Origin of the sequence: Micrococcus cohnii (assembly GCF_014205175.1) — a bacterium.
Lineage (GTDB): Bacteria > Actinomycetota > Actinomycetes > Actinomycetales > Micrococcaceae > Micrococcus > Micrococcus cohnii.
On sequence record NZ_JACHNA010000001.1, the window covers coordinates 1,147,397 to 1,262,030 of the forward strand.

The 114,634-nt window shown below is 71.9% G+C and carries 98 protein-coding genes and 1 tRNA gene (2 of these 99 cut by a window edge); 37 read left to right on the forward strand and 62 right to left on the reverse strand.

What is annotated here, in order from left to right; genetic code table 11:
• Positions 1–36, reverse strand: partial view of a hypothetical protein gene (locus HDA30_RS05190; RefSeq protein WP_184241278.1) — the start only. 399 nt of this gene lie to the left of the window's left edge; only the first 36 of its 435 coding nucleotides appear in the window; its start codon is at positions 34–36; the stop codon falls past the left edge of the window.
• Positions 37–401: 365 nt separating this feature from the next.
• On the opposite strand from HDA30_RS05190, the gene HDA30_RS05195 reads away from it, so the two are divergent.
• Positions 402–650 (forward strand): WhiB family transcriptional regulator, encoded by a 249-nt coding sequence (locus tag HDA30_RS05195; RefSeq protein ID WP_158496763.1) that lies wholly within the window; start codon positions 402–404, stop codon positions 648–650.
• A gap of 16 nt (positions 651–666) precedes the next feature.
• On the opposite strand, the gene HDA30_RS05200 is transcribed toward HDA30_RS05195, so the two are convergent.
• Genes HDA30_RS05200 through HDA30_RS05210 form a run of 3 tightly spaced genes read right to left on the reverse strand, consistent with a single transcriptional unit; the run spans position 667 to position 4,401 of the window.
• Positions 667–2,178 (reverse strand): sensor histidine kinase, encoded by a 1,512-nt coding sequence (locus tag HDA30_RS05200; protein ID WP_158496762.1) that lies wholly within the window; start codon positions 2,176–2,178, stop codon positions 667–669.
• Positions 2,179–2,229: 51 nt separating this feature from the next.
• Entirely contained in the window at positions 2,230–3,756 is a 1,527-nt protein-coding gene (locus HDA30_RS05205; protein ID WP_184241279.1) for a nucleotide-binding protein, read from the reverse strand.
• A gap of 3 nt (positions 3,757–3,759) precedes the next feature.
• Positions 3,760–4,401, reverse strand: a complete 642-nt coding sequence (locus HDA30_RS05210) for a CpaB family protein (protein ID WP_184241280.1) — start codon at positions 4,399–4,401, stop codon at positions 3,760–3,762.
• 254 nt (positions 4,402–4,655) lie between these two features.
• Here HDA30_RS05210 and HDA30_RS05215 point away from each other — a divergent pair, with 254 nt between their 5' ends.
• On the forward strand, positions 4,656–4,889 hold the full coding sequence (locus HDA30_RS05215) for a helix-turn-helix domain-containing protein (RefSeq protein WP_184241281.1): 234 nt from the start codon (positions 4,656–4,658) through the stop codon (positions 4,887–4,889).
• A gap of 4 nt (positions 4,890–4,893) precedes the next feature.
• Here HDA30_RS05215 and HDA30_RS05220 read toward each other — a convergent pair whose 3' ends face one another.
• Positions 4,894–5,445: a hypothetical protein gene (locus tag HDA30_RS05220; protein ID WP_158496759.1), complete on the reverse strand. Its 552-nt coding sequence runs from the start codon at positions 5,443–5,445 to the stop codon at positions 4,894–4,896.
• Between the two features lie 174 nt (positions 5,446–5,619).
• On the opposite strand from HDA30_RS05220, the gene HDA30_RS05225 reads away from it, so the two are divergent.
• Complete coding sequence (locus HDA30_RS05225) at positions 5,620–6,462, forward strand: LysM peptidoglycan-binding domain-containing protein (RefSeq protein WP_184241282.1); 843 nt, start codon at positions 5,620–5,622, stop codon at positions 6,460–6,462.
• An 80-nt stretch (positions 6,463–6,542) separates the two neighbouring features.
• Positions 6,543–7,046: an Rv3235 family protein gene (locus HDA30_RS05230; RefSeq protein ID WP_184241283.1), complete on the forward strand. Its 504-nt coding sequence runs from the start codon at positions 6,543–6,545 to the stop codon at positions 7,044–7,046.
• Between the two features lie 53 nt (positions 7,047–7,099).
• Here HDA30_RS05230 and secA read toward each other — a convergent pair whose 3' ends face one another.
• The 10 genes from secA to HDA30_RS05280 form a co-directional block, all read right to left on the reverse strand.
• A complete protein-coding gene (secA, locus tag HDA30_RS05235) occupies positions 7,100–9,940 on the reverse strand; it encodes a preprotein translocase subunit SecA (protein ID WP_184241284.1) in 2,841 nt (946 codons plus the stop codon).
• A gap of 158 nt (positions 9,941–10,098) precedes the next feature.
• A complete protein-coding gene (gene hpf, locus HDA30_RS05240; RefSeq protein WP_158496755.1) occupies positions 10,099–10,743 on the reverse strand; it encodes a ribosome hibernation-promoting factor, HPF/YfiA family in 645 nt (214 codons plus the stop codon).
• 144 nt (positions 10,744–10,887) lie between these two features.
• Positions 10,888–11,673, reverse strand: coding sequence for a ComF family protein (locus tag HDA30_RS05245; RefSeq protein WP_184241285.1), 786 nt, complete (start codon positions 11,671–11,673; stop codon positions 10,888–10,890).
• Positions 11,674–11,807: 134 nt separating this feature from the next.
• Positions 11,808–13,553 carry an LpqB family beta-propeller domain-containing protein gene (locus tag HDA30_RS05250; RefSeq protein WP_184241286.1) on the reverse strand — a complete coding sequence of 582 codons (1,746 nt, stop codon included), beginning with the start codon at positions 13,551–13,553 and terminating at the stop codon, positions 11,808–11,810.
• Positions 13,550–15,424, reverse strand: coding sequence for an MtrAB system histidine kinase MtrB (gene mtrB, locus HDA30_RS05255; protein ID WP_246418706.1), 1,875 nt, complete (start codon positions 15,422–15,424; stop codon positions 13,550–13,552). Before mtrB ends, HDA30_RS05250 begins: the two co-directional genes overlap by 4 nt.
• A gap of 4 nt (positions 15,425–15,428) precedes the next feature.
• Positions 15,429–16,109, reverse strand: a complete 681-nt coding sequence (gene mtrA, locus HDA30_RS05260) for an MtrAB system response regulator MtrA (protein WP_158496751.1) — start codon at positions 16,107–16,109, stop codon at positions 15,429–15,431.
• A gap of 174 nt (positions 16,110–16,283) precedes the next feature.
• Positions 16,284–17,363: a uroporphyrinogen decarboxylase/cobalamine-independent methonine synthase family protein gene (locus tag HDA30_RS05265; RefSeq protein WP_184241287.1), complete on the reverse strand. Its 1,080-nt coding sequence runs from the start codon at positions 17,361–17,363 to the stop codon at positions 16,284–16,286.
• Complete coding sequence (locus HDA30_RS05270; protein WP_184241288.1) at positions 17,360–17,758, reverse strand: chorismate mutase; 399 nt, start codon at positions 17,756–17,758, stop codon at positions 17,360–17,362. Before HDA30_RS05270 ends, HDA30_RS05265 begins: the two co-directional genes overlap by 4 nt.
• Positions 17,759–17,769: 11 nt before the next feature.
• Positions 17,770–18,918, reverse strand: a complete 1,149-nt coding sequence (gene mnmA, locus HDA30_RS05275) for a tRNA 2-thiouridine(34) synthase MnmA (protein ID WP_184241289.1) — start codon at positions 18,916–18,918, stop codon at positions 17,770–17,772.
• Positions 18,915–20,186 (reverse strand): cysteine desulfurase family protein, encoded by a 1,272-nt coding sequence (locus HDA30_RS05280; RefSeq protein ID WP_184241290.1) that lies wholly within the window; start codon positions 20,184–20,186, stop codon positions 18,915–18,917. The genes mnmA and HDA30_RS05280 overlap by 4 nt, the downstream gene beginning before the upstream one ends.
• Before the next feature lie 59 nt (positions 20,187–20,245).
• Here HDA30_RS05280 and folP point away from each other — a divergent pair, with 59 nt between their 5' ends.
• From folP to HDA30_RS05305, 5 genes are all read left to right on the forward strand, one after another.
• A complete protein-coding gene (folP, locus tag HDA30_RS05285) occupies positions 20,246–21,238 on the forward strand; it encodes a dihydropteroate synthase (protein ID WP_262337792.1) in 993 nt (330 codons plus the stop codon).
• Complete coding sequence (locus tag HDA30_RS05290) at positions 21,235–21,996, forward strand: pyrimidine reductase family protein (RefSeq protein ID WP_158496747.1); 762 nt, start codon at positions 21,235–21,237, stop codon at positions 21,994–21,996. The genes folP and HDA30_RS05290 overlap by 4 nt, the downstream gene beginning before the upstream one ends.
• Complete coding sequence (locus HDA30_RS05295; protein WP_184241291.1) at positions 21,993–22,988, forward strand: DnaJ domain-containing protein; 996 nt, start codon at positions 21,993–21,995, stop codon at positions 22,986–22,988. The genes HDA30_RS05290 and HDA30_RS05295 overlap by 4 nt, the downstream gene beginning before the upstream one ends.
• A gap of 147 nt (positions 22,989–23,135) precedes the next feature.
• Positions 23,136–23,591, forward strand: coding sequence for a tRNA (cytidine(34)-2'-O)-methyltransferase (locus HDA30_RS05300; protein ID WP_184242368.1), 456 nt, complete (start codon positions 23,136–23,138; stop codon positions 23,589–23,591).
• A gap of 11 nt (positions 23,592–23,602) precedes the next feature.
• A complete protein-coding gene (locus HDA30_RS05305) occupies positions 23,603–24,649 on the forward strand; it encodes an RNA polymerase sigma factor (protein ID WP_184241292.1) in 1,047 nt (348 codons plus the stop codon).
• Positions 24,650–24,715: 66 nt separating this feature from the next.
• On the opposite strand, the gene HDA30_RS05310 is transcribed toward HDA30_RS05305, so the two are convergent.
• Positions 24,716–25,495 (reverse strand): PIG-L deacetylase family protein, encoded by a 780-nt coding sequence (locus HDA30_RS05310; RefSeq protein ID WP_184241293.1) that lies wholly within the window; start codon positions 25,493–25,495, stop codon positions 24,716–24,718.
• Positions 25,496–25,686: 191 nt separating this feature from the next.
• On the opposite strand from HDA30_RS05310, the gene HDA30_RS10655 reads away from it, so the two are divergent.
• Both HDA30_RS10655 and HDA30_RS05320 read left to right on the forward strand, forming a co-directional pair.
• Positions 25,687–27,930 (forward strand): TPM domain-containing protein, encoded by a 2,244-nt coding sequence (locus HDA30_RS10655; protein ID WP_343059303.1) that lies wholly within the window; start codon positions 25,687–25,689, stop codon positions 27,928–27,930.
• A 197-nt stretch (positions 27,931–28,127) separates the two neighbouring features.
• Positions 28,128–28,952, forward strand: coding sequence for a PspA/IM30 family protein (locus HDA30_RS05320; protein ID WP_184241294.1), 825 nt, complete (start codon positions 28,128–28,130; stop codon positions 28,950–28,952).
• 146 nt (positions 28,953–29,098) lie between these two features.
• Here the strand turns inward: HDA30_RS05320 and HDA30_RS05325 are convergent, their stop codons facing one another.
• The 4 genes from HDA30_RS05325 to HDA30_RS05340 all read right to left on the reverse strand — a co-directional run bounded on the left by HDA30_RS05325 (position 29,099) and on the right by HDA30_RS05340 (position 34,705).
• A complete protein-coding gene (locus tag HDA30_RS05325; RefSeq protein ID WP_184241295.1) occupies positions 29,099–29,902 on the reverse strand; it encodes a hypothetical protein in 804 nt (267 codons plus the stop codon).
• 300 nt (positions 29,903–30,202) lie between these two features.
• Positions 30,203–30,276, reverse strand: a tRNA-Met gene (locus tag HDA30_RS05330).
• Positions 30,277–30,430: 154 nt separating this feature from the next.
• Complete coding sequence (locus HDA30_RS05335; RefSeq protein ID WP_184241296.1) at positions 30,431–33,511, reverse strand: UPF0182 family protein; 3,081 nt, start codon at positions 33,509–33,511, stop codon at positions 30,431–30,433.
• A 51-nt stretch (positions 33,512–33,562) separates the two neighbouring features.
• Entirely contained in the window at positions 33,563–34,705 is a 1,143-nt protein-coding gene (locus HDA30_RS05340) for a YlbL family protein (RefSeq protein WP_343059304.1), read from the reverse strand.
• Positions 34,706–34,827: 122 nt separating this feature from the next.
• Between HDA30_RS05340 and HDA30_RS05345 the strand changes: the two genes are divergently transcribed.
• Positions 34,828–36,234 carry a zinc-dependent metalloprotease gene (locus tag HDA30_RS05345; protein ID WP_184241297.1) on the forward strand — a complete coding sequence of 469 codons (1,407 nt, stop codon included), beginning with the start codon at positions 34,828–34,830 and terminating at the stop codon, positions 36,232–36,234.
• Between the two features lie 38 nt (positions 36,235–36,272).
• Here HDA30_RS05345 and HDA30_RS05350 read toward each other — a convergent pair whose 3' ends face one another.
• Entirely contained in the window at positions 36,273–36,989 is a 717-nt protein-coding gene (locus tag HDA30_RS05350; RefSeq protein ID WP_184241298.1) for a M48 family metallopeptidase, read from the reverse strand.
• Positions 36,990–37,145: 156 nt separating this feature from the next.
• Here HDA30_RS05350 and HDA30_RS05355 point away from each other — a divergent pair, with 156 nt between their 5' ends.
• A complete protein-coding gene (locus HDA30_RS05355; protein WP_184241299.1) occupies positions 37,146–38,186 on the forward strand; it encodes a ThiF family adenylyltransferase in 1,041 nt (346 codons plus the stop codon).
• 31 nt (positions 38,187–38,217) lie between these two features.
• Here the strand turns inward: HDA30_RS05355 and HDA30_RS05360 are convergent, their stop codons facing one another.
• On the reverse strand, positions 38,218–40,359 hold the full coding sequence (locus HDA30_RS05360) for a UvrD-helicase domain-containing protein (RefSeq protein WP_184241300.1): 2,142 nt from the start codon (positions 40,357–40,359) through the stop codon (positions 38,218–38,220).
• A 176-nt stretch (positions 40,360–40,535) separates the two neighbouring features.
• Between HDA30_RS05360 and HDA30_RS05365 the strand changes: the two genes are divergently transcribed.
• Complete coding sequence (locus HDA30_RS05365) at positions 40,536–41,549, forward strand: phosphotransferase (protein WP_184241301.1); 1,014 nt, start codon at positions 40,536–40,538, stop codon at positions 41,547–41,549.
• 64 nt (positions 41,550–41,613) lie between these two features.
• On the opposite strand, the gene HDA30_RS05370 is transcribed toward HDA30_RS05365, so the two are convergent.
• The 3 genes from HDA30_RS05370 to HDA30_RS05380 are packed head-to-tail and all read right to left on the reverse strand — an operon-like array spanning position 41,614 to position 49,029.
• Positions 41,614–45,102: an ATP-dependent helicase gene (locus tag HDA30_RS05370; protein WP_246418707.1), complete on the reverse strand. Its 3,489-nt coding sequence runs from the start codon at positions 45,100–45,102 to the stop codon at positions 41,614–41,616.
• On the reverse strand, positions 45,099–48,572 hold the full coding sequence (locus tag HDA30_RS05375; protein ID WP_184241303.1) for an ATP-dependent helicase: 3,474 nt from the start codon (positions 48,570–48,572) through the stop codon (positions 45,099–45,101). Before HDA30_RS05375 ends, HDA30_RS05370 begins: the two co-directional genes overlap by 4 nt.
• Before the next feature lie 49 nt (positions 48,573–48,621).
• On the reverse strand, positions 48,622–49,029 hold the full coding sequence (locus tag HDA30_RS05380; protein WP_158496733.1) for an MGMT family protein: 408 nt from the start codon (positions 49,027–49,029) through the stop codon (positions 48,622–48,624).
• Between the two features lie 123 nt (positions 49,030–49,152).
• Between HDA30_RS05380 and HDA30_RS05385 the strand changes: the two genes are divergently transcribed.
• Positions 49,153–49,839, forward strand: a complete 687-nt coding sequence (locus HDA30_RS05385) for a 3'-5' exonuclease (protein ID WP_184241304.1) — start codon at positions 49,153–49,155, stop codon at positions 49,837–49,839.
• A 28-nt stretch (positions 49,840–49,867) separates the two neighbouring features.
• Here HDA30_RS05385 and hemL read toward each other — a convergent pair whose 3' ends face one another.
• Together hemL and hemB are read right to left on the reverse strand one after the other, a co-directional pair.
• Positions 49,868–51,202, reverse strand: coding sequence for a glutamate-1-semialdehyde 2,1-aminomutase (gene hemL / locus HDA30_RS05390; protein WP_184241305.1), 1,335 nt, complete (start codon positions 51,200–51,202; stop codon positions 49,868–49,870).
• The gene (hemB, locus tag HDA30_RS05395) at positions 51,199–52,185 is read right to left on the reverse strand and encodes a porphobilinogen synthase (RefSeq protein WP_184241306.1); all 987 of its coding nucleotides are present in this window, start codon (positions 52,183–52,185) and stop codon (positions 51,199–51,201) included. The genes hemL and hemB overlap by 4 nt, the downstream gene beginning before the upstream one ends.
• A gap of 23 nt (positions 52,186–52,208) precedes the next feature.
• Here hemB and HDA30_RS05400 point away from each other — a divergent pair, with 23 nt between their 5' ends.
• Together HDA30_RS05400 and HDA30_RS05405 are read left to right on the forward strand one after the other, a co-directional pair.
• Positions 52,209–53,168 carry an NYN domain-containing protein gene (locus HDA30_RS05400; protein ID WP_184241307.1) on the forward strand — a complete coding sequence of 320 codons (960 nt, stop codon included), beginning with the start codon at positions 52,209–52,211 and terminating at the stop codon, positions 53,166–53,168.
• Positions 53,169–53,253: 85 nt separating this feature from the next.
• Positions 53,254–53,457 (forward strand): hypothetical protein, encoded by a 204-nt coding sequence (locus HDA30_RS05405; RefSeq protein WP_158496728.1) that lies wholly within the window; start codon positions 53,254–53,256, stop codon positions 53,455–53,457.
• Positions 53,458–53,466: 9 nt separating this feature from the next.
• On the opposite strand, the gene HDA30_RS05410 is transcribed toward HDA30_RS05405, so the two are convergent.
• Genes HDA30_RS05410 through hemE form a run of 6 tightly spaced genes read right to left on the reverse strand, consistent with a single transcriptional unit; the run spans position 53,467 to position 60,459 of the window.
• Entirely contained in the window at positions 53,467–54,408 is a 942-nt protein-coding gene (locus HDA30_RS05410) for a uroporphyrinogen-III synthase (protein WP_184241308.1), read from the reverse strand.
• 1 nt (position 54,409) lies between these two features.
• Positions 54,410–55,666 carry a hydroxymethylbilane synthase gene (gene hemC, locus HDA30_RS05415; RefSeq protein WP_184241309.1) on the reverse strand — a complete coding sequence of 419 codons (1,257 nt, stop codon included), beginning with the start codon at positions 55,664–55,666 and terminating at the stop codon, positions 54,410–54,412.
• A gap of 5 nt (positions 55,667–55,671) precedes the next feature.
• Positions 55,672–56,943 (reverse strand): ferrochelatase, encoded by a 1,272-nt coding sequence (locus tag HDA30_RS05420; RefSeq protein ID WP_425488387.1) that lies wholly within the window; start codon positions 56,941–56,943, stop codon positions 55,672–55,674.
• The gene (gene hemQ / locus HDA30_RS05425) at positions 56,943–57,644 is read right to left on the reverse strand and encodes a hydrogen peroxide-dependent heme synthase (RefSeq protein ID WP_184241310.1); all 702 of its coding nucleotides are present in this window, start codon (positions 57,642–57,644) and stop codon (positions 56,943–56,945) included. The genes HDA30_RS05420 and hemQ overlap by 1 nt, the downstream gene beginning before the upstream one ends.
• Positions 57,641–59,278 (reverse strand): protoporphyrinogen/coproporphyrinogen oxidase, encoded by a 1,638-nt coding sequence (locus tag HDA30_RS05430; protein WP_184241311.1) that lies wholly within the window; start codon positions 59,276–59,278, stop codon positions 57,641–57,643. Before HDA30_RS05430 ends, hemQ begins: the two co-directional genes overlap by 4 nt.
• Positions 59,275–60,459: a uroporphyrinogen decarboxylase gene (hemE, locus tag HDA30_RS05435; RefSeq protein WP_184241312.1), complete on the reverse strand. Its 1,185-nt coding sequence runs from the start codon at positions 60,457–60,459 to the stop codon at positions 59,275–59,277. The genes HDA30_RS05430 and hemE overlap by 4 nt, the downstream gene beginning before the upstream one ends.
• A gap of 117 nt (positions 60,460–60,576) precedes the next feature.
• On the opposite strand from hemE, the gene HDA30_RS05440 reads away from it, so the two are divergent.
• The 3 genes from HDA30_RS05440 (at position 60,577) to HDA30_RS05450 (ending at position 64,437) form a co-directional block, all read left to right on the forward strand.
• The gene (locus HDA30_RS05440; protein ID WP_184241313.1) at positions 60,577–61,923 is read left to right on the forward strand and encodes a glutamyl-tRNA reductase; all 1,347 of its coding nucleotides are present in this window, start codon (positions 60,577–60,579) and stop codon (positions 61,921–61,923) included.
• 75 nt (positions 61,924–61,998) lie between these two features.
• Positions 61,999–62,223: a DUF3107 domain-containing protein gene (locus HDA30_RS05445; RefSeq protein WP_158496720.1), complete on the forward strand. Its 225-nt coding sequence runs from the start codon at positions 61,999–62,001 to the stop codon at positions 62,221–62,223.
• Positions 62,224–62,544: 321 nt separating this feature from the next.
• Positions 62,545–64,437 carry a DEAD/DEAH box helicase gene (locus HDA30_RS05450; RefSeq protein WP_184241314.1) on the forward strand — a complete coding sequence of 631 codons (1,893 nt, stop codon included), beginning with the start codon at positions 62,545–62,547 and terminating at the stop codon, positions 64,435–64,437.
• 22 nt (positions 64,438–64,459) lie between these two features.
• On the opposite strand, the gene HDA30_RS05455 is transcribed toward HDA30_RS05450, so the two are convergent.
• Positions 64,460–65,317, reverse strand: coding sequence for a PHP domain-containing protein (locus HDA30_RS05455; RefSeq protein ID WP_184241315.1), 858 nt, complete (start codon positions 65,315–65,317; stop codon positions 64,460–64,462).
• A 71-nt stretch (positions 65,318–65,388) separates the two neighbouring features.
• Between HDA30_RS05455 and HDA30_RS05460 the strand changes: the two genes are divergently transcribed.
• Entirely contained in the window at positions 65,389–66,981 is a 1,593-nt protein-coding gene (locus HDA30_RS05460; RefSeq protein WP_425488401.1) for an aminopeptidase P family protein, read from the forward strand.
• Between the two features lie 4 nt (positions 66,982–66,985).
• On the opposite strand, the gene HDA30_RS05465 is transcribed toward HDA30_RS05460, so the two are convergent.
• Complete coding sequence (locus tag HDA30_RS05465; RefSeq protein ID WP_184241317.1) at positions 66,986–67,798, reverse strand: YflT domain-containing protein; 813 nt, start codon at positions 67,796–67,798, stop codon at positions 66,986–66,988.
• 74 nt (positions 67,799–67,872) lie between these two features.
• On the opposite strand from HDA30_RS05465, the gene HDA30_RS05470 reads away from it, so the two are divergent.
• From HDA30_RS05470 to HDA30_RS05480, 3 genes are read left to right on the forward strand one after another with little or no spacing between them, the layout of a single operon-like run.
• On the forward strand, positions 67,873–69,246 hold the full coding sequence (locus HDA30_RS05470) for a magnesium transporter MgtE N-terminal domain-containing protein (RefSeq protein ID WP_184241318.1): 1,374 nt from the start codon (positions 67,873–67,875) through the stop codon (positions 69,244–69,246).
• Between the two features lies 1 nt (position 69,247).
• Positions 69,248–69,988 carry a DUF1003 domain-containing protein gene (locus HDA30_RS05475; protein WP_184241319.1) on the forward strand — a complete coding sequence of 247 codons (741 nt, stop codon included), beginning with the start codon at positions 69,248–69,250 and terminating at the stop codon, positions 69,986–69,988.
• Entirely contained in the window at positions 69,978–71,132 is a 1,155-nt protein-coding gene (locus HDA30_RS05480) for an Mrp/NBP35 family ATP-binding protein (RefSeq protein ID WP_184241320.1), read from the forward strand. The genes HDA30_RS05475 and HDA30_RS05480 overlap by 11 nt, the downstream gene beginning before the upstream one ends.
• Before the next feature lie 15 nt (positions 71,133–71,147).
• Here HDA30_RS05480 and HDA30_RS05485 read toward each other — a convergent pair whose 3' ends face one another.
• Entirely contained in the window at positions 71,148–71,774 is a 627-nt protein-coding gene (locus HDA30_RS05485; RefSeq protein WP_158496712.1) for a twin-arginine translocase TatA/TatE family subunit, read from the reverse strand.
• A 21-nt stretch (positions 71,775–71,795) separates the two neighbouring features.
• Positions 71,796–72,878, reverse strand: a complete 1,083-nt coding sequence (locus tag HDA30_RS05490; RefSeq protein WP_184241321.1) for a hypothetical protein — start codon at positions 72,876–72,878, stop codon at positions 71,796–71,798.
• Positions 72,879–73,117: 239 nt separating this feature from the next.
• Between HDA30_RS05490 and HDA30_RS05495 the strand changes: the two genes are divergently transcribed.
• On the forward strand, positions 73,118–73,783 hold the full coding sequence (locus tag HDA30_RS05495; protein ID WP_184241322.1) for an O-methyltransferase: 666 nt from the start codon (positions 73,118–73,120) through the stop codon (positions 73,781–73,783).
• A gap of 140 nt (positions 73,784–73,923) precedes the next feature.
• Here HDA30_RS05495 and HDA30_RS05500 read toward each other — a convergent pair whose 3' ends face one another.
• Both HDA30_RS05500 and HDA30_RS05505 read right to left on the reverse strand, forming a co-directional pair.
• Positions 73,924–74,094 (reverse strand): DUF3117 domain-containing protein, encoded by a 171-nt coding sequence (locus HDA30_RS05500; protein ID WP_158496709.1) that lies wholly within the window; start codon positions 74,092–74,094, stop codon positions 73,924–73,926.
• 131 nt (positions 74,095–74,225) lie between these two features.
• A complete protein-coding gene (locus HDA30_RS05505) occupies positions 74,226–74,543 on the reverse strand; it encodes a cell division protein DivIVA (protein ID WP_184241323.1) in 318 nt (105 codons plus the stop codon).
• A 148-nt stretch (positions 74,544–74,691) separates the two neighbouring features.
• On the opposite strand from HDA30_RS05505, the gene HDA30_RS05510 reads away from it, so the two are divergent.
• Complete coding sequence (locus HDA30_RS05510; protein WP_184241324.1) at positions 74,692–75,648, forward strand: transporter substrate-binding domain-containing protein; 957 nt, start codon at positions 74,692–74,694, stop codon at positions 75,646–75,648.
• Between the two features lie 24 nt (positions 75,649–75,672).
• Here HDA30_RS05510 and dapE read toward each other — a convergent pair whose 3' ends face one another.
• The gene (dapE, locus tag HDA30_RS05515) at positions 75,673–76,815 is read right to left on the reverse strand and encodes a succinyl-diaminopimelate desuccinylase (RefSeq protein WP_184241325.1); all 1,143 of its coding nucleotides are present in this window, start codon (positions 76,813–76,815) and stop codon (positions 75,673–75,675) included.
• A gap of 99 nt (positions 76,816–76,914) precedes the next feature.
• On the opposite strand from dapE, the gene dapD reads away from it, so the two are divergent.
• Positions 76,915–77,868, forward strand: a complete 954-nt coding sequence (gene dapD / locus HDA30_RS05520; protein ID WP_184241326.1) for a 2,3,4,5-tetrahydropyridine-2,6-dicarboxylate N-succinyltransferase — start codon at positions 76,915–76,917, stop codon at positions 77,866–77,868.
• Between the two features lie 150 nt (positions 77,869–78,018).
• Here the strand turns inward: dapD and HDA30_RS05525 are convergent, their stop codons facing one another.
• The 12 genes from HDA30_RS05525 to HDA30_RS05580 all read right to left on the reverse strand — a co-directional run bounded on the left by HDA30_RS05525 (position 78,019) and on the right by HDA30_RS05580 (position 93,575).
• Complete coding sequence (locus HDA30_RS05525; RefSeq protein WP_158496704.1) at positions 78,019–79,299, reverse strand: citrate synthase; 1,281 nt, start codon at positions 79,297–79,299, stop codon at positions 78,019–78,021.
• A 142-nt stretch (positions 79,300–79,441) separates the two neighbouring features.
• Complete coding sequence (gene dapC, locus HDA30_RS05530) at positions 79,442–80,611, reverse strand: succinyldiaminopimelate transaminase (RefSeq protein WP_158496703.1); 1,170 nt, start codon at positions 80,609–80,611, stop codon at positions 79,442–79,444.
• 3 nt (positions 80,612–80,614) lie between these two features.
• The gene (fdxA, locus tag HDA30_RS05535) at positions 80,615–80,941 is read right to left on the reverse strand and encodes a ferredoxin (RefSeq protein ID WP_158496702.1); all 327 of its coding nucleotides are present in this window, start codon (positions 80,939–80,941) and stop codon (positions 80,615–80,617) included.
• A 101-nt stretch (positions 80,942–81,042) separates the two neighbouring features.
• Positions 81,043–81,480 carry a hypothetical protein gene (locus HDA30_RS05540; RefSeq protein ID WP_184241327.1) on the reverse strand — a complete coding sequence of 146 codons (438 nt, stop codon included), beginning with the start codon at positions 81,478–81,480 and terminating at the stop codon, positions 81,043–81,045.
• Positions 81,481–81,490: 10 nt separating this feature from the next.
• On the reverse strand, positions 81,491–83,401 hold the full coding sequence (typA, locus tag HDA30_RS05545; RefSeq protein WP_184241328.1) for a translational GTPase TypA: 1,911 nt from the start codon (positions 83,399–83,401) through the stop codon (positions 81,491–81,493).
• Positions 83,402–83,508: 107 nt separating this feature from the next.
• A complete protein-coding gene (locus tag HDA30_RS05550) occupies positions 83,509–85,404 on the reverse strand; it encodes an ABC transporter ATP-binding protein (RefSeq protein ID WP_221419049.1) in 1,896 nt (631 codons plus the stop codon).
• Between the two features lie 27 nt (positions 85,405–85,431).
• Positions 85,432–86,598 (reverse strand): ABC transporter permease, encoded by a 1,167-nt coding sequence (locus HDA30_RS05555; RefSeq protein WP_184241329.1) that lies wholly within the window; start codon positions 86,596–86,598, stop codon positions 85,432–85,434.
• Between the two features lie 5 nt (positions 86,599–86,603).
• The gene (locus HDA30_RS05560; RefSeq protein ID WP_184241330.1) at positions 86,604–88,130 is read right to left on the reverse strand and encodes an ABC transporter permease; all 1,527 of its coding nucleotides are present in this window, start codon (positions 88,128–88,130) and stop codon (positions 86,604–86,606) included.
• Between the two features lie 184 nt (positions 88,131–88,314).
• Positions 88,315–90,048, reverse strand: a complete 1,734-nt coding sequence (locus HDA30_RS05565; RefSeq protein WP_184241331.1) for an ABC transporter family substrate-binding protein — start codon at positions 90,046–90,048, stop codon at positions 88,315–88,317.
• Between the two features lie 309 nt (positions 90,049–90,357).
• A complete protein-coding gene (locus HDA30_RS05570; RefSeq protein WP_184241332.1) occupies positions 90,358–91,251 on the reverse strand; it encodes a hypothetical protein in 894 nt (297 codons plus the stop codon).
• Positions 91,248–91,973 (reverse strand): hypothetical protein, encoded by a 726-nt coding sequence (locus HDA30_RS05575; protein WP_184241333.1) that lies wholly within the window; start codon positions 91,971–91,973, stop codon positions 91,248–91,250. Before HDA30_RS05575 ends, HDA30_RS05570 begins: the two co-directional genes overlap by 4 nt.
• Positions 91,974–92,024: 51 nt before the next feature.
• Entirely contained in the window at positions 92,025–93,575 is a 1,551-nt protein-coding gene (locus tag HDA30_RS05580; RefSeq protein WP_246418709.1) for a phytoene desaturase family protein, read from the reverse strand.
• A 173-nt stretch (positions 93,576–93,748) separates the two neighbouring features.
• On the opposite strand from HDA30_RS05580, the gene zupT reads away from it, so the two are divergent.
• Positions 93,749–94,582 (forward strand): zinc transporter ZupT, encoded by an 834-nt coding sequence (gene zupT / locus HDA30_RS05585; RefSeq protein WP_158496693.1) that lies wholly within the window; start codon positions 93,749–93,751, stop codon positions 94,580–94,582.
• 93 nt (positions 94,583–94,675) lie between these two features.
• Here the strand turns inward: zupT and HDA30_RS05590 are convergent, their stop codons facing one another.
• Both HDA30_RS05590 and tpx read right to left on the reverse strand, forming a co-directional pair.
• Positions 94,676–96,118, reverse strand: coding sequence for a trypsin-like peptidase domain-containing protein (locus HDA30_RS05590; protein WP_288817735.1), 1,443 nt, complete (start codon positions 96,116–96,118; stop codon positions 94,676–94,678).
• A 33-nt stretch (positions 96,119–96,151) separates the two neighbouring features.
• Positions 96,152–96,652, reverse strand: a complete 501-nt coding sequence (tpx, locus tag HDA30_RS05595) for a thiol peroxidase (protein ID WP_158496692.1) — start codon at positions 96,650–96,652, stop codon at positions 96,152–96,154.
• 135 nt (positions 96,653–96,787) lie between these two features.
• Between tpx and HDA30_RS05600 the strand changes: the two genes are divergently transcribed.
• Complete coding sequence (locus HDA30_RS05600; RefSeq protein ID WP_281383499.1) at positions 96,788–97,669, forward strand: patatin-like phospholipase family protein; 882 nt, start codon at positions 96,788–96,790, stop codon at positions 97,667–97,669.
• A gap of 10 nt (positions 97,670–97,679) precedes the next feature.
• Here the strand turns inward: HDA30_RS05600 and HDA30_RS05605 are convergent, their stop codons facing one another.
• On the reverse strand, positions 97,680–98,177 hold the full coding sequence (locus HDA30_RS05605; protein WP_343059305.1) for a PACE efflux transporter: 498 nt from the start codon (positions 98,175–98,177) through the stop codon (positions 97,680–97,682).
• An 86-nt stretch (positions 98,178–98,263) separates the two neighbouring features.
• Here HDA30_RS05605 and HDA30_RS05610 point away from each other — a divergent pair, with 86 nt between their 5' ends.
• Positions 98,264–98,779 (forward strand): ferritin, encoded by a 516-nt coding sequence (locus HDA30_RS05610; RefSeq protein ID WP_158496691.1) that lies wholly within the window; start codon positions 98,264–98,266, stop codon positions 98,777–98,779.
• A 181-nt stretch (positions 98,780–98,960) separates the two neighbouring features.
• Complete coding sequence (locus HDA30_RS05615) at positions 98,961–99,905, forward strand: DUF808 domain-containing protein (protein WP_184241334.1); 945 nt, start codon at positions 98,961–98,963, stop codon at positions 99,903–99,905.
• A gap of 142 nt (positions 99,906–100,047) precedes the next feature.
• Here HDA30_RS05615 and HDA30_RS05620 read toward each other — a convergent pair whose 3' ends face one another.
• Complete coding sequence (locus tag HDA30_RS05620) at positions 100,048–100,911, reverse strand: alpha/beta fold hydrolase (RefSeq protein ID WP_184242386.1); 864 nt, start codon at positions 100,909–100,911, stop codon at positions 100,048–100,050.
• Positions 100,912–101,071: 160 nt separating this feature from the next.
• On the opposite strand from HDA30_RS05620, the gene nadA reads away from it, so the two are divergent.
• Genes nadA through HDA30_RS05635 form a run of 3 tightly spaced genes read left to right on the forward strand, consistent with a single transcriptional unit; the run spans position 101,072 to position 104,486 of the window.
• Positions 101,072–102,421, forward strand: coding sequence for a quinolinate synthase NadA (gene nadA / locus HDA30_RS05625; protein ID WP_343059307.1), 1,350 nt, complete (start codon positions 101,072–101,074; stop codon positions 102,419–102,421).
• The gene (nadC, locus tag HDA30_RS05630; protein ID WP_158496689.1) at positions 102,418–103,311 is read left to right on the forward strand and encodes a carboxylating nicotinate-nucleotide diphosphorylase; all 894 of its coding nucleotides are present in this window, start codon (positions 102,418–102,420) and stop codon (positions 103,309–103,311) included. Before nadA ends, nadC begins: the two co-directional genes overlap by 4 nt.
• A complete protein-coding gene (locus HDA30_RS05635; RefSeq protein WP_158496688.1) occupies positions 103,308–104,486 on the forward strand; it encodes an aminotransferase class V-fold PLP-dependent enzyme in 1,179 nt (392 codons plus the stop codon). Before nadC ends, HDA30_RS05635 begins: the two co-directional genes overlap by 4 nt.
• Before the next feature lie 100 nt (positions 104,487–104,586).
• Here the strand turns inward: HDA30_RS05635 and HDA30_RS05640 are convergent, their stop codons facing one another.
• Entirely contained in the window at positions 104,587–106,029 is a 1,443-nt protein-coding gene (locus HDA30_RS05640; RefSeq protein WP_158496687.1) for a sodium/glutamate symporter, read from the reverse strand.
• A gap of 213 nt (positions 106,030–106,242) precedes the next feature.
• Here HDA30_RS05640 and HDA30_RS05645 point away from each other — a divergent pair, with 213 nt between their 5' ends.
• Positions 106,243–107,871, forward strand: a complete 1,629-nt coding sequence (locus HDA30_RS05645; protein ID WP_184241336.1) for an alkaline phosphatase D family protein — start codon at positions 106,243–106,245, stop codon at positions 107,869–107,871.
• Here the strand turns inward: HDA30_RS05645 and HDA30_RS05650 are convergent.
• From HDA30_RS05650 to HDA30_RS05670, 5 genes are read right to left on the reverse strand one after another with little or no spacing between them, the layout of a single operon-like run.
• A complete protein-coding gene (locus tag HDA30_RS05650) occupies positions 107,858–108,835 on the reverse strand; it encodes a glycine betaine ABC transporter substrate-binding protein (RefSeq protein ID WP_184241337.1) in 978 nt (325 codons plus the stop codon). The two genes, HDA30_RS05645 and HDA30_RS05650, sit on opposite strands and share 14 nt — an antisense overlap.
• Positions 108,832–109,587, reverse strand: a complete 756-nt coding sequence (locus HDA30_RS05655) for an ABC transporter permease (protein ID WP_184241338.1) — start codon at positions 109,585–109,587, stop codon at positions 108,832–108,834. The genes HDA30_RS05650 and HDA30_RS05655 overlap by 4 nt, the downstream gene beginning before the upstream one ends.
• Positions 109,584–110,837 (reverse strand): ABC transporter ATP-binding protein, encoded by a 1,254-nt coding sequence (locus tag HDA30_RS05660; RefSeq protein WP_184241339.1) that lies wholly within the window; start codon positions 110,835–110,837, stop codon positions 109,584–109,586. Before HDA30_RS05660 ends, HDA30_RS05655 begins: the two co-directional genes overlap by 4 nt.
• Positions 110,834–111,475: an ABC transporter permease subunit gene (locus HDA30_RS05665; RefSeq protein ID WP_184241340.1), complete on the reverse strand. Its 642-nt coding sequence runs from the start codon at positions 111,473–111,475 to the stop codon at positions 110,834–110,836. Before HDA30_RS05665 ends, HDA30_RS05660 begins: the two co-directional genes overlap by 4 nt.
• A gap of 58 nt (positions 111,476–111,533) precedes the next feature.
• Positions 111,534–112,991 (reverse strand): sugar porter family MFS transporter, encoded by a 1,458-nt coding sequence (locus HDA30_RS05670; RefSeq protein ID WP_184241341.1) that lies wholly within the window; start codon positions 112,989–112,991, stop codon positions 111,534–111,536.
• Between the two features lie 152 nt (positions 112,992–113,143).
• Between HDA30_RS05670 and HDA30_RS05675 the strand changes: the two genes are divergently transcribed.
• Complete coding sequence (locus tag HDA30_RS05675) at positions 113,144–114,505, forward strand: dicarboxylate/amino acid:cation symporter (RefSeq protein ID WP_184241342.1); 1,362 nt, start codon at positions 113,144–113,146, stop codon at positions 114,503–114,505.
• Between the two features lie 4 nt (positions 114,506–114,509).
• Positions 114,510–114,634, forward strand: partial view of a bifunctional 3'-5' exonuclease/DNA polymerase gene (locus HDA30_RS05680; protein ID WP_184241343.1) — the 5' portion only. The gene runs 1,651 nt beyond the window's last position; only the first 125 of its 1,776 coding nucleotides appear in the window; its start codon is at positions 114,510–114,512; its stop codon lies off the right edge, out of view.

The following is a 114,634-nucleotide window of genomic DNA, read 5'->3' on the forward strand; positions in this document are numbered from 1 at the left end:
CTCGGTGCCTTGCGCGGGTCGTTCTGGAGTGCTCATGGTGATTCCGTCCTTTCCTGCGGATTCCACCGTACCCGCGAGGCGACGCGGCGTTCGCGGCCGACGAGACGCCCGCGTCGACGTCCGTCGTGTTCGACGTCATCCAATCCCACCCTTGTGAGGCGTTGGCCGCCGTGCGAAGATCGATGCCGATGTTGTTCGGGGACCGTTCATGATCGGTCCCCGTTCTGTTTGCCTGGACATGGTTTGTCGCCCGCACCCCGGTCGCGGCGCCGCCCCGCCGACCGTGAGACGGAGCAGGAGCCCGCGCCCATGTCCGACGAGGTGAACCCCATGCACCGCCGCAATGCGCACGCGAGTGACATCGTCGTGCGCACAGTCGTGACCGAGAGTGAGAGTGCCGTATGGATTGGCGAAGCCGCGCAGCGTGCCTGAACAAGGACCCCGAGCTGTTCTTCCCCGTGGGGAACACCGGACCAGCCCTGCTGCAGATCGAGGAGGCGAAGTCCGTGTGCCGCTCCTGCGAGGTGGTGGACACCTGCCTGAAGTGGGCCATGGAGTCCGGTCAGGACTCGGGCGTGTGGGGCGGCATGAGCGAGGACGAGCGCCGGGCCATGAAGCGCCGCGCGGCGCGTGCCCGCCGCGCGTCCTGACCCCGGCACGCCAGCATCAGTCCAGGGGCACGCGCGCGCTCACGCGGGTCGAGCCGTCGACGGCCTGCGACCTCGAGAGCGTGCCGCCCAGCTCTGACTCGACGAGCGTGCGCACGATCCGCAGACCCAGCCCTCCCCCGTCCGCCTGAGCCAGGGGCCCCTTGGCCGGTTCGACGGATGAGGGCTGGTGGCCGCTGCCCGAGTCGACGACCTCGACCTCGAGCAGCTCGCCGATGGGCGTGAGGTCCCGGCGCGCGACGAGCCGGACGAGCCCGCCCTCCGGCCCCGTGCCGTGCTCGACCGCATTCGTGGCGAGCTCATTGATGACCAGGGCGAGCGCCGTGGTGATCCGGGTGGGCAGAGCGCCGAACTCGCCCTCGACGCGAGAGCGGACCTGACGCCCGTCTCCGGCGACCTCGACGGCCAGGCGGAACAGGCGCGCCATCAGCGCGTCGACGTCGACATGGCCGGCGACGTCCTCGGACAGGCTCTGGTGGACCAGGGCGATCGTGTCCACCCGCTGCATCGCCTGTGCCAGGGCCTGACGCGCCTCCTGGGAGGTGGCCCGACGCGCCTGCATCCGCAGCAGCGACCCGACGGTCTGCAGGTTGTTCTTCACCCGATGGTGGATCTCCCGGATCGTCGCGTCCTTGCTGACCAGCCGCTGCTCCTGTCGACGCAGCTCGCTCACATCGCGCAGCATCAGCAGCGCGCCGTCGCGCTCCTCGCGTCCGCGCACAACGATCCCGCGCACCATGATGGTGACCTTGCCGATCTGCACCTCCGCACGACCGCCGCGTGCCCCCGACAACACCGACCAGGCGTCCTCGTCGAGGGCGCCCGTGCCGATCATCGCCTGGGTGAGGATCGGGGCGAGCACCTGACCTTCGATGGACACCGCAACGCCCAGGCGCCGCAGCGCCGAGACGGCATTCGGGCTGGCGAACGCGGCGCGGGCATCGGCGTCCAGGACGATCAGACCGTCACCGACACGTGGCGTGCCCCCGATCCAGAAGCCGGGCGGATCCGCGGGATCTGGCCACTGACCGCGTCGGGTCATGTGCAGAAGTCGCTCCGCCGCGGCGCGGTAGTTCAGCTCGATGCTGGTCAGCTCACGCCGACTGTCCGGATCCCGGTGCTCCGTGAGGACCGCCAGCACACGGCCATCGCGCTTCACCGGCCACAGCCGCACCTGCAGCGTGCCGTCCGGGGCCTCGATGGGTTCGGCGCCCGCAGTGTCATGGGACCGCCACGCCTGCGTCAGCAGGGCCCGCAGGTCGGCGCGGGCCCGCGAGCCGACCAGATCACGATGGAACAGCGTCGCCGCGGTCACGGGGCGTGCCTGAGCCATGGCGTAATAGCCGCCGGTGCCGTCGGATCGTGGCGCGGGACACCACAGCACAAGGTCGGCCAGCGACAGGTCCGCGATGAGCTGCCAGTCGCCCACCAGGGTCAACAGCCAGTCCCGGTCGCCGGCGGAGAGGTCCGGGTGCAGCCGCAGCGGGTCCGCGGACAAGGAAGTGACCATGGGCGCCAGCCTAACCTCCGCCGGTGACGCCTCAGGGCGCTCCCGTCCCGGTCAGGCCCTGGGTGACACCCGGGAACGCCGACGCACGAGGCGGGCCACCGACGCGGGCAACCCCACGGCGGGACGCCGGGTACGCGCCGCGCGCGTCCGTGCCGCGGCGCCGTCCGTCTGGGGCGCCCCGGAGTCGGCCGCGAGCCCCGCCAGCGCCCGGCGCAACGACGACCTCGGCGCGGACTCGGCGAGGACCTGGCCGTTGAGCAACGCCTGGTCCACCGCCGCCGGGTCGTCCGGCAGGAAGGACAGCCGGGCGTCGGTGTCGACGAAGCGTCGCCACGCCGCCTGGATCTGCGACTGGGGTGCCAGACCCGCCGTCGACGAACGCACCCGGTTCACCACGACCTGCACCTGCGTCGTGCCGCCCACCGTGTCGACCAGGGCCGGGATCGTCCGCATCAGTCGCGGCAGCGACACGGCGCACCCGCCGCCCACCGCCAGGATCCGGTCCGCCGCGCGCAGCGCCGCGAGCGTCGCCGCATTGCGCTGCGGGGCGGGAATGTCAAAGGAGAGCTCCTCGTCCTCCTCGAGGCAGAAACCGACGTCGACCACCACGCGGTCCCAGTGGCCGCGAGCGGCCTGCAGAACGTGCGCCACGGCGGAGGAACGCAGCTCAGGCCAGCGATCTGGTCGGCTCAGCCCCGTCAGAACGGACAGCTCCGCCCCGGCGACCCGGATCCGGGCCGCACAGTCGGCCAGTCGGCGCTCATCGAGGTCTCCGCGGTCAGCGGCACGTGCGGCTTGCGCCAGTCCCGCCGCGTCATCGAGAAGCCCGAGACACGCAGCCACGGACGGGCCGTAGGTGTCGGCGTCGACGAGCACGGTCCGATGACCCAGAAGCGCGTACTCGGCGGCGAGGTTCACCGCCACAGTCGTGCGCCCCGGCGCTCCCGTGGGACCCCACACGGCCACCACGACCGGGGACGCCGCCGCGCCAGCGAGGGTGGCGGCGCTGTCCTCCGGTTCGCCCTCTTCGACAACCTCGGCGGACATACCGGACGGTGCTTCGGCGGCCGACGCGGTATCGTCCAGCCGCAATGCCGCGGCAGGACCGCTCGCACCGGACTCGCCCGGGTCCAGCGGCCGAGGCTCGTCCGCGTCGACGTCGAGACGTGCCGGCAGTTCCGGTTCTCCCTCCGCGTCCGGCAGCGGGGTGCGCTTCGTCTCGAGCGCTGCGTCGCGAGCGGCCTGCGTGAGAGCGGCGGCGAGCTCCAACGGGTCGGCGTCGAGGCGCAGCGCGGGCACACCGAGCCGACGCAGCCGTCCTCGCTCAGCAGGCACCTCGCTCTGGACCACCAGGCCGACGGGCCGGTCGAGGGAATCGACCTCGTCGATCAGCGCACGGGTGATCTCCTCGACCTCAGCGGACGCCAGGAGGACGTCCACGGAGCCGGTCCGGGCCACCGCGAGCAGCTCCGCGAGGTCCTCGACCCGTCGGAGGATGGTTACCTCTGCCTGCGCCCGTTCGAGCGGGCCGATGACGTCGTGATGCGGGGCGACGAGTGCGGCGACGGCGACGCGCACGATTCACTTCCCTCCGACCGACGGCAGCACCGTGATCCGGGCGTCGGCGACCTTTCCGGCCAGGATCTCAGGCAGCTCCTCCGGACCGATGAGAACCTGCACGCGCACCAGGTCGGCCCCGGCGAAGGGACCAGACTGTGTCGACACCTCAGCGATCTCGACCGCCTTGGCCGTCAGCTCCGGCCGCTCATGGCCCTGGCCTGACTCCTGCGGCTGGGCCACCCAGACGTCCACCCGGTCGCCGACGCCGATACCCGAGGGCAGGGGCTCTCCCACCGTGAGGCCGACGTGACGGCGGCTCTTCGGGTCTTCACGCACCACCGCCTCTGCCGGCACGAGCTCACCGGCGCGGACGGCAGCCACCACGGTCGACTCCGCGGGGACCTGCTCGGACGCGGCAAGGTAGCGGCCTCCCGCAGAACCGAGGTTCACCTCGACCGGGACCAGGTCAGCGGCCTCGACGGTTCGTCCCGGGGCGATGTCCGTGGCGGCCGCCCAGTACGCGACCGTGCGGCGCTCGTTCTGCACGAGAGCCACGACGGACGCCATAGATGCCAGCACAAGCAGGACCCCGACGATCAGACGCGGGTCGCGCCAGCGCGGGCGACGCAGGCGCGGTGCGGATGTGCTCTCGGAAGCGGACACGACGAATTCTCCCTCCACAGATGTCGCAGGCGCGGAGCCCGGCGTCGCTCCGGCCGTCGGCACGCGGCTCCGCCCCGTCGACGTCGCCATGGGTGCCAGCATGAGAATAATGCCACATCTCACGCCGATGGGAGTTGCACATCACACCTGTGGACGGGCTCGCGTCCCGCGTGTCATCCACGATTGAATGGAGTCAAGACCAGCACTGGATATCACCGTGCATGAAACCGCAACAAACACGGAAGAGGATCACCATGCCGCGCTTTCTGACCCTGACGGACGTCGCCGAGGTGCTCAACGTGTCCGTCGCACAGTCCCGTGCCCTGGTGCGCTCAGGCGAGCTGCCAGCCATCCAGGTCGGCGGACGCGGCCAGTGGCGAGTCGAGGAGCGTGTGCTGGACGACTACATCGCCGCCCAGTACCAGGCGACCGCACAGAAGGTCCGAGAGTGGGCCCGCCACGACGCCGCGCAACGCACGGACGCCTGAGCCGTCACACCACCCCGCTGCGCGCCCGGACGAGCGCGATCGCGGCGACGGGAATCGTTACCCTGCCCCGCACCGACGCCTGACGTCGCGGCTCGTCTCTGGCATGCCGAGCCAGGTCGACATGATCGGCCCCCACGCGGTCGATCGTCCCCGCGGCCAGTTCGTCTCCGCCTGCGGCCACCACCTCGACGGTGCTCCGCGACCGCGCCAGCAGTCGCAGGACGGAGACGAACGACCGCCCGGCCCTGGCGTCGACCACCGCCGCGCTCAGCGGCGCCTCGATCGTCAGCACGTGCGCGAGGGACACCACCACCGATCCGGCGCTCGCCGCACCACCGAACCAGTCCGAGGACACCGCCTGCACCCGCAGCTCGAAGGGTGAGACCCCGCGCACGCGCACGCGTACAACCGTGCCGATGGCGCCGCGCAGACGCTCAACAAGACTCAGCTGCGCCCATTCGCCGCGCGTCAGCTCCGCAGCGTCGGCCAGCTGTTGCGCGGTCCGTCCCGCCTCCCACTCTGCCTCCAGGTCCGCGAACAGCGCATCCCATCTCATGACGACAGATCCTAACCTGCCCCGCCGAACGAAAGTTCGTCAAACCGCATCAAAGAGCATCATCGACCCACTCTTGACAGTGTGCGCAAACACACGTCTACACTCGCTATCGAAGCCAGGAAACAGCCATCGGGGGCCGTTTCCGCTCACAACCGCGATCCAGGGGGACCAGCCATGAGGACGGCTGACGAGAAGACTCACCGCGCGAGCTCACCCAGCGCCGGAACGTCACCGCAGTCAACGCACACACACGACGGCAAGGACCGTGGCAGAGGCGCGGGAGCACTCCCGCTCGCTGCGCTGTTCACAGCGACGCCGATCCTGTGGTGGGCCGGCGGCTCGCTGTGGGCGCAGACCGGAGCCACCGCCGTCGCGGAGACCGAGCGGCTCATCGCCCTGAGCTGCACGGTGGCGGCGGCCGGCCTCACCGCATGGTGGCTGCTGGCGCTGAGCGCCACGGCCGTCTGGGCGAGCGCGCTGCGCCGCGGAGATGCTCGCACCGCGCAGCGCGTTGGCCGGTTCGCCCCCGCGGCGCTGCGCCGTCTGGCGGCAACGGCGCTCGGGCTCTCGGTTGTGCTGGCCCCCGGGGCCACCGCTGCCGACGTCGTCGACACGCGGCTGCCCGTCGATGCGGTCGGGATCACGACGCCACGGGACCCGGCCGCCACGACAAGCGCACAGTCAGAACAGCACTCCGTGACGGACGGGCCGCCGAGCGCGGCCTGGATCCCGCACGGACAGGCCCCGACGGCCGCCTTCACGCCCCGTCAGCCCCGTATCACCGTCGACGCCCCGTCCCACACCGTGACGACCGGCGACTGTCTGTGGGACATCGCCGCGACCGAACTCGGCCCGGACGCCACCGTGCTCGAGGTCGACCTGCGCTGGCGCCAGTGGTACCGCCACAATCGGTCAGTCATCGGCGAAGACCCCCACGCCCTGCGCGCAGGACTGGTGCTGCAGGCACCGCCCTTCGACTCCGACGTCCCCGCAGCGGGGGTGTACTCGCTGCGATGAGAACACTGACGCCCTCAGCCCCCGTACACCTCGCCCACACTCCGAGCCTCCGGCCAGATCACGACAAGGAGACGCCCACGATGACCGCCACCGCCGCCCCGACATCCCTCAACGCCGTCTCTGAGACGGGCCACGGTGCCCGTTCGGCTCCCCTGCCCCGGGCCACGGGCGCCCCGCGCCGTCGGCCACGCGCCGAGCGACCGGAGGCACCGACGCTGAGCCTCCGGGCCCGGCAGGAGCAGCGAGCCGAGCAGGAGCGCTCTGCCAGGACCCTGGCCGCGGTGATCGCCCTGGCCTGTGTCGAGGCCGAAGCCGGCCGTCGCCCGCTGCGCGACCTGGCGACATGGTTGGACTTGCCCGTCTACGACAAGGTGGCCCGCCGTCTCGCGCTGCTCGAACGCACCGGCGCGTCCGTCCGGCTCACCACGTCGCCCCGACCGCTCGGGGCGCGGGTGCATCGCCTGAGCCCGGACCGGCTGGAGGCCTGTGCCACGATCACCTGCGACGAGCGCGCCCGAGCGATCGCCATGCGCCTCGAGCGACGGCTGAGCCGGTGGAAGGTCACGCAGATCGAAATCGGCTGACCACCACCGGCTCGCGGACGAGCGCCCGGCGCGTCCGGCTACCGCCGGACGGGTTAGGTGCCGCTGCCCTGCGATGGCTTCGCCCCACCGGACCGCGTGCGTGCACCGGACTTCTTCTTCCCGGCCTTGCCGGGGGTCTTTGTCGCGGCAGACGAGGACCCCGCCGTCGACGTCGTCCGAGCGGCCCGCTCGGCCGCACGCCGGTCCCGGCGTGAGCCCTGCGGGGCGTCCTCCTTCTCGTCGAGCCTGCGTTCGCGGATGGCACCGTCCTCGGTCGGGCCCGACAGACGCATCTGCGACGGACGACTCGGGGCCTGCAGACCGTCGACCGTGACCTGAGGCGTCATCGTGGAACCGCGGGCGTCCTTCACTCCCGGCAGGGACACCGGCGTCTGCTCGGCGGAGATGTTCGCGGTGAACAGCGTGCGCACGGACTCTTCACGGATCGCGGCCATCATCGCCTGGTAGAGCCGGTAGCCCTCCCGCTGGTACTCGACGAGCGGTTCGCGCTGAGCCATGGCGCGCAGGCCGATCCCCTCCTTGAGGTAGTCCATCTCGTAGAGATGCTCCTGCCACTTGGAGCCGATCGAGGCCAGGACGACCCGGCGCTCCGCCTCACGCAGAGCCTCCTCGCCGACCTCCGCCTCGCGGTCGTCGTAGGCCAGCAACGCATCCGAGGCGAGCTCGCGCTTGAGCACACTCGGCGTCAGCCGGGCCCGTCCGCCGGCCTCGTCCACGACCTCGTCGACCGTGATGCCGACCGGGTAGATCGTGCGCAGGTTCTCCCACAACGCATCGAGATCCCACTCGGTGGACCGTCCCTCCTCGGTCGCCGCGTCGACCAGCGCGTGAACCGTGTCCTCGACGAAGTTGCGCACCTTGGCCCGCAGGTCCTGTCCCTCGAGGATCGAACGGCGGTCGGCATAGATCGCCTCACGCTGCCGGTTCATCACATCGTCGTACTTCAGGACGTTCTTGCGCTGCTCGGCGTTGCGTCCTTCGACCTGTGCTTGAGCGTTCTGGATCGCCGAGGAGACCATCTTGAACTCGAGCGCCATGTCGTCCGGGATCGCGGTCGAGTTCATGATCCGCGCCGCCGCACCCGGGTTGAAGTTGCGCATCAGCTCATCGGTGAGCGACAGGTAGAACCGCGACTCACCCGGATCGCCCTGACGCCCAGAGCGGCCCCGCAGCTGGTTGTCGATGCGCCGGGACTCGTGACGCTCCGTGCCCACCACGTACAGACCGCCGGCCTCGAGCACCTTCTCGTGCTCCTCCTTCACCGCCTGCTGCGCCGCCTCGAGCACCTCGGGCCACCGCGCCTCGTACTCCTCAGGGTTCTCCTGCGCGTCGAGGCCGAGCTCCTGCATACGCGCGACGGCGGTGAACTCGGCGTTGCCGCCCAGCATGATGTCCGTGCCGCGCCCGGCCATGTTCGTCGCCACCGTCACGGCGCCGTACCGGCCCGCCTGCGCCACGATCGCCGCCTCACGCGCGTGGTTCTTCGCGTTGAGCACCTCGTGACGCACGCCCTTCTTGGCCAGCAGCATCGAGAGGTACTCCGACTTCTCCACCGACGTCGTGCCCACGAGGACCGGCTGGCCCTTCTGGTGTCGCTCGGCGATGTCCTCGACGACCGCGTCGAACTTGACCTTCTCGTTCTTGTACACCAGGTCGTTCTTATCCACACGCTGCTTCGGGCGGTTCGGCGGGATGACCACGACACCGAGCTTGTACGTGTTCGTGAACTCGGCCGCCTCGGTCTCTGCGGTGCCGGTCATGCCGGAGAGCTTGTCGTACTGGCGGAAATAGTTCTGCAGTGTGACCGTGGCCAGAGTCTGGTTCTCAGGCTTGATCTTCACGCCCTCCTTGGCCTCGATGGCCTGGTGCATGCCCTCGTTGTAGCGGCGCCCCGCGAGAACACGACCGGTGTGCTCGTCGACGATCTGCACCTCGCCGTTGAGCACGACGTAGTCCTTGTCGCGCTTGAACAGCTCCTTGGCCTTCACGGCGTTGTTGAGGAACTGAATCAGCGGAGTGTTCTGCGACTCGTAGAGGTTCTCGATGCCGAGATGATCCTCAACCTTCTCGATGCCCTCCTCGAGCACGCCGACAGTGCGCTTCTTCTCGTCGACCTCATAGTCCGTGTCCTTCGTCAGGCGCCGGGCGATGCGGGCGAACTCCCCGTACCACCGCGTGACATCGCCCTGCGTCGGTCCCGAGATGATCAACGGCGTGCGTGCCTCGTCGATGAGGATCGAGTCGACCTCGTCCACGATCGCGAAGTAGTGCTCGCGCTGCACGAGCTCGTCCAGCGACCACGCCATGTTGTCGCGCAGGAAGTCGAAGCCGAACTCGTTGTTCGTGCCGTAGGTGATGTCCGCGTTGTACTGCTCGCGCCGGGTCGCCGGATCCTGGCCGGAGACGATGCAGCCGGTCTCCATGCCCAGGAAGCGGAAGACCCGCCCCATCAGATCCGCCTGGTATGAGGCCAGGAAGTCGTTCACGGTGACCACGTGCACGCCCTTGCCGGTCAGCGCGTTCAGGTAGGCCGGCGCCGTCGCGACGAGGGTCTTCCCCTCGCCGGTCTTCATCTCCGCGATGTTGCCCTGGTGCAGAGCGACACCGCCCATCAACTGCACGTCGTAGTGGCGCTGACCCAGGGTGCGGCCGGCGGCCTCGCGCACCGCGGCGAACGCCTCGGGCAGCAGCATGTCGAGAGTCTCGCCGTCGGCCAGTCGTTCCTTGTAGGACTGGGTCTCCGCCTTCAACTCCGCATCGCTGAGCCCGCGGAACTCGTCTTCGAGGACGTTAATCGCATCCACCGTACCCTGCAGTCGCTTGATGGCCCGGTTATCCGAGATCTTCAGGACGCGGTCGATGATCGAAGGCACTTGAGCTGACTCCTCGTCGTGTGGCGCATGCCCCGCGCTCGGGCGCGGACGCCGAGCAGCGCTCGACGGCCCGCGCCCGCACGGCGGCCCAGTGGTCTGCCGGACAGTCTACGGGTGGGCGCCTGGGAGTTCGCCCACCCTCACACACCTCCGGCTGCTCACGAGGCCGCGGGCTCGTCGTCAAGACTGATGACGCCGTACTCCCAACCGCGTCGGCGGTAGACGACGGCGTCCCGTCCCGTCCGCTCGTCGCGGAACAGGTAGAAGTCGTGCCCGACCAGCTCCATCGCATCCACCGCCTCGGCGACGCTCATCGCAACGACAGGGAAGGACTTCTGCCGGATCGTGACCGGTGACGACGGCGCCTCCGGCACCGGCTCACCGGCCTGCTGCTGCTCCTCGCGCCGGGCCGCCAGGACCTGTTCGACCAGACTCATGCCCGGTTCGACGACGGGGACCGGCTCCGTGATCTCGGAGACGGGACGCTGCCTGCGCCGATCCTTGCGGCGATCCCGCAGGCGACGCAGCCGCTGCGTCAGACGCCCGAACGCACGGTCGAAGGCGGCCTGCTTGTCGTCGTCGTCCGCGAGGGTGCGCACGACCCGACCGGCGCCACGAGCCGTGACCTCGACCCGCATGGTGTTCTCCGAGTGACGGTGATGGGACACCTTCGTGACCTTGACCTCAAGTTCGTCGAGCCCCTCCGCGAGGCTTTCGAGCCTTTCGACGCGCTGCTGCGCATGTTCTCGGAAGGCGTCCTTGAGGCTGACGCCATGGGCCACGAAATCAACGTCGACGGTCATCTCGACCTCCTGCGCTCTCGCCAGCGGTCCCGTGTGCCCGGACCCGCGACCGCGTGCCGGATGCACAACGGCGGTCGAAGGAAGTCCAGCTCCTTTCGACCGCCTGACGGGAGGGAGCCGGAACACCGGCTCCGTGCCCCAAGCCTAGACCTGGTCGATGTGCGTGTCATCACTTGTTCGCCGCCCGCGAGGCGCCGGCACGCCTGCGACGACCGCGGCCGCCACCGGCACGCCGCCGGCGCCACGGACGACCTCGGCGAGCGCGGCGAGCGTCGCACCGGTCGTGACCACGTCGTCCACCAGGACCACCGGAGTCCCCGCGGCCAGCGCGTGGCCAGGACGCCAGCCGCGGCGTCGTGCCCGGCGCTGCACGGCGCCCGCACCCGCGTGGGACCGGTCTGGCCGCCACAGCGACGACGGCTCCAGGCCGCTCTGACGCACGAGTCTCAACGCCACGGGCGCCGGATGCGGACCCGCGGCCTCGAGCAGCTCCGGCAACGGAGCGTACCCGCGCCGGAGGAACCCTCGCCACGAGTCCGGCACGGGCACCAGCACCGGCTCCGTCCGCGGCGCACCGGCATGCCCCAGCGCGTGGACCAGGGCCCGACGCAGACCGCGCCCGAGCGGCCTGGCCAGATGCAGCGCGTCGTGGTCCTTGAAAGCCAGCAACGCCGTGGCGACGTCCGCCGTGTAGTCTCCAGCCGCGAACACCGGCAGGGGGCGGCCCCGCGCGTCCAGCGGAAGCGCGAGCGCGCCTTCCTCGACACGGCGGACCTGCCCCAGATCCGCCTCGAGGCCGGCCCGGCAGTCCGGACAGCACCGATGGGCCCGGCGTCCGCACAGGACGCAGTCGGAGGGGAGGAACAGGTCGATCAGCTCACCCAGAACGGTGGTCTCGCCCTCGGCTGTGGCGTCAGTGCTGGAGGACATGGGTCCAGCACACCGCGTCCGCGCTCGCCGCGCCGGCCGGAGGCCGCCGCCTGGGGACACGGGCGCCCGGTGCGGTCGGTGTGCAGCAGCGGCGCCACCGGCGCCGAGGCCCACCTGATGTGTGCCGCCCCGGATCAGCCGGGCGAGGAGATGTCCCGGATCGGATGCGGCACGTCCTGGCTGCGCCACGAGGACCCCACCAGCAGGGAGACCCCGTCCTTCGTCTCGGCGTAGAAGCCACCGGAGCCGCCGACCGAGATGTCCGTCATGCCCAGCAGCGGGGTCAGCACCCGACGGGTGCCATCGAGCGAGACCACCTCGGGCTCGACCTCGTCCTGCGCCGACTCGGCGGTATCCGCGACGACGAGCGTGACGCCGTCCACCCACCGCACCTGGGTCATGGGGACCGTGGTCGGACGTTCCTCCGGCTCGGTCAGCGCCGAGGGGACCCCGTCGGTGCCGCGCACCACGCCCGCCACGACGAGCCTGGTCTTCTCCCCGTCGTCGATGAGCAGCGCCGCCCGCGCCCCGTCGGGCGCCACGCGCAGGTCCACGATCTGCTCGCCGGAGTCCAGCCAGGGGGTGCTGATGACGCGCGGCTGGTTCTTCTCGCTGGCCGCGGGCGGCACCGCGCGCACCTGCGAGTCCGCCCCCGTGTCGGCGGTCCAGACCCAGTCGAGGCCGTCGATGCTCGGCGAGGTCAGCGACTCACCCTCCACGGTCCGTTCAAGCGTGCCCTCCGTGGTCGCGACGTACAGCTCGTCTCGGTCCTCGGTGAGGAACGCGAAATCGGTGCGTGAACGGTTCATCGTCGGGTCCACCGGGGCCAGCTCGGAGACCTCGGGCAGGCCGCCGACGGGAGTCACGGTCAGACCCTGGAAGAACATGAGCGAACTGTCGTCCTTCGACACACCGACTTGGACGGAGTCGTTCACCAGCTCCGTCTCAACCTCGGGGGCCCTCTCGCGGGAGCCCTGCACGCCGAGCGGATCGTGTTCGATGGTGATGTCGACCTCCTCGACCGTGCCGAGGCCGGTCAGGGTGAGCTCGATCTGCTGGCGCATCCGGGCCAGCCGTGCCGGGTCCGCGCCCTCGACCGTCTGCCCGGTCAGATCGACCTCGGCCGTGCCGGCGGAGACCGGCACCGAGGGGCGGGTCAGTCCGGCCGGCGCGCCGGGCGGGAACGCGGAGACCACCGCGCCGCGCAGCGGCTCCGAGGGGCCCTCGAGCAGGGCCTGCATGACCGCACCGGCCGTCGTGCCGCGATTGATGAACCAGCGCACGTCCGGCACTGCATACGTCATGGTCTGGTCGAAGAAGTACAGGTTGTGCGGGGCGTAGATCGCGGTGAACTGCGTCGCCGAGAGCAGGGTGCCGTCCTCGGTGCTGCTCACGCGCTTCTGGCCGTCGACCTCCGTGACCTCGACCTGCCACGCCTCGGTGGTGCCGGCCGGCATGACCGTGCGGACTCCGTGCTCGTCCACGATCGAATCGACCTCGACCTGCACGACGTACTGGCCCTTCTCATCGGCCTGCGTCACGGTCGGCTGGGCGGAGTACACCACCGTCCGCTTTCCCGGGTCCCAGGACCGGCGCGCCTGCGCGGTGAGGTACTCCCGTGCCACGGCGTAGTCGTCCTGCGGCCCGACGCCGGCGGCGAGGAAGCCCCGCACGATCTCGCCCGCGTCGGCGCCCTCGCTGGGGGCGGGAGGGCGGTACAGCGGCGCCTGTTCCTCGTCTCCGGACCGCGCCGTCGGCTCGGAGGTGCCCACCGGCGAGGACGTGGGCACCTGCACGCACCCGGTGAGGGCGAGGCCGAGGCACAGACCGGCCGCGAGCGCGCGGCCGCGGCGGGCAGGGGCGTGACGCTGCACTGTCATGTTCCTGGCTCCTGCTCGGGATCATCCGTCGACGGGCGCAGCGGCGTCGCGTCGAGCGCCTGCTCCTGAACCCGGTCCATGGCCCAGTCCCCCGACCCGGTCCGCCCCGGTTCGGGGGCGATCTCGTCGAGGCCCTCGACGGCGACGGGACCGAGCGGCCGCTGCGGGTCCTGCGCGGTGCGCCGCTGGTGCAGATCGTAGTCCGGCGGCAACGGCAGCGCGTCGTGGGAGGCCATCGTCGCGGGCGTGTGGGCCGCACCGTCGGCCGGCTGGCTCCGCGGCAGGGTCAGCAGGAAGCAGGAGCCCTCCCCCAGTCGGCCCCACGCGGACAGTATGCCGCCGTGGATCCGCGTGTCCTCGGTCGCGATCGACAGTCCGAGACCGGAGCCGCCCGTGGTGCGGTTGCGGGCCGGGTCGGCACGCCAGAACCGGTCGAAGACCCGCTCGACCTGCTCCTCGCTCATGCCGATGCCGTGGTCGACCACCGCGACGGAGACGACCTCCTCGTCGCCGCCGAGCACGACGTCGACCGGCTCCCCCTCGGCATGCTCGATCGCGTTGTTCACGAGGTTGCGCACGATGCGCTCGATCCGACGCGGGTCCACGACCGCGGAGAACCCCTCGCCCTGCGGGACCACGAACACGGCGACACCGGCCTGGTCGGCGAGCGGCTGCGATGTGAGGATCACGTCGGTGCACAGCTCGAACAGATCGGTGTCCTCGAGCGCGAGCTGCGCCGCGCCCGCGTCGAAGCGGGTGATCTCGAGCAGATCGGCGAGCATGGCCTGGAAGCGGTCAACCTGGTGGTAGAGCAGCTCCGTCGATCGCCGGTTCACCGGACCGAAGTCTTCTCGCGAGCCGTAGAGGACGTCGGCGGCCATGCGCACGGTCGTCAGCGGAGTGCGCAGCTCGTGCGAGACGTCGGAGACGAACCGCTGCTGCATCTGAGACAGGTGGGCCAGCTGGGTGATCTGGTCCTGGATGTGGTCGGCCATGCGGTTGAAGGAGGTTCCGAGGCGAGCGACCTCGTCCTCGCCGTGCACCGGCATGCGGACCTCGAGGTTGCCCCGGGAGAGGGTCTCGGCGGCGCGCGAGGCCTGCGTCACCGACTGGACGACCAGGCGCATCACGAGCGCCGAGACGACGACGTTCAGCAGGACGAACACGACGCCGAAGAGCATCAGAACCTGCATGACGGAGCCCAGCGACTGCTGGACGTCGGAGAGGTCGTAGACCAGATACAGCGCGTAGGCGGACCCCGGCGGCAGGATGATCTGCGTGCCGAAGGCGACGCCCGGCGACTGCCCTTCCCTGTCGGGCAGCCCGACCGAGGCGTAGTAGACCCCGTTGCCCTCGGCGACCGCCCTCTCGAGGTCATCGGGGATGACTCCCGGCGACATGCGCGGCGACGAGACCGTGCCGACGTCGGCGGACTCGGTGTCCGGCATCGGCACGAACAGGAAGTGCCGCCCCGGGGCGGTTGTGTCGCCCTCGAGCGAGCGCAGGGTCTGCGAGACCATCATGTCGGTCGCCTGCTCGTCGCCGCCGGCCGACGAGAACGTCTCACGCACATCGTTCAGGGCACGATTGGCGTCCGCCTCGACCTGCTCGAAACGCGCGTTGACCAGGGCGTTGGAGATCTGCTGGGTGAAGAACACCGCGACGAGGCCGGACCCGGCCAGGGACAGCACGCCCACCAGCAACGCCGTGCGCCACTGCAACGAGCGGCGCCACTGGGCGCGGGGCCGGCGCAGCCACGACCACCGTGCACCGGAGGGCCGCTCGGAGTGGCGGTGGTCCGGGACGAGCGCCAGCGAGCCGGTGGCCGGCCGCGTGCGCTTGTCCCGCTCGTCGTGGTTCTCCTCGTCCAAGGGCTCAGCCCTGGCCGGCCTTGTAGCCGACGCCGCGGACGGTGAGCACGACGGTCGGGTTCTCCGGGTCGGGCTCGACCTTCGAGCGCAGGCGCTGGACGTGCACGTTTACCAGCCGCGTATCGGCCTGGTGGCGGTAGCCCCAGACCTCCTCGAGCAGCATCTCGCGGCTGAACACCTGCCACGGCTTGCGGGCCAGGGCGACCAGCAGATCGAATTCGAGCGGGGTCAGGGCGATCTGCTCGGAGCCGCGACGCACCTGGTGACCGGCGACGTCGATGTCCAGTCCACCGATCTTCAGGGTCTCCGGGGCCTTGGCGTCGCCTTCGCGCAGGCGGGCTCGCACGCGGGCGACCAGCTCGGCGGGTTTGAACGGCTTGGGCACGTAGTCGTCCGCGCCCGATTCGAGGCCGCGCACGACGTCGGCGGTGTCCGACTTCGCCGTGAGCATGACGATTGGCACGTCGGACTCCTCGCGGATGAGCTTGCACACCTCGATGCCGTCGATGCCCGGGAGCATGAGATCGAGCAGGACGAGGTCGGGCTGCACGGAACGGAACGTGGGCAGCGCGGAGGAGCCGTCGGCGCTGAACGCCACCTCGAATCCGTCACCCTTCAGGACGATGCCGATCATCTCGGCGAGGGCCTCGTCGTCGTCGACGACCAAGATGGTGGCCTTGCTCATGCGCTTCTCCTCCACGTGCTCGGCGCCCTGCGGCGCGACGCTGTGCCGGCACGACAGCCCGGGGATGATTCGGCGTGTCCGGGGCGGCGCCGCCCGACGGCTGTGCGTCACACCAGGATATCCCGCACGTCGGGTCGCCGCGGCCAGGGCCATGCCAGCGCCGCCACCGCGGGCTCAGCCGACCTCGGCGAGCCGGTCGATCAGCTCCGTGCGGTGAGCCACCGCGCCGCGCAGTCCGGCCACCGTCGCCTCACCGTCGAGGGTCCCCGGCCCGATGAGATCCCACCGAGCGAGCAGGGCCGGCTCCACACCGACGCGCTCGGCCTCATGCAGCAGTGTCTCGGGCGCGAGATCCGTGCCGACCGCGACAGGCGCGCGCTCCGGAGCGCCCCGCTCCGAGGCGGCCGCGGCGAGGCCCCAGACGGACGCCGCCGCCTCCCCGTCCACCCGGCCAAGGCGCAGACACGCGGTGACCGCCGGCGCTGCGTCGACCAGCTCGACAGCGAGCTCGCGCAGCCGCCGCGCCGCTCGGCGCACGGCGTCCCCGTCCTCGCCCGCCAGGAACGCCCCAGAACGCTCAGCGGAGACCGGTCGGGGCTCGGCGTTGAGCCACACACAATCGGCCGACCCGTCGAGCGCCTCGAGTACACGCGACCAATGGCGGCGTGCCTCGTCCCGCGGCAGCGCCCGCACCGTCCGGTATCCGGAAGCGGTCGGCAGGGTGCCGGCCTGCGCCGCAGCGGCCCTCGGCTCATCGAGCACCAGGCCGATATGGCGGGCCTCGGTCTGCTCCCGCACGCGGCGCATCAGGCTCGCGAGGGCCTCGGCGAGCGCGTCGACGACGTCCCGTCGGGCCCCGGCGTCCACGAGGACCCGTTCGCCGCCGGGCAGCCAGAGCCCGGCGAGCAGGCTCAGGGGCCCGTGCACGCGCAGGGCCAGACGGTCCACGGCCAGCCCCTCGGCCCCGGCGACGTCGGCCCAGCGATGCAGGTCCTCCGCCAGATACGACACGGCGCGACGGCGGTCGACGCCGAGTCCGGCGGAGCTCGGGGCAATGCGCCAGCCGTGGGGCTGCAGGTCCACGGCCAGCTCGGGCAGCAACGCCGCCGTGCGTCCGACCGCGTCCGCGCCGGGACCCCGCTCGGGCAGTTCGGGCAGCACCGGCCAATGCTCGGCCGCGGCCTCGCCGATCGTGACCCGCGCGGCCTCGGCGGCATTGACGCCACCCCACGTGCCGCCCAGCAGCACGGTCATGCTTCGGGCTCCGACTCGTCAGCGATCGCCTGATGGTGGCGGATGACCTCGGCGATGATGAAGTTGAGGAACTTGGCCGCGAACTCCGGCTCCAGGTCGGCCTCCCGGGCCAGCGTCTGCAGTCGCTGGATCTGCGCGGCTTCTCTCCCCGGGTCCGACGGCGGGAGGTCATGCTCGGCCTTGAGCCGACCGACGCGCTGGGTGAACTTGAAGCGTTCGGCCAACAAGTAGACGAGAGAGGCGTCAATGTTGTCGATGCTGCCGCGGATCGCGTAGAGCTCGTCGAGCACCGCCTGTTCGGCGGTGCCGACGAGGGAGCTGGCGTGCGGGTCGTAGCGCCGCGCACCGGCCGCTGCGGTCCCCGAGGTGGCGGCGTTCTCAGGCGTCGAGTTCATACCGGCTCACCCTACGCAGGCGTGGGGTCTGCGGCATCCGTGAGCGCCGCGTTGCGGGCGGAGTCGATCGCGCACTGCCCCAGCACGCGGGTGCCCTGGTACAGCACGGCCGACTGACCGGGGGCGACGCCCGTCAGAGACCGGGTCGGGCGGATCTCCCACCGTTCGCCGTGCTCGCCGTCATGCCCGAGCACTCGGGCGACGGCGGGGACGATCTCCCCGTGAGCCCGGAACTGCAGCTGGCAGTCGAAGGGCTCCCCGGAAGCGGCCTCGGGCAGGCGCTGCCCGGCCCAGGAGGCGCGGATGCCGGTGATCCGGTCCACCGCGAGCATGTCGCGCGAGCCCACGACGACGGTGTTGTCCTTCGGCCGCACCTCGAGCACGAAGCGGGGCTTGCCGTCGGGAGCCGGGCGGCCGAGGGCCAGTCCCCTGCGCTGCCCGACCGTGTAGGCCTGCGAGCCGGCATGCGTGCCGAGCTCACGGCCCTGCACGTCGATGATCGGCCCCGGTTCCAGGTCGATGCGCTCGGCCAGCCAGCCGCGGGTGTCTCCGTCGGGGATGAAGCAGATGTCGTGCGAATCGGGCTTCTTCGCCACCGACAAGCCGCGTTCGGCGGCCTCGGCGCGCACGAGGTCCTTCGAGGGGGTGTCGGCGAGCGGGAAGAGGCAGTGTTCGAGCTGGTCGGCGGTGAGCACGCCGAGCACATAGGACTGGTCCTTGGCGTCGTCAGCGGCGCGGTGCAGCTGCAGGTGGCCGTCGTCGCCGCGGCGCACGGCGGCGTAGTGGCCCGTCGCGACGGCGTCGAAGCCCAGCTGCAGGGCACGTTCGAGCAGGGCTGTGAACTTGATCTTCTCGTTGCAGCGCAGGCACGGGTTCGGCGTGCGCCCCGCCGCGTACTCGGAGACGAAGTCCTCGACCACGTCCTCGGCGAAGCGCTCCGAGAAGTCCCACGTGTAGTACGGGATTCCGAGCTTCTCGCAAGCCCGCCACGCATCGGAGGCGTCCTCGATGGTGCAGCACCCGCGTGAGCCGGTGCGCAGGGTCCCAGGCATGCGGGACAGAGCGAGGTGCACGCCGACGACGTCGTGCCCGGCGTCGACGGCACGGGCGGCGGCGACGGCGGAATCGACACCGCCGGACATGGCGGCCAGGACCTTCACGGGCGGGCTCCTTCGTCAGTCGGATCGGCGAGCCCGGCGACGAGGCCGGGCAGAGTCTGCAGTACTCGGTCAACGTCCGCGTCGGTCGTCGTATGCCCGAGGCTGAACCGCTGGGTGGCGCGGGCGGCTTCGGGCGGCAGCCCGGCCGCCTCGGCGAGCGCCGCGACGACGTGGCTCGGCTCGGCGACCCCGGCGGTGCACGCCGAACCGGAGGACGTGTCGAGCCCGGCCGTGTCGCACGCGAAGAGCAGGGCGTCCGCGTTCGTCCCGTCGACGGTGACATGCACGTTGCCCGGCAGCCGGCACGTGCCCGCGGCCAGCGCCTGGCCCGTCGCCGGGTCGATGTCACGGGGCCCGGTCAGGCGCACCCCCGGCATCGTCAGCAGAGCGTCGATCACCCGATCACGCAGGCCACCGAGCCGTCGGGCCTCGTCCACCCGCTCGGCCACCGCCTGATCGGCCGCGGCGGCGAACGCAGCGGCGAGCGCGACGGACACCGTGCCCGAACGCAGCCGACGCTCCTGGCCGCCCCCGTGCAGGATCGGTTCCAGCCGAGCATCGCGACGCACGCACAACGCGCCCACGCCGACCGGGGCGCCGAGCTTGTGCCCGGAGACGGCCATCGTCGTGGCGCCGCTCGCGGCGAAGTCCACCTCCAAGGCGCCGAACGCCTGCACCGCGTCCGTGTGGAGGGGAACGCCGTGCGCGGCGGCGATCCGGGCGGCCTCGGCAACCGGCTGCACCGCGCCGATCTCATTGTTCGCCCACATCATCACGGCCAGCGCGGTGCGCTCCGGGGCCTCGGCCAGGGCTGCCTGCCAGGCGACCAGGTCCACGACGCCCTCGCCATCGACCGGCACGAGCACGGATTCGGCTTCCTCACGCTCGACGAGGCGGTCGATCACGTCGAGCACGGCGTGGTGCTCGACGCCGGTGTGCACGATGCGCGGCCGGGGCACAGCGCCGACGGCGGTCGCCGGCGACGGTCCCGTCGCGTTGCGGGCACGGAACAGACCGGTCACGGCGAGGTTGTCCGCCTCGGTGCCGCCGGAGGTCAGCACGACTTCCGAGGGGTGACAGCCCAGGTCCGCCGCGAGGCGATCGCGGGCCTGCTCAAGCACGAGCTTGGCCCGGCGCCCGCTCGCGTGCAGGGAGGCGGGGTTCGCCCCCAGCGCGGCGGCCTCGCTGAAGGCGGCGAGAGCGACGGGGCGCACGGGCGTGGTGGCGGCGTGGTCGAGGTACACGCGGCGACGCGGATCGTGTGTCATCGCGGTCCAGTCTAAGAACGGCCGCCCTGTGCCGGGCCCCCGGGTGATTGAATGAGGACGTGCTCTTCCCCGACCCTCCCCTGCGCCACCGGGTGCACACGTTCGCCCGCACCGAGGTGGATCTCTCGCAGCGCATCCTGACGATGGCGGTGATCAACCGCACCCCGGACTCGTTCTACGACGCCGGAGCCACCTTCGCCCTCGACGACGCTCTCCGGGCCGCACGCGACGCCGAGTCAGACGGGGCCGACTGGCTCGACGTGGGCGGAGTGCCGTTCGCCCCCGGCGACGAGCTCGACCCGCGCCACGAGGCCGACCGCGTGGTGCCGCTGATCCGGGCCCTGCGGGAGGACCCCGACTCCACCACGATCCTCTCGGCGGACACGTTCCAGCCCCACGTGGCCGAGGCGGCCCTCGCTGCCGGGGCGGACGTCGTCAACGACACCAGCGGCCTGTTCTACGACGACCTGGCACGCGTCACCGCGGCCGCCGACGCCCACCTGGTCGTCACCCACTCGCTCGCCCACGTGCACGGCCCCCGCACGGTGGTGCCGGCGCCGCACTACGGCGACGTGGTGGCCGAAGTCCGGGAGCACCTGTGCCGCACGGTCGACAAGGCTCTCGCACTCGGGGTGGCGGAAGAGAAGATCATCGTGGATCCGGGCCACGACCTGAACAAGACGACCGTGCACTCGCTCGAGCTCACCCGCCGTCTCGACGAGATCGCGGCGCTGGGGTTCCCCGTGCTCGCCGCGGTCTCGAACAAGGACTTCGTCGGCGAGTCCCTGGATCTGCCGAAGTCCCGACGCCTGGCCGGATCCCTCGCCGCCGCGGCGGCGTGTGTGGCCGGCGGCGCCCGAATCCTGCGGATGCACAACGTCGCACCGTCGGTGCAGACCGCCCGCATGCTCGAGTGCATTGCCGGATGGCGCGCTCCTGCGCTGGCCGTGCACAACACCGGGCAGCGCAACGTCGACCCGGACCGTTCCCCCGTCGGCGACGACCCGGACTGGACCGACCCCTCGCAGCCGGTGCGGCGGGAGCGCTCATGAGGCGTCTCGACCGCCCCGCCACCGCCGGGGAGCAGAACGACGACCAGCTGCTGCGCCTCTACGCCGCCCCCGCGGAGGCCGAGCGCTGGGTACGCATGATGTTCGTGTCCTCGGTCGACGGCGCGGCCGCCCTCGAGGATCGCTCCGGCGGGCTCGGCTCGGCGGCCGACCGTCGGGTCTTCGACCTGGCCCGTCGCGACGCGGATGTCATCCTCGTCGGCGCGGGCACTGTCCGCGCCGAAGGGTACGAGGGCGAGCTCCTGGACTCCGCGGCCCGGCGATGGCGTCTCGAACACGGCATGTCCGCGCATCCGGACGTGGCCGTGGTCTCGGGAACCCTCGGCCTGGACCCGGACTCGGCGTTCTTCACGCAGGCACCGGTGCGCCCCCTGATCGTGACGACGCACGCGGCCTGCGCGGCGGATCCCGAGCACGCCGACCGGCTCGCAGAGGTTGCGGACGTGCTGCGCTGCGGCCGCCAGCAGGTGGATCCCGTCGCCGTGCTGCGGAATCTCGGCGAGCGTGGACATCGGGTGATCCACGGGGAGGGAGGCCCCGCCCTGTTCGGCGCGTTCGCCGCCGCGGACGCAGTCGACGAGCTGCAGCTGAGCCTGTCCCCGCTGCTCGCCGGCCCCGAGGGGCCGCGGATACTCGGCGGCGCGGCCGAGGCGTCCGTCCTGCCGACGAGCCTGCGACTGGCACACGTGCTCGAAGAGAACTCGATGCTGCTGTTGCGCTACCTGGTCGAACGTTCATGAGCGCCGACCGACCGAGTCGGCCGCGCACCGCGTACGAGGTGCTCGGCGTCGCCCCCAACGTGAGCGAAGACGAGCTGCGCCGAGCCCACCGGCGCGCGGCCCGGGCGGCGCATCCGGACACCGGTGGCAGCGCCGCGGCCTTCGCCGCGGTGGCCGCCGCGTGGGAGGCCGTCGGCACCCCCGAGGCCCGGGCCCGCTATGACCGCAGTCTCGGCGGCACCGGCGCCCACGCACCCGGCGCCGCCTCCACACGACGGGACCCCGGGCCGACCTTCACGCCACGCGGAGCCCGCACGGCCGCCACCGGCACGGACCGGAGCTCGGGCGGGCCCCCGCCGCGCGAGCGCCCCGTGGTCTTCGTGCCGCCGCTGTCCACCTCCCCCGTGCCGAACGGGGTGCTCGACGCGGCCCGCTCCGCACGGCGCTGGCACGGGGCACCCCGACGCCGCGGCCTGTTGCCCGACGACCACCGTCAGCTGCGCCAGGCCCGCGTCTTGCGGCTGCTCGAGCGTCACCTGCTCCCCGGCTTCCCGGCGGCTCGGGTCCTGACCGGTCTGAGCCTCGGCGGCCGATTCACCCGGTCTCTCGATGTGGACCACGCCGTGCTGTGCGGGGACCGCCTCGCGGTGCTCAGTTCGGTGCAGGTCCCCGACGGCGTGTACACGTGGGACGGGCAAGTGCTGAACTCGGGCCGGGCGGTGGCCGCTCCCCCGGTTCTGGGCCCGGCGATGGTGACTCTGCAGCGCCGCCTGCCGAACGTGACCGTCGGCGGACTGGTGCTGGTGATGACGGACCGCGATGCGATGCACACTCCAGTCGTGCGGCGGGTCCGCGGCGCCGACGACCCCGAGGCACAGGCCGATCTGCTCACGGCGCCGCCGGCCGCGGGCAGGGACTTCCTGCGCGAGCTCTCCCTCTTCCTCGGCACCGGCCACGCGCCGGAGACGGTCGACCGGGCCAGTATGGGCGCGCTCGTCGAGCTTCTGTACTGACCTGGGCCGACGGAGTGCTGTCGCGCCGGCGCCTACGATGGGCTCGTGCCAGCCTCGACCTCTGCCTCCGACCACGACGCCGCGTCCGCGAACCCGCATGAGACCGCTGCACGCGACGCGCACACCCACACGCCGGGCTTCCATGTGATGTTCCATTCTCCGCAGATCCCGGGGAACACGGGCAACGCCATCCGTCTGGCGGCGATCACCGGGGTGCGTCTGCACCTGGTCGAACCGCTGGGCTTCACCTTCGAGGACGCGCATCTGCGCCGCGCCGGCCTGGATTACCACGACCTGGCGGTCATGACGACGCACCCCGACTTCGACGCGGCGCTGACCGCCCTGCCCGACTCGCGCGTGTTCGCATTCACCGCACGAGGCGCGCGCCGGTACGACGAGATTGACTACCGCCCCGGGGACGTGCTGCTGTTCGGCTGCGAAGCCACCGGGTTGCCGCAGCAGGCCCTCGACCACGAACGAATCACCTCGACGGTGCGTCTGCCAATGCAGCCGGGGCGGCGGTCGCTGAACCTGGCCAACGCGGCCTCGATCGCGACGTTCGAGGCCTGGCGACAGCACGGCTTCGCCGGGGCCGACGACTGAGAGCGGACATCGTGCCCAGCGCGCCTCGACACGACGAGCCCGGGATCGGCCCCGCTGACCCGGGACGGGACCGTCTGCCTGGACTCGACGTGCTGGCGGCCCGCAGCGCGCAGGGCGATCGGGCGGCGTTCGCCGCGTTCTATGACACGACCTCGCCGTGGATCCACGCGATGGCCGTCGGCATCTTCGCTGACGAGCGCGACGCGGCCGAGGCCACCGTGCAGACCTACTGCACCGCGTGGGAGCGAGTGGACGAGGGCCTGGACGAGCTCGACGTGCATGAGGACGCCGACCGTCACCGCACGGTGCACGCGTGGCTCACGGTGCTTGCCCACGACGTGATGACCCGCCTGGTCCGAACCGGCTCGCTGCCCGGTCGCGGCGACGGGCTGCTGCCGGTGGGGGCAGGTCCGGCCCCGGTCCAGCGGCTGCAGGCGGACGGTCCCGCGCGGGGCGGCCATCTGATCGACGCGCCCGCCCACCGCAGCGTGCTGTGGGCCTGGCTCGGCGGCCGGACCGTCGAGCAGATCGCCGCGCAGCGGGGGACTCGGACTGCCGAGGCCAAGGCCGAGCTGCACCGCAGCGTGCGCGAGCTCATCGCTGCGCAGCGCGGACGACCGACGCCCACGGGTGCCGCCCCGCAGTTCGCGGACGACGTGGGCGAGCTGCACGACCGCGCGAACGTGCTGGCCCACGCCGAGCTCGCAGCTCTCGATGCTCTCGCCGCGTCCGAGGCGGACGCTCTGCACGCGGCGGTGTTCTCGACTGATGCGCCGGGCCCGGGCGGAGCGACCCTGTGGCGGTCCCGTCAGCGCGCCGCCCGATCTGCGGTGGCGTGGGCATGCCGGTCCCGTCGGGTCGAGCCGCCCTCGCACGTGCTCGACGAGGTCCTGCGCCGGCTGACGCCCCGGGAGCCGGGCAGCGGGCATGATGCAGCGCCGACTCGAACCGAGGGCGAGACCGCCTCCGGCCGCGGCCTGGCGCTCCTGCTCGCGGCCGTGTTCCTGCTGCTCGTGACGGCGGTCGTGCTCGGCGGGATCCTGCTCGCCGGCGGCTGACGGACCTGCCTGCACCGTTCTGATACGCGGGAGCATCGCACCGCCGGAGGACGGATCCGGCGGCGCTCAGAAGCCGGCGATGGTGTCCGGCCCGTTGACCGTGACCAGGTGGAAGGCCTCGGCCGCGCCCATGCCCAAGGCCTGGGCGGCGTGGGCCGCGTGCGTCTCGGCCAGCTGCCGGCGTACGAAGCGTCGCATCGCCTCGACGTCGGGATGCTGGGACAGATGCGCGTCGAGAGCGGCCAGCTTCGTCTCCTCCAGACCGGTCACGTCCAGGGCCAGGTTCTCCAGTCGGCGGGGGCCGCCGTAGAGCAGCAGGTTCCGGATCCGGTGCGGTTCGAGGCCTTCGTCCTCGCGCAGTTCGGGATAGGCGTACGGGTTCTCGACCGCGGGATACGCCGCGCGCACGACGGCCTCGCCGCATTCCAGGTGATCGGGGTGGGCACGCTGCATCCGCTCCCAGTCCCGCTCCGGGTGAGTGCTCAGCACGACGTCGGGGCGAACCTGACGCATCAGGCGCACCAGGGCACGGCGGACCGTGTGGCTCGCCTCGAGGTGGCCGTCGCGTTCCCCGAGGAACCGCACGTCCTCGACGCCCAAGGCCGCGGCGGCGGCGCGCTGCTCCGCATGACGTCGGGCGGTCATCGCCTCGGGCCCCTCGGAATCGAAGCCGCCGGCGTCGCCGTCGGTGACGACCGCCGCCACGACGTGCACACCGGCGGCCGTGAGCCCGGCCAGGGTGGCGGCCGCGCCGAAGTCGAGGTCGTCGGGGTGCGCACCGACGGCGAGCGCCGTGCGCCAACGGTGCTCGGCGGCGGCCTGGGCGGGGGTCATCAGTGAGCTCATGGCTCCATCATCTCGCGCGTGGGGTCATGCCGACGACGGAGCACGCCGCGCAGGCCGCGGGAGCATGTCCGCTGTCGGCGGAGCGGTGTGGAGCGTCTTCACCGGCTCATCGGCCCGGACCTAGACTCGACCCGTCATCAGGCGTCAGTCCGACGCCGCGAGTGTTCATCCGCCATCCGAGGAGAGCCTGCGTGCCCCACTCCCGTTGCACCCGGTCGACTGTGCAGGCCTGGCACACCGCCTGCGTGGCCCCTGCGGCGCTCGCGCTGTCGACGGGTCTGATGTTCGCGGCGGCCGCCCCCGCCCACGCCGTGACGCTGCGCCCCGGCCAAACGGTGGTCGACGAGGCCGATGTCCTCTCCCCGTCCGAGGAATCCGAGCTGACCGGCCGCATCGACGAGCTGCGCCGCACGACCGGCCAGAACCTGCATGTCGTGTATGTGGACAGCTTCCCCACCAGTGCCTCGGACACGGTCGAACAGATCGCCCGTCAGGCACGTCTGGGCAGCAACGACTCCGTGCTGGCGGTGGCCACCGAGGACCGGCAGTACCAGTTCGACGTCCATTCCTCCTCGTCGTTCGCGGACCAGCAGTCCGCTGTCAACGACGCCTACATCGCCCCCGTTCTGCCCAGCACCGGGGACGATGACTGGTCGGCGCCGGGCCTCGCCGCGGTCGAGGGCGTGGACGATGCCGCGGACGGGCGGCTCGACGGCGAGGGCAGGAGCGGGGCGGCGTACCAGCCCGCCGGCGCACTTCCTGAGGCCGACGACGGCGGAGCGGGTGTCGGGGCCCTCACGGGCGTTCTGGGACTGGCCGCACTGGCCTCCGGCGGTTACCTGGTCTACCGCATGACGCGCGGCGCCGACGCTCGCGACGGGCGCCGGGGCAAGCAGGGTGCAGGTTCCAGCACCGGGGCCGACCGGGTCCGGCACGAGGGCGATGGCCGCGATGGACCGCGGCGGCAGCCCGACCCGCTGGACTCGCTCAGCATCGACGAGTTGCGCGCGAAGGCCGGATCACGCCTGGTCGCGGCGGACGACGCCATCCGCTCCTCGGAGCAGGAGCTCGCCTTCGCTGAGGCGGCCTACGGCGAGGACGTCGTCGTGCCCTTCCGCGAGGACATCGCCGCCGCGAAGGAGCACATGCGCGCCAGCTTCCGTCTGCAGCACCAGCTCGACGACGAGATCCCGGATTCCGAGGCGGACCAGCGCTCGTGGCTCACGGAGATCATCGGACGCAGCCGTCGCGTCGACGAGTCGTTGAAGGCGCATCAAGAGCAGTTCAACGAGCTGCGCGGCCTGGAGAAGACCGTCCCCGACGCGCTCGAGCGGATCGACGCCGAGTTGCCCCGCGTGCGCGAACAGGTCGAGGAGGCCGACCGGACCCTGGTGCGCCTGCACGGTGAGTACGCGGACTCGGCTCTCGAGGAGGTCTCGGACAATGCGACCCAGGCCCGCGAACGCCTCGAGTTCGTCGAGACCGCGGAGCAGAAGGCCCGACAGGCGTGGCAGGACCAGGACCGGCCGACCGCGGCGCTCGCGGTGCGCACCGCCGAGCAGGGCCTGGCCCAGACCCGCACGCTGGTCTCGGCCGTGGCCAAGGCCGACGAGCGTCTGAGCGGGCTGCTCGACTCGGTCCGGCAGGGGCTGGGTCAGTCCGAGCAGGATGTCGCCGAGGCCGAAGCCGTCGTCCGCGCCGGGGGCGAGACGTCGCTGGCCGGTCCGGCCGCGGGGCTGCGCACGGTGGTCGAGGAGACCAAGCGCACCCTGAGCTCGGGCCGTCCGGACCCGCAGGCCCTGCTGCACCGTCTCGAGGATGCCCACCGCCAGCTCAGCGTCCCCCTGGGCGGGGTCCGGGGAGCCCGCGCCCAGGCCCGCCAGGCGGCCCAGCTGGTGCCCGGAGCAGTGCGACAGGCCCAGTCCCGGATCGATGGCACCACGGACTTCATCGCCGCCCGCCGCGGCGGCGTCGGCCCGGAAGCCCGCGGGCGTCTCTCGGAGGCGGAGCGGGTGCTCGACGAGGCCCGGGCCCTCACCCAGTCGGACCCGGCGCGCGCACTCGAGGCGGCACAGCACGCCTCTCACCTGGCTGAGCGCGCGAGCGAGCTGGCCCGCCGGGACGTCGCGAGCTTCGACCTGAGCCACGCCGGCATGGGGCCTCAGCTGGGGTCCGGGATGCGTCCGGGCGGCTACGGCGGCGGGTATGGGACCCCGTTCGGCGGCCGCGATCGGCGCGGTTCCGGCCGGAGCGCCGGCGCGGGCTTCGGCGGTGGACTCGGCGGGGCCCTGCTCGGCGGTCTCATCGTGAACTCGATGCTGGGCGGCAGCGGCGATTGGTCCGGCTCCGACTGGGGCGGCGGCGGCTTCGGCGACGGCGGCCTCACGGGCGGGGACTTCGGCGGCTTCGGCGACGGCAGCGGTGGCACCTTCTGACCGTCCCGGCGGCATGAACCCACCGATCACCGGGCGCCTGCGGCGCCCGTACGACGACTTCCGGATCCACCAGGAGACGGGACCTGCGGCGGGGCAGCTCGCCGCGGGCGAGGCGTCCGCTGCCCTGTGGCGGACGCGAAGGCAAGGTAGCAGGTCGGCGGCCCGATGCCGCGGACACACGACGAAAGGGACGACCCATGGTCAAGCAGTCCATCTTCGGCCGCATCTCGACGCTGGCGAAGGCGAACATCAATGCGATGCTCGACAAGGCTGAGGATCCGCAGAAGATGTTGGACCAGATGGTCCGTGATTACACCAACAACATCTCTGAGGCCGAAGCCGCGATCGCCCAGACGATCGGCAACCTGCGCATGATCGAGGACGATGCCCGCGAGGACCGCGAGGCGGCCGAGAGCTGGGGGCAGAAAGCGCAGGCCGCGTCGCTGAAGGCCGACCAGTTCCGCGCGGAGGGCAAGACCGCCGACGCGCAGAAGTTCGACAACCTCGCCAAGATCGCGATCGAGCGGCAGATGGACGCCGAGCAGCAGGTCCGCACGGCCGAGCCCACGATCGCCTCGCAGCGCGAGATCGTCGACCGGCTCAAGGGTGGTCTCACCACGATGAAGTCGAAGCGCCAGGAGCTGGTCGCCAAGCGTGACGAGCTGAATGCCCGGCAGAAGTCCGTGCAGGCTCAGACCGCCGTCGCTGACGCGGTGAAGTCGATCGACCTGCTCGATCCCACCTCCGAAGTCTCCCGCTTCGAGGAGAAGATCCGCCGTGAGGAGGCCCGCCTGCAGGGCCAGCAGGAGCTGGCCGCCTCCTCCCTGGACGCCCAGTTCGAGTCCCTGGAGGACATCGGCCACCAGAGCGAGGTCGAGGCCCGCCTCGCCGCGCTCAAGAGCGGAGGATCCCAGCCCTCGGCCCTGACCGCCGGCTCCGGTTCGACCGGCCAGGCGTCCTCCGACGCGGCCGAGCTGTCCATGGACTACTCGGCCGAGGGGGAGGACTCCGCCTCGCGCTGAGCCTCGGCCGCACAGGTCACGTCCCGGGGCTCATCCGCCCCCGCGGCCCCGCCCCACGGCGCAGCGTCACCGCTGCGCCGTGGGGCGGGGCCGGTTCGGGACCTCTCGTTCACGCGGCAGGGCAACCACGCCGCGCTGCGACCCGGTCAGCAGGCGCTCAGGTCGGCGATCTGGCCGTCGGTGCCGTAGTACGGGTGGGACTTCGACGACCACGTGGCCCAGGTCAGGACCGTCCCATCGCTCAGCACGGCCTCGTAGGTCTGGAAGGAGCGCCAGTACTGGTCGCTGTCGTGCCAGAGGGCGTCTGCATACGGCTCACGCAGCCGGAACTCGCCCATCTCGGGGATCATGAAGTTGCGGCAGCCGTTGGCATCCGTCTCATAGACACCCTGTCGCAGGGTGTTGTTGTCCTGAGTGACGGTCCAGGTGCTGGTGTACCCGACGTAGTCGTGGGCCTCGGAGTCCCGGCCGCAGGGACCGGAGGAGTTCTCGAGAGCCCAGATGTCGTAGGTCGCGGTGCCGGCCACGGAGCCGTTCGGGTCGCCCTTCGTGTCCTGGTACGTGAAGGTCGCGGTGTCCCCCGAGATGCCCTTCCACTGGCCGTCGGCCGCGAGGTACTGTGCACCGTTTCCGTTGCCGTCCACGTTGTTCACCCAGCGGAAGTCGTCATGGGCCAGATACTTCGTCGTGGAGACCGAAGTGACCGTGACGCCCTCGGGCAGGCCATCGACCCACACTCGGCCGAAGCTGGCGTCCGTGTAGGCCCAGTAATCGGTCTCGCTCTCGGTGCGGTACAGACCGCTCGAGGAGCTTGACGAGAGCTCACAGGCCATGGAACCGGCGAAAGCGGGAGACGCGGTGGTCACCGCCACCGCGGGCACCGACCAGGCCACCCCCGTGGCGACGGTGCGACGGCTGAGCGTGGCGCGGTTGGTGGTGGAATCAGTCATGGTGTTCTCCTCTGGCTCTGAGACGGTGAGCTGCCTGTGGGCCACGGCGTCGGAAGGGATTCCACACGCCGCCCATAGTGCGCTGAACGCTATCGCGGCACGTGTCAGAGGGGAAGGGTCATGACGACCGACCAGTCGCCCGTCTGAAGCGACGATCCGCATGATGCCGCGTGGCACGGCCGCCGCGTCACCTCGATGTGTTCTCCGACACCATGACGGGCGCCGGAGCGGCTCGGCGCGTCACGGGCGACTCGCAGATGCACAAGGCCCCCAGGACCGAAGTCCTGGGGGCCTTTCTCGTTGCGGGGGCAAGATTTGAACTTGCGACCTCCGGGTTATGAGCCCGGCGAGCTACCGAACTGCTCCACCCCGCGGCGACGGATTCAACTATACACACTCGGCACCGGATGTTCAAACGCAGGTCAGCAACCGGCCATCTGAACGTCGCCGATACGCCGCACGGCGTGGCCCTCGGCAACACAAGGCCACGCCGTGCGGTCTCGAGACGGGGCCGCACGGCCCCACCGGTCAGCCCTGCCCGTCTGCCGATCCGCCCTGCGCCTCGGCGTCCTGCGCGTCGGAGGGGCCTCCCCCGCCGTTACCGGTCGCCTCCTCCGCGTCGATCGCCTTCTGCAGGGCCTTGTCCAGGCGCTCCTGTTGGCGGCCGTACTCCGCCCAGTCGCCCTCGCCGAGTGCCTCCTCGCCCTTGTTGATGGCATCCTGGGCGTCCTTCAGCGCGCTGTCGAGCTCGGACCCAGAGCCCGACGGGGCCTCGGCGTCCTTCTCGTCACCCTTGTCTGCCTCGGAAGAGTCAGAGCCCTCCTCGCCGTCCTGCGCCTGCCCCTCGCGCGGGGTCACGGCGCCGGACTCACCCTCGAAGACCTGGTCCAGGGCCTCGTCGAGGGTGTCGGCGAAGCCGACCTTGTCACCGAAGGAGACGAGCACCTTGCGCACCGTCGGGTACGAGGTCGTGCCCGACGAGCGCACGTACACCGGCTGGACGTAGAGCACGCCGCCGGCCACCGGGAGCGTGATCAGGTTGCCGCTGATCACGTCGGAGGCTCCCTGACGCAACAGGTTCAGCTGCTGTGAGACCTGGTCGTCGGAGTCGAAGTTCGCCTGCGCCTGGCCGGGCCCGGGCACCGTCGTCTCACGGGGAAGCTCCAGCAGACGCAGAGTGCCGTAGCCCTCGGCTCGTTGGCCGTCCTCACCGGTGCCGGCGTCGCCGTCAGCGGCCAGGAACCCGTAGAGCACATTGCGCTGCTGCGTGCCCTCGGTGATCTGCGGGATGAACGTGCTGGTCAGCGAGAACGAGGGCTCCTTCTGACCTGGCATCTGCATCGTCATGTAATACGGCGGCTGCTTGACCTTCTCGTCCTTCTGCGTCGGGTCCGACGGAACGGACCACGCGTCGTTGTTCTCGTAGAAGTCGTCCGGGTCGGTCACGTGGTAGCGGCCCAGCAGCTCGCGCTGCACCTTGAACATGTCCTGCGGGTAGCGCACATGGTCCATCAGCTGGGCGCTCATGTCCCGGTAGGACTTCAACGACGAGGGGTACACCTTCTGCCACGCCTGCAGCAGCGGGTCCTGCTCATCCCACGCGTACAGGGTGACCGAGCCGTCATAGGCGTCCACGGTCGCCTTCACCGAGTTGCGGATGTAGTTGACCTCGCCGGAGAGAGAACGCTCCCCCGTCAGGGAGTCCGTGGTCGCCTCGCCCAGCGCCTGGCCGGCCGAGTACGGGAAGGCATCGGAGGTGGTGTACGCGTCCACGATCCAGGTGACGCGCCCGTCGACGATCGCCGGATACGCCTCGGAATCGGCGGTCAGGTACGGGGCCACCTTCTCGACCCGCTCGACCGGGTCCCGGTCGTAGAGGATCTGCGACTCGGAGTTCACATCCGAGGACAGCACCATTTCCGGCGAGCCGAACTTCACGGCGTAGACCAGCTGGTTGAACCACGAGCCGACCTTCGGGCCGCCGTCGCCGGAGAATGTGTAGGCGGTGTCCTCCGAGGAATCCGCCGACTGCGGGCGGTCGCGCTCCTGCGGCGCCGCACCCTCAGGGGCGCCCACCACCGAATACTCGGGCGAATTGCGGCCGAAGTAGATGCGCGGCTCATAGTCCTCGTCGGAGCTGAGCTTGCCCGTGCTCGGGATGCCCGAGAGCAGGAACTCGGGGCGGCCACCCGCACCGACCTCGGAGGCGTCGGCGGCGACCACGCCGTAACCGTGCGTGTAGATGGTGTGGGCATTGACCCACGACTGATCCTCGGACACGTTCACATCGCGCACCGAGATCACCGTGTCGCGCTTCTCACCGTCGATCTCATACCGGTCGACGTGGAGCGTGTCCGGGAAGTCGTAATACGGGCGGAACTGCTGCAGCTGCCCGAACGTCTGGGACAGCAGGTTCGGGTCCATCAGGCGCAGGTTCGCCGTGTTCGCCGCCTCACCGGCCAGAGCGCCCTTCTCGGCCTGGGTCGATCCCTCGTAGTCGGTGACCTCGACCTTGTCGAGGCCGTAGGCCTCACGGGTGAAGTCGATGTTGCGCTTGATGTACTCCGACTCGAGCGAGCGCTCCGAGGGCTGCACCTGATACTGCTGCACCAGGAACGGATACCCCGTGCCGACGACCAGCGCCGTGATGACCAGCACCGAGGTGCCGATGATCGCCGGCCGCCACCGGCCCCGCAGCGCCGCGAACACGAACAGTCCCGCCACGATCAGGGCCGTGACCGCGAGAATCGCCTCGGTCGGGATGACCGCGTTGACGTCGGTGTACATGGCGCCCGCCCACTCGCCGTCCTGGGACTGCAGAGTTCGGTAGCGCTGCAGCCAGAAGCCGACGCCCTGCAGCAGCACCAGCAGCGCGGCCACGACGCCGATGTGCCGACGAGCCCCCGGCTCCACGGTGACCCCGCCGCGCTCCTCGATGCGGATGCCGCCGTAGAGGTAGTGCACGAGCAGCCCGGCGATGCCCGCGATCAGCACCACCGAGTTGAGGAACGCGAGCACCAGCCCCAGGAACGGCAGGGTGGCCATGTAGAAGCTCAGGTCGAGGCCGAACTGCGGGTCGGTCCGGCCATAGGGCACCTGGTTGAAGAACAGCAGCACGGTCTGCCAGCCGTTCATGGCGGCAGACCCCGCGAACACGGCGAGCACTGCCGGAACGGCGAGGAAGACGAGCCGGCGCACCGGCTCGAGCTGACGCTGGTATCGGCCCAGCGAGTCACGCGCGCCGCGCGAGCCGTCCTTCGGTCGGCTGCGCCACCCCCGGTGCAGGGCGAACCAGACGGCAAGGCCCATCACGAGCGCGGCCACGGCGAACAGTGCGGCACGAGTGCCGAGCTCGGTCCAGTACACCTGGGCGAAGCCCAACTGGCTGTACCAGAGCACGTCGGTGTACACGACCGTGAACAGCACGAACAGCCCCACCAACAGACCGACCGCGATGATCGTCAGCAGCAGGGCACTGGGACGTCCAGGCCCCTCACGGCGCGCGGACGGCCTGGAACCCCGGCCGCCTCCCGCGCCGCCGGCCGAGCCGTCTGACCCGTTCTGGGGCGGACCGCCAAACGGTCCGAAGCTCTCGCGTGCGAAGCTCACTGCACTTCCTCTCCTCGCCCCGCCGAGCGCGGGGCCTGACCTGACGCGGCCTCAGCCGCACGTACGCACCCCGTCCGGGGCGGAATCCTCTGCCACGGCCCGCAGAACGGCGCGCGCGGTGCCGACCGTGTCCACGGCGTAGACGGTGATGCCCTCGGGCACGCGTCCGTCCAGGTCGGCACAGTTGTCCTGCGGGGCCAAGAACACCTCGGCGCCGACCCGCCGGGCACCGCGCACCTTCTGCGCGATGCCGCCGATCGGCCCGACGCTGCCGTCCTCCGTCACCGTGCCGGTCCCGGCGATGTGCCGCCCGCCGGTCGCCTCACCCGGGGTGAGGCGGTCGATCACCGCCAGGGAGAACATCAGCCCGGCGGAGGGGCCACCGATCTCGTCCAGTCGCATCTCGACCTCCACGGGGACGTCGTAGTCGCGCTGCAGGTACACGCCCATCTGCCACCGCTGCCCCGCGTTGGCCGGCGCCGGCGCCACGGGCACCTGCACCGTGCTCGTCTCGCCGTCGCGGCGGATCTGCAGGCGCACAGGATGTCCCTGCGAGGCGTCGACGACCGAGACGAGCGACTCCATGCCCGTGACCGGCTCATCACCGGCGCGCAGCAGGACGTCGCCGGAACGCAGCACCTCGCCCGCTCGCGATCCCTCCGCGATCTCGCTCACGACCAGGTGGCTCTCATAGTCCACGCCGAGCTCGCCGAGCGCGGCGGCCACTGCGACCTGCTGGGACGAGACCATGGCGGCGCTGTTGCCCCGGGAGACCTCCTCGGCCGTGGTCCCGGTGGGATAGACCGTCTCACGGGGGCTCAGGTCCTGCCCGGGGTCGAGCAGGGCGGCCACGAGGTCCGGGAGCATCGTCGTGGAGGTCGGCGGCCCACCGACCATCACCGTGGTCAGGTCGAGCCGGCCGCTCCCGCCGTCCTCCTCGACCTTAACCGGAAGATCGGCCCCCGCGTCGACGGCCACACTCAGCACCTGTCTGCCCTCGAGCTCGCCGAGCACGTCGATTGCCGGACCGGGCCCCTCGACCAGATAGGGGGTCGGAGCGCACAGCGCCACGGCAGCCGACACGACGGCGACGGCTCCGGCCAGCCGACGACGTCCGGTCGCCGCACCGGACCGACCGGCAGGGCGCGCGGCGCGCTCGTCGGCGGCGCGGGCGGGGCGGCAGGAGCGGGACACGCGGCGACCTCGTCTTCACGTCGTGGGCAGGACTGTCACAGGTGACGGACAGCCCCGAGGTCGTCTCAGTCTACCGATCGGGGCGCGCCCGGCGACCCGATGGGCGGATACCCTTGGGTGCCATGACCCACGACTCGCAGAACCGCGGACAGGACAACGAGCGCGATCCCCTCGAGGACATGCTGCGCCAGCTCTTCGGCGGGCAGGCGCCCGACGCGGACGAGGTGCGGCGTGCCATGGAGAACATGGGCGGCGCTCCCGGCGGCATGGGCGGCTTCGACCCGTCGCAGATGGACCCGGCGATGATGCAGCAGGCCATGGCGCAGTTCCAGTCCATGATGAACGCGCAGGCCTCCTCGGACTCCGGGCCCGTCAACTGGGACCTGGCCACCCAGGCCGCCCGGCAGGCCGTCGCCGGCTCGGATCCCTCCGTCGGTACCTTCGCCCGGCGCGAGGTGGACGACGCCCTGCGTCTGGCGGAGATGTGGCTCGACGGCGCGACCGCGACCGAGCAGACCGGGCTGATCGGCAAGGCGTGGTCGCGGGCCGAATGGGTCGAGTCCACGATGGACAACTGGCGCCGCCTCACCGAGCCGGTGGCCACCTCGATCTCGAACGCGATGTCCCAGGCGATGCAGCAGCAGCTTCCGGGCCAGCTGCCCGAGGGGATGGACGGCATGCTCGGCGGGCTGGCCCCAATGCTGCAGAACATCGGCGGGCAGATGTTCGGCATGCAGCTCGGCTCGGCGATCGGGGCCCTGGGCAAGGACGTGCTCACCGGCTCGGAGACCGGGTTCCCGATCGCCGGGCACACCCTGTCAATGGTGCCGACGAACATCGAGGAGTTCGGCGACGGGTTGAACGTGCCGGACGATCAGCTGCGGATCTACCTGGCCCTGCGCGAGGTGGCGCGTCTGCGCCTGTTCCTGCACTCGCCGTGGCTCGAGCGGGACCTGTTCGCCGCCATCGAGCAGTACGCCGCGGGCCTGCGGATGGACGTCGAGGGCATCGAGTCCGCCGCCGCCTCGGTCGACCCGATGGATCCGGAGTCGATGCAGCAGGCGTTCACCGGCACCTCGTTCATCGCCGAGCCGGACGCGACGCAGCGGGCCGCGCTCGAGCAGCTTGAGCTGCTGCTGGCCCTCATCGAAGGCTGGGTCGACGTCGTGGTGACGGAGGCGGCGGCTCCCCTGGAGTCCGCCGCCGCGCTGCGCGAGACGATGAACCGGCGCCGGGCCTCCGGTGGTCCGGCCGAGCATGCGTTCGCCGCGCTCGTGGGCCTCGAGCTGCGCCCCCGGCGGCTGCGCGACGCCGCGGCGTTCTGGGAGGAGATCACGCGCTCTCAGGGCAAGGAGTACCGAGAGGATCTGTGGCGTCACCCCGAACGACAGCCCACCGCCGAGGACCTGGATGATCCGACCGGCTATGCCGAGCGGCGCCGCGCGACCGACGCCTCGACCGACGCGCTGGACCAGGAGCTGCGTCGCCTGCTCGACGGCGGGTTCCCGGACGCCCCAAAGGAGGGCTGAGCCGGGCCTGACGCCGACCGCCCCGACGGTGGCCGCCGTCACCGGGGCGCGTCGTCCGGGCTGCGCTCGGGGGTGTCGGGTTCGGGCACCTGATGGGCCTGCAGCCCACGTCCGGTGGCATAGGTGACCCCGTCGAGGAACGCCATCGCCTCGCCGTAGCGAGGAAACCGGTCGACCAGCCGGCGGAAGGCCCGGCCGTGGCCCGGTTCGATCAGGTGGGCCAGCTCGTGGACGAGCACGGCGTCCCGCACCCAGCCCGGCATCGGCGCCAGCTGAGCGCTGATGCGGATCCGCCGCGTCTCCGGGGTGCACGAGCCCCACCGGTGCCGCTGCCTCGTCGAGTACACGACCGCGCTCGGCGCCGGTGCCTCGGGCAGATGCCGGGCGCGCAGCTGTTCGGCCCGCCGACTCAGCTCGGCCTGCTCTTGCGCGTCCGGGCGCGCGGATACGTCCGCGGCCGGCAGCGGTCCCTGACCACGCGGGCCCGCGCCGTCTGCACCGACGGCCTCGGCACCGCTGCGGGACGCCGCGGGTGGGGCTTTGGCGATCATCGTGCGGATCCACGCGCGCTCCTCACCTCGGCCCAGTCCCGCCGGCATGAGCACCCGGAGCCGTCCCTGCCGCCAGGACGCGGAGATCGTCTTGCGTCGTGCGGTGGAGCGGACCAGCTCGATCGGGACGCCGTCGACGTCCAGCAGCTGGGTGCTGCGACGGGTCGGGGCCGAGCGACGGGCGGAGTGCGAAGAGGCTGGCATGCGGGCCATTGTCTCCGATGCCCGCCCCGCGCGACGCGGCTGAGCAGCACAGCAGGGGCGCGTCACCACGGCTGTGGACGACGCTCCCAGGGCCTGCGGGCGACGGGCACGCTGGTGGGCGAACACGTCGCACACCGGCAGAGAGGGACCCGTCACATGCGCATCGACCACCGATTCCGACCCGTGCAGATCGCCCCGGGCCACGTCCAGATCGGCACGGGACCGCAAGCGGTCCGCCTCGAGACCGAGGTACCCGGCGTGCCCACGCTGCTTGACGAGCTCACGGACGCGCAGGGCTGGACGGGCAGCCTGGACGCGCTCGCGCGCCGCTGCGGGATCTCCGGGCCCGCGCTGAGGAGCCTGCTCAGACGACTGACGCCCGTGCTCGACCCACACGCGTCCGGGGACGCCTCCGAGGCCCCCGGCTGCCCGCCGGACGGTGGACCCCGGATGCCGGAGCAGGCGCAGGTGCTGGGCCTGGGCCGCACCGGCGCGGCGATCGTGCTCGCCCTGACCGAGGCCGGCGTGCAGCGGCTCGCGCTCGGCGACGACTCCCCCGTCGGACTCGAGGACCTCGGCACCGGATTCGCCGCACGCGACGTCGGACATCCGCGTGCCGCGGCCCTGGCCCGCCGGGTGGACGAGCTGCAGCAGCGCGCCCTGTGCCTGCCCTGCCCGATGCCGCGCGAGTCCGGGCACGGGCCCGGCAGCGCAGAGCGCGCGCTCGGTCCCTGGCTCGGCGAGGTGACAGTCGTGGTCACTCGCGGTGCCTGGGACCCCGGCCTGCTGGCCCGCGCGGGCGCCGCCGGTCAGCCGACGCTGCCGGTCGTGCTCGACTCGACCGGGGCCGATGTGGGCCCGTGGTGTGCCCCCGGCGCGCCGGGGTGCCCGCTGTGCCTGGAGAGCGAACAGGAGCGCGATGACCCGCTGCGTGCTCGCCGTCTGCGGGCCCTGCGTCACGCCGGCGCGGGGCGGGAACCGATCGCGACGGCGCAGTCAGTCGCGGGCCTCGTGACCCAGCTGCTGCACCGGGGTCCGTCCGCGACCGGCGGTCTCCGGTGGCGTCTGGACGACACGACGGACGGGCCCGCGCTGAGGCGCGCTCCGGTCTCCGCGCGCCCGGGGTGCGTGTGTGCCGTCCCCACGGACGTGTGGCTGGACGATGCGCAGGCCGCGGCGCTGCTGGGGGCGGTGTGAGCGCGCTCGCGCGATGCTCCCGCCGCCCCGTTCAGGCCGGCTGCGGGCCGTGGAGCAGTTCCAGCAGCTCGGGCCCGTAGCGTTCGAGCTTCTTCTGCCCCACCCCGGAGATGCGCAGCAGCTCGGCCGCGGTGCGGGGCATCGTCTCGGCGATCGCCACCAGCGTCGCGTCCGTGAAGATCACGAACGCCGGCTGCCGGGCCGCCTTCGCCTGGACGGAGCGCCAGTCCCGCAGCGCGTCGAGCACGTTCTCGTCATAGGTGGCCGGGCAGTCCAGGCAGCGGCCCAGCTTCCGTTCGGCGCCCGAGTCCAGCGGCTGCCCGCACGTGCGGCAGGTCTCGGCGGAGGCGGCGCGCCGCGATCGGCCTGGCCTGGACCGGTCCGCGGCCCCGCCCCGCCCGGGGGCGGTGGGGTCGAGAGTCCTCGTTCCACCCAGGGTTGGGTCGATCGCGCGCAGGAATCGGCTGGGCCGCCGCTTCGAGCGGCCGCCGGCGCGGGCAAGCGGCCACGTCAGGCACAGGTGCCGTCGGGCGCGGGTGATTCCGACGTAGAGCAGGCGCCGCTCCTCATCGACGTCCTCGGCGGTGTCCGCGAAGGAGATCGGCATGAGCCCCTCGGTGAGCCCGACCAGGAACACGGCGTCCCACTCCAGGCCCTTGGCCGAGTGCAGGGAGGCCAGTGTGACGCCCTCGACGGCGGGCGCATGCTGGTTCTCGGCGCGGTCCTCGAGCTCGGCTACCAACACCGGCAGCGTGAACTCGTCTCCGCGTGCTTGAGCCAGCTGCTCGGCCAGCTGCACGAGGGCGTTCAGGGACTCCCAGCGCTCACGGTGGGCCCCCGAACCGGCCGGCGGCTCGGCCTCGTATCCGAGGCTGGCCAGCACGTCCCGGACCCGGTCGATCACGTCCGTGCCCGTCAGGTCCTGGGCCGAACGGGCGGCCGCGCGCAGCTGCAGGATGCCCTCGCGCACCTCACGCCGGGAGAAGAACCGTTCGCCGCCACGCAGCAGGTAGCCGATTCCCGCAGCGGTCAGAGCCGTCTCGAACGCTTCGGACTGACCGTTGGTGCGAAAGAGCACCGCGATCTGCGAGGCCGGCACGCCCTGGTCGAGCAGCCCGCGGATCCGCTCGGCCACCCACCCGGCCTCCGCCTCGTCGTCGGCGCATTCGGCGAACTCGACGTCGGGACCGTTCTCTCGCTGGGCGACGAGTTCGAGCGGCTCGGGCCAGTGCGGCAGCGTCCGGTCTCGACGTCCCGCCGCGGTGCGGTCGGCCAGCAGCCGGTTGGCCGCCTGCACGATCTGCGGGGTCGAGCGGTAGTCGCGGATCAGTTTGATCTGTCTGGCCTCCGGGAATCGCTCGCGGAAGTCCGTCAGATACCGCGAGGTCGCGCCCGTGAACGAATAGATGGTCTGCGAGGAGTCGCCCACGACGCACAGGTCCTCGCGGCCGCCGAGCCACAGGTCCAGCAGCATGTGCTGCAGCGGGGAGACGTCCTGGTACTCGTCGACGACGAACACCCGGTACTGCTCGCGGACCATGGCCGCCACGCGCGGCTCGTCCTGCAGCAGCCCGACGAGCACCAGCAGCACGTCCTCGTAGTCGAGCAGGTTCTGCGCCCCCTTGAGCTCCTCGTACCCGGCGTAGAGGCGGGCAATGGTCACGGGCGTCCATCCCGCCGGAAGATCCCGTCCGACGGCGGCCTGCGGGTACGACTCGGGTGTGTGCAGCGAGACCTTTGCCCACTCGATTTCCCCGGCCAGATCGCGCACCGCCGCCCGGTCCACGCTCATGCGCATGCGCTGGGCGACCTGCGTCAGCAGGCGCACCTTGTGTTCGACGAGACCGGGCATCGATCCGCCGATGGTGAACGGCCAGAAGTACTGCAGCTGACGCATGGCCGCTGAGTGGAACGTCCGGGCCTGCACGCCGTGCACACCCAGGTCCCGCAGCCGGGTGCGCATCTCGGCCGCCGCGCGCGCCGTGAACGTCAGGGCAAGAGTGCGGTGGGGGTCATACACGCCCGAGGCCACGCCGTAGGCGATGCGGTGGGTGATTGCCCGGGTCTTGCCGGTGCCGGCGCCCGCAAGGATGCAGACAGGCCCGTGCAGGGCGGTCGCGGCCTGGCGCTGCTCGGCGTCGAGGCCGCGGAGGATCTCGTCGGGCGAACTCACGGCGGACGCGGTCTCCTTCACGGGCGGGCGGGGTGCCGGGACGGCGGACGACCTGACAGGACGGGCGCGGTCGGGCGCTTCACCGTATCAACAGCCCTCACAGCGGCAGGACATCATCCCTCGCGCCACGGCTGCCTCGGGCGCGTTCCGGCGCTCGGACGCCTAGGCTGGAGCCCGTGACTTCCCCTCATTTCACTCTCGCCGCGCTCGCCGCGGCCGCCGTCCCGGGCCTGGCCCCGACCGGCGTTGCCGAGAGCCCGGACGATCCCCATGAGTTCGAGTCCGTCGTCGTCTTCGACGACAAGCGCCAGCGGTGGCGCGTGCGGCGGCCGCTGACGGAGCAGGCCGCGATGCGGCTCGAGACGGAACTGCAGGTGCTGGCCGGATTCACGCCGTCGGTGAAGGCGGGCCTGCCCTTCCGCACGCCGTCGGTCGCCGGTGCGGTGAGGCAGGACCAGCTGCGCACGTTCGTCTATCAGGACATGCCAGGCGCGGTGCTCGGGCTCGAGGAGCTCGTCGCGGCCGACGCGAGGACGGCACAGGACATCGCCCGGGCGATGGCCGCGATCCACGGCCTCGACGAGCAGGTGGTGCGTGAGGCGGATCTGCCCGCGTACACCGCCGAGGACGTGCGCACGCGGCGGCTGAACGAGCTCGACCAGGCCGCGACGACCGGGCGCATCCCGCCGGTGCTGCTGCGCCGCTGGGAGGCCGCGCTCGAGGAGGAGACGCTGTGGCGCTTCGAGCCGGTGCCGGTGCACGGTGACCTGCACGAGGACAACCTGCTGTTCGAGCGCGGACGGCTGGTCGGAGTCATCGGCTGGACGGACCTGCACATCGGCGATCCGGCCGAGGACCTGGCCTGGCTCGCCTCGGCGGACGACCCCGAGTTCGCCGCGTCCCTGTTGCAGGCATACCGCGAGCGTCGGGACGAGGGGGCCGACGCGTCGGCGCCGGATCCGCACCTGATGCGGCGGGCGACGCTCGCCGCCGAGTTCGCCCTCGCCCAGTGGCTCGTGCGCGGCGTGGACCGTCGGGACGCGACCATGATCGCTGAGGCCGAGCAGATGCTCGCCGAGCTGACCGCCGCCGTCGAGGCCGCCGAAGCCCCGCGTGCCGGGCACGAGACCGGGCCCGCCCCGACGGCACAGGACGCCGGAGCGGGGCAGCCGGGCCCGCGGCCCGCCTGACGCGCGCTCCCCCAGCGGCCGGCCCAGCCGCCGCGGGCGGCCTCCTCGGGGGCTTCCTCGAGCCTCAGTCACCGGTGCGACCGAGCGCGTCGGCGAGGATCCGCTCGAGCGTCTCCTCGTCCGCCAGGTCTGTCATCCGCCGTTCGACGCCGTGGGCCACGTAGACGAACGAGGCGTCGATGTTCTCGATCGGAATCGCGTGCAGCCGCGACCACGCGAGCCGGTAGACGGCCAGCTGCAACCCCTTGAGTTCGAGTTCAGCTCCGGTGGGGACCGCTCCGGTCTTCCAGTCGACCAGCTCCCACCGGGCCTGCGGGTCGTACGGGTGGCCGGGCCGGGCGCCGTCACGGTAGATCGCGTCGACGCGTCCGCGCAGGGTCAGCCCCGCCACGGTGGTCTCGACGGCGGCCTCGACGAACGCCGGGGTGCGGTCGGCCCACCGGGAGGCCAAGAACCACTGCTTCATCGACTCCAGGTCCAAGGCGTCGTCCATCCACGCGTCGGCCGCATCCTGGGGGTCGTCGATGTCGAGCATGCCGGAGGCGTCGAAACGGTCCTCGAGCCAGGCGTGGAAGGCGGTGCCCCGTCGTGCGGCGTGGGCTGGCTGCCTGGGCATGGGGCGGCGCAGCTGGTCGGCCACCTTCTGCGGGTCCGAGGCCAGCTCGCCGTACAGAGACACCGAGACGTGACTGGGCAGGGCGACATGGTCGCTGGCCCCCTGCAGGCTCTTCTCGCGGCGCACGACCCAGTCCAGCTGACGGCCCAGCGTCGAGTCCGGATCGAGCGCGTCGGGCTCAGCCGCGCGGACGGCCCGGGCCGCGGCCTCGACCGCCGCTCTGCGCGGACGCGAGCGTCGCGGCAGGGGCCGCCACGCGTCCGTGGCGTCGGGGTCGTCGGGGTCGACCTCGTAGACCTCGGGCCCGTCGAGCGGGTCGAAGGGCCACAGGGCCGCGCGCACGCGGCCCAGCGCCGGGTTGGTCTCCGTCTGCTCGGACTCGTCGAGACGTCGTCCCCACTCGATGCCGGGGACCCGACCGACCAGCTGCGCGGCGTCGGTGAAGAAGTCCGAGGCCGGCGCGGGCCGGGTGACCGTGCCCTTCCAGCGGGTGGTGCTCAGCCACAGCTCACGGCGGGCGCGGGTGTACGCGACGTAGGCCAGACGTCGTTCATCGGCCAGGACGTGCTCGAACAGCAGGTCACGATGGTCTGGCACCTCGCCGACCTTCGCGCGCGAGGCCGCCATGAGCCGCTTCGAACTGCCGAACCAGTCGCGCTGGTCCTCCGCCCAGGAGGGATCCCACTGCGGCAGGGCGCGCGCGTCCCCGCGCAGCGGCCACGGCAGGGCGCCCGAGCCCTTGTCCATCCACGACGTGATGCGCGATGTGGAGGGGAACGTGGCCTGCAGAAGTCCGGGCACCGCCACGACGTCCCATTCAAGGCCCTTCGCGGCGTGCGCGGTGAGCACGGTGATCGCGTGCGGGTCCGGCTCCGCACCCTCGATGGGCAGGCCCTTCTCATGTTCCTCGGCCGACTCCACCCAGTCCAGGAAGGCGCGCAGCCGGCCCGGCCCGGCCGGGCCACGGGCGGCGAAGTCCCTCGCGACGTCCACGAAGGCGTTCAGGTGCCGTCGCGCCGAGACCGCCGACGTGCCGGGACGGATCGCCAGCTCGACGTCCAGGCCCAGGCTGCGTTCGATCTCGGCGATCAGATCGGGCAGGTCGTCGTCCGCGCGGCGAGCGAGACGACGCAGCAGCTCGCGCAGTCTCCGCAGTCGGGCCAGCCCCTCCTCGGAGAACTGGGCGCCGTGCTGGCCACGCCATGTGCTGCGTTCTCCGGGCAGGTCGTCGACCGCTTCGAGCAGGACCGCGGCGTCGGCCTCTTCCTCGTCGCTGACCGGTTCCTCGGCCGGCTCCCCCGCCGCGCGGGCACGCAGTCGCGCCAGGAACCGGGCCCGCTCGGCGAGCAGGGCGAGGTCGGCGGTGCCGATGCGCCAGCGGGGGCCGGCGAGCAGGGTGAGCAGCCGGTCGGACCGGGTCGGGTCGGCAAGCAGGTGCAGCACACCGAGCACCTCGGCCACCTCGGGCAGGGTGAGCAGCCCGGTGAGTCCGAGCACCTCGTAGGGCACGCCCGCCTCGTCGAGGGCCGCGAGGATCGGGTCGAACTGGCTCCTGGTGCGGCACAGCACGGCTCGGGTGGGCGGCTCTGCGCCGGCCTCGCGGGCGTCGTCCGCGAGGGCGGCCAGCCGTGCGACGACGTCGGCGGCCTCCTCATGGTCGGTCAGGTGCTCGTCGAGGCGGACGTGGCCGGTCCCCGCCTCGGGCCGCGGACGCAGTGGACGCACCCGCACGGGGGCGTCGTCGGGCTGGGCCAGCGGGGCGACGACGGCGTTGGCCAGGTCGAGGATCGCGCGATCGTTGCGCCAGGCCACGGTGAGGTGGGAGACGGACGCCGGCGAGCGCTGAGCGGCCGTGTCCTCGGAACGGTCGACGACCGGGAAGGCGTGGGGGAACGTGAACAGCTGACCGGCCGAGGCCCCACGGAAGCCGTAGATCGACTGGTGGGGGTCACCGACGGCGGTCACGCTGTGCCCGGCCCCCTCCCCCGCTGCGCCGAAGAGGCCGCTGAAGATCTGCATCTGCGCGTGTGAGGTGTCCTGGAACTCGTCGAGGAGCACGACGCGCCACCGGTCGCGTTCGAGCCGGCCCACCAGCGGCACCTCGGCCGCGATGGTCGCGGCGTGGCGCAGCAGGTCCCCGAAGTCCATGACCTCCGCCTCGGCCTTGGCCGCGGCGTACTGCTCGACCAGCTCGGCCATGACGCGCCGCGTGCGCAGGGACACCAGCAGCTCGTGCACGTCCTTCGTCGGCTCGGTCCGACGGCCCGCCGGCGGCAGGGACTGGCCGTGAGCGATCACCCCGTCGAGATACGCGACGACCTCCTCGGCGGTGCGCAGGTGCTCGGCCATGTCCGAGGAGAGACTGAGGGCGCCGGAGACCAGCGTGGACAAGGACGGCAGCCCTCCGGTGGCCTGCAGCCGGTCGATGGGCAGCTCGGAGGCGATCTGATGCATGAACCGGTAGGCGTCGGCGTCGCCGATCAGAGTCGCCCCGGGCTCGACGCCGATCCGCAACCCGTGGTCGCGGACGAGGCCCCCGGCGTACGAGTGGTAGGTCGACACCTCGGCGTGCCCGAGCTGCTCGGGGTCGACCGCGAGTCCGGGGATCTCGAGCCCGGAATCGAGCAGCGCCCGCAGCCGCGCGTTGATCCGGTGGCCCAGCTCGCCGGCGGCCTTGCGGGTGAACGTCACGCCGAGCACCTGGTCGGGCAGGACCAGGCCGTTGGCGACGAGCCAGACGACGCGGTCGGCCATGGTCGCGGTCTTGCCCGAGCCGGCGCCCGCGATCACGAGCCGGGGCGAGAGGTCGGCGGCGATGACCTCGGCCTGCTCCTGGGTGGGCGGGAACGAGCCGAGTCGTTCGGCGATCTCGGCGGGGCTGTACCGGGCCTGCGCGGCGGCGGACATCACGGCAGGGCTCCTCTGCGGGGTGCTCATCGGGTCCATTCGGTCACCTCTCGACCCTGCGCGCACAGCGGGCACAGGGCCGCGTTGCGGCACGGGCCGGGTCCGTCGTGCAGCACGAGCAGACGTGGTCCGAGACTGCGCGCGGCGGCGGTGACGACCTGCCGCGGAGCCCAGTCGTCGGCCGTGGTGATCGGATCCTGGGGCTGTTCCTTGACCTCGGACCTGTTGGCGGCGCCGAGCTGCACGAGCCGTGCTCCAGCGGGTTCGTGCGGGTCCACCAGACCGCCGCGGTGCTCGGCGCCGTCGAGCGCCCCGGCCCGCACGGCCACCTGATAGGCGGCCAGCTGGGGCAGGCGCGGCAGCTCCGCCGCGGTTGGCGGGGTGGTCCCGGTCTTCAGGTCCACGACGATCGGCCGGCCCGCGGCGTCGACCTCGAGTCGGTCGATCACCCCGACGATGCGCACCGGCACGGTCTCGTCGGCCAGAACGACGTCCACGCGGACCTCCTCACCGACGCTGCGCCGACCGGCGAGGTCGGCCTGGTCGAGGTAGCGCACGTAGGACTCGACGCGATGCCGCAGGTCCTCCCGCGTGGCTTCGGCGGTCCACCCCGGCGGCAGAGCCAGCTCGGCCAGGCGGCGTGTCAGCTCCGCGCGGACGGCCTCGGCGGGGCCCTGCGGGTGGTGCTCGGCGATCGAGTGCACGAGCACGCCGACCTGTTGCGCGGTGGTGGCGGGCTGGTCGCCGCCGGCGAGGGAGACGAACCAGTCGAGCGGGTTCTCCAGCAGGGTCTGCACACGCGAGGGCGACAGGCGTACCGGCTCCGTCGGCCGACCGCTCTCGTCCAAGGGCACCAACGGTGCGTCGGTGCTCAGCGGCCCCAGGCCCCACCAGTGCTCCGGATCCGCGGCGCGCACACCCTGCGCCGCGAGCCACGCGAGCCCCGCGGCGGCCTCGTCCGGGGTGATCGACTCGCCGGTGCCCGGGCCGTCGGCCTGCATGGCCGGCCGCGCATGGTCCTGTTCGAGGACGGCGCGCAACCGGGCGACCGCCGCACTCGAGGTCAGCGCCGGCGGGACGTGCGTGTGAGCGTAACCGCCGCTGCGGTGCCTCGGCACCGGGCCGATCAGCTCCAGGAACTCCGAGGGGGCGGTGTCCGCGTCGGCCACCGCCGTGCCGAGGACGGTGCGTCGGGCACGGGAGACGGCGGCGGCGAAGGACCGCAGCTCGTCTCGACGGACCTCGGCCAAACGCGTGCGGTGAGGCGTCGGCCACTCCTGTCCAGGGCCCGCACCGACGAGGTCAACCAGGTCCGTCGCCCCGAGCAGCTGGCCGCGCAGGCGGGTGTTCGGCCACACCCCGTCCTGGACGCCCACGACGATCACCGTGTGCCACTGGCGACCTGCCGCCGTCGCCGGGGTGAGCACGTGCACGGCGTCCCAGCCGGCCGAACCGCGGGCGAGCGAGTCCATCGGCAGGTCCTGGGACTCCATGTACGTCGAGAACGCGTCGGCACGGCTGCCCGGGAACTGGTCGACGTACCGCTCGGCCAGTTCGAACAGGGCGACGACGGCGTCGAGGTCGGCATCGGCGCGTCGGGCCTCGCACCCGGCGTCGGGTCGGTCGCTGCGGCCGAACGCCGTGCGGCCCAGGGCGGTGCGGCGCCAGGCCTGCCCCCGCTCCGCGGCGGACCACAGCGCCCACAGGACCGTCTCGGCGGTGGCATCCGCAGCTGAGGCTGCCGCCAGCCCCGCGTGCAGCATGCGGGACAGCCGCTGCAGCCCGTGGTGGCGTTCGGTCTCCGGACCGATGATGTCGGGCTCGACCAGAGCCTGAACGAGCAGCTCGGCGCTGGAGCGTCGGCCGCCACGGGCCCGCTCCGCCGTGAGCAGGTCCTGGCGCAGTCGGCGCACATGCAGTGCCGTCATCGCGCCATACCGGCCGCGCAGCAGCGCGTCGACGTCCCCCGCCTCGAGCACCTCGGTCAGGCGCGCTCCCGGCCTCGCCGGCGCCGCGGGTTCCCCGTCGGCGGGGACCACGGGCGTGCCGAGGTCGACGACGAGCCGCAGCAGCCGCAGCAGCGGCGCGACGGCGGGCTCGTCCTTGAGCACGGTGCCCGCGGAGTCGTGACGGACCGGGACCCCCTGGCCCTCCAGGAACCGGGCCAGACCCGCAACGCGCGCACCGGTGCGGGCGAGGACGGCGATGTCGTCCAGCGGCACCTGGCAGTCGTGATGGACCTGGAGCACGCGTTGCAGGACGAACTGGTCCTCGTGTGCGAGGGAGGCCAGCACGTGGGCTGATGAGTCGAACGCGGCCGGCTCCGATTCCTCGGCCGGCACGGCGCTGGCCTCGTGGAGCGCCCGCGCGTGTTCCGGGAAGCCCGCTCCGAGACGCCGTGCCACGCGGGCCCAGGCCGCGTGCACGTCCGCGTGCATCCGGAACCCCCGAGTGAGCCGGTGCGTGCGTCCTCCGCCGAGCCGCTCCAGCACCTGGCCGACCAGATCCGGACGCGCACCGCGAAAGCCCTGGACGGTCGTGTCCGGTGCGGCGGCGAGCAGGACGTCGGCCTCGTGCCCGAGCACCGCGAGCAGCTCGTGCATCGCGGGGGTGGCCTCCTGCAGATCGTCGACGACGATGAGCTCGATCCGCTCCCGCTCGGCCCGGGCAAACTCTTCGATCGCGTCCGGCGCGGCGAGCCCGGTCGGTTCCTCAGACGAGAGCAGCCGCACCGCGGTGGAGATCAGCCCGGCCGGGTCGAACGCCTCGGCCATGCCCAGATCGAGACGGTCGCGGTAGTCCTGCAGCAGCACGGCGGCCGCCTCCCACTCCGGCCGACCGTGCTCGCCGCCCAGAGCCTGTAGGTCTCCCGGTTCAACGCCGAACTCGCTCATGCGGTCCACGAGCTCGCGCACCTCGCGGCGGAACCCGCGCGTGGGCACGGCCTCCAGCAGCTCTGTGGGCCAGGGCGGGGCGGGCAGCAGTCCGGCCTCATAGCTCTCCAGCAGCTCGCCGATGAGCGTGTCCTGCTCCGCGCCGGAAAGCAGACGGGGCGGTCGGGCCAGATGCGCCAACGGACCCGCCAGCCGTGCCCGACGGATCAGGTCGAACGCGTAGGAGGCCCACGTCCGTACCGGCGTGCTCGAGCGCGTGCCGCGGCCGGCGGCCGCGAGCCTCTCCGAGAGGCCGTCACGCAGCCGCGACGCCGCGGAGCGCGTGGGGGCGAGCATCAGTACCGACTCGGGGTTCAGCCCGGCGTCGATCCGCCTCACGACCGCCTCCAGCACAGCGGTGGTGCGGCCCGTGCCGGGCGCACCGAGGATCAGCACGGGACCGTGGCCGGCGCCCAGCTCGACCACAGCCCGCTGCTCGTCGGTGAGTTCGACGTGCGGCACTGTCCGAGCCGGCTCGAACGCATCGAATCGCACCCGGGCGGGGTCCTCCCCCGAATGCGAGTCCGCGTTGCCGGTCACGGTCGCCGGTTCGTCGTGGTCGGTCATGCTGTCATCCTGCCAAAGGCGACCGCGACGATAAGCCGGTGCGCCCCGCTCACCGCGTGCGCGCGGCGAGTGCCTCGAGCGCCCGACGCTGCGCGGGGGTCGGGTGCCACGCCGCCCCGGCCATGTCCACGCCGCTGGTGCGACGACGCGGGGTGCCCTCCCGCTCATGCTGTCGCGCCGCCGGAGCGGCCAGGTGTTCGGGCAGCGTCCCGTCGGCGCGCAGCACCCGCCACCACGGCGTGCCCGGGCCGGACTCCGCCATGGCCCGTCCCGCCTGACGCGGCCCGCCGACGCCCAGTAGCCCCGCCAGCGCCCCGTAGGAGACCGCGCGGCCCGGTGGCACGAGCCGAGCGGCCTCGGCGAGCGCCTCGAGCACCGTGAGCGGACCCTGCGCGGGCGGCCCTTCGGCCTCGGGGTGCTCAGATCGGCGGTGGCCGGGTTCCCGTTCCGTTCTCATCCGGGCTCGTCCTCCCCCGCCACTGCTCACACGGTCCAGCTTCCCCCCGGCACGGCGGGCCCGTCGGTCGGTGCTCGCCGAGCCCGGGCTCAACGTCTCCCGGCCGACGGTAGCGTGGTCGGCATGAACTGGCATGAACAGATCCGCGCGGGGTTCGACCTGGAGACGACGGGCCGCGACCCGTCCCAGGCCCGTATCGTGACGGCCACGATCGTGATGGTGGACGCCGCCGGCCGGGCCGCCTCCTCCGCCGAATGGCTCGTGGACCCGGGCGTGCCGATCCCCGATGAGGCGGCGCAGGTGCACGGCGTGAGCACCGAACGGGCGCGAGCCGAGGGCGTGCCCGCCGCCGAGGGCGTCGTGCAGGTCCTGGAAACGCTGCGGGATCTGTTCTCCGCCCGAATCCCGGTGATCGCCTACAACGCCGTCTACGACTTCACCGTGATGGACCGCGAGGCCCGCAGGCACGGCCTCGAGCCGCTGCGCCCGGACCGGGTGATCGACCCGTTCGTGCTGGACAAGCAGACGGACCGCTTCCGCAAGGGCAAGCGCACCCTGAGCGCCGTCGCCGAGCACTTCGGAGTCAGCCTCGAGAACGCGCACACCTCCGCGGCCGACGCGCTGGCGGGCATCCATGTGGCCGACGCTCTGGCACGCCAGCACGAGAAGCTGCGCCTCGACCCGGCCCGCCTGCACGAACAGCAGGTCGCGTGGAAGGCTGAGCAGTCGGCGAGCTTCCAGGAGTATCTGCGCCGCAAGGACCCGCAGGCGACCATCTCGCAGGCCTGGCCCGTCGAGCCGGTCGCCTGAGCCGAGCAGGCCCGGCCGGCCCCTCAGCTCAGTCCTCGGGCGTCGCCGCCGCGGCGGCGCGGGCAGCCGCCGGCAGGGCCTCGAGCACGTGCTCGATGGCCGCGTCGTCGTGTGCGGCCGAGACGAACCAGGCCTCGAACACGCTCGGGGGCAGGTAGACGCCCGAGGACAGCAGCGACTGGAAGAACGGTGCGTAGCGGAAGGTCTCCTGCGCCTGCGCGTCGGCGTAGTTGCGCACGCCCCGTTCGGAGGTGCCGAAGGCGACCGAGAACAGGGTTCCGGCCCGCTGGATCGAGTGGTCGACGCCCGCGGTCTCGAGCGCCTCGACCAGGCCGGTGCGCAGCGCGTCCGAGGCGGTCTGCACGCGCTCGTACACGGACGCATCCGCCCGCGCGAGGGTCGCGTGTCCGGCCGCCATGGCGACCGGGTTCCCGGAGAGCGTGCCGGCCTGATAGACCGGCCCCAGCGGCGCCAGGTGGTTCATGATCTCGGCCGATCCACCCAGGCCAGCGGTCGGCATGCCACCGCCGATGACCTTGCCGAAGCACCACACATCCGGCGTCCAGCCCTCCTCACGGCCCGTCAGGCCCCAGCCGCCCGCGTCGGAGGCGCGGAAGCCGGTGAGCACCTCATCCCAGATGAGCAGCGAGCCGTGCCGACGCGTGATCTCGCGCAGGAACGCGTTGAACCCGGCGGCCGGCTCGACCACACCCATATTGCAGGGCACGGCCTCGGTGATGACGGCGGCGATGTTCTCGCCGTGCTCGGCGAACACCTGCTCGAGCTGCTCGGGCGAGTTGTAGTCCACGACGATCGTCTCGGAGGCGGCGGCCGCGGTCACGCCGGCCGAGCCGGGCAGGGCCTGCGTCGCCACGCCCGAGCCCGCCGCGGCCAGCAGCCCGTCGGAGTGCCCGTGGTAGCAGCCGGCGAACTTCACGATCAGGTTCCGGCCGGTTACCCCGCGGGCCAGGCGCAGGGCCGTCATGGTGGCCTCGGTGCCCGTGGAGACGAAGCGCACGCGCTCGACCGGCACGCGCTGGGTGATCAGTTCGGCCAGCGCGGTCTCGGCGAGCGTCGAGGTGCCGAAGGACAGCCCCGCATCGACCGCCTCGTGGACCGCCGCGACCACGTCGGGGTGCTGGTGGCCGAGCAGCATCGGGCCCCAGGAGCACACCAGGTCGACGTACCGGTTGCCCTCGACGTCATACAGATACGGGCCGTCGGCCCGCGTCATGAACCGTGGCGTGCCGCCCACGGATCCGAAGGCCCGCACGGGCGAGTCGACGCCGCCAGGAATGACGGCCTGGGCCGCGTCGAAGGCGGCGGTGTTGGTGATCGAGGCGGCGGTGCTCTGCGTGCTCATGCGTTCTCCTCCATAAGTCGGCGGCCGAGCTCGGCGGCCCAGTAGGTCAGGATGCTGTCGGCGCCGGCGCGATGGATCGCCAGGACGGACTCGGCGATCGCCGCCTCGCGGTCGATCCAACCGTTCGCGGCGGCGGCCTCGATCATCGAGTACTCGCCCGAGATCTGATACGCGGCCACCGGCACATCGGCCAGCTCGGCCACGTCAGCGACGACGTCCAGGTAGCTCATGGCCGGCTTGACCATGACCATGTCCGCGCCCTCCTCGAGGTCGAGCATGACCTCGCGCACGGCGTCGGTGCGGTTCGCGGCGTCCATCTGGTAGGTGCGACGATCGCCCTGCAGCTGCGAATCCACAGCGTCGCGGAACGGCCCGTAGAAGGCCGAGGCGTACTTGGCGGCGTAGGCGAGGATCACGGTGTCGGTGTGCCCGGCCGCTTCGAGCGCCTCCCGGATCACACGCACCTGGCCGTCCATCATGCCCGAGGGGCCCAGCACGTCCGCTCCGGCCTGCACCTGGGCCAGGCCCATCTGCGCGTAGATCTCGAGGGTCGCATCGTTGTCGACGCGGCCGTCCTCGGTCAGCACGCCGCAGTGGCCGTGGTCGGTGAACTCATCGAGGCACAGATCGGACATGACGACCAGCTCGTCACCCACCTCCGCCTTGACGTCGGCGATCGCGCGGTTGAGCACGCCGTCCGGGTCGAGGGCGGCGCTGCCGCGGGCATCTCGGGCGGCGGGAACGCCGAAGAGCATGATGCCGCCCAGGCCCAGCCGCGCCGCCTCGGTCGCGGCGGCCTTGAGCGAGTCCGGGGTGTGCTGCACGACCCCGGGCATCGATGCGATGGCCAGCGGCTCGTCGATCCCCTCCTTCACGAACGCCGGCAGGATCAGCTGCGCAGGGTGTAGGCGGTGCTCGGCGGTCAGACGGCGCATCGCGGCGGACTGACGGAGCCGACGGGGACGGTGATGCGGAAAAGACATGTCCCCGAGTCTAGGCTGGACCCATGCCCGAGATCCCCTCTTCCCTCCGCATCGCCGTGCTGATCGACTGCGACAACGTCTCGCCGTCCTACGCCCCCCTCATCCTCGAGGAGCTGGCCAGCCACGGCACGCCGACCATCAAGCGCGCCTACGGCGACTGGACCACCACGAACCTGAACGGGTGGAAGAAGGCGCTGAACCACCACGCCATCCAGCCCGTCCAGCAGTTCGCCTACACCGTCGGCAAGAACTCGACGGACTCCACGCTCATCATCGATGCGATGGACCTGCTGTGGATGGGCAACGTCGACGCCTTCGCTCTGGTCTCCTCCGACTCGGACTTCACTCGCCTGGCCACTCGCCTGCGCGAGTCCGGCAAGCGCGTGATCGGCCTCGGCCAGCGCAAGACCCCCGCCTCCCTGCGCAATGCCGTCGATCAGTTCGTGTACCTCGAGCTGCTCAAGGCCTCGGCCGAGGAGCACGATGACGCGGCGGCGGGCCACGACGCGGACGCCGAGGAGAGCGCCGGCGAGGACGAGGCCCAGCCGGGCCAGGGCTCCTCCCGGTCCTCGCGCGGCGGGCGGGGACGCCGCCGCGGCGGCCGCGGCTCCAAGAGCGCCGGAGCCGAGACGCCCGCCGACGACACCCACGCCGAGGAGTCGACGACCGACGCCCAGCCGGCCTCCACGCCCGAGCTGGCCGAAGCCGAGGAGCAGGAGACGACCGAGGAGGCCCCGCGCATCCACCTCGAGTCCGCCCTGGTCAAGGCGATCAACGCGACCAGCGGCGACGACGGCTGGGCCTCGCTCGGCGTCATCGGCCAGCACCTCTCCCGCGCCCACGCGGACTTCGACCCGCGCGATTTCGGGCATCGCAAGCTCTCGGACCTGGTCATGGAGCAGCCGTACCTGCAGACCCGCACCGAGGGCCGCACGGTCGAGGCGGCGGTCAAGGCGCGCCGCCGCCGTCGCGCGGAGGGCTGAGCCGACCCCGGGACGCGTCCGCCCGGGGCTCCGTGGGTCTCGGCCGCCCCTGGATCCATGCCCCGACCCGCCGTAGCCTGGGGCCATGGCCAAGGAGCTGGACTTCCTCAAGGGCGTGGACAAGCTCCACGCGTTCTACACCGAGAACGTGCGCATGCTCGCGCACGCCTATGACATCGACGAGGAGCAGGCCTCGCGGCTGCTGTTCCAGCACGACTTCCAGAACGTCGCCCGGTCCATTCTCCGGGCGCCGCGCGTTGATCTGATGGAGCCGCCGCCCGAGCTGTGACGTCGGTGCTCACCCCTGACGCCGCAGGCCGGCGAGGGCCTCGAGCACGCCGGCGGCGTCCGGCGTCGCGCAGACGGCGGCCACGGGCAGCGCGAGCGCGCGCATCGTCTCGGCCGTGGGGTCACCGATCGCGATCAGGAGGGCCTCGGCGGCGCCCCCGCCCCGGGGTCGGCAGCGCTCGGCGAACTGCTCGGCGGCCGAGGAGCTGGTGAGCACGACGACCGTCCCCGCCTCGGCCGCAGCGAGCTCGCCCGGCGACCAGGTCGGCAGGGTCATGCCCGCCTCGGGCCCCGTCGCGTCCGTCCCGTCGACCTCGTTCCCGGCCGCCGCGGCCAGCACACGTCTCGACCCCCTGGCCGGATACGCGACGGTTCGGTAGGCGAGCACGGTCTGCACGGCCCAGCCGGCCCCGCGCAGCGCGTCCGTCAGCGCGGGCCGGGCCCGGTCCGACTGAGGCAGCCACGCGCGCGCTCCCCCGGGGGCCAGCTCGCGCAGTCCGGCCGCGATGCCCCGCGCCGACCTGTCCCGGTGAGGCGTCCACACCGGCGCCGCACATCCGGCCTCGCGCAGGGCCCGCGCCGTGCCCGGGCCCGTGGCGGCCACGCGCACGTCAGCGGGGAGTAGCCCGTCCCACCCGACGCGGGCCAAAGCCCGCACGGTGTTGGGGCTCGTGACGATCAGCCACCGGCCGGGCGCCCGCGGCGCAGCAGACGGCTCCGACGCCTGCTCCTGTACCGGCTCCGTCGACCGTGTCTGCTCCGCCAGCTCCGCCACGAGCGACCGCAGGGGTGCGTCGTCGTCGGGCAGAGCGAAGTCGGTGAGCGGCAGCAGGGCCACATCGACAGGCTCGCCCGCGCCGTCGCGTCCAACGGTTCCCGGCACCCGCGCCCCCGCCAGCCCCGCCTCCAGACGGGAGGTCTGGGCGGGCTGGCGGGTCAGCAGCACGCGCATCTCAGGCGTCGGTGTCGGCACCGGTCTCGTCGACGTCGGCGGGCGTGCCGTCCTCGTAGACCCGGTCGGCGGGCTGCCGCGCACCGCGCACGGTGCCCGGCAGCAGGTCCGCGCCCTCGGCGACGAACGCCTCGGCCACGTGCACCCCGAGGGCTCCGGCGGCCATGTGCAGCGTGTCGGAGATCCATTCCTGGGCCTGGGCCGGGTCCTCGACCAGGTCATCCGGGACGGGGTCCAGCTGCACGGAGGAGGACTGCCGCAGGATCCGCGAGCCGTCCAGGGCGGCGACCATCGCGTCGAGCACGATGCGCGGCGCGGTCCGGTCCGGCGCCCCGTCCTCGCCGGGGACGATGCCGTCCTCGACGCGAGCCACGGCGCCGATCGGGGCGGCGCAGCCGGCCTCGAGGCGCAGCAGCAGGGCCCGTTCGGCCGTCACCGCGACGTGCGTGTGCAGGTCGTCGACCAGTTCCAGGCCCGCGCGCAGCCGACCGTCGAACGTGGTCACGTCCACGGCCTCGTCGGCGAGGAATCCCTCGCCGATCCAGTCGCCCTCGGGCGCTTTGACCTCGACGGCGAGCGCGCCCTGGCCCGGGGCCGGCAGCATCACGTCCGTGTCGATCCGTTCGGTGATGACATCGGCGAGACCGAGCCGGTCGAGCCCGGCGCAGGCCAGCACGACGGCGTCCAGGTCTCCGCGCGGGGAGCCCTCGGCGGCGGGCGCGTGGTCGTCGTGCGGTTCGAGCCCGGGCACGCGCGCCAGACGCGTCTGCACGTTGCCGCGGATGTCCACGAGCTCGAGGTCTGGGCGCAGCGCCTTGAGCTGAGCGACCCGTCGCGGCGAACCCGTGCCGACGCGCGCGCCCTCGGGCAGGGTCTCCAGCGTGAGCCCGTCGCGAGCGCACAGCGCGTCCCGCAGGTCCGCGCGAGGCGGAACGGCGACGATCTCCAGCTCCTCCGGCTGAGCGGCCGGCAGGTCCTTGAGCGAATGCACGGCCATGTCCACGCGCCCGTCGATCACGGCGGCCCGCAGGGCCGAGGCGAACACGCCGGTGCCGCCCAGCGAGGCCAGCGACCCGGTCGTCACGTCCCCCTCGGTGCGGATCACCTCGAGCTCGTGCTCCAGGCCGGCCTCACGGCCGAGCTGCTCGGCCACAGTGACGGTTTGCGTGCGGGCCAGGGCGGAGCCGCGGGTGCCGACGCGCACGGGCGCGTCGGCGGGGCGGTCCTGCCCGTTCCTCGCCTCTGGGGAGTCCGACATCGGCCTCAGCCCTGACCGTCGGCCGCGCCGGCCGCGTGCTCGGCCAGGCCACGCACCTCGGCGTCGACGGCCGAGGTCGTCGGGCGCACCGAGCCATCGCGCATGACCTTGGCGCAGCAGTCGGGACGGCAGACGTCGGCCCACGCCTCGAAGCAGCCGACCGCGGCGCGTCCGGGGCGTCGGCCCAGGCGTTCCTCGACGATGTCCACCAGACCGGCGACGAACGCCGGGTGCGTCCCCGGCGTCGGGGTCCGGCGGAACCCGACACCGAGCTCGTCCGCGGTCTGCCGCGCCTCGGTGTCGAGGTCCCAGACGACCTCCATGTGGTCGGAGACGAAGCCCAGCGGCACCACGATGAACCCGGCCGGTTGCGTACCCGTGGCGTCCGGGCCGGCAAGCTGCTCCATGCGGTCGTTGATGTCCGGTTCGAGCCACGGCACGCTCGGCGGGCCCGACCGGGACTGGTAGACCAGCGACCAGTCCAGATCCTGCGCCTCGGGAACGCCGGCGAGGATGTGGCGGGCCACGTCGAGATGCTGGGCCGAGTACACGTCCGCCCCCTCGCGCTCACCCACCTCGGCGTCGTCCTGGCGCAGCTCGGCGGCGAGCTGACGCGGTCCGGCCGCAGCGGCGTCCGAGTTCGGGATCGAGTGCGTCGAGAAGAGCACGTGGATCGGCGCGGTCTCGCCGAGTTCCTCACGCAGCGACGCGAGGTCGGCGCGCAGCCCCTCGACGAAGGGCTCCACGAAGCCGGGGTGGTTGAAGTACTGACGGGCCTTGTCCAGGTCGAGCGTGCCCTCCAACCCCGTCTTCTGCATGGCCATGCCCATGTCCTCGCGGTACTGGCGGCAGGAGGAGTAGCAGGAGTACGCCGAGGTCGTCACGGTCAGAACGCGCCGGTGGCCGTCGGCGTGGATCTGCTCGAGGGCGTCCGGGACGTACGGCGCCCAGTTGCGGTTGCCCCAGTACACGGGCAGCCGCAGGCCGCGACGGTCCAGCTCGGCCTCGATGGCGGCTTTCAGGGCGCGGTTCTGCTCGTTGATCGGGCTCACGCCGCCATTGGCGCGGTAGTGCGTGGCGACTTCCTCGAGGCGCTCGTCCGGGATGCCGCGCCCGCGCGTCACGTTGCGCAGGAACGGGATGACGTCGTCCTGGCCCTCGGGCCCGCCGAAGGAGGCCAGCAGCAGCGCGTCGTAGTCCTTCGGGATCATCGTGCCGTGCGCGTCGTAGTCGCGCCCCGCGGCGGCCACGGGCATGGTGTGACGGGTCTGCGACATCAGGACAGCACCTCGACGATCTCGTCCGTGCTCACGCGGCGGCCGGTGTAGAACGGGACCTCCTCGCGCACGTGCATGCGGGTCTCGTTGTTGCGCAGGTGACGCATCATGTCCACCAGGTCCGTCAGCTCGGGGGCCTCCAGGCCCAGCAGCCACTCCCAGTCGTTGAGGCCGAACGCGCTGGTGGTGTTGGCCCACACCTGCGGGAAGTCCTGGCCGAGCTTGCCGTGCTCCCGCAGCATGCGGGCACGCTCTGCCGGGTCCAGCAGGTACCAGTCATAGGAGCGAACGAAAGGATAGAAGCACAGCCACTGCAGCGGTTCGCGGCCCTCGGCGAAGGCGGGGACGTGTTCCTTGTTGAACTCGGCCATGCGGTCGGCGCCCATCGCGGTCATGGCGATGTGCGTGTCGGCGAGCAGACGGGTGCGGCGCAGGCGGCGGATCGCGGCCTGCAGCGCCTCGGGACGCTCGCCGTACATCCACACCATGACGTCAGCGTCCGGGCGCATGCCCGAGACGTCGTAGGTGCCGCGCACAGTGACGCCGCCCTCGTTCAGCTCGGCCACGAGAGCGTCGAACTCGGCGACGGCGGACTGCGCAGCCTCGCCCTGCAACGGGGCCGCGTCCTGCTCGCGCGCGAAGATCGTGTAGGTCGTGAACCAGTCCTTGCCGGCCAGTGGATGGGTGGTCGTCTCGCTCATCGGGTGATCTCCTTCTCCTCGGTCGCGACGTCGCCGTCGCCTAAATGCGGGTGGGTGGCCTCGGCGGGCGACGAGATGGCCCCGGCCGACCGGCCGAAGCGGCGCTCGACGCCCGCGGTGACCGCAGCCAGCCCCGTGCCGTCGGCCCACGAGCCGACGACGTCGAGGCCCTCGACGCGGTCGGCCCACTCGAGCAGCCGGGTGAACTGCGTGCGGTCCGGTCCCGCCTGCGGTGGGATGCAGGCCCGCCAGCGCACCACGGTGGAGGCCACCACGTCGTCCGCCTGGATCGGCAGGCCCGTCAGCACGGCCGCGTCCTCCACGGCCTGGTCTGTCAACTGCTCGTCGGAGGACCGGAAGCCGAGCGGGTCGAGACCGCCGTGGCGCCCATAGGACAGGCGCAGCACATGGCGGTGCGGATGCCGGGCGAGGCCCTCGTCATCGGGTCGACGCACGACTTCGGCGAGCCATCCCCACTTGGCGGTGGCATGTGTGAGCGCCTTGGCGGCGACACCGGCGTCCTCGGCGACGAGCACGCCGGTGCCGCGCGGAGCCGTGTCCAGCCCCGCATGGTCGACGACCAGGGTCACCAGCGCCACGCCCTCGGACAGCGCGGGCGCGTCGTCCTGCTCGAGGTCCCCACCGCTGGCGGGGGCCAGCAGGTCCCACGCGGCCGCCCCGTCGACGGCGAGCACGACGCGGTCGACGTCAAGGCCGCGCACGACCTCCTCGTCACGGTCCGAGATCTGGGCCCACCAGCCGCCCGCATCGGACAGCCGCTTCAGCGCCGCCACGCGCACACCGCGCAGCACGGAGGCTCCGGCCTCGGACAGGGCGCTCAGCAGAGCCTGCGTCAGGCGATTCATGCCGCCGTCGAGGCCGGCGACCGCCGATCCCGGGGCGTGCGCGGCGCGCAGGGCGGCCACGCCGGCGCTCAGGCTGCCGTGCTCCACCATGGCCTCCACCAGCTCGGGGGCGACGCGTCGGGCATCGACGGCGAACGGGTCGGCGGAATGCACCCCGGCGACGATCGGACGTACGAGACGTTCGAGGACCTCCTCGCCCATGCGGTCCTGCACCAGGGCGCCTACGGTGATCTCCTCACCCGCCTCCAGAGCCGCACGCCAGCCGGAGGTGTCGGTGCGCAGGTCCTGACGGGCCCGGTCCAGGCCGGCGTCGGACAGCGCCGCGAGGGTGTCGGCGGCATCGAGGTCCCCGGGGATGCCGAGCAGGCCGAGCGCCGGCGCGCGGAACGACCCGTGGGCGGCGTGGATCCACGAGCGTCCGGCGTCCGGCGCGACGACGCGCCCGTCGATGCCCAGCTCGGCCAGCAGCTCGTGGACGGCGGTTCCGCGCACGGCGAACGCCTCGGCGCCGCCGTCCAGCTCGAGGGTCTGCAGCTGTTCGCCGCCGGCGGTGTCGACGCTCGGCACATCGAGGTAGCGGGCGGACACCGCTCCGCCGAGCACCGAGGTCGCCTCGGCCAGGGTCACCGCGTAGCCCTGCTGGGCCAGGCGCAGCGCGCTGAGCAGGCCGGCGAGCCCGCCGCCAATCACCAGCGCTGTGCGCGCTTCGGTGCCGGCGGTCTGCGGGTCCGCGGCGGACGGGGTCGTCGCGTTCTGGCCCTGACTCATGCGTCCTCCTGCTGCTCGCGGTCGACGTCGAGGCTGTGGATCAGCTCCACCACCCTGGTCAACGTATCCGGATCGGTCGTCGGCGGCACCCCGTGGGCCAGGTTCACGACGTGGCCCGGGGCCAGTGCGCCGGAGGCGACCACCGCGCGCACGTGGGCCTCGAGCACGTCCCAGCCGGCCGAGAGCAGGGCAGGGTCGATATTGCCCTGCAGGGGCACGGCCGAGCGTCCGTCCGGGCCGGCAGCAGCGCTGAGCCGACGATGGGCCTCGGCGAGGCTGATGCGATGGTCGACGCCGACCGCGCTCGCCCCGGCGTCGCGCATCAGGGGCAGGAACTCCCCCGTGCCGGTGCCGAAGTGCAGCAGCGGGGCGCCGTCGGCGACCCGAGGACCGGCCAGATCGGCGACCGCGTCGAACGCGGCGGCGGAGTGCTCCTGCACGTGCTGGCGATAATCCGTGGCCGAAAGCGAACCGGCCCAGGAGTCGAACAGCTGCGCCGCGGAGGCGCCGGCCAGGATCTGGGCGCGCAGGAACTGACCGGAGACGCGAGCGGCCCACCCGGCCAGCGCCTCCCACGCGGCGGGGTCGGCGTACATCATGGTGCGCGGGCCCAGGTGGTCGCGTGAGGGACGTCCCTCCACCATGTACGCGGCCAGGGTGAACGGTGCCCCGGCGAAGCCGATCAACGGGCGCGGGCCCAGCTCCTCGACGGTCGCCGACACGGCCTCGCGGATCACATCGAGGGACGAGTCCTGCAGCTCGGGCAGGGCCGCGACGTCGGCGGCGGAGCGCACAGGCGAGTCGAGCACCGGCCCGACCCCCGGCACGATCTCGACGCCCACGCCCGCCAGACGCAGCGGCACCACGATGTCGGAGAAGAAGATCGCCGCGTCCACGTCATGCCGCCGCACCGGCTGCATCGTGATTTCACGCACAAGATCCGGTCGAAGGCACGAATCGAGCATTCCGATCCCCTCACGCACCGCTCGGTACTCGGGAAGCGAACGGCCGGCCTGACGCATGAACCACACCGGGTGACGCTGCGGCCGCTGCCCACGCAGCGCAGCGACCAGCGGCGAGGACACGGTTGATCGCGCGGCTTCGCGGGTGCGCAGCGGGTGATCGGAGGGCAGGGCCGCGGGGGCCGCCGACGCGGACTGAGGCGAGCTCTGGACTGACATGCGGTTCATTGTCCCACTCCTGCACCCGCCGCACCGGTGCACGACGTGCCCGACACTCCGCCGGCCGCGCTGCGGACCAGCCCGCTGCGGGCATGAACGGCTAGACTGTCCCGCGCCGTGACACTCTTCTGCCTTGCTGCCTCCCATCACGACGTCGACCTGGACACCGTGGCGCGCCTGAGCGCCGGATCCTCCGACGTCCTCGCCGCCGTGCCCACCGGCTCCGCCAAGGGCGCCGTCGTCCTGGCCACGTGCAACCGCGTGGAGATCTATGCCGAGGCCGCCGACGCAGACGTCTCCGGCGCGAGCGAGCAGATCGTCTCGGCCCTGGCGGACAGCGCCGACGTGGAGGTCGACGTCGCACGCCGAGCCCTGCGGACCCTGGGACCCCAGGCCACTGCACGGCACCTCTTCGAGGTCGGCGCGGGACTGGACTCGGCCGTCGTCGGCGAGCGAGAGATCGCCGGTCAGGTGCGCCGCGCACTCCTGGAGGCCCGCGAGGCCGGCACCGCCACCGGCCCGCTCGTGCGGCTGTTCGAGTCGGCGACGCGCACCGCGAAGGACATCGGCTCACAGACCGCTCTCGGGGCCACCGGCCGCTCGGTGGTCACCGTCGCCCTGGACCTGACGGAACAGCTGCGAGGCCTGCACGGCGAGGAGGAGCGCGCCGCGTTCTGGGCCGAGGCCAACGTGCTGCTGATCGGCACCGGCTCCTACGCGGGCACGACGCTGGCGCAGCTGGCCGAGCGCGGAGCCACCGCCGTCGGCGTGCACTCCGCCTCGGGCCGCGCCGAGCAGTTCGTGGCGGACCGCGGCGGCTGGGCCCTGCCCCTGGGCGGCGAGCACGTGCACGGTGCGATCGCCGAGGCGGACGTCATCATCGGCTCCTCGGGCTCCGGGCGGCAGCTCGGACGGGAGACTCTGGCGCAGCTGCGCCGCGGCGCCGAGCGCCCCCTCACGCTCGTGGACCTGGCTCTGAGCCGTGATTTCGACCCGGCGACGGCCGACCTCGACGACGTCGAGCTGATCACCCTCGAGTCGGTGCGTCTGGCCGCCCCCGAGCAGGCGGAGGCCGCCGTCGGCGAAGCCCGCGTGCTCGTCGATGCGGCACTGGCGGAGTACACCGAGTCGCTGCGGGGGCGCACCGCGGGCGAGGCCATCACGGCGCTGCGCCGCCACACCCTCGCGACCCTGGACGAGGAACTCGAGCGAGTGCGTCGCCGGCACGGGTGCACCGCGGCCGCCGAGGAGGTCGAGTTCGCGCTGCGCCGCATGGTCAAGCAGCTGCTGCACGGCCCGACGGTACGCGCGCGGCAGTTCGCGGCCGACGGCCGGCTCGACGAGTACGAGCGCGCCCTGCAGGTGCTCTTCGACATCGATGTGGCCCCCGCACGACCGACGGCCCCGCTGGGCACGGAGTGTCCCGCGCACGACGATTCGTCTCGCTCAGAGCGCACCGCCTGAGGCCGTTCCGCCCGGTCGAGGTGCCCTAGGCTGGGCCCGAGAAGATTCCGCGTGAGGAAAGGAAGTGGACACCCCATGGAGATCCGCATCGGCGTGCAGCACGCCAGCCGCGAGGTGGTCCTGGAGACCGAGCAGAGCGCCGACGAGGTGCGGGCCGCCGTGGACGCGGCGCTCGCCGACGGCTCCGTGCTCGCCCTGACCGACAAGAAGGGCCGCCAGGTCGTCGTGCCCGGCGCGAAGATCGCCTTCGTCGAGATCGGCGCACAGAAGGCCGCGCCGTTGGGCTTCGCGGCGTCCTGATCCGCGCCCTGACCCCGACTCCCCCGAGGCCCCGACGTCGAGTCGGAGCCTCGGTCGTGTGGGCCCATGTCCGGGCCCGCTGGGGCTAGACTGGCGGCACGAGGATGACCGGTCGCACCTGTTCACCTTCACCTGCGCCCGGGCCCGCACGGCCCCCGCGGCCCGGCATGGGCGGCGGAAGAGCGCCACGACCTGCCGAATCCGGCGGCGCCGCCGACTCGACCCCGGCGGCCGGACCGGGTTCCCGGGCGGAGGTCCCGATGGCCTCGCCCGGTGTGTTCCCGCGATCGGCTTCCACCGATTCGAGAATGAGGGACGCGCATGAGCGAGAAGCCCACCGAGAACAACCACGACGCTGCACCGGAGACCGAGCAGACCTTCGCCGACTTCGGGGTCCACGCGGACATGGTCGCCGCCCTGAGCGAGCGCGGCATCACCCGTCCGTTCCCGATCCAGTCGATGACCCTGCCGGTCGCCCTCGGCGGCCACGACATCATCGGCCAGGCCAAGACCGGAACCGGCAAGACCCTCGGCTTCGGCCTGCCCGCGCTGCAGCGGGCGGTCGGCCCGGGTGAGCCGGGCTGGGACGAGCTCGAGGCAGCCGGCACCGCGGGCGCCCCGCAGGCGCTCGTGATCGCACCGACCCGTGAACTGGCGAACCAGGTGGCCGGTGACCTTGTCGTCGCGGCGTCGAAGCGCTCGGTGCGCGTGGCGACCATCTACGGTGGCCGCGCGTACGAGCCGCAGATCGAGGAACTGCAGAAGGGCGTCGAGGTCGTGGTCGGCACCCCGGGCCGCCTGATCGACCTGATGCGCCAGGGCCATCTGCGCCTGGATCTGATCAACACGGTCGTGTTGGACGAGGCCGATGAGATGCTGGACCTGGGCTTCCTGCCGGACGTGGAAACCCTGCTGGCCGCCGTGCCGCAGCGCCGCCAGACCATGCTGTTCTCGGCGACGATGCCGGGACCGGTGGTCGCCATGGCCCGCCGCTACATGAGCCATCCGACCCACATCCGCGCATCGGACCCGGACGACGAGGGCCTGACGAAGAAGGACATCCGGCAGATCGTCTACCGGGCCCACCACATGGACAAGGACGAGCTGATCGCCCGGGCCCTGCAGGCCGAGGGCCGCGGCCGCACGATCATCTTCACCCGCACCAAGCGCACCGCCGCCCGCGTCGCCGACGAGCTGAACAAGCGCGGCTTCGCGGCCGGCCCGCTGCACGGCGATCTGGGCCAGGGTGCGCGCGAACAGGCCCTGCGCGCCTTCCGCACGGGCAAGGTGGACATCCTCGTGGCCACCGACGTCGCCGCCCGTGGCATCGACGTGGACGATGTGACGCATGTGTTCAACTTCCAGGCCCCGGAGGACGAGAAGACCTACGTGCACCGTGTGGGTCGCACCGGCCGCGCCGGCAACACGGGCATCGCCGTGACGCTCGTGGACTGGGAGGACCTGCCCCGCTGGTCCCTGATCGACAAGGCCCTGGGCCTCGGCCAGCCGCAGCCGCCGGAGATGTACTCCTCCTCCCCGCAGCTCTTCGAGGACCTGAACATCCCCCAGGGCACCAAGGGTCGCCTGCCCAAGGACAAGCGCGTGCTGGCCGGTCTCGACGCCGAGGTGCTCGAGGATCTCGGCGGCCCATCCGCGCAGAAGGCCTCCGGGCGCGGCGGGGAGTCCTCCCGGGACGGACAGCGGAAGGGACGCGGCGGTCGTGGCCGCTCCGGGAGCAAGGACGGCCAGCGGCAGCAGAACGGCGGCCGTCGTCGCGCCGGCCGCCGGGCCTCCGACGACGCCGCCGGCGGCACGACGTCCGCGCGGGACGCGGCGCCGCGTCCGGACGATGCCCAGGGGCCGCCGGAGCCGTCCGGTCAGAAGCCCTCGCGCGGGGGACGCTCCGGCGCTCGACGCGGCGGCCCGGCCCGTGAGGGGACGGGCTCCGCTGATCGGAGCAAGTCCACACCAGCACGCTCGGCAAACTCCCGCTCCGGTGGACGCACGTCCTCGCCGGAGGCCTCGCGCTCGGCAGGGACGTCCCGCTCTCGTCGATCCTCCGACGCCGCCGGCCGCGAGGAGTCCGCGACGCCGTCGCGACGTCGTACCCGCCGCGTACGAGGTCGCCGCACCGAGGGCGTCGAGGGCGCTGACCGCGATGGCATCGTGATCCGCCGCGGAGCCGCGCGCCGGCGCGGTCGCGACGGGCGCTGATCACAGCAGGCCCGCCGCACCGTCACGATCGCACGACCGGGGTGCCGGTCCCCTGCCGTTCGATCTCGGCGAGCACCTCCGGATGGGTCAGGTGCTCGCCCAGGCGGTTGGGCTTGCCCGCCCCGTGGTAGTCCGAGGAGCCCGTCGTGAACAGGCCGTGCCGCTGGGCCAGAGCGCTCAAGCGCTCCCGCGCCTCGGGCGGGTTGTCCCGGTGTTCCACTTCGAGACCGGCGAGTCCGGCCTCGATCATCTGCTCGAACACCTCATCGCCGACGACGCGTCCCCGCGCGGCGGCCAACGGATGCGCGAACACCGGCACGCCGCCGGCCGCCCGCACCAGCCGCACCGCGTGGGACGGGTCCGGGGCGTAGTGCGGCACGTAGTACTTCGACGAGCCGGTGAGGATGTGGGCGAAGGCCTCCGAGCGGTTGGACACCGCGCCGATGGCCACGAGCGCGTCGGCCAGATGCGGCCGACCGATCGTCGCGTCCTCACCGGCGTGGTCGAGCACGCGCTGCCACGTGATGTCGAAGTCCTCGGCGAGCCGCTCGACCATCAGCTGCGCCCGTTCCAGGCGTGCCGCCCGCGCCCGGCGCGTCTCGGCCACCATCGCCTCATCGTCGGGGTCGGGCAGGTAGGCCAGCAGGTGGACGCTGATCCCCTCGTGGGTGCGGCAGGTGAACTCCATGCCCGGCACGAGCAGCGTCCCCGTCTCGCGCGCCGTGTGCATCGCTTCGGCCCAGCCGGCGGTCGTGTCGTGATCGGTCAGCGCGATCCCGTCCAACCCCGCCCGCTGCGCGGACCGCACGACCTCGGACGGGGGCTGTGTGCCGTCGGAGGCTGTCGAATGCGTGTGCAGGTCGTAGCGCGGATCACTCATGATTCCAGCCTACGGCCGGCAGGTCACCGGCGGCAGGGTCGTCCGCGCCGTCAGCCGGGGCCGGTGACATGATGGAGACCATGAGCCAGAACGAGAACCAGCCCGAGACCGCCCCGCAGGCCCAGGACGCCACCGCGTCGCCGGCCCCGCCCCAGCCGCTGGCCGACCGGGTAGAGAACCGCTCCCAGCGCCCCTCCTCGGACGCCTTCCGCGCGTTCATGGGCAGCCAGTGGGCCCCCGCCTCGCAGGAGCTTCCCGATGCCGATGCCTCGGCCCCGCACGCGGCCCGCCGCCGCGCGGCCGTCTCCGCCCGCTTCCCCGGCGAGCGCGTCGTGGTGCCGGCCGGTCGGCTGAAGGTGCGCTCGAACGACACGGACTACCGCTTCCGCGCGCATTCAGCGTTCGCCCACCTGACCGGCCTGGGCGTCGACCACGAGCCGGACGCGGTGCTCGTGCTCGAGCCCACCGACGAGGGCGCCGGCGACGACGGTTCGAACCACGAGGCGACCCTGTACTTCCGTCCGCTCGCCGGCCGTGACTCCGAGCAGTTCTACGCGGATCCACGCTCGGGCGAGTTCTGGATCGGCCCGCGGCCGACGCTCGCCCAGATGCGCGCCCGCACGGGCATGCGCACCGCCGGGCTCGAGGAGCTCGAAGTGGCGGTGACCAAGAACGCCGGCGCCGTCGAGTTCGGCGGCCTGCGCATCCGTCTGCTGCGCGGCTCCGATCTGGACATGGAGGCGCTCGTGGACACCTCCCGGATCAACACGGGCGTGGACCTGGAGTCCTCCGACGCGCTCGACGGGGAGCTCTCCGAGTTCTGCTCCGAGCTGCGTCTGGTCAAGGACGAGTGGGAGGTCGAGCAGCTGCGCGGCTCGGTGGCGGCCACGATCGCCGGCTTCGAAGACGTCGTGCGGGCGCTGCCCCGCGCGATCGGCCACCGCCGCGGCGAGCGGGTCGTCGAGGGCGCCTTCTTCGCCCGCGCCCGCGAAGAGGGCAACGACCTGGGCTACGACACGATCGCGGCCGCCGGGAACAACGCGACGATCCTGCACTGGATCACCAACGACGGGCAGGTCAGCGACGGCGATCTGCTCCTGCTGGACGCCGGTGTCGAGGCGGATTCGCTCTACACCGCCGACATCACGCGCACGTTGCCCGTGAACGGGGCCTTCACGCCGGTGCAGCGCCGCGTCTACCAGGCGGTGCTCGACGCGGCGGACGCGGCCTTCGCGATCGTGCGCCCGGGCATCCGATTCCGCGATGTGCATGCTGAGGCGATGCGGGTGCTCGTCGAGCGCCTGGACGACTGGGGTCTGCTGCCGGTCTCGCCGGAGGTCGCCCTGTCCGAACAGGGCCAGCACCACCGGCGCTGGATGCCGCACGGCACGAGCCACCATCTCGGCCTGGACGTGCACGACTGCGCGCAGGCCAAGCGGGAGCTCTACCTGGACGGCGTGCTCGAGCCGGGCATGGTGTTCACGATCGAGCCGGGCCTGTACTTCAAGGCCGAGGACCTCGCGGTGCCCGAGGAGTACCGGGGCATGGGCGTGCGCATCGAGGACGACATCCTCGTCACCGCGGACGGGGCCGAGAACCTCTCGGCGGCGCTGCCGCGCACCCCGGAGGAGGTCGAGGCCTGGATGGCCCGCCTGCAGGGCTGAGGACTCAGCGGCCGCGGTGCCCGTCGTGCTCGGCGGGCGCGCCGTCCGCCGCGGCACCGTCCGATCGCGGTGAGGGTGCCGCGCCGCCGCGGGCCTCGATGAGGCGAGCGACCTCGTCGTCGGAGAGGTGCTGGCCGTAGGAGCGGTCGAGGCCCTTCGGCGGCTCCGAGCCCCTCTGCCCCGCAGGGGCGGAGTCGCCGGGGACGTCCGAGGCGGGGGCCGGACCGCTCCCCCCGGTCCGCGCCGTCGAGGACGCGGCGGCGGGGCCGGGCTGCGTGCTCGCCGTGCTGCCACCGGGGGCCGTGCCCGGGTCGGCGCCGGCGCCGCCCAGACGCAGCAGCTGACGCGCTCGGAAGGCATGGTCGAAGGCCACCACGACGTCGTAGGAGACGGGCACCAGCTGCTGCGTCGAGGCGACCGAGGTCTGCCCCGACGTCTGCCCCTTGCGGGCCGCGAAGGCGATCACGCCGAAGATCATCCAGACGCCCACACCCAGCGCAGAGGAGACGAGCACCTGCTGCCAGCCCAGCGCGGGGTTGATCAGCAGCATGAAGCCGCCGAGCATCGCGCCGAAGAACAGGCCGCGGAACGCGGCGCCGAGGGCCACTTGGGGGTAGCCAAGGCGGCCCCGTACGCGTTCGACGACCCGCAGGTCCTTGCCGACGATCGACACGGCCGTGGCCGGGAAGTCCTCTGCGGCGACCAGCGTGCTGACGGCCTCACGGGCTTGGGCGTATGTGGAGTAAGTGGCGAGCAGCTCGCCCTGCGGCATCCCTTCGCCGCGGGCGCCTGCGGGCGCGGACATCATGAACGACATGCGCCCCATTCTGCCTGTCCCTCGCGCCTGGCCACAGCCGCGCCTTCACGGGCGCTCCGCACTAGTGTGTATCCGTGAGCAATCCGAAGATCTTCGTCGCCCGTCTGCTCGGCCTCGACGTGTTCGACCCGCTCGGCGACCGGCTCGGCCGTCTGCGGGACGTTGTGGTGGTCGACCGCGGCCTGCACCAGCCCCCGATCGCGACCGGGCTCGTCATCGAGGTGCCCGGCAAGAAACGCGTGTTCGTCCCCATGACGCGTGTGACGAGCATGGACTCCGGGCAGATTCTCACCACGGGCCTGATCAACCTGCGGCGCTTCTCACGGCGCGGTGCCGAACAGACGGTGGCCGGCGACCTCTTCGACCGGCGCATGGTGCTCGTGGACGAGGAGGGCAGGCTCGAGCACGAACACGAGTCCGTGCTCGAGGACCTCGCGATCGAGCGGCAGCGCAACGGCGACTGGATCGTGACCGAGGTCTACGTGCGCGAGGTGACCGGGCGCGGGGCATTCGGCCGTGCCCGTGGTCAGCATCGGCTCGTGGACTGGGATCGCTCCCGCTGGGCCCGCGGCACCGAGCCGCAGGGCGCGACGAGCTTCGTGGCGGCGCACGAGGACCTCAAGCCGGCCGACCTGGCGGACATGCTCCATGACATGACGGACAAGCGGCGCGTCGAGGTGGCCAACGAGCTGCAGGACGAGCGTCTGGCGGACGTGCTGCAGGAGCTGCCCGATGACGACCAGGTCCAGATCCTCTCTCACCTGGATATCGAGCGCGCGGCCGACGTGCTCGAGGAGATGGACCCGGACGACGCGGCCGACCTGCTCGGGGAGCTGCCGGACAATCAGCAGGAACTGCTGCTCGAACTCATGGAGCCCGAGGACGCCGAGGACGTGCGGCGCCTGCTCGAGTACGAGGAGGACACGGCCGGCTCGGTCATGACGCCGGTGCCGGTCATCATGGCGCCCGAGGCAACCGTGGCCGAGGCGATGGCCACGATCCGTCAGACGGAGATCTCCCCCGCCCGCGCCTCCCTGGTGATCGTCGCGCGTCCGCCGCTCGAGACGCCGACGGGCCGTTACCTGGGCGTCGTGCACTTCCAGAAGCTGCTGCGGTACCCGCCGCCTGAACCGCTGGGCAATCTGCTGGACAAGGACCTGGAGCCGGTCTCGGACCTCGCGCCCGTCACGCACGTCACGCGCGAGCTCGCCACGTACAACCTGACCTGCATCCCCGTGGTCAACGAACAGCAGCGCGTGGTCGGGGCCGTGACGGTCGACGATGTCCTCGACCACATCCTGCCCGAGGACTGGCGCGCGATGGACCCGGACCAGACGCCCGCACCCAGCACCGAGAACCCCGCCCCGACCGCCGGCGGCCCCGCGTCGGCGCGCGGCGGCGCACCGGCCGCGCCCGCGGCGGGCCCCACGACGAACCGGAGGACGTGAGATGGCCGAGCACACCAAAGACGCCCGGGACTCCCGGCCGGGCCTCGACACCCCGCTGAGCGCCCGCAGTCGGCGCATGCCCCGGCTGTCGCCCAACCCGGACGCGTTCGGCGAAGCCACCGAGGGCTTCGCCCGGTTCATGGGCACCCCGCAGTTCCTGCTGTGGATGACGATGTTCTGCGCCTTGTGGATCGGGTGGAACACGTACGGACCCGAGCCGCTGCGCTTCGACTCCGCAGCCCTCGGCTACACCGCGCTGACGCTCGTCCTCTCCCTGCAGGCCTCCTACGCCGCTCCCCTGCTGCTGCTCGCCCAGAACCGCCAGGACGACCGCGACAAGGTGGCGCTGCGCGAGGATCGGGACCGGGCCGAGCGCAACCTGGCCGACACCGAGTACCTCACCCGGGAGATCGCCGGGCTGCGCATCGCACTGCAGGACGTCTCCACACGCGACTTCGTGCGCTCGGAGCTGCGCAGCTCGACCGAGGACCTGGTGGCGGAGCTGCGCGAGTCCCTGCGCGAAGAGATCCGCGCCGAGGTGCGCGCCGACCTGCTGCGCGATCAGGCGCCCCGCAAGAAGTCCAAGAAGAAGAAGCGCGACTCCCCCGCCCGCGCGCAGGGCGACGCCGAGCCGCAGACCACCACGCTCGCGATCATCGCCGCGCAGGAACGGCAGGACGGTGCCCCGAACACCTCGGCCGAGTACTCGCCCTCCACGCAGCAGGTCCGTGATGAGCACTGAGCCCGACCTGCCGACCCGGCTCGGCGCCGACACGTCCCTGGAACGCGAGGTCCTGGCGGCGTTGGCCGCCGTGCAGGATCCCGAGATCCGCCGTCCGGTCACCGAACTGGGCATGGTGGCCGCCGTGACGGAGGTCGGCGACGGCGTCGTCGCCGTCCTGGTGTGCCTGACCATCGCCGGCTGCCCGCTCAAGGACACCCTCGTCGACGACGTGCGCGCCGCGGCGGAGGCCGTGCCCGGCGTCGGACGGGCCGATGTGAGCCTGGACGTGATGACCCCCGAACAGCGCCGCGCTCTGCAGGAGCGACTGCGCGGCTCCCGTCCGGCGAACCCGTTCGGCCCGGACTCGCTGACTCGCGTGATCGGTGTGGCCTCGGGCAAGGGCGGGGTCGGCAAGTCCACCCTCACCGCGAACCTGGCGGTCGCTCTCACCGCCCGGGGACTGTCCGTCGGGCTGATCGACGCCGATGTGCACGGGTTCTCGATCCCCGGACTGCTGGGCATCGAGGCCGGCCCCACCCGGGTCGAGGACATGATCCTGCCGCCGGTGGCGCACCAGGTGAAGGTCATCTCGATCGGCATGTTCCTCGATGAGGACCGACCCGTCGCGTGGCGCGGACCCATGCTGCACCGGGCGCTCGAGCAGTTCGTCACGGACGTGTACTGGGGGGATCTGGACGTGCTGCTGATCGACCTGCCCCCGGGCACCGGGGACATCGCGATCTCCGCGGCACAGCTGCTGCCGACCTCGCAGCTGCTGGTCGTGACGACGCCCCAGCACGCCGCCGCGCAGGTCGCCGCCCGCGCCGGCCAGCTGGCGCGGCAGACCGGTCAGTCGGTGCTCGGGGTGGTCGAGAACATGGGACCCATGACGCTGCCCGACGGCACCGTGCTCGACGTGTTCGGCGCCGGCGGCGGCGCAGAGGTCGCCCGGCGGCTGACCGCGGCGCTCGAGACCGACGTGCCGCTGCTGGGCACCGTGCCCCTTGAGCCGGCTGTGCGCGCCGGCGGCGACGCGGGGGAACCGATCGTCATGACCGCACACGCCTCCCCCGCGGCCGAGAGCCTGCGTGCGATCGCCGGGCGCCTCGCGGTGCGGCCGGACTCGCTGCGCGGTCGCGGGCTGCCGGTCAGCCCGCGCTGAGGCGCCAGGGCGGCCTCAGGTGGCGTCGACGTCGAACGGGGCGGGAGCCAGGCCGAGAAGCTCCATCGGATCGGGCTCGGTCGTCAGCTCCTGTGCCGGCGCCGCGGAGCGGTCCTGGTCGTCGACGAGCGCCTCGGCCCCGCCAGAGCCCATGATGGCGGCCGCAGCTCCGCCGACGGCGGCCGCACCGCCCGCGGCGACCGAGCCGTCGGCATCGCGGGCGACCTGCCCGACCGCGTGCGAGCCGCTCGGTGCGGGAGAGCTGCGGAAGATCGACCGGGGGTCCATGTCCGCCAGATCCTCCCGGCTCAGGCCGCCGTGCATGTCCTCGCCGCGAACCGGGGTGATCCCCGCCCGCTGCGCCGCGGAGGGCCGTCCGCCGGCGGCGGGCTCACGCAGTGCTTCGCGGATGATCCGTCGGGGGTCGTACTGGCGCGGGTCGTATTTGCGCCAGTCGATCTCGTCGAAGTCGGATCCGGTCTCTTCCTTGAACTGGGTCTTAGCGCCCTCGGCCATGTCGCGCATCTTGCGCAGCCAGGCGGTGAACTGCCGTGTGTACTCGGGCAGCTTGTCCGGGCCCAGCACGATGATGGCGAGCAGAATGAGGACGATGAATTCGCTGCCGTTGATACCCCAGTTCACATCACGGCACTCTACTAGAGACTAGCGGCCGACGATCGGTGGCGTCGCCGCCCACGACGGCCCCGCGCCGACGAACGGGCCCCTGATCCGCGCGGCCAGCGGGACGGCCTCCCGCACCCGGTCGAGGCCGCGGCGCAGCCGCTGCCCGGGCCCGTCGTCGTCCTCAGCCTCCTGCACCCGCGCCCGGTCGGCCGCCGAGAGCAGGCTCAGCACCGGTCGGATCCTGTCCCGGGGCATCTGTGAGCTCACCACATACCGAGCGCCCGCCGAGTCGAACGCGACGCTCCACGGCTCGGCCGGCGCGTCCCGGTCACCGAGCACGCGGTAGTCGATGGCTGCGCCCGTCCCGGCGGTGCGCGCGACGATCGCCCGATCGGGCTCGGGCGCAGACCCCGCTCGAGCGCCGTCGGCCTCCGACGGGCACCGCTGCGGCGGACGGGCCTGCCCCTCTCGGTCCGCAGACTCGCTGCGACACTCTCGGACGCGCACACCGTCTGCGGCTCCGGTCCACAGCACCTCCAGTTCGACAACGCCGTCCGCGGCGCGCGAGCGCACGTCCGTCGGTTCCAGGCCCGCCGTGTAGAGGCTCGGCACCGACCACCCGGCACGGCGCAGGTCGCCGAGGCCCTCCTCGGCTTCTTCTTCGCCCTCCTGGTCGGCGGAGACGGTGCGGGCCCGTTCCGCGGCGGTGCGCAGGGACGTCGCCGACGTCGGCTCCGGGGCTCCGGCAGTCCACAGTCCGGCGAGGGCCAGGGCGCCCAGCACCGCAGCGCTCAGGCCCGTCACGACGATCCGCCCGGAACGGCCGCCTCGCGCCATCACCGTGCCCAGACGCTGCGCAGACGCGGTGTCGTCGGCCCCGGGCTCCGGGTGCCCGCGTACGGCCGGAGCGGGGCCACCGAGGCCACGGGAGCTCCCGCCCGCCGGGCCGCTGCGGGTGTCCGGGTCCGTCTGCCAGGCGGCCGCGAGGACCTGCTGACGTTCCCGCGCGGCGGAAGCGCACATCGGGCACCGCTGAACGTGCGCGGCGATCCGGGCGCGAACCCGCGGCGTCAGGCGCCCCTCCAGGTAGGAGTCGAGGCGTCCGAGAGGGTGGTGTGCCACGATGTCGAGGCCTCCTCGCTCCCGCTGTTTCGGTGGACGTCGTCGACCGCCGGACGCGGCCGTGCCCGGCCTGCGCCCATCATGACGACCGGGACTGGGAGAAGGCTGGGTTCTGGCCGGGTCCTAGACTGAACCCCACACTCGAGACGGCCCGGTCCCGCGCCTGCCCGCGCCTGTCGGCCGCTCGAGAGCGCCGCACGGCGCGAGAGCAGCCTCGCGAGGGAAGGACCCCGACGACGATGACCGACTCCCCCATCACGACCCAGAGCTCGCATGCGGCCCAGAAGCACGCCAGCTGGCAGCACGCCGAGTCCCGTGGCGTCGAGACCGATGTGCTGCGCCGCGCTCGGGAGCGCTCGACGGAACTGGGCGTCCGCCCCGTGTCCGAGGGCACCGCGAGCCTGTTGACCGTCCTGGCCGCCGCCTCGGGCGCCTCGGCGGCGGTGGAGGTCGGCACCGGCGCGGGGGTGTCGGGGCTGGCGCTGATGGCGGGCCTGTCCGCCTCGGCGGTCCTGACGACCCTCGACCCGAACGGCGACGCCCAGCGTGCCGCCCGTGAGGCCTTCGGGGAGGCTCGTCTGCCGACCCAGCGCACCCGCATGATCACGGGCCTGTCGCGCACCGTGCTCCCCCGGCTCTCCGCGGGCTCGTACGAGCTGGTGGTCCTGGACGGCGACCCGGGTTCCCTCGCCTTCGACGTCGCACAGGCCCGCCGGATGCTTCGGCCCGGCGGTCTGCTGGTCGTGGTGGACTCCCTCCACGGTGACCGCGTGCCGCGCCCCGCCGTGCGCGACGCCGTGACCGTGGCGCACCGCACCGTCGACAAGGCGCTGCGCGAGGACGAAGCGTGGGTCTCCTCCGTCGTCCCGACCGGCACGGGCGTGTTGCTCGCCGTGCGCCGCTGAACCCGCGCCTGAATACGCGTCGACGGACGCCGCCGTCCCGGATGGAGCGCCGCCCGGCCGCGGTGAGCAGAGCTCACAGACAGCCGGGCCCCGACCTGCGCGGAGAACGCAGATCGGGGCCCGGCGAGGCGGCGCGGTGTTCAGGCGTCGGTGACGCCCACGAGGCAGTCCCGCAGCTCCGTCGCCTCATCCTTGTTCAGCTCCAGCACAAGACGGCCACCGCCGTCGATCGGAACTCGCATGATGAGGCTGCGGCCCTCCTTGGTCACTTCCATGGGGCCATCCCCGGTACGAGGCTTCATGGCGGCCATTGCGACTTCCCTTCTGCTGGTCAGTTGTCGACACGGGCCTCGCGCGTCACGTCCGGAGAATCCTCACGCGCCCTCACGACGGCCCGACGGTCCGGCGGCGCCCCAGTGGCGCGCGGCCCGTCACACTCCCATTATTCCTCACTGACGCGATCACCGACGAACCGGGCCTGCAACCGGGCGATCTGCGCCTCCTGAGCGCGCAGCTGGGCGGCCAACAGGTCCATGGCCTGATCGACCTGTCCGCGCTCGTACCCGGGCACGTCGAGGGAGAACCGGACGAGTTCGACGTCCTCGGCGTGCGGTTCCGGCGGCAGCGGGACGGGCGGATGCTGAGTCTGCCCCGCCGCCTCCCGGCCGGGCAGGGTGAGCCGCCCGAGGGCGACGGCCACGAGAGCGGCGAGCACGGCGGCCAGGACGCAGACGAGGGTGAGCCAGATCGGCCAGGTCATGCCCGTGTCTCCTGAGGCAGACGGGCGCGGGCGTCGCAGGGCGTCGCTGGTGCAGGGGAAACGGTGAGCATGACGTCAGCCTAGCCATGCACTGCGGCCCGCGCGCCGAGGTGCACGCCATAGCCGGGTTCCGGGCTATATTCCGGGCATGTCCCGTTCGAGAATCCTCTCGTCCCTGCTCCTGGCCTCCACCCTGGCGCTCGGCGCGTGCGCCCCGCAGGAGGCCGAACCGGAGCCGAAGCCTGCCCCCGAGCAGGAGGACCGGCGCACGGACGAGGACCGGCGTCCGTCCTCGAGCGCCTCCGGTTCCGGCTCCCCGTCCGGGACGCCGGTCCAGGCACCCGAGGTCGACCAGCTGCGGATCGGGATCAGCGCCGATTCGCCCGGCCTGGGCCTGATCGAGGACGGCGACCGCCCCGAGGGCTTCGACGTCGAGGTCGCCCGCCGGATCGCCGACCGGCTCGAGGTCTCTGAGCGCGAGATCGACTGGGTCCCGCTGCTGCCGCACGAGCGCGCGCAGGCGCTGCGGGACGGGGAGGTCGACCTGGTTGCGGCTGCCTTCTCGATGACCGAGAACCGTCAGGAGCAGATCGACTTCGCCGGCCCCTACCTGGTGGCCGACCAGGACCTGCTGGTGCGCACCGAGGACAGCGACGAGATGGACTCGCTGACGGACCTGCGCGACCGCCGGGTCTGCGTCGCCGAGGGCTCCACCTCGCTCGACGCCGTGGAAGAAGCGGCCCCGGACTCGACGCAGATGATCCAGCAGCACAGCCTCGCCGAGTGCGTCGTCTACTTAGAGTCCGGGTTCGTGGACGCGGTCGCCGGCGACGACATGGTGCTCGCCGGCCTGGTCAAGGACGGTGAGCTGCAGGAGACGATGGAGCTCGCCGGCATCGAGGACGCGGCGTTCAGCACCCAGCGCTACGGCGTCGGGCTGGCCTCCGGGTCCCCGCTCTGCCCCGCCGTGTCCGAGACGATCCAGCGGCTGCGCGAGAGCGGGCAGCGCGACCGACTGCTGCAGGCCGCCACCCAGGACACCGGCTACCGGCTCGACCAGGAGCTGAACTCGGGCGAGGCCGCCGAGCCCGAGCCGTGCCCGTGACCTGACGCCCCGGCACGCGCCGGGTCAGTCGAGCCAGGCGATCAGGGCGTCCCGGCAGTCTTCGACCGCCTCACGGTGGACATGCTCGTCGTCGGTGTGGGCGAGCAGCGCGTCGCCGGGGCCGAAGTTCACCGCGGGCACGCCGAGCTGCGAGAAGCGGGCGACATCCGTCCACCCGTACTTGGGCTTGGGCTCTCCCCCGACGGCGGCGACGAAGGCCGCAGCGGCCGGCCGATCGAGCCCCGGACGAGCGGACGGCGAGGCGTCGGTGACCTCCACCTGCGTGTCCCAGTCCACCCCGGCCGCGGCGAACACCTCCCGCACGTGCGCGTGCGCCTCGTCCAGCCCCTTGTCCGGGGCGAACCGGTAATTGACCTCGACGACCGCCTCGTCCGGGATCACATTGCCCGCCACCCCGCCGTGCACGCGGATCGCATGGAGCCCCTCCCGGTAGTCGAGGCCCTCCACCGTCACCGTGGCCGGCTCGTAGGCAGCCAGTGCCCCCAGCAGCGGCGCCAGCCGGTGGATCGCGTTGTCCCCGCGCCAGGCGCGCCCCGAATGGGCAGCGACGCCGCTGAGCCGCACCCGGTAGCGACAGGTGCCGTTGCACCCGCCCTCGACGACGCCGTCAGTGGGTTCGAGCAGCACCGCGAAGTCTCCTTCGAGCAGCCCGGGCGCCTGCCGCGCGATCCGGGCCAGACCCGAACAAGCGGAGTCGACCTCTTCGTGGTCGTAGAACACCCAGGTGATGTCATGAACCGGTTCGGGGCCGCCAGCGCAGCCGTAGCGTCCGGCGAGGGCGAGCTGCACCGCCACGCCGGACTTCATGTCCACGGCGCCGCGCCCGTAGAGGGTGTCACCGTCCCAGGCGGAGGGGACCGTCCCGCGCGCGCCCTCGACCGTCGGCAACGGCACGGTGTCCAGATGCCCGGCGAGGATCACCCGGGTGTCGCGGCCGAGCCGGGTGCGTGCGACGAGGGCGTCCCCGTGGCGTTCGACCTCCAGGCGCTCGAGGCGGCGCAGCGCTTGCTCGACGAGATCGGCGATCTGCTGCTCGTGGTCGGAGACGGAATACACGTCCAGCAGCCGCGCGGTGAGCGCGGCGACGTCCAGGTGCGGGTCCGTCAGGTCGGGCAGCGGTGCGACGGGATTCTCGGTGCGATTCATGCGCGCCAGTGTGGCGCATCCGCGATGCCGGCGACCACAGTGTGACCGCCGCAGACGCAGAGGTCTCCCGCGCCGTGACGCCTGGTTAGGGTGGGCCGCATGACTGACACCGCACAGCAGAACACCCGAACTGTCTCCGGCCTCGGACTGGCCACCCGCCACGGCGACACCGTCCTGGACGTCTGGTACCCGGCGCCGAAGCTCGCCGACGCCCCCGGCGACGACGGGCTGCGCGCGGCACTCGAGGCCGCCGCGACCGAGGACGAGGCCCGCGGCACTCGCCAGCAGGTCGTGGACGTGTCCGTGGACCTGGACTCCGCCCCCGCTTCCGCCGAGGACGCCTGGCTGCGCCTGCACGCCCTCTCCCACCGGCTCGTGCGCCCGAACGAGCTGAACCTCGAGGGCATCTTCGGCCTGCTGAGCAATGTCGTGTGGACCAATCACGGCCCGTGTGCGGTCGCCGACTTTGAGACCACCCGGGCACGGTTGCGCTCGCGCGGGGCCGTGAACGTGTTCGGCGTGGACAAGTTCCCGCGCATGACCGACTACGTCGTCCCCTCCGGAGTGCGCATCGGCGACGCCGACCGCGTGCGCCTGGGCGCGCACCTGGCCGAGGGCACCACCGTGATGCACGAAGGCTTCGTGAACTTCAACGCCGGCACGCTGGGCACCTCGATGGTCGAGGGCCGCATCTCGGCCGGGGTCGTCGTCGGCGCGGACTCGGACCTGGGCGGAGGCGTGTCGATCATGGGCACGCTCTCCGGCGGCGGTACGCAGAAGATCACGGTGGGTGAACGTGTGCTGATCGGCGCGAACGCCGGGATCGGCATCTCCGTCGGCGACGACTGCGTCGTCGAGGCCGGCCTGTACGTGACCGCGGGAACGCGCGTGAGCGTGCTGCGCGAGGGCGAGCAGCCGCGGGTGGTGAAGGCCATCGACCTCTCCGGCGTGCCGAACCTGCTGCTGCGCCGCAACTCGACCACCGGCGCCGTCGAGGCCCTGCCCCGCGCCGCCGGCACCGTCGAGCTCAACGAGGCCCTGCACAAGAACTGAGCCGCGCGTCGGGCGGACCCGGACCGCGGCGAGACCCGCGCCCACGGCTGTCCGCCCACGCCGGCGTCTCGACCAGGACGGCTCCGACACACGACACGGCCCCGCCGCCACCTCGGACAGGTGACGGCGGGGCCGTTCTCGACGGGCCGCTCAGGCGCCGTAGGTGCGCAGCGGGTGGCCGGTGTAGATCTGGCGCGGACGGCCGATCTTGGTCTCCGGGTCCTCGATCATCTCGCGCCACTGCGCGATCCAGCCGGGCAGGCGGCCGAGGGCGAAGAGCACGGTGAACATCTTCTCCGGGAAGCCCATGGCCTTGTAAATCACGCCGGTGTAGAAGTCGACGTTCGGGTACAGCTTGCGCTCGATGAAGTAGTCGTCGGCGAGGGCCTTCTCCTCGAGGCGCTGGGCGATCTCGAGCAGCTCGTCGTTGCCGCCGAGCTTGACGAGGATCTCCTCGGCGGTCGACTTGATGATCTTCGCGCGCGGGTCGTAGTTCTTGTAGACCCGGTGGCCGAAGCCCATGAGCTTCACGCCGTCTTCCTTGTTCTTGACCTTCTCCATGAACTCCTCGGGCTTCATGCCCTCGGACTGGATGCGGCGCAGCATGTTCAGCACGGCCTCGTTCGCGCCGCCGTGCAGCGGCCCGTAGAGGGCGTTGATGCCGGCGGAGACGGAGGCGAACATGTTCGCGTGGGCCGAGCCGACCAGGCGCACGGTCGAGGTCGAGCAGTTCTGCTCGTGGTCGGCATGCAGCATCAGCAGCAGGTCGAGGGCCTTCACGACGTCGGGGTCGATCTCGTAGTCCTCGGCCGGCACACCGAAGCACAGGCGCAGGAAGTTCTCGACGTAGTTCAGGTCGTTCTTGGGGTACATGAACGGCTGGCCCAGCGACTTCTTGAACGCGTAGGACGCGAGCACCGGCACCTTGGCCAGTAGGCGGATCGTCGAGATGTGCACCTGCTCCTCGTCGAACGGGTCCTGCGAATCAGAGTAGAAGGTGGACAGGGCCGAGACGGACGAAGACAGCACCGGCATCGGATGGGCGTCGCGCGGGAAGCCGCCGAAGAAGTTCTTGATGTCCTCGTGGACCATGGTGTGGCGGGCGATGTTCTCCTCCCACGCCGCGAGGGTGTCCGCGGTGGGCAGCTCGCCGTAAATCAGCAGGTAGGCGACCTCCATGAAGGACGAGTTCTTCGCCAGGTCCTCGATCGCGTAACCCCGGTAGCGCAGCACGCCCTCGTCGCCGTCGATGAAGGTCACGGCGGACTTGGCGTTCGCGGTGTTCATGAAGCCCGGGTCGTAGGTGACGTCGCCGGTCTCCTTGAGCAGTCCGGCGATGTTGATGCCGGAGTTGCCGGCGGTGCCATGGACGAGGCCCAGGTCGAGGTCCTTGCCCTCGACGCTCAGTCGGGCGGTGTCGTTCTCGGTCACGGATGCACTCCCTCGAGTTGATGACAGTGGCCGCGCCGAGATGAGCACGACCGGCGATGATGCCCCGGCGGACGTGGAGCCGTCAGGCGGCTCGTCCCCGAGCCGAGGCAGAATCAATGTGGCCTACGCTACCAAGACCGCCTCACGCCCCGGCAATCGGCCCGCCGCGCAGGCGGTCCGCCGCGGCCTGGACGGCGGCGTCGCTCGCGGTCAGCGACAGGCGCACGTACCCGTGCCCCGCGGCACCGTAGAAGACGCCGGGGCCGCCCATGATCCCGCGATCGGCGAACTCGCCGAGCAGATCCCAGCTGTGCTGCTCCGTGGCGTCCGCGACAGCGATGTCCGCGCGTCGGGCCCACAGGTACAGTCCCGCCTCGGAGTGGTCGACCGCGCAGCCGGCCTCCAGCAGCGCCGGCAGCAGCCGCTCACGGCGGGCACGGTACAGATCCTTCTGCGCCGCCACATGGTCGTCGTCGCCCAGGGCCGCGGTCATCGCGGCCTGCACGGGCGCGGGCACGATCATGCCGGCGTGCTTGCGGGTGTTGACCAGCTCGGCCACCAGCTCCGGGTCGCCCGCGGCGAACGCGGCCCGATATCCGGCGAGGTTCGACTGCTTCGACAACGAGTAGACGCTGAGCAGGCCTGTGAGGTCGCCGCCGCTGACCGCGGGGTCGAGGATGCACGCGATCGCGTCGGAGCCGCCGTGAGACGGGTCGTCCCAGCGCCCCCACCCGAGCTCCGCGTAGCACTCGTCGCCGCAGACCACCGCACCGAGGGACCTCCCCTGGTCGACGATGCGGCGCAGGGCCGCCGCCTCCAGGACGGCGCCGGTCGGGTTCGACGGCGAGTTGGTCCACACCAGGCGCACACGCGCGCGCACATCGGGCTCGAGCTCGTCGAGGTCGTCCGCGGCGACCGCCTCCGCGCCGGCCAGGCGCGCCGAAATGTCGTAGGTCGGGTAGGCCACGCGCGGACGCACGACGACGTCGCCGGGGCCGAGGCCCATGAGCGTCGGCAACCACGCGATGAACTCCTTCGAGCCCAGCGTGGGCACGATCGCCTCCGGGTCGAGTCCGGCCGTGCCGCGACGTCGGGCGTACCACGCGGCGATCGCCTGGCGCAGTCGCGCGGTGCCGTGCGTCGTCGGGTAGCCGTGCGCGTCGGCGGCCTCGCTCAGCGCCCGCCGGACCACGGCCGGCGTCGGGTCCACGGGCGTGCCGATGGACAGGTCGACGACGCCGTCGGGGTGCTGTCCCGCGCGCTCCCGGTACGGGGCCAGCGTGTCCCACGGGTAGTCCGGCAGGCGCCGCACGACTCAGGCGTCCTGGTTCTGCGGGGGCAGGGCGGCGACGATCGGGTGGTCCTTCTCGATCATCCCGAGCTTCGCGGCGCCGCCGGGCGAACCCAGGTCGTCGAAGAACTCGACGTTGGCCTTGTAGTAATCGGCCCATTCCTCCGGAGTGTCGTCCTCGTAGAAGATCGCCTCCACGGGGCACACCGGCTCGCAGGCGCCGCAGTCCACGCACTCGTCCGGGTGGATGTACAGGGAGCGCTCGCCCTCGTAGATGCAGTCCACGGGGCACTCCTCGATGCACGCCTTGTCCTTGACGTCGACGCACGGCAGCGCAATCACATAGGTCATGGCGGACCCGTCACCTTCTTCTCGTCCAGGTCTTGCGTTGGTCGGATCGCTCGGCGGCCCCGCCGAGACGGCGGGGCGGAGCGTCTGCTGTGGCCTCCAGCCTACTCGCTCAGGGCACGTCGACGCTCTCGGGCGGCCAGGGCCATGACGAGCACGACGACAAACGGCAGCCCCAGCAGCCACAGCGCGGCCGCGAGCGCCGCGAACGGCGCCTGCTGCGCGAACACCGGGTCCAGGGGCACCCCGAGACGGTCGTGCTCCGGCAGCGTCTGCACGGCCCAGGCCACGGTGAACGCCGCTGCCCCGAGCAGACCGCCGGCCGCGGGCGAGTCGGCCCGCCGGGACCACCACAGCTGAGTGGACCCGACCAGGGTCAGCGCGAGCGCCGCACCCCACGGCACGGCCCAGGCCCCGTCTCCGACGGCGACCAGGTTCATGTGGACGACGGTGCCCAACGCCCCGACCCCCGCACCGAACAGGACCGCGCCGAGCAGCGCGAGCAGGCGTTCGCGGGCCGGCGCCGGCCGCACCCGCGACACGGGGCGAGGGTCAGGCACGGGCGCGTGCGCGAGCAGCCTTCATGCGCTCGTTGGCGTCCAGGATCACCTTGCGGATGCGGATGTCCTCCGGGGTGACCTCCACGCATTCGTCTTCACGCGCGAATTCAAGGGACTCCTCGAGGGTGAGGATCGTCGGCGGGGTCAGGCCCTCGAAGGAGTCCGCGGAGGCCGAGCGCATGTTCGTGAGCTTCTTCTCCTTGGTGATGTTCACGTCCATGTCCTCGTTGCGCGAGTTCTCCCCGACGATCATCCCCTCGTACACCTCGGAGCCGGGCTTGATGAAGAACGTGCCGCGCTCCTGGAGGTTGATCATGGCGAACGGCGTGGCCGAGCCGGCCCGGTCGGCGACGAGCGAGCCGCTGGTGCGGTACTCGATCTCGCCGGCCCACGGCTCGTAGCCCGCGGACTCCGACGCGGCGATGCCGGCGCCGCGGGTCTCGGTGAGGAACCGGGTGCGGAAGCCGATCAGACCGCGCGCCGGGACCAGGAAGTCCATGCGGATCCACCCGGTGCCGTGGTTCGACATCTCCTGCATGCGGCCCTTGCGGCCGGCCATCAGCTGCGTGACCGCGCCCATGAACTCCTCGGGGATGTCGATGGTCATGCGCTCCATCGGCTCGTGGACCTTGCCGTCGACGGTCTTGGTGACCACCTGCGGCTTGCCCACGGTCAGCTCGAAGCCCTCGCGACGCATCTGCTCGACGAGGATCGCCAGCGCGAGCTCGCCGCGGCCCTGCACCTCCCACGCGTCAGGGCGGTCGGTGGGCAGCACCTTGAGCGAGACGTTGCCGATGAGCTCCTTGTCGAGGCGGTCCTTCACCTGTCGGGCCGTGACCTTGGCCCCCTTGACCCGGCAGGCCATCGGCGAGGTGTTGATGCCGACGGTCATGGAGATGGCCGGATCGTCCACGGTGATCAGCGGCAGCGGCTTCGGGGTCTCGGCGTCCGTGAGGGTCTCGCCGATCATGATGTCCTCGATGCCGGCGACCGCGACGATCTCCCCCGGGCCGGCCTGCTCGGCGGGCACACGTTCGAGGCCGCGGGTGGCCAACAGCTCGGTGATCTTCACGGTCTTCAGCTGGCCGTCCTGGCGGGCCCAGGCGACCTGCTGGCCCTTCTTCAGGGTGCCGTTGAAGATGCGCAGCAGAGCCAGACGGCCCAGGAACGGCGAGGCGTCGAGGTTGGTCACGTGTGCCTGCAGGACCTCGCCCTCGTCGTAGGTCGGGGCGGGCACGTGCTCCATGATCACCTGGAACAGCGGCTCGAGGTCCTCGGAGTCGGGCAGGCCGCCGTCGGCGGGCTGTTCGGTGGAGGCACGGCCGGTCTTGCCGGAGGCGTAGACGACCGGCACGTTGAGCACCGAGTCCAGGTCCAGGTCCTCGTCCTCCTCCGCCAGGTCCGAGGCCAGGCCGAGCAGCAGGTCCATCGAGTCCGAGACGACGCCCTCGATGCGGGCGTCGGGGCGGTCGGTCTTGTTGACCACCAGGACGACGGGCAGCTTCGCGGCCAGCGCCTTGCGCAGCACGAAGCGCGTCTGCGGCAGCGGGCCCTCGGAGGAGTCGACGAGCAACACGACGCCGTCGACCATCGACAGGCCGCGCTCGACCTCGCCGCCGAAGTCGGCGTGTCCGGGGGTGTCGATGACGTTGATGGTGACGGTCTCGCCGTCGGGGGCCGAGGGCCCGTCATAGAACACCGTGGTGTTCTTGGCGAGGATCGTGATGCCCTTCTCCTTCTCCAGGTCTCCGGAGTCCATGACGCGCTCGGCGACGTCGCCATGGGTGTTGAACGCGCCGGTCTGGCGGAGCATCGCGTCCACGAGCGTGGTCTTGCCGTGGTCCACGTGGGCCACGATGGCGACGTTGCGCAGGTCGGTGCGGCGGGTCTGAGTGGAGGTCATGAAGGTCCTGTCCGGGTGTGCGTCAGATTGCATTCCAGGGTCGCACATGCGTCCGGCCCCGCCAGCGATTGTACGCGGGCGGGGCCGGAGCGGCAGGCCGGTGCGGATCAGTAGGCGTACTCGCCCAGGGTGGCGAGCAGCTCGCGCCGCTGCTGGCGGCGCCGGGCCTGCTGGTCCGGATCCGGCACCGGGGCGGCGGCCAGAAGACGCCGCGTGTACTCGGCCTGCGGGGCGTGCAACACCTCGTTCGTGGTGCCCTGCTCGACCTGACGGCCGTCCTTGAGCACGAGAACCTTGTGCGCCAGCATGTCCACGACCGCGAGATCATGCGAGACGAACAGGCACGCGAACTCGTAGCGCTGCTGCAGCTCGGCGAACATGTCAAGCACCGCGGCCTGCACCGACACGTCGAGCGCCGAGGTCGGCTCGTCGGCGATCAGCACCTCCGGGTCGAGGGTCAGCGCACGGGCGATCGAAATGCGCTGGCGCTGACCGCCCGAGAGCTCATGCGGGAACCGGTTGACCACCTCGCGCGGCAGCTTCACCGCGTCGAGCAGCTCATAGGCTCGCTCGAGCCGGGCCTTCCGATCCCCCACCCCGTGCACGACCATCGGCTCGGTGATGATGTCGCCGATCGGGAAGCGCGGGTCGAGCGAGGCCGCCGGGTCCTGGAAGACGACGCCGATGCGCCGGCGCAGCTCGCGCTGCCGCTTGGCGGGCATGGCCGACAGGTCTTCCCCGTGGATCGTCAGCGAGCCCGCAGCGATGTTCAGCAGACCGAGCACCGACTTGGCGATCGTCGACTTGCCCGATCCGGACTCGCCGACCAGTCCGAGGATCTCCCCCGGCGCGACGGTGAACGACACGTCGTGCACGACTCGCTTCTTCTTGCCGCGGTGGTCGTACTCGAGGTTCAGGTCCCTCGCCTCGATCGCGTACGTCGCCCGCGTCTGGGTCGCGGTGACCGGGGTCGGCTCGGCGACCTCGAACCCCTCCCCCAGGCGCGGCACGGACGAGAGCAGCCGCTGGGTGTACGGGTGCTGGGGCCGCTGCATCACCTGGTGCACGTGGCCGGTCTCGACGAGTTCGCCGTGCAGCATCACGCACACGCGATCCGCCATGTCCGCGACCACGCCCATGTTGTGGGTGATCAGCAGGATGCCGGTGTTGAGCTTGTGCTTGAGCGAGCGCAGCAGCTCGAGGATCTCGGCCTGCACGGTCACGTCGAGGGCCGTGGTTGGCTCGTCGGCGATGATGACCTTGGGCGAGCAGCTGATGGCCATCGCGATCACGATGCGCTGGCGCTGACCGCCGGAGAACTGGTGCGGGTACTGCTTGAGCCGGGCCTTCGCGTCCGGGATGCCGACCATGGTCAGCAGCTCGGCGGCGCGTTCGTCCGCGTCGGTGCCGAAGGCCAGCCCGTGCAGCTCGAGCGCCTCGGTGAGCTGATCGCCGACCGTGAGCACGGGGTTCAGCGCGGTCATCGGCTCCTGGAAGATCATGGCGACGTCCTTGCCGCGCTTGGCACGCAGCGCGGCGTCGGACATCTCCAGGACCTCCTCGCCGGCCAGGCGGACCGAGCCGGAGACCTCCGCGTTCTTGGGCAGCAGGCCCATCGCCGTGGAGCTGGTGACGGACTTGCCCGAGCCGGACTCGCCCACCAGGGCGACGATCTCGCCGGGCGCCACGTCGAAGCTGACGCCCTTGACCGCGTGGACCTCGCCGAACTCCGTGGCGAAACGCACGTTCACATCCTCGTACGAGAGCACGGGAGTGCCGTCGTCGTCATGGCGTTCGACGACGCCGATGGCGCTGGTGGCCGGGCCCGGGGTGAGCCCGCCCTCGCGGTAGTCGGCCTGGCCGAGCGCGGGCCGCGGCCCGGTGCTCGGCTCCGCCACCTGGCCGGTGCCGTCGGAGTCCGACGCCGTCGCGGCCGCGGGGGCGTCCTCGTGCGCCGCGGTGTCCGCGGTCGAGGCCGTCGCCTTCTTCTTGTTTCCGAACATGAGGGTCTCTTCCTTCTCGACTCCGCCTCAGCGGGTCGCGCCCTCGGGCGCGTCGGTGTCGGGTCCGTCGGTGTCAGGCGCGTCCGGGCGCGGCGCGTGGTCGGCCTGGTCGGAGTGCGCGGACTGCTGTGCGGCCTTGCCGCGGCCGGAGATCCCGGCGAGCCCCCGCCGACGTCGGGCGGCATTGGACTGGCGCGGGTCGAACGCGTCGCGCAGCCCGTCGCCGAGGAAGTTCACGGACAGGGCGATCGCGAGGATCATCATGCCCGGCCACCAGAACAGCCACGGCCGGGTGGTGAACGCGTTCTGGTACTGGCTGATGAGCAGACCCAGGGAGGACTCGGGCGGGCGGACGCCGAAGCCCAGGTACGACAGCGAGGTCTCCAGCAGCACGGCCGCGGCGATCGCGAACGTCGCGTTCACGACGATCACGCCCACCGTGTTCGGCAGCAGGTGCTTGAAGATGATGCGCCCGGGCTTGGCGCCCATTGCGACCGCGGCGGAGACGAACTCCTTCTCGCGCAGCGAGAGCACTTCACCGCGCACCAGGCGGGCCAGCGCCGTCCAGGTCACCAGGCCGAGGACGATCGCCAACGGCACGATGCCTCCGGGCAGCTGGCTGGACATCTTGCCCAGCACCGCGGCGAGCACGAGCAGGGGAATCACGATGACCAGGTCGGTCAGGCGCATCAGCAGCGAGTCGATCCAGCCGCCGAAGTAGCCGGAGACCGCGCCGATCAGGGCGCCGAGCGCGGTGGAGACGATGCCCACGATGAACGCGATGATCAGCGACTGCTGCGTGCCGCGCATCACGAGGGCGAACCAGTCCTTGCCGGTGGAGTCCTGACCGAAGGGATGCTCGCCCCAGCGGATGCCCTCACCGCCCAGGAACTGCGGCACGAGAGAGAGGGTCGGTCGGCCGCCGTTCTGCACGGTGGCCGCGTCGAGGTAGGACTTGTCCCACCAGCCGGGGATGCCCGCGAAGCCGATGGACGTGAACGCCAGCAATGTCACCAGACTCAGCACCACGAGCGAGATCATGGCCGCTTTGTGCGCGAAAAAGCGCTTGCGGACCAGCTGACCCTGGCTGTAGGACTTGCCGGTCTTGGCTCGCAGCTTGGCGTCTTCGGCTTCGGCGAGGTCGAAGGACTGCTGCTGGTCGGCCTGCTGGGCCGTCTGGGAGGTGGTGGTCATGGCGATCACACTCGAATCCGGGGGTCAAGGAGGGCGTAGAACACGTCCGCCATCAGGTTCATCAGCACGGCCGCGGTGCCCGTGACCAGGAAGAAGGCCATCACGGGCGCCGGGTCGACCTGGTCGAGGCCGGTGGCGAACAGCTCGCCCATGCCCTTCCAGCCGAAGACGCGCTCGGTGATGACGGCACCGCCGATCAGACCGGCGAAGTCGAAGGCCATGATCGTGGTGATCGGGATCAACGAGTTGCGGAAGGCGTGCTTGAGGATCACCTGGCGCTCAGGCAGGCCCTTGGCTCGCGCGGTGCGAATGTAATCCTGCCGGGAGACCTCGAGCATCGAGGCACGCGTGTAGCGCGAGTAAGTCGCCACGGAGATGATCGTCAGCAGGATGGTCGGCAGCAGCAGCTGCGCGCCCTTGTCCAGGAACTGCACCCAGAACGGCTCGTCGAAGTTCGGTGTCTCCGAGCCGATCGTGGAGATCGGCCGGGACTTCGCGCTGAGGAACGCTGGCCAGTACAGGGCCAACGTGTCGGCGACGATGGTGACCGCCATGAACAGCGCCGTGGTGACGGAGACCGCCACTGCCGAGCCCTTCGAGGTCTTGCCCATCAGGCGGCCGATCAGCACGCCGACCAGCACGGTGACCACGCCGAGCACGGCCAGCAGCCACCACGAGGCCTGGGCCCACAGCAGCCCCGAATAGCGCAGCACGGTGAAGACGAGGACGCCGACGAGAACGGTCGCCAGTCCGGCGTGCAGCACGGGACGATTGCGCAGACCGGAGACGATCGCGGTGGCGGCGACCGCCGCACCGAGGCCGACGAGGATCACGGCCGGGTAGCCGAGCACGGGCGTGCGCCAGAAGTCCAGGGCGTGCAGAAGCGGGATCACACCGAGCACGAACGCGGCGGTGGCGAGGAACGTGAACAGGCGTCGCTTCGCCCCGCCGCCCATCGCGCCCTGCAGCGCGAGGCCGAGAACGACCGCGGCGACGATCAACAACCCCCAGTTCAAGGTGGGGCTCGCGATCCAGTTGTTGAAGCCGATCGCCATGTACTCCTTGAGCAGGACCGCCGCCCAGAACACCGGCAGGGAGAAGAACAGGAAGATCAGGAACGTGACGGCGTAGTCGAGCCCCGAGTACTGGCGGATCGCGGTGATGATGCCGACGGCGACGCCGATGATGATCGCGAGCACGGTGGCCAGGATGACCAGGCGCAGCGTGGAGCTCGCGGCGTTCTGCAGCAGCGTGAGCACAGGCTGACCCGACCGGTTCAGGCCGAGGTCGCACTGGCCCACGACGCAGCCGCCGACTCCCTTGAGCCAGTCGAAGTATCGGACGAACCACGGCTGGTCGAGCCCCATGAACTCGGTGCGGGCCGCCATGAGGGTCTCGCGGTTGTTGCTCTGCGACTCGCGCAGGTCTTTGAGGGGGTCACCGGAGTTGATGACCAGGACAAACAGGAGGACGGAGGCGCCGAACAGGACCAGCAGCGAGCTGGCGAGACGCTTGAGGATGAACTTCAGCACAACAGGGGTGACCTTCCGTGCACGGAGGTGGTGAGCATCATGAGGCGGGCGCGACGAGTGCGTCGGCGTGGAGACGGTCGGGGCCGGGCCGCAGGGGTGTCGGCCCCGACGCCGGAGGGCGCGGGCTCATCGAAGACGGCCCGCGCCCTCCCCTGACCGGCGCGTCTGCGCGCCGCGACTCAGATCACTCGGAGCGGGTCCACTTCTCGACGTTCCACAGGGCGCCGGACTGCGTGGCGGCCTGCTCGACGTTCTCGAGGTTCGCGGAGTGGCCGACGATGCCCGGGTGCGCGTACAGCGGGATGGCCTGGTAGTCCTCCCACAGCAGCTTCTCGATCTCGGCGACCTTCTCCTTCTGCTTGTCCTCGTCGAGTTCGGAGGCAAGCTCGTCCCAGGCCTTGTCCACCTTCTCGTTGGAGTACTTCACCTGGTTCTGCTTGCCGGAGGAGTGGTAGATGTTCCGGCCCGAGGCCTTCTGACCGGAGCCGGACCACGCGAACAGGGCCACGTCGAAGTCACCGGCGGGCATGACCTCGGTGAAGAAGTTCTCGTCGCCGGCGTCCTTGATCTCGAAGCCGGCCTCATCGCACGAGCTCTTGATCAGCGAGACGGTCTCTGTGCGGCGCTGGTTGCCGTTCTGGTAGCCGACACGGATCGTCGTGCCCTCGGCGCCGGCCTCCTTCAGCAGCTGCTTGGCCTTCTCGACGTCGGCCTCACCGGACTGCATCTGCTCCGGGACGGCCTCCTTCACGATGTCCTCGTAGCCGTCCTGGAACGGGAACACCTCGCGCAGGTTCATCACCTCGGCGTCGTCGACGATCGGCTTGACGAGGTTGTCGACGATCTGCTGACGCGGCACGCACAGCGCGAACGCCTCACGCACCTTCTCGTCGTTGAACGGGGAGCCGTCGCCGCGGTAGAAGTCCAGGTGCTCCCAGGTCATCAGGTCGCCGGTCTGGACCTTCGCCTGGTCACCGAGCCCCTCGAGCTGCTTCATGGTGTCGACGGTGGCCTGCGGCTCGATCACATCGATGTCGCCGTTCTGCAGCGACTGCACGTGCGTCTCCGGGGCGGCCATCTTGATGACCAGCTCCTCGATGCCCGGCTTCTCGCCCCAGTACTTGTCATTGGCCTCGAGGGTGATCGACTGGCCGGCCTGCCAGCCGTCTTCCTTGATCTTGTACGGGCCCATCGAGGGGATCTTGCTCTGGTCGGGCAGCTTGCCGGGCTTGAAGTCCCAGCCCTCGTTCCAGAACTTCGCGGCCTTCTCGAGCTTGTCCGCGTCCTTCTCCCGGGCCGCCTCGACGAGCTCCTCGAACTCCATGCCCGACTCCTCCGCGATCACGTGCGCGGGAAGGGCGGTGTTGATCAGGATCTCCCAGTCGGCATACGGCTGGTCATAGGTAACGGTGAACTTCTTGCCCTTGGGGTCACCCTTCGGGGCCTGCTTGATGTAGGTGCCCGGGTCCGAGGTGATCGAGTCGAACAGCGGGGTCTCGCCGTCCTCCTTCGTGATCTCCGGGTTGTCGGCGGCCCACTGCACGATGAAGTCGCCGGCGGTCACGTCGGTGCCGTCGGACCACTTCGCGTCCTCGCTGATCTCGTACTCGACCGTGAGCGGGTCATCCGAGACCTTCTTGTACGTGCCGAACTCCTCGTTGCGGACGATCTCGCCCTTGGGGCCGAAAGTCCAGAAGCTGGAGAACAGGCGGTCCACGACGGCCGAGTTGTACGTGGAGTAGGTGTTCGACTGGACGCCGTTGTACGAGGCGAATTCGTCGGCGCCCACGGAGTAGGAGACGCTGCCGCCGCCCTCCTCCTTCTTCGCGTCCGCCGGCCCGGCGGGAGCGCAGGCGGACAGGACCAAAGCCGAGCCGGCGGTCAGGGCGGCCGCCGCCGAGAGCTTCGAGTGCTTCATGGAAGTGCTCCATTCATCAAAGGCGCGGGTGCGCCTTCAGGCGAGTGAGGCCGCGACCTCGGGACGCGGCATCGGGGATGGTCGTCTCTGCTGCGGGCCACAGCCCGCAATGAGATGGCCATCACACTAATGGTCGACGAGCTCATATCAAAGTGTGACCCGCGAATCACTTATGTGATGGATTGCAGTATTATGCACAGGTTCACTCCGCCGTGGTCACCTCCACGTCACATTTCGGCCCCCGTCGACCCGGCGGCGCCCGGCCTCGCCCGAGACGGCGCCGCCGGGCCCGCCCTGCTCCGCCTCGCCTCAGCGATGCAGGAGGCGGCGACGGCCAAGCACGAAGAAGCTCAGATACGCGACGCCCGAGGTGTTGTAGGGGAAATGAATCCCCATCACCGCGCGGATCCCCCCGTGCATCCCCCACGCGCCCAGCGCGAAGAGGCGGCCGATGCTCGGGTGCACCAGCGCCGCCGGCGCCGCGAGCTCAACCACCAGCGCACCGGCGGCCAACGCCGTGAACAGACGCCGCCGTGAATACAAGGTGACCCCGAGGTCCTGCTTGGACGAGCCGAACAGGTCCTTACGCAGGCCGTCCACGGCGATCTGTCCGCGCAGCACGTCGCCGCCGGCCCACCGCAGCCCCAACTCACTGCGGACCTTCGCGACGCCGCAGATCAGGTAGACCGCAGCGCTGGCGGTGTTCATGGCCACCGGCACGGCTCCGTACCGACGCGCGGCGACGTCGCGGAGGTGCCAACGGCCGCGCACGAGGGCGTCGACGCTCCACGCATCCGCAGACCGCGTGCAGCCCAGGACCGCCTGGTGAAGCACCACCATGTTGTCGTTGTGCAGCACCATGCCCCAGGAGTTCCGGTACGCGGTGGTCCAGATCTGCAGGGCGGCGTTCACCGGGCCGGTGACACGGTGGGCCAGGCCCAGGGTCGCCGCCACGTTGACGACCTGCGCCAGGTCGAACACGGCGTCGGCGACCGCCGGGGGCAGCGGACGCGAGAGCACGCGGCACGGACCCACGGGCGCGAACCGGTCCGGCTCCTGCGCGTGCACGCGTTGGAACATCCGCCGACGCCGGAACTGGCGCGCCGCGGCGTATCCGCCGACCGCCAGCCGCAGCAGCGCGGGTCGAGTGGCCGGCAGCACCGGACGCAGCGTGTCCATCAGTCGCAGTGCCACGGGACTCATGGGCGGACCTCCTCAACACCGCGCGCACCGTAGGTCTCTGCGACCTGGCTTGCGGTCCTCTTCTGCTGCACCGCCTGGGCGACGCCGCCGACCGGGGCGACGGCGTGGACGGTCTCCCGGTGCGGGCGACGCAGACCGGCGTAGTACTCCTCGAAGCGGAAGCGCGAGCGCACCACCTCGACACGCTCGATGCAGGCTTCCTGGCGCCGTCGCTCTCGTCGCCGGCCCGCGGCCGAGGCGACACTGCCGCGTACCTGGGCCTGCGTCTGCGCCAGCGAATCCGCGTAGGCCTGGGCCACCCGCACCGCTTCACCGCGGCGCACCGCTCGGGAGACCTGTCGACGCACCTGGTTCAGCCCGCCCGGGCCGAAATGCGCGAACGAGGGGATGACCCTGTCGCCGTCGGCGGTGTACCCCACCACGTGCGGGACGTACGTCGACCGGCCCCGCGCCTCGGAGAACATCGGGAAGGTCGACAGGGGGAACGAGTCCCGCGTGAACTTCGGAGCGTCTCTGCCGCTGAGCGGCGGTCGGGCGTAGTGGCGCAGGGGGCTGAGCAGCACCCCGGCACCGATGGCGCCGACGGCCAGGCCGAACCAGTCGGCGCGGGTCGGCGGGGGCCGGTCGACGGCCCGGTGCGGTGTGTGGTGAGTGACCTCATGGATATCTGCCTCTCGTGTGAGCTCGGTGTTGGTGCGGTGATGGAACGATGTGAGGGGCACGGCCGGGGTTCAGCGGCCGGGGTTCAGCGGCCCGGGCTCAGAGGCCGAGGCTCAGCGGCCCGGCGTCGTGGCCCGGCCGGCGTGCAGGTCGGCCAGCGCGGTGCGGACCGCCCAGGCCCCGGCCATGCCGTGCACTCCCGCGCCGGGAGCGGTCGAGGCCGAGGCCAGGTAGACCCCGGGCCGCCCCGCCTGGGGACGCACCAGCCGGTGGGGCCGCAGGGCCGGACGCGGACGGGCCGCCAGCTGCAGCCCGGCCATCGATCCGCCGGCGATGTCCCCGCCGACCAGGTTCGGGTTCCACTGCTCGAGCTGGGCGGGCCGGGTCTCGACGGCGCGCACGACGGTGTCGCGGAAGCCGGGGGCGAAGCGTTCGATCTGCTCCTCGATGCGCGCTCGGACCGCCCCCGCATAGCCGAGCGGCACATGGGCGTAGGTCCACAGCACCGTGTGTCCGGCCGCCTCGGCGACGGCCCGCGACGGGTCGGCGGCCTGCTGCTGGCAGACCATGACGAAGGGCCGCTCGGGCATGCGGCCGGCGAGCGCGTCGGCCTCGGCGCGGCTGAGGTGTTCGGCTGTGCCCCCGACGTGCACCGTTCCCGCGCCGCGCAGCCGCTCGTCCCGCCACGGCACGGGCTCGCTGAGCAGGAAGTCGACCTTGGACACGCCTGAACCGTGCCGCCACCGCGAGAGGGGTGCTCGGACGGGCGTGGGCATGAGGTCGCCGGCCAGAGCGACCGCCTGGGCCGGCGTCGTGTCGAGCAGGACCAGGTCGGCCGACGACAGCTCGCGCAGGTCGGTGACCCGGTGGCCGAGGTGCACCCGGCCGCCGTGAGCGGTCAGGACGGACAGCAGCGCGGCGACGATCGCACCGGACCCGCCCTCGGCCACGGGCCAGCCGGTGCTCATGCCCAGACCGCCGAACAGGGTGCCGAAGGCGGCGGTCAGCGGTCGGCCGGGCGGCAGGATCGCGTGCACGGCGGAGCCGGTGAACAGCGCCCGGGCCTGGTCGGTACGGAACGCGGCGCGTGCGGCGACCGTGGCCGACCACGGGGCACGCAGGCCGAATCGGACCATGCCGAGCGGCCGAGGCCAGGCACGGGCCAGCGGTCCGAGCACGTTCAGCGCTGTGCCGTACGGGTCCTGCACCACCGGTGCGTGCCACGCCCGCCACGCGGTCTGGTCCTCGCCGAGCCCCTCGGCGGTTCGCTCGAGGTCGCGGTACAGCAGTGCCGCCTCGCCGCCCTCGAGCGGGTGCCCCAGCACGACCGGCGGGTGCCGCCAGCGCAGGCCGTGCTCGCTCAGGCGCAGCTCGTGGAACGCGGGGCTGACGGCGCCGAAGGGGTGACCGGCGGCGCCAAGGTCGACCGTCGTGCCCGCGCCCAGGGTGTCTCCCGAGGCGCTCGCTCCACCCGGCAGCGCGTGAGCTTCGTAGACGTCCACCTCCCAGCCGGCTCGGGCCAGCAGTGCCGCGGCGGTCAGCCCGTTCGGCCCGGACCCGACGACAGCGGCCCGGCCCGGCTCTGCCGCCTCGGGCAGGGTGAAACCGGGGCGGTTTAGGTCATCGGCTCGAGAGCCGCCGGACTGGTCAGATCGCGTCATCATGGCTCCACTCTGAAGCGCAGCTATGAGAATCAGATGAGGTCCCTGCATGCGTGAGTCCGCCGGACCGACGTCCGCACCGGCAGCCTCCACCGGCGCGCCGCGCGGGTAAACTCGTCAGCCCCGCCACGCCTGGCCTGACGCGCCACGCGTCCGAGTCCCGATCCAGGAGCGCAATGGACCCGTTCATCACTGCCCTGGCCCTCACGGCGTTCGCCGGCGCGGCCACATTCGCCGGGGGCCTGCTCGGCGTGCTCGGTCGAGAGCCCGGCCAGCGCAGCCTGGGACTGGGCCTCGGCATGGCCGCGGGCGTCATGCTCAGCGTGTCGTTCCTCGAACTGGTGCCCGAGGCGATCGCGGGCACGCAGCCGTCCCTCGGGTCGGTCGCCCCCGTCGCCGTGCTCGTGGGCTTCGCGAGCGGGCTCGCCGGCTACGCGCTGCTGGACTCGACTCTCGGCACGGCGGTCGCGGTTCGGCTGCCGGGGGCGTCCGTCGAGGACGGTCGCCGACGGGCAGGCGGCGCGGGCCCCTCGGCGCCCGTGGGCGGTGTCGCGGACCGGCGGTTGCTCCGGGTCGGGTTCGTCACGGCGTTGGGCATCGGGCTGCACAATCTTCCCGAGGGGTTCGCCACGTTCGCCGCGACGATCGACGATCCCCATGTCGGTTTGGCCCTGGCGGCGGCCATGGCCGTGCACAACGTCCCCGAGGGCCTCGCGGTCGCGGTCCCGGTGCGCCGGGCCACCGGATCGCGGCGCTCCGCTCTGCTGTGGGCCGGGTTGACCGCGGCGGCCGAGCCTCTCGGGGCCCTCGTCGGCTGGCTGGTGCTCGCCCCGTTCGTGTCCGACGCCCTGCTGGGTCTGGTGTTCGCGGTGGTGGCGGGCATCATGGTCGCGATCAGCCTCGACAATCTGCTGCCGACCGCCCGAGCCGGGGCCGGGCGTCGGATCACTCTGATCGGGTTCATGCTCGGGGTGTCGGCGATGGTGCTGTCCCTGCAGGTCCTGAGCTGAGGGAGCCCCCGGCCGGCAGGCCGCTGACGGGCCTCCGACCGGCAGGCCGCTGACGGGGGTCGCGTCGTGGGCGGGCGCGTCCTGCAGACGGGTTCAGTTGACCACGGCCTCCTGCAGCGTGGCCGTCTCTTCTCGTTCCTCGCCGTCGGGGGTGATCCAGGTGACCTCCACCTGCTCGCCGACGTTGCGGTCGTTGATGCGACGCGAGAGCACGTTCATGCTGTTGCCGACCGACTCCCCGTCGATCTCGGTGATCCGGTCGCCGCGTTCGAGACCGATGTCGTCGGCCGCGGAGCCGGGCTCGACGCCCTCGACGCGCACACCGGTGGGCTCGTCGTCCTGGATGATCTGGATGCCCAGGGCCCCGTCGGCGCCGATGCTGACGTCCTCGGTCTCCTCGCCCGAGAGCACCTGGTCGACGACGTCGATCGCGTCCTGCAGCGGGATCGCGTAGCCGTCGACCGCCCGCGAGGTCCGACCGTCGCTCGCGGCCACCGTGACGCCCACGACCTGGCCGTCCGCGTTCACCAGCGGGCCGCCGGAGTACCCGGGCACGACGTCCGCATCGGTGCGGAACAGGCCCTTCAGGTGCGAGAGGTCCCGCTGCTGCTCGTCGCCGGCGAGGATCGACTCGTCCGTGCCGAGCACTTCTCCGCGCACGGCCGTCAGATACCCCTGGCCGCTTCCGTTGCCGACCGCGGCCACCGCATCACCCCGGCTCGGCGGGTCCTCGGCGAGCGAGGCGGTCTGCAGTCCCGAGGCGTCCTGGAGGCGCAGGACGGCGATGTCATGCGTGGCGTCGCGGCCGAGCACCTCGGCCTCGAAGAGCTCGCCGGTGTCTGCGACGCTGACGCGCACCGTGGTCGAATCCGCGACCACGTGATAGTTCGTGATGGCCAGTCCGTCAGCGGAGAGCACCATGCCGGTGCCGGTGCCCACGCCCATGCCGACCTGGGACTCGACCATCAGGATGCCGGGTGCTTCGTCGACCGGCAGCCCCTCGTCCAGGGCGGCCCCGGAGTGCGCCGGTGCACCCCAGTCGACCTGCACGCCGTCGTGGGCCTCGACGATGTCGCGGTGCCAGCCGGGGCGCTGGCCCGTCGAGACCCCGCCGTCCTGCGCCTCGACGCGGGCGGTCGACTGCAGCAGGTCGCGCAGCTCTCCGACGGCGATCGCCCCGCCGCCGAGGGTGAGCACCAGAGCCCCGACCAGCCCGGCCGCTGCGATGAGCCGACCCCCGCCCGAGCGATGCGGCGAACGCTGCGCCGCCTGAGCCGGCGGGAACCCGGACGGCACGCCGTCGAGGCCGGGCCGGAGGGGACCGGGGCCGTACGGCCAGGGCCCGTACGGGCTCGGAGCGTGCGGCGCCGGGCCGCGCGAGGCCGCGCCGTGCGGCGCCGTGCGGCGCAGACCGAACCGGGCCGGGCCGGGCGGAGCCCACGGGCCGCGCACGGAAAAGTGCTGCCCGGGGCGCTCGCCGGCGTCGGGTCCGAGCTGATCGTGCCGGTCGACGTCGCGGCCCTGCTGCTCGCTCACGTGCGCTCAGATCTCCTCGAGGCTCGGGGCCGCTCAGTCGCGCGCCGCGGCGAGGGCGGCGTCGTAGTCCGGCTCCTGGGTGATGTCCGGGACCAGCTCGGTGTGCGTGACAACGCCGTCCGGGCCGACGACCACGACGGCACGCGCCAGCAGCCCGGCCAGGGGGCCGTCCTGCATCGTCAACCCGTAGTCGCGGCCGAAGTCCGAGCGGAAGGTCGACCCGGTGACGACCCGGTCGATGCCCTCAGCACTGCAGAAGCGTCCGGCCGCGAACGGCAGATCCGCGGAGACGGCGAGCACGACGGCGTCCTCGACCTCGCTCGCGCGCTGATTGAAGGTGCGCACGGACGCGGCACACACGCCGGTGTCCAGCGACGGGAAGATGTTCAGCACGACGGTGGAGCCGGCGTGGTCGCTGAGCGTGACCGGGGACAGGTCCTGCCCGGTCAGTTCGAACGCGGGGGCGGGTTCACCCACGACAGGCAGCTCGCCGACGGTGGTGACGGGGGTGCTCTTGAATGCGGTGGTGGCCATGGCTCACAAGCCTAGGATGAACGGGTGGCCGAGCACACTCCCGACCAGAGCCCCTCCTCCGACGGCGAACGCGTCTGCCCCTCCGCCGGACCCTCCTCCGGCACCCGCGTCCCGCGGACGGCATCGGCGGCACGCCTGCACAGCACCGTCACGGACACGGCCCTCGTCTTCGAGGGCGGAGGCATGCGCGCCTGCTACACGTCGGCGGTCGTCGCCGCGCTGCTGCGCGACGGGATCTTCTGCGACTTCGTCACCGGTGTCTCGGCGGGGTCGTCGAACGCGGCGAACTACCTGGCCCGCTCCCCCGAACGTGCCCGTGAGTCGTTCGTGGACTTCGCCGCCGACCCCATGTTCGGCTCCTGGCGCACGTTCGCGCGGGGCCGAGGACTCTTCCACGCCGAGTACATCTATCAGCGCGCCGGCCTGCCGGGAGCGGCGCTGCCCTACGACTGGGACACCTTCGAGGCGAACCCCGCGCAGCTGACGCTGGCCGGCTTTGACGCTGTCACCGGAGACACCCGCTGGTGGACGCGCCAGGACTTCAGCACGATCGAGGACCTGATGGTGCGCATCCGCGCCTCCTCGACCATGCCGGTGCTCATGCCGCCGGTGCGCCTCGACGACACCGTGTACGTCGACGGCGCCCTGGGCGTCGACGGCGGCATCCCGATCACCGCCGCACGCCACGCGGGCTATGACAGGTTCCTGTTCGTGCTCACGCGCGAGCGCTCCTACCGCAAGCCGCCCGAGCGCTTCCCGGCGTTCTACCGGGCCACGTTCCGCCGCCACCCGGCGGTCGCCGACGCGCTGCTCAGTCGGCACCGCCGCTACAACGCGACGCGCGAGGAGGTGTTCGAGCTCGAACGCCAGGGCAAGGCATACGTCTTCGCTCCCGAGACGATGCCGGTGAGCAACGGCGAGCGCGACGTGGCGCGATTGGCCGCCGCCCACGAGCTGGGCGCCCAGCAGATCCGCCGGGAGCTGCCCGCGATCCGGGAGTTCCTGTCCCTGGCCTAGTCGGCGGCCGCTAGGCGGCGGAGTCGGGCAGGCCGAACACCACGTCGAACAGGTAGGCGTACACGGCCGAGTACACGAGAAAGAAGACGATCAGGCCGGCCTCGATCACGAGGGCCTGCCACAGGCTCACGGAGAGGATCAGCGCCACGGCCGGCACCAGGAACACGACCAGACCGGTCTCGAACCCGACGGCATGCGCGAGGCGCGCCCACCAGGGACGCCCGGTGACCCCGAGCCGACGCTCGAGACGTTCAAAGACAGTGTTGAACACGAGGTTCCACGTCAATGCGACCGCCGACGAGACGACCGCGACCAGGAGCGCGGGCCCCTGCTCAGCTCCGACGCCACCGGCCAGGATGAGCGTCGTGAACAGGACGGCCAGCAGTTCGAACACCACGGCGTAGACGACACGGCGACGAGCGGGCGAACCGAAGACGCGTCGCCCCACCAGCGCGGGTCGGCCACCCGGGCCCCGCGGCACGGACGGATCATCGGACGGGTACGGCACGGAGCCACTCTATCGACGACCACGCGACACTGAGGTGAGCCTGTCCACGGTACCCACGCCCCGGTGCCGGGCGTACATTGGCGGCCATGAAGCTCACTGACGACCTGCTGCAGAAGTTCAACGACCAGATCACCCTCGAGCTGGAGGCGTCGATCGTCTACCGCCAGCTCGCCATCTCCGCGGACAACCTCGACCTGTCGGGCATGGCCGAGTGGCTGCGCCGCCAGGCGGACGAGGAGATCGTCCACGCCAACAAGTTCATCGACCACGTGACCGATCGCGGCGCCCACGCTCAGATCGGCGCGATCAACGCGCCGACGGTGGGCAAGGACCTCAGCGCGCTGCAGATCTTCCAGGCCGCCCTGGCCCACGAGGAGAAGGTCTCCGAGGCCATCCGCGAGCTGTACCGCGCCACCGACGCCGCCGGCGACCTGAACGCTCGCCCGCTGCTGAACTGGTTCGTGGACGAGCAGATCGAGGAGGAGGCCACCGTCTCCGAGATCGTCGGCCAGCTCGAGCTCGTCGGCGATGACGGCTCCGGTCTGCTGCGCATCGACCAGCGCCTGGGCGCGCGTCCGGTCGCCACGACCGAGCCCGCCTGAATCCCGGGCTGATCCAGCGCGTCGGCCTGGTCCGACCGCGCGCCTGCGGGCCCGGTGACCTCCTGATCCGTTCTGGAGGTCACCGGGCCCGGTCCGTGTTGGGGACGGCTCGCTATGCTGGGCCCGCGCCGCAGCGGCGTCGGTGCCCCGTCGCGCCGCCCCACCCCTGAGGAGGACTTCCATGAGCGGTCTCGTCGCTCTGCTCGATGACGTCGCGGCTCTGGCCCGGATGGCCGCCGCCAGCGTGGATGATGTGGCCGCCGGCGCCGGGCGTGCCTCGGCGAAGGCCGCCGGCGTCGTGGTCGATGATGCGGCGGTCACCCCGCAGTACATGACCGGCGCCGCCGCCCAGCGCGAGCTGCCGATGATCTGGCGGATCACGCGCGGCTCGCTGCGCAACAAGCTGCTGATCATCCTGCCCGGCCTGCTGCTGCTCGATTGGCTGGCCCCGTGGTCTCTGATGTGGCTGCTGCTGGCCGGCGGCACGTACCTCTCCTACGAGGGCGCGCACAAGGTGTGGGCCAAGCTCACCGGCCACGGACATGAAGAGAAGTCCCCCGCCGTCGAGCAGGGGCCCGAGGCCGAGGACGCCGTGGTGCGCGGCGCGGTCACGACCGACTTCATCCTGTCGCTGGAGATCATGGTGATCTCGATGAACGAGGTCGCACAACAGACGTTCTGGATCAAGGCGGCGATCCTCGTGGTGGTCGCGATCCTCATCACGGTGGCCGTCTACGGCGCCGTCGCGCTGATTGTGAAGATGGACGACATCGGCCTGCACATGAACCAGAACGCAGGCACCTCGGGCGGCCGCGCCTTCGGTGCGGGCCTGGTGAAGGCGATGCCGCACGTGCTGACCGTGATCACCGTGATCGGCACCGTGGCGATGCTCTGGGTCGGCGGCCACATCGTGCTCAAGGAGCTCGCCGAGCTCGGGGTGCCATGGCCCTATGAAGTCCAGCACCACCTGGTGGAGCCGGTCGTGCACGCCACTGGCTCGGTGGTCGGCTGGCTCGTGGAGACGCTCTCATCCGCCGCCTGGGGCCTGGTGTGGGGCTCCCTCGTGCTGGCCGTCGTGCTGCTGGTCAACCGGCTGCGCGGCAAGAAGGACACCCTCGACCACTGACGCACAGCGCCGACGCCGACACGCGACGGGCCGTGGAGGAGCACCCTCCACGGCCCGTCCTGTGTCCGGGTCGTCGTCTCGCGACCCCGCGGCCGGGCGTCAGCCCCCGCGCGCCCGAGCTCCCGTGCGCCCGCCCCGCGCCTCAGTCCGCCGTGAGGAACGTGCGCACGGCGGCCACGAAGCGCTCGGGCTGGTCGGCGTGCACCCAGTGCCCGGCCCCGCGAATGCTCACCTTCACGACCTTCGGGAACAGCGCCTTCATGGCCGGCACGTCCTCGTCGAGGATGTAGTCGGACTCCGCCCCGGCCAGCCACAGCACCGGCCGGTCGAAGGTCCGTTCCGGGTCGTCCTCGAACGCCGGCTCCGGGAAGCCGCCGATCTCGGCCAGGTTCGCGTGCAACATCCGCACGTTCGGCTGCCAGGTGAACGCCCCGGCGTCCCGGCGCAGGTTCTGCAGCAGGAACCCGCGGATGCGCTCGTCCGGCACGTCTCGGGCCAAGACCTCGTCGGCCTCGGCGCGGGTGCCCAGCGCGTCCAGGTCCATGCGCAGCAGGCTGCCGAGCAGATGGTCGAACTGACCGGTGGCCATCGGCGCGGTGCGCGGGGAGATGTCGACGACCACAAGCCGGTCGACGAGCTCGGGGTGCCGCAAGGCCAGCACCATCGCGACCTTGCCGCCCATCGAATGGCCGAGCAGATGCACCGGACCGTCGGCGGCGAGCCCCGAGCGCAGGTGCTCGGCCACCCGATCGGCGATGCGCCGATAGTCGACCCCGTCGGTCCAGGGCGAGCCGCCGTGGTCGGGCATGTCGATCAGCTCGATCGTGAAGTCCTCCGAGAGCGCCTGCGCGACGCCGGTGAAGTTGCGCCCCCGGCCCATCAGCCCGTGGATGAACGCCACGCGGGCCGGGCCCTGTCCGACGCGTGTGGAGGCCAGGGCCGCCGAACCCTCTGCGGGCTCGGGTGCGGGCGACGACGTCGGGGACGGGCTCGTCCGGGACGGCATGGGGTCGGAAGTCTGGTCGGGCGTCTGATCGCTGGTCACCGGACCAGGGTAACGAGGCCGACGGACACGGAGACCGAGGGCGATCCGCGCATCGACTATGGTCGGGGTCACCCTGCACCGCCCCGGCGCCCGCCGGAACGACCCCCAGAGGAACCACGACGTGCCCGTCTCCCCCACGCCGCTGCCCACTCCCTCCGTCCGCGAGGCCCTCGACCACGCCGCCGCGACCACGCCGACGACGCCCGGCTGCTCGTCGGGGCTGACCTCCCCGCCGTGGGACGAGGACGCGTTCGCCCCCGGATCGAGCCTCGGCTACGGCCCGGGGGCGTCCATGGACGACGTCGCCCCCGTCGGCATGCCGCGCCAGCAGACGCTGCCGGAGGACCTGCGCGACGCCGACGAGGACGAGCTGCAGGATCGCATCGTGGCGGCCCGCCGCGCCCTCGGCGACCGCGTGGTGCTGCTCGGGCACTTCTACCAGCGCGACGAGGTGGTGCGGCACGCCGACTACGTCGGGGACTCCTTCCAGCTCGCGCGCGCCGCGACCGCGCACCCGGACGCCGAGGCCATGGTGTTCTGCGGCGTGCACTTCATGGCCGAGACCGCCGACCTGCTCTCCGGGTCCGAGCAGGCGGTCGTCCTGCCCCACCTGGGCGCCGGCTGCTCGATGGCGGACATGGCCGACGTCGACTCGGTCGCCGACTGCTGGGAGCAGCTCGAAGCGCTCTACGGCACGGAGGCCGACGACCAGGGGCGTCAGCCCGTCGTCCCGGTGACCTACATGAACTCCTCGGCCGCGCTGAAGGCGTTCGTCGGTGAGCGCGGCGGCATCGTGTGCACCTCGTCCAACGCCTCGGCCGTGCTCGAGTGGGCCTTCGAGCGCGGGCGGCGGGTCCTGTTCTTCCCCGACCAGCACCTGGGACGGAACACGGCCAAGGCCATGGGCGTCCCGCTCGAGCGGATGCCGACGTGGGCCCCGGGCCGGCCCCTCGGCGGGAACACCGCCGAGCAGCTCGAGCAGGCCCGCGTGATCCTGTGGCACGGCTTCTGCTCAGTGCACCGCCGCTTCACCGTCGACCAGATCGAGAGGGCGCGCGCCGAGCACCCCGGCGTCCACGTGATGGTGCACCCGGAGTGCCCGATGCCCGTCGTCGACGCCGCGGACTCGTCGGGCTCGACCGACGCGATCGTAAAGACCGTCCAGGCGGCGCCGGCCGGCTCGACGTTCGCGATCGGCACCGAGATCAACCTTGTGCAGCGCCTGGCCGCGCAGCATCCCGAGCACACCATCTTCTGCCTCGACCCGGTGATCTGCCCGTGCTCGACCATGTACCGCGTGCATCCGGCGTACCTGGCCTGGGTGCTCGAGGAGTTGGTCGCCGGCCGCGTGGCGAACCGGATCACCGTCCCTGGGGAGCAGGCCGAGCACGCGCGCACGGCGCTGCGGCGGATGCTCGCCGTGGCCCCATCCCCTGCCCGCGGCACCGCGACCGGGCAGGCGGACCGATGAAGCCGCACGACGTGGACGCCGCGCGCCGCGAGACCCTCGAACGTGCCCTGGCGGAGGACGCCCCGCATGGCGACGTGACCGGCGAGGCGTACGTGCCCGCCGACGCCGTGAGCCGCGTGGCCGTGACCGCGCGCGAGGCCGGGGTGTGCTCGGGGCTGGACGTGCTGGCCGAGGTGTTCGCCCTCGTGGACCCCGCCGTCGAGGTGCTTCCCCGCACGGCCGACGGGCGCGCCGTCGCCGCCGGCACGGTCCTGGCCGAGGTGCGCGGTCCGGCACGCGCGGTGCTGCGCGGTGAGCGCGTCGCACTGAACCTGCTGCAGCGCATGTGCGCGATCGCCACGACGACCGCCGCTCACGTCGAGGCCGTCCGGGCCGCCGGCGCCGACGCCCGAGTGACGGACACGCGCAAGACGGCCCCGGGGCTGCGCGTGTTCGACCGGCAGGCGGTACGCGACGGCGGCGGCCACAACCACCGCCGCGGCCTGTCCGACGCCGTCATGCTCAAGGACAACCACTGGGCGGCGATGGGCCTGGCCGACGCGGACGGCACGCTCACCGCCAGCGACGCCGAGGTGACCGCCGCCCTGCGCGCCGTCCGGGCCCGGCTTCCGCACACGGTGCACATCGAGGTCGAGGTCGACCGTCTCGAGCAGATCCCGCCGGTGCTGGCCGCGGGCGTGGACACGATCATGCTCGACAACTTCTCCCTGGCCGACCTGCGCGCCGGCGTCGAGCTGATCGGCGGGCGCGCGCTCGTGGAGGCCTCGGGCGGCGTCACCCTCGAGACGATCGGCCCGATCGCCGCGACCGGCGTCGACATCGTCTCCGTCGGGGCCCTGACCCACTCGGTCCGGGCGCTCGACATCGGCTTCGACGCGGTGGCCGCGTGATCTACCTGGACCACGCCGCCACCGCCCCGGTGCGGCGCGCGGCCGTTGAGGCGATGTGGCCGTACCTGACCGGACGGTTCGGCAACCCGTCCTCCGCGCACGACGTGGGGCGTCGTGCCGCGGCCGGGCTCGAGGCCGCCCGCGCGCAGGTCGCCTCGGCGCTCGGCGCCCGGCCGGGGCAGGTCGTGTTCACCTCGGGCGGGACGGAGTCCAACGCGACCGCCGTGCTCGGCGCCGTGCGGGCGGCTCTCGCGCAGCGGCCGGTACGGGTGCTGACGACGGCGCTCGAGCACAGCAGCGTGCGCGCCGCGTGCGAGCAGGCCGAACGCGTCGACGCGGCCGTGGTCGAGCGCCTCGACGTCGACGCCGACGGCCGGATCGACCTGGCCAACGCCGCACGGCGACTCGGCCACGGCGCCGACGCGCAGACCCGAGGCACGACGCTGGTGGCGGTGCACCTGGCGAACAACGAGATCGGCACCGTCCAGCCGATCCGCAAACTCGCGGAGCTGACGCGGGCGGCGGGCGTGCCGCTGCACGTGGACGCCGTGCAGGCCGCCGGGCAGATTCCCCTGGACGTTCGCTCGCTCGGGGCGGACAGCCTCGCGCTCTCCGGCCACAAGGTCGGCGCGCCTCAGGGGATCGGCGCGCTGTGGCTGCGGCCGACGTTCGCCCCCGAGCCGCTGCTGCCCGGCGGCGGGCAGGAGCGCGGCCGCCGCTCTGGCACTCAGAACGTGGCCGGAGCCGTCGGGCTCGCCGCCGCGATGCTCGAGGCCGAGCGCGAGAGACGGGACCGAGCGGCGGCGTGGGCGCAAGGGCGACACGAGTTCGTCGCCCGGGTGCTCGACGGAGTGCGCCCCCACGCGCCGCGGGTGCGGCTGACGGGGCATCCGGACGCGCGACTGCCGCGCCACGCCTCGTTCGTGCTGCCCGGAGTGAACGGAGAGTCGGTGCTGGTCGAGCTGGAGCGCTCGGGCGTCGTGGCCTCCGCGGGCTCGGCCTGCTCGGCGCACGATGCCGAGCCCTCCCCCGTGCTGACCGCGCTCGGCCTCAGCGCGGACGAGGCGCGCACGGCGCTGCGCTTCACGTTCGGCCCCGACGAGACGCCGGAGACCCTGCGGGCCGCGGCGGACGCGGTGGTCGCGGCCGTCGCGGCCGTCGCCCGCCTGACCTGACCGGCCTGGCCCGGAGCGCAGACGTCGCGACCCCGCCGCGGCGCAGCGGCGGGGTCGCGGGAGGCTCCTCGGCCCGTCCGGCTCGGGCAGAGGGCGCGCGTCAGCGGTCGGCGGTGGTCCGGTCCGCGCCGACGTCGTACTGCGGTCTGCGGCCGAAGTAGAAGAACCCGGCCAGCACCGCCGCCACCAGCAGCAGCGCCATGACGCCGAGCATCGGGTACGGGCCGAACTGGACGATCAGCGGGATCGAGGCCGCGGTGATCAGGCCGCCACCGAAGAACGGTTCGAACACGAGCTGCTTGTAGCCGAAGCTCTCGTAGGCCGGGCTCTGCCCCTTCGGGTCGGCCATGCGCAGCAACAGCAGGCCGGTGGCGGTCACGCCCATCGCCTGGCCGAAATCGGCGATGCCGCGTTCGAACCAGTACGAGCGCATGAACCGCGGAGCGAGAACGACGAGCACCACGATGTTCCACACGATGCCGGCGAGGGCCAGGATGGCGAACGGCGCGAGGTTCTCCGCCACGGCGGCCAGGGAGAGCGTGGCCAGCGCGGAGATGATGAGCAAGTCCAAGGACAGTCCCTGGATGCGTTCCATGATGCCGCGGTCCACCAGGCCGATGCGGTCGTACCGGTCCAGCAGCCGCTGGACGAGGACGCCGCCGAGCATGGCCAGCGGGAACAGCGGCAGGAACGCGAAGATCTCCACCGTGTCGGCCCACAGCTGCTGCTCGATCCACTTCAGGGCGCTCAGCATCAGCTGGCCGAGCACAACCGCCAGGCCGACGACGCCCACGTGCACGGTCAGCGACTCGACGGAGGCCTCCCGAGTGGTCTGGTGCCCGGCGTGCGGGCGGTCCTGCCGGGTGTGCAGGCCGCGGGCCTCCCAGCGGTCGATCTGGGCCGTCGCGTCCAGGGTGGCCGAGCGCTTCGTGCGGGCCGCCCAGTTCACCAGGATCACGCCGATGACGACGCCGCTGACCATGCCGACGGTCGCCATCGTCAGGGCGAGGTCTCCGCCGTGCTCGAAGCCCAGCTCGTCCATGACCGGCGCCATGCCCGCCGCGGTGCCGTGGCCGCCTTCGAAGCCGATCTCCAGCAGCGCCCCGAACTCGGGGCCGACGCCGAAGAGCGGGCCGAGCAGCAGCACCGCCAAGAGCAGGCCCACCACATACTGGCCGGAGGCGAAGGTGACGCCGAGGGACAGCTGGGGACCGAGCAGACGCACGGCGGACTTCGGCGAGGGGATGCGCGAACCCAGGAACAGCGTGGCGAACACGACCGAGATCAGCAGCCCCGGCAGCGACGACCAGACCTCGAGCACCTGCTCGCCGAACAGGCCGCCGGCGGCGAACGCGTCGGTGCCCATCGCCGAGGCGATGCGGCCCAGGACCTCGGGGCCGACGAGCAGCGCCAACACGCCGGAGATGAGGGAGACCGGCAGGAACAGCCTCTGGGTGATCGTCGACGACGCCCTGATCCAGGCACCAATCAACGCCACCATGGCCAGCAGCAGGATCGCCAGGCCGATCGTCGACGCGCTCATCGCAGTCCTTTCATGGTCACGAGGTGTTCTCCGTCACGGCGCGACAGAGCCCGGAGAACCCTAGCAGCTCCCTGAGAGTTCGGCACGCTTTCAGGGCAGCCTCTGGACTTCTCACGCCGGGCGACGGTATGTCACCGTCCCGTCCTCCAGGATTCACCTGCCGGAGGCTCGCGCGTCATCGCCCGGAACAGGCGCAGCGGCCACGCTGGGCTCATGACCGAGATGAACCATGCCCCGTCCCCCGTCCGCCGCCGTCTGCTCTCCGCGTCCGTGCTGGGCGCCGCCACGGCACTGGCAAGCGCCCCCGGTGCCGCCGCCTCCGCCCCGTCCCGCTCGACCGGCCTGCTGACCTCCCGCCTGACCCTGCCGTCGGGCATCGCGACCGGCGACGTCACCGAGCGCTCGGCCGTGCTGTGGTCCCGTGCCTCGGCCCCGGGCCGGCTGAAGGCGGTCGTGCGCGCCGTCGACGAGGGCGGAGAGGTGCTGCGCGGACGTGGCGCGCACGAGGCGACGCTGCTCTCGCGCTGGTCGACCGAGGCCACCGACCACACCGCGAAGATCTACACCGAGGGGCTGCCCTCGGGCACCCGCTTCCAGGTGACCTACGCCTTCGAGGACGAGCACGGCCGGCTCGGCGAGCAGGCCGTCGGACACTTCCGGACCGCCCCGGGCGCCGGGCAGGCGGCGCAGGGCGGCGGTCAGTCGTTCGTCTGGACCGCAGACACCGCCGGCCAGGGCTACGGCATCAACCCGGACATCGGCGGCATGCGCGGCTACGCGGCCATGCACGCCACCGAGCCGGACTTCTTCCTGCACTCGGGCGACACGATCTACGCCGACGGCCCCATCGAGGCCACGCAGCAGGTCCCGGGCGAGCCCACCTGGCGCAATGTGGTGACCGAGGAGGTCTCCAAGGTCGCCGAGACCCTCAACGAGTTCCGCGGCCGGCACCGCTACAACATGATGGATCAGAATCTGCGCGCGATGTACGCCGAGGTGCCCGTGATCGCCCAGTGGGACGACCACGAGACCACCAACAACTGGTACCCCGGCGAGGTCCTCGACGACGAGCGCTACACCGTGCGCGATGTGAACACCCTCGCCCGCCGCGGCCGCCGCGCGTGGCAGGAGTACATGCCGCTGGCCGACCGTACCGCCCTGCTGGCCCCGCGCGACGGGTTCGACGCCGCGGCGCGCATCTGCCGCAAGATCTCCCGCGGGCCGCACCTGGACGTGTTCACCCTGGACATGCGCACCAACAAGGGCGACAACACCGCCGGGCTCGAACCGCGTCGCACGAGCATCCTCGGCGAGCGCCAGCTGTCGTGGCTCATCGAGTCGCTGCGCACCTCGACGGCCACGTGGAAGGTGATCGGCAACGACCTGCCGATCGGTCTGATCGTCCCCGACGGCGAGGCGCAGGAGTCCCTGGCGAATGCCGACCACGGCGCGCCGCTGGGCCGGGAGCTGGAGATCGCCCGCCTGCTCAAGGCGATCAAGGACCACGACATCCGCAACGTCGTGTTCCTGACCGGCGATGTGCACTACTGCGCCGCCCACCACTACTCCCCCGAGCGCGCCGCCTTCACGGACTTCGCACCGTTCTGGGAGTTCGTGGCCGGGCCGATCAACGCCGGATCGTTCGGGCCGAACGAACTGGACGGCACCTTCGGCCCGCGCGCCGAGTTCCAGTCCGCCGGGCCGACCAACGGTTCGCCGCGCTCGGGCGAGCACCAGTACTTCGGCCACGTCGAGATCCCGGCCGGCGGCGCCGAGTTCCGGGTGCGGTTGATCAACGCGAACGGCCGCGCGGTCTACGCGAAGACGCTCACGGCTGCCTGATCAGCCCCTCGGAGAGGAGCCAGTCGTACGCCACGTCGGCTGGCTCCTCTCCGTCGACGTCGACCCGCTTGTTCAGCTCCGCCATCGTCTCGTTGTCCAGGCGCTGCGTCACGGCCGCGATGACCGGGCGCAGCTCGGGGTGCTCCTGCAGGGTCTGCTCGTTCACGACGCCCGAGAGGTTGTACTTCGGGAAGTACGGCTTCGGGTCCTCGAGCACCACCAGGTCCAGGGCGGGAATGCGCCCGTCGGTGGCGAAGGCCTCGCCGAAGGTGCACTCGCCGTTGTCCACCGCCTGGTAGATCGCCCCGGCATCCATGGTCTTCAGCCTCGACTCGGGGACCTCGGGGATGCCGTAGGCATCCAGCATGGGCCGGAATCCGTCGTTGCGTGCCAGGAACTCCGCGTCCACGCAGAAGCTCAGCTCCTTCGCCGGAAGGTCCTTGAGGTCGTCGAGGGAGTCGACGTCGAGCCGCTCGGACTTCTCCCGGGTCATCGTGAACGCGTAGGTGTTGTCGAGCTCGGCCGGCTCGCTCCACACCAGGCCGTTCTCGGCGTCGGCGTCGCGGACGGCCTGCCACTGCCCGCGCACGTCCGGGACCGGATCGGTGTTGCCCATGTACGTGATCCAGGCGGTGCCGGTGTACTCCCACTGGAAGTCGATGATGCCCTCGAGCAGGGCCTGGCGGGCGCTCGAGGAGCCCGGGATGTTGGTCAGATCCTCGGCCTCGGCGCCGCCGGACTCGAGCAGGATCACCATCATCTTGCCCAGGAGTACCTGCTCGGTGAAGTTCTTCGAGCCCACCGACACCTCGACCCCGTCCAGCTGCACGTCTTCCAGCTCACCGGAGAGCTCTGCGGTGGGGACGTACCCACCGGAGGTGCCCAGGCCGCAGGAGGTGAGCACCGCCGTCAGGGACAGGGCGGTCAGGCCGAGACGAAGTCGCCGGGTGCGGGTGGTCCTCATGCGGTTCCCTTCGGAGTCGCGAGCAGTTCGACGAGTCGGCCGGCCCACTCGACCAGCAGCGCCAGGCACGCCACGAGCAGCGCGCCGGAGACCAGGATCGGGTACCGGAAGAGCACGATGCCCGTCTGGATCAGCAGGCCGAGGCCGCCGGCGTCGATGAACGTGGCGAACGCGCCGGCGCCGACCAGCAGCACCAGGGCCGTGCGCACGCCGGTCATGATCACCGGCAGGGCCAGCGGCAGCTCCACGCGGAACAGGGTCTGCACCGGGGACATCCCCATTCCTCGGGCGGCTTCCACCACGGACGCCTCGACGGAGCGCAGACCGGTGATCGTGTTCGCCAGCACCGGCAGGAACGCGTAGACGGACAGCGCGAGCACGGCGACCCAGAAGCCGAAGCCGAGCACGAGCGCCAATAGCACCAGCACTCCGATCACGGGGGCCGCCTGCCCCGCATTGGCCACGCCCGTCACGACGGGGGCGGCCCATCGCGCCGAACGGCGGCTCAGCAGCACGCCCAGCGGGACCGCCGTGGCGATCACGATGACCGTGCACGCCGCGACCAGGCGCAGATGCTCCCCGACCAGCGGCAGCACGGCGGACCAGCCGAGCGTGCGGGCCTCGATCTCGTCGAGATTGGCCGTGTTCAGCCAGAGCGTCCACCCGAGCAGGATCGCCCCGACCAGCAGCGGCAGCCCGACGATCAGCAGCCGGTCCTCCGCCGAAGCGGCACGCCAGCGGTCCCGGATCATCGTCCCTCCCCCGCTCGGCTCGGGCCGGCCCCCGGGGCCTCGACGTCGAGGGTGTCGATCTCGGCCGCGCGGGCCTGCGCGGTCCACGCCGTCGTGTGCTCGGTGACGGTGTCGTACTGGATCACGCCGATGTACTGGCCCTGGCGGGTCACCATGGCGCCGGAATGGCTCGAGGTGAGGATCGCGTCGAGAGCGTCGTGCAGCGTCGAGCGGTGGTCCACCACGGACGTGGCCTCGAACCGGGGCCGCTGCACGGCCGCGACACCGCGCAGCTGACGCAGGAACACCCAGTCCAGTGGACGACCGCGCTCATCGAGCACCACGACGGCGTCGGCGCCGGCCTCCTCCACCCGGGCGCACACCTGCTCGGCGGACTCGCCGACCCGGCACGTCGGCGGCTGGTCGAGACGCAGATCGCCCACGCGTACCAGGCTGAGCCGTTTGAGCATCGCGCCGGAGCCCACGAAGTCGGCGACGAAGTCGTTGGCCGGGGCCGTGAGGATCGCCTCCGGGGTGTCGTACTGGGCGATGCGCGCCCCCGGTTCGAGGATCAGGATCCGGTCGCCGAGCTTGAGCGCCTCGTCGACGTCGTGCGTGACCATGACGATGGTCTTGTGCAGACGGTCCTGAATGTCGAGCATCTCGTCCTGCAGGCGCTGTCGGGTGATCGGGTCGACGGCGCCGAACGGCTCGTCCATCAGCAGCACGGGCGGGTCGGCCGCGAGACCGCGCGCCACGCCCACCCGCTGCTGCTGACCGCCGGAGAGCTCGCGCGGGTACCGGTCGCGGTACACGGACGGGTCGAGTCCGACCATGTCGAGCAGCTCGTCGACGCGTTCGCGGGTGCGGGCGGAGTCCCATTTGAGCAGCCCCGGCACGAGCCCGATGTTCTCGGCGACGCTCATGTGGGGCATCATCCCGCCGCCCTGGATCACGTAGCCGATGTGCCGGCGCAGCCGGGTCGGGTTCTTGTGGGTGATGTCCTCGCCGTCGATCAGGATGCGCCCGCCGGAGGGCTCGACGAGCCGGTTGATCATCTTCAGCGAGGTGGTTTTGCCGCAGCCGGAGGGACCGACGAACATGACGGTCTGACCCGCCGGGATGGTCAGGTCGAGCGCGTCGACAGCCGGTTCCTTCTGGCCGGGGTAACGCTTGGTCAGGCCCTCGAGCCGGATTTCCGCGCCCGTGTTCGGGCTCGGCGTGCGCCGCGCGTCGGCCGGTTGCGCTGCGGTGGTCTCTGCGGTGCTCATGCGGTGATCCCCTTCGAGGTGGTCAGACGGCCCAGCAGCACGAGCAGGCCGTCGAGGATGAGTGCGACGACGACGATGCCCACGGTGCCGACGAGCGCGTAGTTCAGGGCGTTGGCGCCGCCGACCGTGGCCAGACCGCGGTAGATGTAGTCGCCCAGGCCCGGGCCCAACACGTAGGCGGCGATCGCGGCGACGCCCATCGACATCTGGGCCGCGACGCGGATCCCCGTCAGGATGATCGGCCAGGCCAGCGGCAGGCTCACGCGGAAGAACAGCGCGGCCGGCCCCATGCCCAGGCCCCGGGCGGACTCCAGCACGCCCGGGTCGACCGAGCGCAGCCCGACGATCGTGTTCCGCAGGATCGGCAGGACCGCGTAGAACACCACGACGAGCACCGCGGGCACCGTGCCGATGCCCACGAGCGGGATCAGCAGGCCGATCAAGGCGAAGGACGGAATCGTCAGGCCGATCGCGGACACGGCGTTGGCGATGGGAGTGAGGGTGCGGCTGCGCGTGACGAGCACGGCGAGCACGATCGCCACGACCGTCGCGAGGGCGACGGACTGCACGACGAGCGAACCGTGCTGATACGTGCGGAACAGCACGTCCGCCCATCGGGTCGAGAGGAAGTCGAGCACGGGGGTCCCTTCTGTGGTTCTCGTCCACAGTAGGGCACGCGCGGGGCGAGGGTCGGCGTCAGTGCGCGCCGACGGGAGCCTTCGACTCGTCGCCGTCGAGCATCTCCTCGAGCTCGCGCCCCTTCGTCTCCCGGACGAAACGCCACACGAACACGAACGACAGCAACGCCATCACCGCGTAGAGGCCGTAGGCAAAGGTCAGGCCGAGCGCGGCCAGGCCCGGGAACGTCGTGGAGACGACGAAGTTGGCGACCCACTGGGCGGCGGCGGCCACCGCCAGGGCACCGGCGCGGATCCGGTTCGGGAACATCTCGCCCAACAGCACCCACACCAGCGGGCCCCACGTCGCGCCGAAGAACACGACGAAGGCGTTGGCGGCCACCAGGGCGATCGTCGACCACGGCGCCGCCAGCGCGACGGACTCGGTGCCGTCGGCGGCGACGACGGGCACGGCGTGGGAGAAGGCCAGGGCCATCGTGCCGAGCGAGACGGCCATGCCCGCCGAGCCGGCCAGCAGCATGGGGCGTCGGCCGACCTTGTCCACCAGGGCGATCGCGACGATCGTGACGACGATGTTCGTGACCGAGGTGATGACGGTGACCGTGAGGGCGTCGGACTCCCCGAAGCCGACCGAGCGCCACAGCGTCGTCGAGTAGTAGAAGATCACGTTGATGCCGACGGCCTGCTGGAAGACGGAGAGCAGAATGCCGGTCCACACGACCGGCTTGAGGCCGAGGGCACGGCCGCGCAGGTCGGCCAGGGACGCCTGCTTCTCGAAGTCCAGGGAGTGGCGGATCTGCTCGATCATCAGGTTCACCCGGTCGACGCCGGTGAAGTCGTGCAGCACCTGCGCGGCCTCGTCGAGGCGGCCGCGGGCGACGAGGAAACGTGGCGACTCGGGCAGCCGCAGCGAGAACACGCCGTAGATGACGGCGGGCAGCGCCTCGGCCATGAACATCCAGCGCCACGCTTCCAGGCCGAGCCACAGCGGGGCGGAGGCGCCGCCGGCGACGCCCGCGAACAGGGCGTCCGAGAGCAGCGCGGCGAAGATGCCCAGGACGATTGCCATCTGCTGCAGCGAGCCGAGGCGGCCGCGCACGTGCGCGGGGCTGACCTCGGCGATGTAGGCCGGAGCGATCACGGAGGCCGCGCCGACGCCCAGGCCGCCGACCACGCGCCAGACGATCAGGTCCCAGACGCCGAACGCCAGGCCCGAGCCGATCGCCGAGGCGAGGAAGAGGACGGCGGCCACGATCATCACGGGCACGCGGCCGCGCCGGTTGGCCAGGGGGCCGGCGAACCAGGCGCCGAGGGCGCAGCCGAGCAGGGCGGAGGAGACCGCGAACCCGGTCAGGGCCGGGCCGAGCGAGAACTCGGCGGCCAGGGCGTCGACGGCGCCGTTGATGACGGAGGTGTCGAAGCCGAAGAGGAACCCGCCGAGGGCGGCGGCGATGGTGATGCCGATGACGCGGGCATTGAAACGGTCGGAGCCGTGCTGCGAAACGGTGGAGGTCATGGTCGGTCTCTCGGGTCGCGGGAGTCGAGGGCAGGTCTGCGTGCGGTCGCGACGTGGAGACGATCCCGTCGACCGGCGACCCACCAGGGTAGCCGGTGCATCTGGGCGCCGGACGCCGTTGCAGGCGTGGCGGCGTACTACACTGATCGACCATGTCGCACACGTCACTTTTCTCGAGCCCCGAGGGCTCCGGCCCGTCCACCGGCCACCACCGCCCAGCCGTGGGGCCCGACGCGCCTGACGACGCCGAACGCCCGCAGCGCTGGTGGTCCCGCATCGGTCTGCTCCAGCGCATCCTGATCGCCATCGTGCTCGGCGTGCTCGTCGGGCTGCCCGCTCCCGAGTGGTTCGTGCGGATTTTCGCGACGTTCAATGGAGTGTTCGGCAACTTCCTCGGGTTCATCGTGCCCGTGCTGATCCTGGCCCTCGTTGCCCCGGCGATCGGCGACCTCGGCCGCGGCGCCGGCAGATGGCTCGCTCTGACCGGCGGCGTGGCCTACACATCGACCCTGCTCGGCGGCGCCCTGGCGCTGACCACGGCCGTGCTGCTGTTCCCGCTGATCCTCACCCCCGGATCGTTCGAGTCCATGTCCGACCCCTCCGAGGCGCTGTTCGGCCCGTTCTTCGAGATCGAAATGAACCCGCCGTTCGACGTCATGGCCGCCCTGCTGCTGGCGTTCGTCCTGGGCATCGGCATGACGCTGATCCCCAAGGGCGTGATCCACGCCGGATTCGTGGAGCTGCGCACCGTCATCGAGAAGCTCGTGATGGGCGTGATCGTGCCCCTGCTGCCCGTCTACATCTTCGGGGTGTTCCTGAACATGACCGCCGCGGGCGAGGTCTTCACCGTCATCGGGACGTTCCTGGGCGTCATCCTCGTGGTGTTCGCCCTGACCATCGTGCTGCTCGTGCTGCAGTTCGTCATCGCCGGCGCCGTCGCGCACAAGAACCCGTTCGCGGCGCTGAAGACGATGCTGCCGGCCTACGCCACGGCCCTGGGCACCTCCTCCTCGGCCGCGACGATCCCGATCACGCTGCGCCAGGCGCTGAAGCTCGGTGTGCGCAAGCCGGTCGCCTCATTCGTGGTGCCGCTGTGCGCCACAATCCACCTGGCCGGCTCGACCGTGAAGATCGTCGCCTTCTCCTCCGCCGTGGTCATCCTCTCCGGCGGCCAGGTGGACGTGCCGGTGATGATCGGCTTCATCTTCATGCTCGGCGTCACCATGGTCGCCGCGCCGGGCGTGCCCGGCGGCGCGATCGTCGCCGCCTCCGGGCTGCTCACCTCCATGCTCGGGTTCACCGAGCCGGAGGTGGCCCTGATGGTGGCCACCTACGTGGCGATCGACTCATTCGGCACCGCCACCAACGTCACCGGTGACGGTGCGATCGCGATGATCGTGGACCGCATCGCCGGGGACCGCCTGAAGCTGGCCGAGGACGCCGAGGACGCGGCCTCCGATGCGACGGGCACCATGGCCGGCAACGACGTGGCGCCGGATTCCCGGGCAGAATGAGGGGATGAACTGCCTGCTGGGCCCCGCGCCCGTCTCGGCCGGCGAGCCCGGACTGTGGTGGGCGCTCGCCGTGGCTGACGGAGCCTCGCCTGAGGGATCTGCCTCGCAGCAGGCGAGGCCGGTCGCCCG

What these genes read in the sequence shown, in the direction of transcription:
- HDA30_RS05615 (WP_184241334.1), top strand. Translation starts at nt 98,961, where the DNA reads ATGAGCGGTCTCGTCGCTCTGCTCGATGACGTCGCGGCTCTGGCCCGG.
- HDA30_RS05230 (WP_184241283.1), top strand. Translation starts at nt 6,543, where the DNA reads ATGACCGCCACCGCCGCCCCGACATCCCTCAACGCCGTCTCTGAGACG.
- HDA30_RS05310 (WP_184241293.1), bottom strand. Translation starts at nt 25,495, where the DNA reads ATGAGCTCACTGATGACCCCCGCCCAGGCCGCCGCCGAGCACCGTTGG.
- mtrA (WP_158496751.1), bottom strand. Translation starts at nt 16,109, where the DNA reads ATGAGCAAGGCCACCATCTTGGTCGTCGACGACGACGAGGCCCTCGCC.
- HDA30_RS05555 (WP_184241329.1), bottom strand. Translation starts at nt 86,598, where the DNA reads ATGACCACCACCTCCCAGACGGCCCAGCAGGCCGACCAGCAGCAGTCC.
- HDA30_RS05450 (WP_184241314.1), top strand. Translation starts at nt 62,545, where the DNA reads ATGAGCGAGAAGCCCACCGAGAACAACCACGACGCTGCACCGGAGACC.
- HDA30_RS05405 (WP_158496728.1), top strand. Translation starts at nt 53,254, where the DNA reads ATGGCCAAGGAGCTGGACTTCCTCAAGGGCGTGGACAAGCTCCACGCG.
- HDA30_RS05510 (WP_184241324.1), top strand. Translation starts at nt 74,692, where the DNA reads ATGTCCCGTTCGAGAATCCTCTCGTCCCTGCTCCTGGCCTCCACCCTG.
- HDA30_RS05290 (WP_158496747.1), top strand. Translation starts at nt 21,235, where the DNA reads ATGAGGCGTCTCGACCGCCCCGCCACCGCCGGGGAGCAGAACGACGAC.
- HDA30_RS05195 (WP_158496763.1), top strand. Translation starts at nt 402, where the DNA reads ATGGATTGGCGAAGCCGCGCAGCGTGCCTGAACAAGGACCCCGAGCTG.
- HDA30_RS05350 (WP_184241298.1), bottom strand. Translation starts at nt 36,989, where the DNA reads ATGCCAGCCTCTTCGCACTCCGCCCGTCGCTCGGCCCCGACCCGTCGC.
- hemQ (WP_184241310.1), bottom strand. Translation starts at nt 57,644, where the DNA reads ATGAGCGAGACGACCACCCATCCACTGGCCGGCAAGGACTGGTTCACG.
- HDA30_RS05465 (WP_184241317.1), bottom strand. Translation starts at nt 67,798, where the DNA reads ATGTCGTTCATGATGTCCGCGCCCGCAGGCGCCCGCGGCGAAGGGATG.
- HDA30_RS05475 (WP_184241319.1), top strand. Translation starts at nt 69,248, where the DNA reads ATGGCCGAGCACACCAAAGACGCCCGGGACTCCCGGCCGGGCCTCGAC.
- hpf (WP_158496755.1), bottom strand. Translation starts at nt 10,743, where the DNA reads ATGACCGTCGACGTTGATTTCGTGGCCCATGGCGTCAGCCTCAAGGAC.
- HDA30_RS05460 (WP_425488401.1), top strand. Translation starts at nt 65,389, where the DNA reads ATGGAGACCATGAGCCAGAACGAGAACCAGCCCGAGACCGCCCCGCAG.
- HDA30_RS05295 (WP_184241291.1), top strand. Translation starts at nt 21,993, where the DNA reads ATGAGCGCCGACCGACCGAGTCGGCCGCGCACCGCGTACGAGGTGCTC.
- dapE (WP_184241325.1), bottom strand. Translation starts at nt 76,815, where the DNA reads ATGAATCGCACCGAGAATCCCGTCGCACCGCTGCCCGACCTGACGGAC.
- HDA30_RS05495 (WP_184241322.1), top strand. Translation starts at nt 73,118, where the DNA reads ATGACCGACTCCCCCATCACGACCCAGAGCTCGCATGCGGCCCAGAAG.
- HDA30_RS05645 (WP_184241336.1), top strand. Translation starts at nt 106,243, where the DNA reads ATGACCGAGATGAACCATGCCCCGTCCCCCGTCCGCCGCCGTCTGCTC.
- HDA30_RS05655 (WP_184241338.1), bottom strand. Translation starts at nt 109,587, where the DNA reads ATGATCCGGGACCGCTGGCGTGCCGCTTCGGCGGAGGACCGGCTGCTG.
- HDA30_RS05570 (WP_184241332.1), bottom strand. Translation starts at nt 91,251, where the DNA reads ATGAGTCCCGTGGCACTGCGACTGATGGACACGCTGCGTCCGGTGCTG.
- HDA30_RS05675 (WP_184241342.1), top strand. Translation starts at nt 113,144, where the DNA reads ATGTCGCACACGTCACTTTTCTCGAGCCCCGAGGGCTCCGGCCCGTCC.
- zupT (WP_158496693.1), top strand. Translation starts at nt 93,749, where the DNA reads ATGGACCCGTTCATCACTGCCCTGGCCCTCACGGCGTTCGCCGGCGCG.
- hemC (WP_184241309.1), bottom strand. Translation starts at nt 55,666, where the DNA reads ATGTCGGACTCCCCAGAGGCGAGGAACGGGCAGGACCGCCCCGCCGAC.
- HDA30_RS05420 (WP_425488387.1), bottom strand. Translation starts at nt 56,943, where the DNA reads ATGTCGCAGACCCGTCACACCATGCCCGTGGCCGCCGCGGGGCGCGAC.
- HDA30_RS05265 (WP_184241287.1), bottom strand. Translation starts at nt 17,363, where the DNA reads ATGACCGTGCTGCTGGGCGGCACGTGGGGTGGCGTCAATGCCGCCGAG.
- HDA30_RS05325 (WP_184241295.1), bottom strand. Translation starts at nt 29,902, where the DNA reads ATGACTGATTCCACCACCAACCGCGCCACGCTCAGCCGTCGCACCGTC.
- HDA30_RS05345 (WP_184241297.1), top strand. Translation starts at nt 34,828, where the DNA reads ATGACCCACGACTCGCAGAACCGCGGACAGGACAACGAGCGCGATCCC.
- HDA30_RS05640 (WP_158496687.1), bottom strand. Translation starts at nt 106,029, where the DNA reads ATGAGCGCGTCGACGATCGGCCTGGCGATCCTGCTGCTGGCCATGGTG.
- HDA30_RS05225 (WP_184241282.1), top strand. Translation starts at nt 5,620, where the DNA reads ATGAGGACGGCTGACGAGAAGACTCACCGCGCGAGCTCACCCAGCGCC.
- HDA30_RS05410 (WP_184241308.1), bottom strand. Translation starts at nt 54,408, where the DNA reads ATGCGCGTGCTGCTGACCCGCCAGCCCGCCCAGACCTCCCGTCTGGAG.
- HDA30_RS05660 (WP_184241339.1), bottom strand. Translation starts at nt 110,837, where the DNA reads ATGAGCACCGCAGAGACCACCGCAGCGCAACCGGCCGACGCGCGGCGC.
- HDA30_RS05500 (WP_158496709.1), bottom strand. Translation starts at nt 74,094, where the DNA reads ATGGCCGCCATGAAGCCTCGTACCGGGGATGGCCCCATGGAAGTGACC.
- hemB (WP_184241306.1), bottom strand. Translation starts at nt 52,185, where the DNA reads ATGTCTTTTCCGCATCACCGTCCCCGTCGGCTCCGTCAGTCCGCCGCG.
- hemL (WP_184241305.1), bottom strand. Translation starts at nt 51,202, where the DNA reads ATGAGCACGCAGAGCACCGCCGCCTCGATCACCAACACCGCCGCCTTC.
- HDA30_RS05320 (WP_184241294.1), top strand. Translation starts at nt 28,128, where the DNA reads ATGGTCAAGCAGTCCATCTTCGGCCGCATCTCGACGCTGGCGAAGGCG.
- HDA30_RS05215 (WP_184241281.1), top strand. Translation starts at nt 4,656, where the DNA reads ATGCCGCGCTTTCTGACCCTGACGGACGTCGCCGAGGTGCTCAACGTG.
- fdxA (WP_158496702.1), bottom strand. Translation starts at nt 80,941, where the DNA reads ATGACCTATGTGATTGCGCTGCCGTGCGTCGACGTCAAGGACAAGGCG.
- tpx (WP_158496692.1), bottom strand. Translation starts at nt 96,652, where the DNA reads ATGGCCACCACCGCATTCAAGAGCACCCCCGTCACCACCGTCGGCGAG.
- HDA30_RS05370 (WP_246418707.1), bottom strand. Translation starts at nt 45,102, where the DNA reads ATGAGCACCCCGCAGAGGAGCCCTGCCGTGATGTCCGCCGCCGCGCAG.
- HDA30_RS05550 (WP_221419049.1), bottom strand. Translation starts at nt 85,404, where the DNA reads ATGTTCGGAAACAAGAAGAAGGCGACGGCCTCGACCGCGGACACCGCG.
- HDA30_RS05270 (WP_184241288.1), bottom strand. Translation starts at nt 17,758, where the DNA reads ATGAACTCGACGCCTGAGAACGCCGCCACCTCGGGGACCGCAGCGGCC.
- nadC (WP_158496689.1), top strand. Translation starts at nt 102,418, where the DNA reads ATGAAGCCGCACGACGTGGACGCCGCGCGCCGCGAGACCCTCGAACGT.
- HDA30_RS05670 (WP_184241341.1), bottom strand. Translation starts at nt 112,991, where the DNA reads ATGACCTCCACCGTTTCGCAGCACGGCTCCGACCGTTTCAATGCCCGC.
- HDA30_RS05300 (WP_184242368.1), top strand. Translation starts at nt 23,136, where the DNA reads ATGTTCCATTCTCCGCAGATCCCGGGGAACACGGGCAACGCCATCCGT.
- HDA30_RS05620 (WP_184242386.1), bottom strand. Translation starts at nt 100,911, where the DNA reads ATGCCGTCCCGGACGAGCCCGTCCCCGACGTCGTCGCCCGCACCCGAG.
- HDA30_RS05355 (WP_184241299.1), top strand. Translation starts at nt 37,146, where the DNA reads ATGCGCATCGACCACCGATTCCGACCCGTGCAGATCGCCCCGGGCCAC.
- HDA30_RS05430 (WP_184241311.1), bottom strand. Translation starts at nt 59,278, where the DNA reads ATGAGTCAGGGCCAGAACGCGACGACCCCGTCCGCCGCGGACCCGCAG.
- HDA30_RS05610 (WP_158496691.1), top strand. Translation starts at nt 98,264, where the DNA reads ATGAAGCTCACTGACGACCTGCTGCAGAAGTTCAACGACCAGATCACC.
- dapD (WP_184241326.1), top strand. Translation starts at nt 76,915, where the DNA reads ATGACTGACACCGCACAGCAGAACACCCGAACTGTCTCCGGCCTCGGA.
- HDA30_RS05200 (WP_158496762.1), bottom strand. Translation starts at nt 2,178, where the DNA reads ATGGTCACTTCCTTGTCCGCGGACCCGCTGCGGCTGCACCCGGACCTC.
- HDA30_RS05565 (WP_184241331.1), bottom strand. Translation starts at nt 90,048, where the DNA reads ATGAAGCACTCGAAGCTCTCGGCGGCGGCCGCCCTGACCGCCGGCTCG.
- HDA30_RS05250 (WP_184241286.1), bottom strand. Translation starts at nt 13,553, where the DNA reads ATGACAGTGCAGCGTCACGCCCCTGCCCGCCGCGGCCGCGCGCTCGCG.
- HDA30_RS05505 (WP_184241323.1), bottom strand. Translation starts at nt 74,543, where the DNA reads ATGACCTGGCCGATCTGGCTCACCCTCGTCTGCGTCCTGGCCGCCGTG.
- HDA30_RS05455 (WP_184241315.1), bottom strand. Translation starts at nt 65,317, where the DNA reads ATGAGTGATCCGCGCTACGACCTGCACACGCATTCGACAGCCTCCGAC.
- HDA30_RS05220 (WP_158496759.1), bottom strand. Translation starts at nt 5,445, where the DNA reads ATGAGATGGGATGCGCTGTTCGCGGACCTGGAGGCAGAGTGGGAGGCG.
- HDA30_RS05375 (WP_184241303.1), bottom strand. Translation starts at nt 48,572, where the DNA reads ATGACCGACCACGACGAACCGGCGACCGTGACCGGCAACGCGGACTCG.
- HDA30_RS05400 (WP_184241307.1), top strand. Translation starts at nt 52,209, where the DNA reads ATGCCCGAGATCCCCTCTTCCCTCCGCATCGCCGTGCTGATCGACTGC.
- typA (WP_184241328.1), bottom strand. Translation starts at nt 83,401, where the DNA reads ATGACCTCCACTCAGACCCGCCGCACCGACCTGCGCAACGTCGCCATC.
- HDA30_RS05385 (WP_184241304.1), top strand. Translation starts at nt 49,153, where the DNA reads ATGAACTGGCATGAACAGATCCGCGCGGGGTTCGACCTGGAGACGACG.
- HDA30_RS05280 (WP_184241290.1), bottom strand. Translation starts at nt 20,186, where the DNA reads ATGACACACGATCCGCGTCGCCGCGTGTACCTCGACCACGCCGCCACC.
- HDA30_RS05380 (WP_158496733.1), bottom strand. Translation starts at nt 49,029, where the DNA reads ATGAGAACGGAACGGGAACCCGGCCACCGCCGATCTGAGCACCCCGAG.
- HDA30_RS05580 (WP_246418709.1), bottom strand. Translation starts at nt 93,575, where the DNA reads ATGATGACGCGATCTGACCAGTCCGGCGGCTCTCGAGCCGATGACCTA.
- HDA30_RS05445 (WP_158496720.1), top strand. Translation starts at nt 61,999, where the DNA reads ATGGAGATCCGCATCGGCGTGCAGCACGCCAGCCGCGAGGTGGTCCTG.
- hemE (WP_184241312.1), bottom strand. Translation starts at nt 60,459, where the DNA reads ATGTCAGTCCAGAGCTCGCCTCAGTCCGCGTCGGCGGCCCCCGCGGCC.
- HDA30_RS05650 (WP_184241337.1), bottom strand. Translation starts at nt 108,835, where the DNA reads ATGAGGACCACCCGCACCCGGCGACTTCGTCTCGGCCTGACCGCCCTG.
- HDA30_RS05480 (WP_184241320.1), top strand. Translation starts at nt 69,978, where the DNA reads ATGAGCACTGAGCCCGACCTGCCGACCCGGCTCGGCGCCGACACGTCC.
- HDA30_RS05245 (WP_184241285.1), bottom strand. Translation starts at nt 11,673, where the DNA reads ATGTCCTCCAGCACTGACGCCACAGCCGAGGGCGAGACCACCGTTCTG.